We start from the raw sequence: 114,109 nt of genomic DNA, 5'->3' as shown, positions 1-114,109 counted from the left end.
CGCCAACGGCGAATGCGAGATCGCGCTGGCCGGAGGGGCGAACGCGATGCTGCAGCCGGAGACGTTCATCTCGATGTGCAAAGGCCGGTTCCTGTCCTTCGACGGGCGCTGCAAGACCTTCGACGCCGCCGCCGACGGGTACGGCCGGGCCGAAGGCGCGGGCGCTGTGCTGCTCAAGCCACTGGACGTGGCGCAGCGCGACAACGACCGCGTCTACGCCGTCATCCGCGCGACGGGCGTGAACCAGGACGGCCGCACCATGGCCATCCCGGTGCCGAATCCCGTCGCGCAGGAACAGCTCGCCCGTCAGGTGCGCGACGACGCCGGTGTCGCCGCGCACGAGGTGAGCTACCTCGAGGCGCACGGCACCGGTACGGCGGTCGGCGATCCGATCGAGATGTCGGCGCTGGGTGCGGTGTACGGCGCGGTGGACGGCCGCGGCGAACCGGTGCCGGTCGGTTCGGTGAAGAACAATTTCGGGCACACCGAGGCCGCGGCCGGGGTCGCGAGCCTGATCAAGGCCGCGCTCACCCTGCACCACCGTACGGTGGCACCCCAATTCGACTTGACCACACCCAATCCGGAGATCGCCTTCGACGAGCTGCGACTACGGGTCCCGCTGCGCCCCGAGCCGCTGTCCGCGGCGCCGGGCAAGGGCGTGGTCGCGGTCAACGGCTTCGGCTACGGAGGCACCAACGCCCACGCCATCCTCGTCGAAGCGCCGGCGCGGGCCCCACGGGCCGACGACGAACGCCCGGTGCCGCGAGTGCTGCCGATCTCCGGGCGTCACGAGGCCGCGGTCCGGACGCTCGCCGGCGAACTCGCGCAAGCGCTCGACCGGCATCCCGCCGAGGCGGTGACCGCGGCTGCCTGGACCAGGCGCGCCCACCACCCCCTGCGGGCCGGTTTCGCCTACGACGACGCCGACGATCTGCGCACCCAGCTGCGGGCCTTCGCCGCGGGCGAGGGACGGGCCCCGTCCCGGATCATCGGCGACGGTGCGGTGGAGCCGGTCTTCGTCTTCAGCGGAATGGGACCGCAGTGGTGGGGCATGGGCCGCGAGTTGCTCACCACCGACAGCACGTTCGCCAAGGTCGCACGGGAGATCGACCGGGAGTTCGTGTCCATCGCGGGCTGGTCGATCCTGGCGGAGATGCTCGCCGACGAGGACGGCTCCCGGATCACGCGCACCGCGTTCGCGCAACCGGCCAACTTCCTGCTGCAGGCCGCACTGACCGCCGAACTCGCCGAGTACGGCGTGTATCCCGCCGTGGTGGTCGGGCACAGCGTCGGTGAGGTCACCGCCGCGTACGTGTCCGGCGCGCTGTCGCTGCGCGACGCGCTGACCGTCAGCTACCACCGCGCCCGGCTGCAGGCGACCACCGCGGGCACCGGCGGCATGCTGGCCCTGGGCATGTCCGAGGACCAGGCCCGCGAATTGCTCGCCCGCACCGACAGCATCTCGATCGCCGCGGTGAACAGCCCCGGCGCGGTCACCCTCGCCGGCGACAGCGCGGACCTCGAACTGCTGCGCGACACCCTGTCGGCCACCGGCACGTTCGCGCGCAGCCTGCGGGTCGAGGTGCCGTACCACAGCCATCTGATGGACCCGATCCTCGATGACCTGCGCGGCGCACTGGCCCAGCTCGCGCCGCGGGACGCGAAACTCACCACGTATTCCACCGTGACCGCCGCCGAGATCGCCGGCACCGACTGGGATGCGGACTACTGGTGCCGCAACGTGCGAGAGCCGGTCCGGTTCGCCGATGCCATCGGCGCGCTGGTCGACGCGGGTCACCGGGTCTTCCTCGAGGTGGGTCCGCACCCGGTGCTCAGCGGCAACATCCGCGAGATGTTGATCCATCGCGGAGTGATCGGCGCCGCGGTCACCACGCTGTCCCGGGATCTGCGCGACCACAACAACGTGCTGCGCGCCGTCGCGGACCTGTATGTCGCCGGTTCGCTGGACGGTTCGTCGGTGCCGGGCCGTCCGGACTCGATCGTCGAGCACCTGGATCTGCCCGCCTACCCCTGGCAGCGCAAACGGGTCTGGCACGACGAGCCGGTCACCCTGCGCGATCGCCTCGGCACGCCGCAGGGCTACGCGCTGCTGGGCGACCCCACCACGGCGGCGAACTCGGAATGGGAAGTGCAGCTGTCGATTGCACGGCTGCCCTGGTTGCGCGACCACGTCGTGGCCGGACACGTCGTGCTGCCCGGAGCGGCCTACCTCGACGCCGCGCTCAGCGCCGCCGTCGAGCGCACCGGACGCACGAGCGTCGGCCTCGAGTCGGTGGAATTCGTCGCGCCGCTGGTGATCGACGAGCACGACGTCCCGGTGCTGCGGGTGAGCGTCGAGGAGTCCACCAAACGCTTCCGCATCCACTCCCGCTCGGCCACCGCCACCACATGGACGCTCAACGCGCACGGCAGGCTCATCGAAGCCGACTTCACCGCCGCCGTTGTCGATCTCGACGCCCCGGAGCACGCCGCCGCTGTCGCGGGCGCGGAGCTCTACCGAGGCTTGGCCACGCGCGGACTGGACTATGGCCCCGCGTTCCAGCGCATCGTCTCCGCCGTCGTCGGTGCGGACGCGGTGGTCGCCTCGCTGTCATCGGTCGAGGACGCCGCCCCGGTCCGGCATCTGGCCCACCCGGCACTGGTCGACGCCGCGCTGCAGTGCGTTGCCGCGCTGGCCGCGGACTCCGACAGCGACGTGGCCATCGTGCCCGCCGCCATCGCCGGGGTGCGCTGGCTGGGCACACTGCCGGAGCGTCCGCGGGTGGTCGTGACCCGGCGCGGCGTGGATCCGCTGCGCGCCGACATCGCGATCGTCGGGGAACACGGCGAGGTCGCCATGCGGCTGCTCGGTGTCGAGTTCCGCCCGGTCAGCACGGCGGTCGATGCCGCCCACCAGCTGGAACGCGTTTTCTACCAGCCCATCTGGGAGATAGTCGAGGCGCCGGCCGGCGAGCGTCCCGCCGAGGACGAAGTGGTGGTCGCCGTCGCTGTCGGCGCCGACGCGGCCGACCGCGCCGCCGCGCTCCTGGGCGACCGGACCGGCGTCACCGTCGTGCTCGACGGCCCCGAGGACGGCGGCAACGACGAGCGTCTGCGGCTGGCGCTGCGCTCACCCGAGGGCGCCCCGCTCGCCGAACGGATCCGGGTGATCGGCGTTTTCGGTGCGGCATTCGACGGGGCCCGCAACGTCTACTGGCTCGCACGCGTGGCGCACGCCATCGAGCACCTGCTCGCCGACGCACCGCAGGTCCGTGTCCACGGCGTCGTCGTCACCGAGAACGCGCTGTGCACGCCCGCCGACACCGCCGCGCACGTGTCGCACGGCGCGCTGGTGGGTGCGCGGCGCGCCCTGCTCAACGAACAGCCCGCCGCCCGCTGGCGGCTGGTCGACGCCGGCGCGTGGGATGCGGCGGCGCTGACCGCCCTCGTCTTCACCGACGACGTGCTCGACGAGGTCGGCGTGCGCGGCGCCGACCACTGGGCGGTCCGCCTGGACCGGAACTTCGCCGCGTATCTCGACGAGCGCAACCGGGCCACGCCGCTGTCGGACCCGGACGCCTCCTTCGTCGTGGAGATTCCGAAGTCTCGGTTGCTGTCGGATCTGGCGCTGCGCGCGGCCGATCGCGTGGCGCCCGGCCCCGGTGAGGTCGAGGTCCGGATGGAGACGGCCGGGCTCAACTACAAGGACGCGATGAAGGTCATCGGCGTGCTCACCGAAAAAGAGCTCGCGGGCACCTATTTCGGCACGACGGTCGGCATGGAGGGCTCCGGTGTGGTCGTCCGCGTCGGGCCCGGCGTCACCGGCGTCGCGGTCGGCGACCGGATGATGGTGTGCGCCCGCGACATCCTGCGCAAGTACGTGACCATGCCCGTGGACGCGGGCGCGACGCTGCCGCACCGGCTGCTGCCCGGCGAGGACTACGACCCGCTCACCTGCGGGTCCGGCTTGCCCTTCCTCACCGCGGAATTCGGGCTGCGAACGCTGGCGCGGCTGCGGCCGGAGGAGACCGTGCTCGTGCACGGCGCGGCGGGCGGCATGGGCATGGCCGCGGTGCAGGTCGCGCTGGACATCGGTGCCACGGTGATCGCCACGGCGGGCACGCCCGAGCGGCGTGCGCAGGTGCGCGAACTCGGCGCGCAGTACGTGCTGAATTCGCGGTCGGCCGACTTCGTCGACGAGATCGCCGAGCTGACCGGCGGCCGCGGCGTCGACGTCGTCTACAGTTCGGCTCCCGGCGAGATCCTCCGGCAGAACTTCCGGGTCGCCGCGGAGTTCGGCCGCGTCGTCGACATCGGCAAGGCAGACATCTACACCGGCGGAGTCATCGATCTGGGTCCGTTCGACCGCAATCTCACGTTCTTCTCCGTGGACATGGATCGGGCGCTGGCCCACGACCCGGAACTGCTGCGTACGCCGATGCGGGCGAGCCAAGTGGCGTTGCGCGCGGGCACCTACCGGTATCTGCCGTACTCGGCCTACCCGGTGTCCGAGCTGGCGGCGGCGTTCGAATCGGTCGCCCGCTCCGACCAGATCGGCCGGGTCGTGCTCGATCTGCGCGAACTTCAGCCGATGGTGCGCCCGAAGCTCGCCCACCCGCGCATCGACCCGGACGGCTGCTATCTGGTGACCGGCGGATTCGGCGGCTTCGGCCTGGCCACCGCCCGCTGGCTGGTCGCCGAGGGCGCGCGCAAGCTGGTCCTGGTCGGACGCAGCGGCGCGTCCACCCCGCAGGCCCAGGCGCAGGTCGCGGCGTTCACGGCGGCGGGAGTGGCGGTGATCGAGGAACGGGTGGACATCGCCGACTACGCCGCGACGGCCGCCCTCGTGGGCCGCATCCGGTCCATCGCGCCGCTGCGCGGGATCTTCCACGCGGCGGGGGTGGTGAACAACCTGCCCATCCCGCAGATCACGCCGGAGTCGCTGGACGAGCTGTTCGCCAAAGTGCGTGGAGCGCAGCATCTGGACCGCGCGGTCGACGCGGCGGGCATCGAGCTGGACATGTTCGTGCTGTACTCCTCGATCAGCGCCCTGGGCTGCATCACACCGCAGATCGGGTATGCCGCCGCCAACGCCGCGCTGGACGCTCTGGCCGCCACCCGCCGTGCTCGCGGTGCGGCGGCGCTCGCGGTGAACTGGGGCTTCATGAGCGGCGGCGGCATGGCCGACAAGACCGAGGCACTGGTGGACTACGTGAAGTCGATCGGATTCCTGCCCATCGACATGGACCGCGCGACCGCCCTGCTGCGGGAATGCCTGGCCCTCGACACCGCTCAGGTCGCGGTGGCCGATATCGACTGGACAGTGTGGTCGCGGGTGGCGCGCCCGTCCACCGACACACGGCGTTTCCGCGAGTTGCTCGCCGACATCGGGGTCGGCGGCGACGCCGGCGGCACACTGCGCGCCGAAATCCTCACGCTGCCCACCGAACAGCGAGCCGACTTCGTCGCCCAGCGCCTGGCCGATCAGCTCGCGGTGGTGCTCGGCGTGGACACCGACACCATCAACATCGACGAGCCGGTCACCGACCTCGGCATGGACTCGCTCATGGCGATGGAGTTCGGCGCCCGCACCGAGAAGGAGCTCGACGTGAAGATCTCCGCCCTCGAACTCAGCAGGGGCCTGTCGCTGCGCGGGATCGGCGCCAAGGTGGTCAGCCAGTTCGCCGAGCCCGGCGACGCGCAGGCCGCGGCATGAAAGGAACCGACATGTCCACCGAGCTGATCGCCTACGCCGATATCGACGCCGTCCTGGGCCACCGGGACGGGCGGTTCTTCGGCGAGGGATACAAGCGGATCACCCACCGCATCTTCGACATCACCCTCGACCGCGACGCGCAGGACCGTCCGCGGCTGACGGCGACGGCCGGGGTGCACTATCCGCTGGACTGGTCGCGCAAGAGCAGCCGGGTGCTGGTCCCGCACGTGAGCAGCATCGACTGCTCGATCTTCGGCTACCGCCTGCTCGAGGTGATCCTGCGCGAGTGCTACGGGCTGACCGACAGCGAAATCCGGGCCAGCTGGGTGCCTTTCGTCCAGTTCAGCAGCGGAACCATCGCGACGGAGTCACTGGCGGAGTTCTCGATCAGCGCCACGGTCGTCGAGGTGGAGGGCAAAACGATCAGCATCACCGGAGCGCTGGGCGGCGGAATGAGCCTGGAGGCCACCGTGGCGCTGCCGGTGACACCGCCACCGTGGCGAGCCGAACGACGCATCGTGCACGAGACCGGGCGGGGATACTTCCACGGCGGGGTCTATGACCGCGGGCAGTATCTGCGCAATGTCGTCGTCTCCGACGGCAACAGCCGGGCACGCGCCGATTTCGCGCTCACCGAACCGGATCCGGCGGGCCCCTGGCACGGAGTGGCCGACGCCTACCAACCCTCCGTCACCCTGGTCGACGCGACGGTGATCCTGGCGCAGCTGTCCCAGGTCGTGCTCTACGAGCTGGACAACATCGCCCGTAAGGACAGCGAGACGCTGTGGATGCGCCGGATGACCGCCCGCGCGTCCGCTCCCCCTGCGCCGTTCACCGCCGGCACCGCGACCACGCACATGGTGCGCTCGATGGTCCTCGCTTTCGGCGGCGGCGACTGGCGCATCTCCAGCTGGGCATCGGACTTCGCGGGATGCGAGATCCGCTACGACCTCGCTCACCGACTGCCCGCCTAGCCCGCGCATCCTCGAACGCTCAGAAAGGCATTCCCATGTCGGGAAACAATTATCGACGCATCGTCATCTCCGGGACCTACTCCACCGGAAAGACCACGACTTCCACGGCGCTGTCGCTGCTGACCGGTATCCCCCGGGTGGACGCCTCCTCCGCCCGCGAGGTGGTCACCGAGCTCTACCCTGGCATGCGATTCCAGGACCTGAGCACCACCGAGCTGATGGCGCTCGGTTTCCGCAGGTTGGAGTTGCGCATCCAGGCCGAGGCGATCCTCGACGCGCAAGGCGGATTCATCGCCGACGGCTCGGTGCTCAACGAGTGGATCTACGGCACCACGCGGCTCGTCACCGGACCCAACCCCGGGTCGACCCGATGGCACAAAGCCGTCAAGAACACCATCACCCTGCCCGGCCGGCCGTTCTATCGCCGCTATCTCAACGCCTACGGCGACATGGCCCGGCAGCGGGCCCGGCAGAACTACGACATCTTCTTCCACCTTCCGGTGGAGGTGCCGATGGACCCCGACGGCCACCGTCCGGTCGACGAGCGCTACCGCGCCATCTCCGATCGGCAACTGCTGCACGCGATCAGCGAGCTCGGGCAGCCGGTGGTGACGGTGCGCGGCACGCCGCAACAGCGCCTGGAATCGATCGTCTCGATGCTCGACATCCCCACCGTGATGGACATCGACGTCGCGGTGAAGGAGGCGATGGAGATCGTGCGCAGCAGCCGTGAGCGCGTCCAGGAAACGATCATCGCCCAGCAACAGCCGAACACTCTCCGCCGCAAGATCAAGTTCGCCACCCGCGTTTAGGAGCACGCCATGACCGTCCTGCTGGACAAGACCAAGCGCTACAACCCGATCGACTCGTGGTTCTACGACAACTTCATCTCCGACGCCGTCCGGGAGATGACCCCGACCCTGTTCGACGACATCGTCGCCCAGCTCGACGACGGCGCGCAGGTGCTCGACGTCGGTTGCGGCGGTGGGCAACTCGCGGTCGGGCTGGCCACCACGGGGACGACGCTGCGGCTGACCGGCATCGACCTCTCGCCGCAACAGGTACGCCGGGCTCGCAAACGCGGTGCCGCCCTGGGCAGCCGCATCCAGTTCCGGGAGGGATCGGCGATGGACCTGCCGTTCCCCGACGCCGCCTACGACGCGGTGATCAGCTCGGGTTCGATCAAGCACTGGCCTAATCAGCGCAAGGGGCTCGCGGAGATGCTCCGGGTGCTGCGGCCCGGTGGCCTGCTGCTGGTCATCGAGGCCGACCGCGGTTGCACCTTCGAGGACGCCCGCTCCTTCGTCGACCGCTGGAAGCTGCCGCAGCCGATGGCGCGGGCCTGCCTGCCGTTCTTCCGCACCTACATCGCCGGCTACGGCATCGACCTGGAGGACGGCCGCGAACTCGTCGCCGATCTCCCCGTCACCGACGCCACGGTGCGCCGGATCGCGGGTGAGCCCGGCATTCAGATCACCGCGCGCAAACGGGACGAGTAATCACCGGTCGCCGCGGCAGGTCCGGACGGGGTGGCGTCACCGCCGAGACACCATCCCCTCCGGCTCCGGACGCATACCGGCCACCGCGGCCCAGCGTCTCGGCTACTTACGAGCGCCGGGCACGCTGCGGTTTCCGCGCCGCCTCCTCGGTCACCTCGGCCTGCCGGTCGGCGGGCACGAGGCGGCTGATGTCCTCGCGCGAGCCGATCATCAGTTTCTGCAGGATCGCCGCCATCTGGGCGTCGACGGTCTTGAACGAGCTGCCGCGCCGGGCGGCGATGGCGGTGTTGGTCCAGCCCGCCGCCGCCAGCACGGCCACGTCCTGTTCGGCCGCCGACAGATCCGGCCAGCGCGAGGGGCGGCTGCGCCGCACCGGATGCTCGAGGGGCAGTCGGTCCAGTGACAGGTTCCCCAGCGCCAGCTGCGCCACCTCGCCCAGTTCCGGGCGCAGCAGCGCGCCCTCTCGCTCCGCCTCCGCGAAGGCGGTCTCTCCCAGGACCGCTCGGGCGGCCTCGGTGGCGATGTCGGTCTCGGTGGCGAACGGGCCGAGATTGGCGATGTCCACGCCGATCCGGTCCCGCAGTGTGGCGCCGCCGCCGGTGAGCCGCGCGATGTCGCGCGCCCAACCCGTCACGGCATCGGAGCGCTCGCCGTTCGCGTCGCGGATCAGGCGCGCCAGCGTCCAGGCGCGGATGTGGACGGCCCACACCACTCCCCACTGATCCCGCATCGCGAGCTGCGTCGTCAGCGACGTCCGCACCACGACCGCCGCTTCGCTCGGGTCGCCGTGTTTGGTCAGCGCGATCGCCCAGACCAGGCCCGCCCAGGACGCCGCCCACCGCGCCCCGGAGCGCTCCGCGTGGTCCAGATGCCGCCGGGCGATCTCCAGCGCTTGCGCGGGCGTGCCGAGCAACGCCCCGGCCAGCGCCTCGAACAGCTCGGCCATCGCGGCGGGGCCGTGTTCTCCGTCCATGGCGAATCTCGCCCTGGCGCGGGCCAGGACCGCGATCGCGCGCACGTCGCGGTGCACCAGCATGAGCTCGGCGCCCCTGGCGTATTCGACCGGAGCGGGCAGATCGAGGTCGAGGTCGGGCTGCTCACGCCACCTCGACCGGGCCGCGGCGTCCGGTACGCACAGCGCGACGCACTCGTCGAGCATCCGCTCGGCGTCGTGGTGCATGCCCTGGCACAGGCTGATCCAGGCGATCAGCGACATCGCCGTGAGCTGCAACGGCACCGGCTGGGTGCCGAGGTCCCGGCCGGCGGCCAGCGTGCGCTCGGCCCACCGGCGCGGTTCGCGCAGCGAGCCGGTGAAGAACGGGCTGCGCAGCGCGATCAGCCCGACCGCGATCTCCAACCCGACCGCGGCCTCCTCGGGCGTGGCGAGGCTGCCCGCCATGGCGCACAGCAGGTTGTCCCACGCCGCCCGCGCCCAATCCAGCAGCTCCTGCTCGGCCGGGCCGAACCATCCGGCTCGAGCGGCGACGACTTTGTCGCGGTAGTAGCGACGGTGCCTGCGCTCCAGCCGTGCGCGTTCGCCGTCGTGTTCGCCCAGGCGCTGCTGGGCGAACACACGGAAGCTCTCCAGCAGCGAGTAGCGCACCGTGGTCGGGGTCAGGTGGACCGATACCAGCGATTGGTCCGCCAGTCGCTCCAGCAGGCCTTCGATCTCGGCGCGAGCCAGGCCGTCCGGACCGCCAGGGTCGTCGTCGGCGCAGACCGCCTCGATCGCCTCCAGCTCCGCGCCGACGTCCAGCGCTTCCGCGCTCTCGTGGTCGACGTCGTACCCGGCCGCGAACACCGACAGGCGGTCGAACAGCAGCCGCTCCTTGTCCCGGCACAAGTCGTACGACCAGGCGATGACGTCGCGAATGCCCTGGTGGCGCGTGTCGGCGCCGACCCGGGGGCCGGGCGACCAGCGCAGCCGCCGGTCGCTCGCCTCACCGCTGAGGTCGCGCAGGATCATCGGCAGCGGCTGACGCACCAACCGTGCGGCGGCCAGCCGGATGTAGAGCGGATGGTTGTGCACGTGCCGGCAGATCGCCGCGGCCACCTCGGCCTCGGCCTCGGCGATGGTGTGCCCGGTCAGGCCCGCTCGGGCCCGGAACAGGGTCAGCGCCTGCTGTCCGGACAGCGCGGGCACCGGCACCAATTGCTCGTCGACCCATCCGATCGCCTCCCGGCTGGTGGCCAGCACGGTCAGCCCGGGCGCGGCGTCGAGCAGGTCGGCGATCACCCGGCCCGCACCGTCCAGCACGTGCTCACAGTTGTCCATCACCAGGATCGTCTGCAGCGTGCGCCCGACCGCGTCACGGCGGCGCAGGGTGTCCAGCACCGCCTCCCACGCCGACCTTCCGGAGAAGTCGGCGTCGATCAAGGAGCGAGCGACCTGTTCCTCGACCGCCGCCGCGTCGGCGCCTCTGGACAGCAGTGCCAGGCGCACCCAGTGCACGGGCACGCGCCGGGCCTTGTGGAACCGGTGCACGGCTTCGGCCGCCAGCCGGGTCTTGCCGATACCGCCCGCGCCGATCAGCGTGACCAGGCGACTACCCCCCAGCAGCGCCATCCCGATCTTCTCCAGCTCACGTTCGCGCCCCACGAAATCGCTGGCGGCCGCGGGCGGCAGCCCCGGGCCCGACGCACGTCCTACCGACACAACAGGGCAGCGTAGTCGGATCACGATCCGAAGGCCCGCGGGTCTCTACCGATGCGCCGAACCCACCTATGCGCGGACTATTTCGCTATCGCGGCAATCGATCTCACGACCGAAAGGACACCACGGTGGGACAGATACTGGTACTCGGCGCGGGCGAATGCGGATTACCCCTCGCCCATCGCCTGCTGCGCGGCGGCCGTCCCGTCACGCTGGTGACCGATCGCGACGCCGAGGCGGTCCTCGCGGGCACAGTGACCAGCACCCAGGTCAAGTTCCCGGCGACGCTGGACCTGGAAGCCGACCTCGGCCTCGGTTTCTGGCGCTCGACCGCGCCGAACATCGAGGGCATCCGGTTCACCATGGTCGTCGATCGTGCGCCGGTGGTCACCTGGACCGGGCGATTGACCCGCCCCGCGCAGAGCGTGGATCAGCGGACGGTGTTCGCGCGCTGGCTCGCCGAGTACCTGGCCGAGGGCGGTGACCTGCGCATCGCGACGCCGTCGGTACCGGAACTCGATCGCATCGCCGCGGGCTACGAGTTGACCGTGGTGACCCGTGCCGGGCGCGAGCTCGCCGAATGCTTCGAGCCCGATCCGGCGTGGCCGGTGCCCGCCGGGCCCCTGCGGCGGCTCGCCGTGCTGTACCTGGACGGTGTCGAGCCGGACCCGGAACGCCTCGGCTCCTACACCGCGATGCCCGAGCACGGTGAAGTGATCTCCTATCCCGGCCTGACCGGGCGGCCGGGGCAGGAGCGCCGCTGCGAGATGCTTCTTTTCGAGGCGCGGCCGGGTGGCGCGCTGGACGTGTTCGACCAGCACGGCACACCCGCGCAACGCTGGTCGCAGGCCAGACGACTGCTCGAGGCGCACTTGCCCGCCGCGATCGCCGACCGGTACCGGCACGCCGAACCGACCGATGCCGGGGCGACGCTGGTTGGCGCGGTGACTCCGGCCATGCGCAGGCCGGTGGGCATGCTGCCGTCGGGCAGGCCGGTGCTGGGCGGCGGCGACGTCCTCTGCCGGATGGACCCGGGCGGCGCACAAGGCGCCAACAACGCCGTGCACTGCGCGATCCGCTACGGCGAAGCGATCCTGCACGCTCCGGACGGTCCCTACGACAGTGCCTGGATGGAATGGGCGGCCGCCCCCTGGCTCGCGGCCGTCGCGCACCCGGCCGCGCGGTGGACGGCGACGGTGCTCGATCCGCCCCCCGCGATGCAGGAGATGATGCTGGCCGCCCAGCACGACGCGACACTGGCCGACGCCTTTGCCGACACCTTCGCGCGACCGGCCAACCTGGCTCGGTTCGCCGCGAGCGTGCCGTCTTGACCGATCCCCGCCCGAGTTTCAGGGCTGCCAGGGCGGCGTTGGGGGGAACACCACCGGGAGTTCGGCCAGGGCTCGGTGGAAAGGCCCCGGCCGCCAGCTCAATTCGTGGATCGGCACGGCAGGCCGCAACTCCGGCAACGCGTCCAGCAACTGGTCGACCGCGTCCTGAGCGATCAGATATGCCGGGCTGCGGGCGGGGCAAGCGTGCGGTCCGGCGCCCCAAGCCAGATGCGAACGGTTGCCGCTGTGGTTGTTTCCGCTGATCGCCGGATCGTTGTTGCAGGCCGCGAAGCTGATGACGACCGGCTGGTGGGCGGGCAACCACACATGGTCGATCAGGATCGGCTGACGCGGATAAGTGACCGAGAAGTTGGCCATCGGCGGGTCGGTGAACAACACCTCGTCCAGCGCGTCGCGGGTGGACAGGCTCCCGCCGAGGACTTCGCCGCCGAACCGATCGTCGGTGAGGATCAGCAGCAGGGTGTTGATGATCAGGTTCTGCAGCGGTTCGATGCCCGCGCCGTAGAGCACGACGAGCTGGTGGATCATCTCCGCGTCGTCCAAGCCGGCCGGATGCCGCAGCAGCCGGGTGGTGACGTCCTCGCCCGGCTGGGCGCGCTTGAGTTCGAGCAGCCGCAGCAGTGCGCTGCCGAGCATCCGATTGCCCTCCTCGGCGTCCACGCCGTCGAACACGGCGGCGGTCGCGGCGGCGACCTCCTGCCCGATCTCCGGCGGGCAGCCGAGCATGGCGTTGATCGCCGCGAAGGCGAGCGGAAACGCGTACTGCGAGACCAGATCCGCGCTGCCCGCCTGGCAGAAGGAATTGATCAGCGGAACCGCGATCCGCTCCACCGTGGCATGCAGGACGTGCAGGTCGACGGCGTTGATGCTCGCCGTATTGGCCTGACGGTAGCGGGCGTGTGCCTCGCCCGTGCTGCGCATGGCGTTGGGTCGCCACTCCAGCACCGGCAGCACCGGGCAATCGGCGGGGACGTTCGCCTGCCAGGTGCGCGGGTCGGCGGGAAAGTGCTCCGGATCGTGCATGATTCGCACGGCGGTGTGATAGCTGAGCACCAAAGTCGCAGGCACGCCCGGCGCCAGCTCGACCGGCGCCATCGAACCGTAGCGGGCGCGCATTTCCCGATAGGCGCGCTGCGGATCGGCCGCGAACTCCGGAGAATACAGCGCTACCCGCTCGACGGCGGTGCCGATGGGCGAGCCGTGATGGTGCGCGGTCTGATCGAGGTCTCGGGGCGTGGTCAACGCGTGACTCCCACAGTAGAAGCGTCTTCGGCGAGTGCGCTCGGGCGAGCTCGACGCGCACCGTCGCAACGCCGCTGTCGTTCGATCCGTGCGGTGCACCGATGCGACGCGTCGCCCCGACCGCGAGCGGATCGACACACAGGATGGCCGGGTAGGTAGGTCACGGACATCGGTAGTAGCGGACGACCTGCGGCGATACGACCGCTCCTTGCGCGCGGCAACCGAATTCGAGACCGCGGCGCGGGCGATCCGGCACCGTCGCTCGCGTGACGGTCACCGACGGTTGATCGTCCTACGCTCGGCCGACACCGAATTCCCCGACGGCGCTGCGGTATCCGTCGCAGATCGGCGGGAACGGCATCGCCGCTCCGCCCGAGGCCGGTAGGCCACCGCGCGCTCGCAATACCGGGAACACAAGCACTTCGGCGTGCCGGGGGCTGGTGTATAACTTCCATCGGCCCGGTCGCCTCCACCGACAAGCGATAGCGAGACACGATGCACGGTTACCTGAACCAGGTGCCCCAAAGCACGACGCCCTCCGGCTATCCGACGCGCGAGCCCGAGACACGCGCGGTCGAACCGCCCCGCAGCGCGGATCTCGTCCTCAGCGCACTGCTGTGGTTGCTGCCCGCGACGCTGGCCGCCATGTCGGCGGTCCTCGCGCCGTGGTTCCTGATGGCGGGCGGGATCTGCGACTCCAAGCCGGAGTGCCGGGTCGACACCAGTGCAGGCGTCTGGATCATGGTCGGCGGCGGAATCGTCGGATTCGCCGTGGGCGCGTTGCTCTCGGGTATGGCGGCCCGGCAGGGACGGGCACTGTTCCCGGGTGCGCTGATCGGCGCCGTCCTGGTCGTGCTCGCCTGGTTCGCCGCCTCGTTCCTCATGGGCTGAGACGCTGCTCGGCTTTCACCGCCGGTCACGGGAAGTGGTGCGGGTGTACTATTCGCCGGAATCACTTCACCGCGGGAGCTCGGGCACGGCCGGGCTGAGAGGGCGCACCGCACGCTTCGCCGACCGCATGAACCTGTCCGGGTAATGCCGGCGTAGGGAGAGCGTTTCCGTCATGTCGTCGTCGACCCGCGCCGCCGCGGGGCAGGAAGCCCCGCTGACTCTCGAGCAGCCCGCACCGAAGGTGCTCTCGTTCTGGGACCAGAGCGCGTTCTGGGCCAACCTGGGCGTCAGCCTCTTCGCGTTCTCCGGTGCGTACACGGTGCTCGCACCCAACGCCGAGGGCGCCGCGCAGATCTCGATCGCGGCAGGCATTCTGGCAACCGTCCTCGGCACGGTGGTGGGCGGACTGATGCTCGGCGCGGCGGCGCTGACCGGCGCGCGTACCGGGCAACCCGCGATGGTCCTGCTGCGCGGGCTGTTCGGCGCGCGACTCAGTTATCTGCCCACGGTGCTCAACATCGCTCAATTGCTCGGCTGGGGAACTTTCGAGCTGATCGTCATCGGCGACGCGGCCGAAGAACTCTTCGGCGGCGGCCCGCATTGGCTCTACGTGGTAGCCGCCGGTGTGCTGACGACGGTTCTCACGATCTGGCCGCTCGGATCGGTCCGACTGCTGCGCAGATTCGTGACCGCCGGTGTCGTGATCGCCCTGGTCTGGTTCTATGTGCAGTTCTTCCGGGCAGGCTTGCCCGATCTGCGGGCGAACCCGGGGCCCAGCGGTGGCGGGCCGTTCGGCGTCGACTGGAACCTCTTCTGGATCGCGACCGATGCCGCCTTGGCCGTCTCGATTTCCTGGGTACCGGTCGCGGCCGACTACACCCGGCACGCCCGCAGCGGACGCTCGGCATTCGGTGCGGCCGGCGGCGCGTACGCGCTCACCCAGATCATCGCCTACGTCCTCGGTCTCTTCGCGCTGGCGCTCGCGACCGGCTCGGACGGACCGTACGCGGCGTTCCTGCAGGTGAGCCTCGGCGCGCTGTTCTTCTTCGTCTTCGTGCTGCGGGAGGCGGACCAATCCTTCGCCAATGTCTACTCCACCGCCGTGTCGATCCAGAATCTCGCACCGCGCGTCGACCGCCGTGTGCTCTCGATCGGCCTCGGCACCCTGATCACGGTGCTGGCCCTTTGGTTGGACATGGCGAACTACTTCGGATTCCTCGGGCTCATCGGCTCGGTCTTCGTGCCGCTGCTGGGGGTGCTGGTCGCCGACTTCTTCCTGCGCGCGGGCGGCGAGTGGAACACAGCGAGCGACGCTCCGGCGCGGTGGGGAATGGTCGTCGCGTGGCTGGCCGGGTTCGCGGTGTATCAACTGGTCAATCCCGGTGACGCCGGGATCTGGACCGAATTCTGGGATCGAGTCCGGCAGGCCGTGCACTTCACCGAGCAGGCGTGGATGAGCGCTTCGCTGCTGTCGTTCCTGGCGGCGCTGACGACGGCCTGGTTGGTGGGGCGGATCGCGGCGAGGACCGCATCGGCGTAGCGAATTTGCCACCATGGAGAGATGGGTCGGATCCGGATCGGCACCTCGGGATGGGTGTACCCGCCCTGGCGCGGGACGTTCTATCCGCAGGGCCTGACGCACAAGCGCGAGTTGGCTCATCTGTCGGAGCGGCTCGACAGCGTCGAGATCAACGGCTCGTTCTATTCGCTGCAGCGCCCGTCCAGCTATCTGAGGTGGGCGGAGCAGACTCCGGACGATTTCGTGTTCGCGGTGAAGGGCAGCCGGTTCATCACGCATATGAAGCGACTGCGCGACGGTGACGAGCCGCTGGCCAACTTCCTCGCCTCCGGCGTGCTGGCGCTCGGCCCCAAGCTGGGCCCCATTCTCTGGCAACTGCCGCCGACCTTCCGATTCGAGGCGGACGTGCTGGATGCCTTCTTCTCCCGGCTCCCCCGCGGCACCGAGCAGGCCGCCGAGATCGCACGGCGGCACGATCACCGCGTCGACCCCGCGTACACGAGCACAGACGCCGACCGGCCGATGCGGCACGCCCTCGAGATACGGCACGAGAGCTTCGCGACCCCGGCCTGCACCGAATTGCTCACCCGCCACAACGTGGCACTGGTCGTCGCCGACGCCGCGGGCAAATATCCACTGCTGGAGGAGGTCACCGCCGATTTCGTCTACATCCGGTTGCACGGGCACGACGAGCTCTACGTCAGCGGATACACCGACGAGGGCTTGGACATGTGGGCGGAGAAGATCCGCTCATGGGCCGGATCCGGCGACGTCTATACCTACTTCGACAACGATGCGAAGGTGATGGCGCCGCGCGATGCCATGGCGTTGCGGGAGCGCTTGGAACCGGTCATGTCACCACGGCACCCGGGTTGAAGGACGGAAAGGGGCGCCGGTGCGGCAGGTCGCGGTCTGCGGGCCGAGGGAGTGCACGGAACAGGAAGCGGAGTGGGCGCGCGCCGTCGGCGGGCTCCTGGCGCGAGCGGGGGTGACCGTGCTGTGCGGTGGCGGTACCGGCGTCATGGCCGCGGTCACCGCGGGTGCCGCCGAGGCCGGTGGGCTGGTGATCGGCGTGCGTCCGGACACCGATCGCGGCGCGGCGTGTCCCGGGTTGTCGGCGGTGCTGTTCACGAATATGGGTGAGGCGCGCAATGCGATCCTCGTCGAGTCGGCGGACGCGGTGATCGTCATCGGCGGCTCGTGGGGCACGCTGTCGGAGGTCGCGCTCGCCCGGCGGCGCGGCGGGATTCCGGTTGTCTCCCTCGGCGGTTGGGAGATTCGCGACGCGAACGGGCATCCGCTGACGGCGACGGTGATCGCGGCCGACCCGGTCGAGGCGGTGCGCCGGGCACTCGACGGTGCTGCGCAGCCCGATCCGACCTGAGGCCACCGGTCGGCACGCACCACCAGCGGCGTCTGCGCCGCGTATCCGGTCCGATCGCCGTCGACCTCCGGATTTCCGTGCCGCCCGTCGCGGCAGCAGACTAGGCGGACTGACGCAGTGGATGCAGGGCGGCCAGCGCCCGCAGGGCATCGGCGCGCGAAATGGGCTGGTCGTTCTCCAACGCGGCGAGTTCCAGTTCGATCCAGTCCCGGATGAGCGCCGACATGGTCACATTGCGCTGCTCGGCGGCCTTCTTCACCCGCTGGTGCAGGTCGAGCGGGATGCGCAGGGACGTGGTGACGGTGACCGTGTCCTCGGCGCGCAGCGGCGGGGGCAGCTCGGCCGGGTCCACGGGCGCGTCGGTGTATTCGAGACCGGACAGGAAGTCCTGGACGTCCTTCGGATTCGTCGGATAGTCAGTCATCGGCGTGCTCCCAACGCTCGAGTTCGGCCACCTGAGCCTCGGTCATCTCGACCGCGCCCAGAATGTCCCACTGCCAGCCTTCGGTGCGGCGGACAGCGACGATGAGTGGCCGGCCTGTCTCCGTCCGGCCCCACACCGTCAGGACCGCGAGCTCGTTCCGGCCACGCGCCTGCCGAGGCCATCGGCGGGCGCCCGTGAGCACCTGCAGCACTTCGCGAGGATCGATCCCCACCAGCGACAACAGTGCCCACTCAGGCCAGTTATAACCCACGATCAGCGATAATACAAGTGTATTGCACGGGAGCTCATCGCGCTCTCGCCCGCGAGAGATTCCAGCTCTGCCAGGTGTCCTCGTCGAGGTCGGCGCGCAGCCGGGCGTGCACGTCGGCGCGCAGGGGTTCGGGAAGCCGATCGATCGCGGGCAGGATGTCGGGCGAAAGAGTGAGCAGGTACTCGGTGTCCAGCGATTTGCCCTGTTGCCAGCGATCGATGTTCTCGTCGGCGATCAATCGCTCCGGGTCGAGGACGGCGAGGACGAGCAGCGTGGCCATCGCCGTGCCGAGCACGGCGCGCGGCAACCACGCCCGGTGTAGCCGCACAACTGCGATCAGGACCAGGACATAGACCAGGCCCAGCCACAGTTCGCAGGCTTCCACCAGTAGACGCAGTACCGTGAAGCCGTAGGCCTGCTGGTAGGTCCACATCCGGCCGAGGGCCGAGGCGACGATGACGAGAGCGAGCAGGCTCACCGCCGTGAGCAACCCGCGCAGCCACCACCGGTCGGCGGCGGTGTCCTGGGCAGCCCAGCGCAGCACGATCAGCAGCACCGCGAGGGTCAGGACGGTGACCGCCGAGAGCTGCCAGAACCCGGTGCGGGCGTATTCGGCGTAGGTCAGACCCGACGTGTCCTGGACATAGTCGTCGCCGCCGAAGAGCGCGACGAATTGCGTCGCGACGAACGCCGCGAAGAGGATCGCGAGCGCACCGACCGGCAGCGCCCATTCCGTCCGGCGCAAAGTCCGCCCGCCCGCTACCGCGGCGGCGGGCGGCGGCGGGCCCGCGAGCACGTACATCGCGCCGAGCGCGCCGAGCGCCACCACCACGAACAGGACGACCCACCGCACCATCGACGGCATCTCCACGTCCGGGGTCACGGTCTCCAGCAGTGCGGCGAACATCGCGTCGGCGCTGCCGAGCAGCGGAACGAACACCGCGAGCAGCGCGAGGGTCACCGCCACCGACAGTCCGAGACGCAACCCGGGTGTGGGCTTGCCGGCGCGCGCCCGCACGGCGCCTGCGTACGCCCACGGCACAGCTGCCACCGCCTCCAGCCCGACCGCGAGGGTGTCGTAGAGGATGCCGTTCGCCGACCGGCGTCCGACCACCGCGAGCGAACCGGCGACGCATGCCGCCAGCACGCACAGCGCGAAAAGCCAACCCGCGGCGCGGACGGCCCCGACCGCGAGCAGAGCGAGCGCGACGGTTGCCCACCACAAGCGGCCCGCGTTCCACACGTAGCCGACCACCGCCGGCCGTTCGGGCGCCGGTTTCGCGTCCTCGGAAGCTTCTGTCGTCGTATCGGTCACGTTTTCGCGTGCATTGCGGTCGACGAGAAAGACCGCCGAAGCGGCGATCGCGGCGGCGAGGACCCAGCCGATGCCGGGCCGGTCCCAGTGGATCAGGATCGCCGCCGCGAGTCCGGAGACGAGCGCGGCGAGCACGACGCCCGGCGGGCAGGCGACACGGTGCCACTTCGGCCGCGCGATCACGGGCACGCCCGAGGGCCGCGTGCCCGGCTTGTCGTCCCGGGCGGGCGAATCCCCAGCGGCGGTGCCCGCTGCCTCCTGCTCACGGCCCGCCGACGCGTCCGGTACCGGAGCAGCGGGCGCAGCGGGCCTTTCACTGGAATCGGTTGTCGATCGCGTGGTTTCAGCGCTCGAGGCAGGCGGTGCGGGCACAGCCGACGGCTCGGCCGCCGGGGCGGATTCGGGTTCTGGAGGCATGGTCGGTCCCTTCGATAGGCGTGCGGAACGGCCCCGGGGTCCGTCCTGGCGGTCCGGGTCATGTGATGTGGCAGATCAGCGGCCGGGCAGAACCACCCGGATGCGGGAGCCGGGATCGGCGACGGCGATGGTGCCGCCGTGCAGGTCGACCACCCAGCGGGAGATGGCGAGGCCGAGCCCGGTGCCGCCGCCCGAGGTCCGGCCGCGGGTGAACCGGTCGAACACCCTGGCGCGTTCGGCGGGCGGTATGCCGGGACCGTCGTCCTCGACGTCGATCACCACCTCGCCCGGCGACACGCGCACGGCGAGGCGGACCTCGCCGCCCGCGGGGCCGTGCCGAGCGGCGTTGTCGAGCAGGTTCAGCAGCACCTGATGCAGACGCGCGCGGTCGGCGTATACGCGGGCGGTGCCGGGCAGCACGTCGGTGCGGAAGCGCACGCCGCGCCCGAGCGCGGCGGTCATGACCTCCGCTTCGGCGACGACGTCGGCCAGCAGCGGCGCGATCGGCAGGTCCTCGCGCACCAGCCGCAAAGCGCCCGCTTCGATGCTGGAGAGGTCGAGCAATTCCGAGACCAGCAGCGTCAGCCGTTCTGTCTGGGCCAGTGCGGTGCTCAGGGTCGCCGGGTCGGGTTGGGAGACGCCGTCGACCAAGTTCTCCAGTACCGCGTGCAAAGCAGTGATGGGGGTGCGCAATTCGTGCGAGACGTTCGCGATGAGGTCACGGCGCTGCTGGTCCGCCGCGGCCAGGTCGGCGGCCATCTGGTTGAACGCCTCGGCCAGCTGCCCCACTTCGTCGCGGGAGCTCGCCCGCACCCGCAGGGTGTAGTCGCCCTGGGCCATCCGTTTGGCCGCCGCGGTCATCTCGCGCAGCGGCCTGGTGATGCCGTGGGCGAGGAATTGCGAGGTCACCAGCGCGATCACCACCGCGGTGAGGGTGGTGCGCGGCGGCAGCCACCCGATCTTGAAGCGGAAGAACCCGAATGCGACCCCGCCGGAACACAGCATGAGGATCGCCAACTTCAGCTTGATCGACTTCACCGGGTCCAGCGGCCGCGGCAACAGCTCGGCCGCGCGGTCGCCGACCCGGCGTACCCAGCTCCACCTTTCGCGAACCGCGCCGCCGGGCCGGTCCGAGCCGACCCGTTCCACCTCCGTCGCCCGCCCGGGCTCGGCGCTCATCGGGCTTCCAGGGCGTAGCCGACGCCGCGCACGGTGCGGATCAGGTCGGCGCCGAGCTTGCGGCGCAACGCCTTGATGTGGCTGTCGACCGCGCGGGTGCCCGCCGCGTCGGACCAGTCCCAGACGTCCTCGAGCAGCCGCTCGCGCGCGAGCACCGTGCGCGGACGGCGAGCCAGCCGGGCGAGCAGTTCGAATTCCAGTGGCGTGAGCCGGGCCTCGACGTCGGCGCGCCAGACCCGGCGCTGATCGACATCGATGCGGAGGTCGCCCACCAGGATCGTCGCGCCGTCGCGGTCGGCCACCCGATCCATCCGGCGCAGCAGCGCGTGCACCCGGGCGGCGAGCACACGCAGCGAGAACGGTTTCGTCAGGTAGTCGTCCGCGCCTACGCCCAGGCCGACGAGCTGGTCGGTTTCGTCGGCCCGCGCGGTCAGCATGAGCACCGGTACCGGCCGACGCGCCTGGATGCGCCTGCACACTTCCAGCCCGTCGAATCCCGGCAGCATGACATCGAGCACCACCAGGTCGGGCTCGACGGCCTCGGCGGCGGTGACCGCCGAGGGACCGTCGTGCGCCAGATCAACGGTGAACCCTTCCGCCCGCAGGCGCGCCGCGACGGATTCGGCGATGGTCAGCTCGTCGTCCACCACCAGGATCCGCCGTGCGGCCTGCGCCGGTGCGCTGTGTTCCATGCACGGAACCCTAGCCACCGGCTGTGGAGAGATCCGGCGGCAATTGTGGAGGTTTCGTGTGCATCCGGGGGCCCGCGTTCACGGCCGGGGCCACGGGCGCTTGTCGATGCGTTCGATGTCGGTGTTGAACCGCTTCAGGAATTCCGCGAACGCGGCGACGTCCTGCGCCGTCCAGTCCGCCAGCACGGTCTCGAGCGCGTGCACGTTGTAGGCCCGTTCGGCGTCGAGCTGCCGCCCGCCCTCGGTGGTGATGCGGAACTTGCGCGCCATGCCGCCGTCCGGATCCGGAATGCGTTCGATCAGACCGGCTTTGCGCATGGCGGTCGTCTGGCGGTGCAGCGTGGAGGTGTCCAGACCGAAGGCTTCGCTGAGCTCACCCACGGACATGGGGCCCTGGACTCGCAGCCTGCTCAGCACGGTGTAGGCGCTGCGGTCGAGGTGGCCGCTGCCCCGGCGGGTCTTCGCGCTGAGGCTGTGCCGCCCCAGCAGCATGGTTTCGAACTCCACCGAAGGTACGGGCTTGTCCACGCGACGCTCCTGCCGATCTCGCGAGCCACGGGCTCATCACCCCCGCAGATATATCACATTCATGCGCCTGTACAGGGAATTTGCATAGTACAACTCTTGTGCATAATGCAATAAATATGTACTGTGCACATCGATTCGAGAGAGGGAGATTCGCGTGGCAGCACCATCCGCAGTACGGTCCGAGGGCATCGTCGGCGTGCTCGCGGCGGCGGGCATCGTCGCCGCTCTGATGCAAACCCTGGTGGTGCCGTTGATCGGGGATCTTCCCCGGCTGCTGCACACCACCGCGTCCAACGCCTCCTGGGTGATCACCGCGACACTGCTGGCCGGCGCGGTGGCCACTCCGATCACCGGAAGGCTCGGCGATCTCTACGGCAAACGCCCGATGCTGCTGGTGTGCACGATTCCGCTCATCGCGGGGTCACTGGTGTGCGCGGTCGCGAGCTCGGTCGTCCCGATGATCGCCGGACGCGGTCTGCAGGGCATCGGCATGGGCGTGGTCCCGCTCGGCATCAGCGCGTTGCGCGACGTCCTGCCCACCGAACGGCTCGGCACCTCCATCGCGGTGATGAGCGCGTCGATGGGCATCGGTGGCGCACTGGGGCTTCCGCTGGCCGCGGCGGTCGCCGAGAACGCCAGCTGGCGGGTGCTGTTCTGGGGCTCGGCCGTGCTGAGCGCGGGCGTGGCCACGCTGATCTGGCTGCTCGTGCCCGCCATCCCGGCGCGCGGAGGCGGCGGCTTCGATCTGCTCGGCGCGCTCGGCCTCGGCACCGCGCTGGTGTGCCTGCTACTCGCGGTGTCCAAGGGCGCCGACTGGGGTTGGGCGAGCGGAACCACCCTCGGCCTCTTCGCGGCGGGGGCCTTGGTGCTGGTGATCTGGGGCTGGTGGGAACTACGCACCGCCGACCCGCTGGTCGACCTGCGGGTGACCGCACGCAAGCAGGTACTGCTGACCAACGCGGCCTCGGTCGTGGTCGGGTTCGCGATGTACGCGCAGTCGTTGATCATCCCGCAGCTGCTGCAACTGCCGGTGGTCACCGGTTACGGCCTCGGGCAGTCCATGCTCGCGATGGGACTGTGGATGGCCCCGGCCGGGCTGGTGATGATGGCGGTCTCCCCGCTGGGCGCCCGGCTCTCGGCCGCGCGCGGCCCGAAAGTGACGCTCATCGTGGGCAGCGCGGTGATCGCCCTCGGGTACGGTTCGTCGGTCCTGCTGCTGGGCTCGACCTGGGGCCTGCTCATCGTCACCTGCGTGTGCAGCGGTGGCGTCGGCCTGGCCTACGGCTCGATGCCCGCGCTCATCATGGGTGCGGTCCCGCTGTCGGAGACCGCGTCCGCCAACAGCTTCAACACCTTGATGCGCTCGATCGGCACCTCGGTGTCGGCCGCGGTCGTCGGCGTGGTGCTCGCGCAGCTGAGCACCCGCCTCGGTACCCACACCATCCCCACCGAAGCCGGTTTCCGCACCGGTTTGCTGATCGGCTGCGGCGTCTCCGTGCTTGCCGCGCTCGTCGCGCTCGCCATTCCGGTCCGCAAGCCGACCGCGCCGCCGCAGGACGCCCTCGACCTCGAGCCCGCGGCCGCACGCGCCTGACTCCTCGCGGCGGGCCCCGGGTCAGGCGAACAGGCGCGCGACGAACGGGATGCTGTCGGCCAATGAAGCGGCCATGGTGGCGCTGTGATCCTTCCCCGGATACACATGGACTTCGGGCCGCACACCGTGCAATTCCATGTCGGCCACCAACTTCGCGGTCAGCGGGGCAGGGACATCGGTGTCGTTCGTGCCCTGACCGAGGAAGAGCGGGCGGTCGTAGCCGGTGAGCGGAACGTCCATCACGGGGCGGGCAGTGGCGACGAAATCCCCGTCCGCGAGCGGGCGCGAGAACAACCGGTTGACCGCGATCCCTCGCGCGCGGTCGGCCAGCGGTTGAAAGCACAGTGACTCCGCGGCGCTGGCCAACTGCTTGCCCTCGGGGCTGAGGTAGCTGTCCAGGTCGAAGCCGGGGCGCGCCGCCTTCAGCCCGTTCATCACGTAGGCGAGGTAGGCGGTGAGGTGCGCGTTGTCGATCGCCGGCGCGGTGGGCCCGAGAAACGAAGCGGCGTCGACGATATTGGAGGCCGGACCGGTGGCGACGGCGCCGCGATAGTCGAGCTCGGGGGCGTACCTCGTGGCCAGCGACGCGGTGAACACCGCCCCGCCCCCGCCTTGGGACTGGCCGATCGCGATCCACTTCGACGACAGCGAACCGTCGAGGGCGCGGGCCGCGCGCACCATGTCGATCGCCGCGTGCGCCTCGGCGCGCCCATCCAGGTACGCGTGCGGGCCCGGGGTGCCCAGACCGATGTAGTCGGTCGCCACGACGGCGTAACCCTGCCGCAGCCAGGTCGCCAGGTAATCCAGGTCGCGCTTGCTGCGGCCCACGGTCGAAGGAGCGCATTCGTCGGCGAGGCCGACCGTTCCGTGCTCCCAGGACAGCACCGGCCAGCCGCCACTCGGCGGCGCGCCCGCGGGAACGAACACGGCGCCGCTGGAGAGTGCGGGCTGGTCATCGGAGGTCCGGGTCCAGTACGTCACGCGGCGCGCTGTACCCGTGCCCTCGATCCAGAGCTGTTCGGGCAGCGCCGCGTCGGTCGCGACCGTGCCCGGCGCCGCGCCTGCGGCGACCGGATCGGCCCCCGCCGAACCGACCGACGGTCCCGCGAAGAGCAATGCCGCCACGGCCACGCTGATTCCTGCACGTCGCACCGACATGGCGCCACCTCTCGTTCCCGGCTCGATGTCTCGACGAGACACTGTAGCCCGAATCTCCCCTAAAGTGTCACTTTGAGACACCAATGTCGACGACATCGAGAAGAGGGATTGCGGCATGACGGGTGTGAACGGTCCGCGCGAGCGCGAGAAGGCGCGAGTTCGACGGGAATTGGTCGATGCCGCGCTGCGACTGTTCGAGCGGCACGGGTTCGAGCAGACCACCGTGCAGCAGATCGCCGACGCGGCGCGCGTTTCCCGGCGCACCTTCCACCGGCATTTCCCGTCGAAACTCGCGGTCGTCTTCAGCCATGAGGAAGACCTGATGGCGCAGTTGCTCGCCGCCGTCGACCGGCGCCCCACGAGCGAATCGGTGCTGACCGCACTGCGGGCGGCGCTGAGCGACTTCCTGCTCGACGAACAGAACGCGCGGGCACGCGACCGCCAAGCCGAGACGGCACGGCGGGCCAGGCAACTGCTGGTCGGCAACCCGGAACTGCGCCGCGAGAACTTCATCGGCGCCCTGGGACGCCAGCGCGCGATGGCGCTGAACTTCGCCGTCCGCGCCGGGCTCCGCGCCGACGATCTGCGGCCGCAGCTCACCGCCGCGGCTTGTTTCGCCGCTTTCGGCGTGGGCCTCGATCACTGGATGCTGGGCGAGGACCATTCCGTCGCGGCCTTGTATCGCGTTCTCGATCACGCGGTCGCGTCGCTTCAGCAGGGCATCGACATCCAGGGCGCGGGGTGAGCGCATCGGGCGCGGCCCAGCCCGCGCCGCAACCTGTTTCACCCGGTTCGCCTACGATCGCGAGGGTGATCACGGTGGCCACTTGGAACGTTCTGCATCGCGTCCACGCCGAGAACTGGTACGAGGACGTCGCGACCCGCTGGCCGGACGAGGGCGCACGGATCGCCGCGATCACCGCGCGGGTGGCCGAACGCACCGAGCGGATCATCGCGTTACAGGAGGTCAGCGGCGATCAGCTGGCCAGCCTGCGAATGGCGCTGCCGGATCGGACGTTCCACGCGATGCGGTACCAGCGGTTGCCGACGCCGCGGCGCATGCCCAGTTCCCTGCTCGACGGCGGCGAGTACCTCGTGGTGCTCACCGCCGAACCGAGCAGGGAGCTCGCGGCCGAATCCTTCGCCCACGATCACGGCAAGGGCGCCCTGGTCATCGACGCGGGCGAACTGACGGTGATCGCCACCCATGTGACCGGCGATCGACGGCGCACCGACCAGCTGTCGCGCCTGGCCGAACTCGCGTCGGACGCACCGGCGCCCGCCGCGGTGCTGCTGGGTGACTTCAACACCGATCGCGCCTCGGTCGCCGCCGGGCTGGGCGACGACTTCGTCGTCGCCGAGTGCGTCGCCGGTGCGCTGCCGACCCGCCCGCGCTCCTCGGGCGCGAAATCCCAGTACATCGATCACGTGGTCGTGCACGGCGCGAGCGTCACCGGGGCGTCGGTCGACGACGTCGGCGGAGTATCCGACCACAACCTCGTCCACGCGGCCGTCACGGTGTGAGCGGACCTCGGCTTCCGCATCGCGCGCACCCCCTTCGACACGAAGGACGGTTCCGCGGACCGGCGTTGGTTCGCGGGAGATATTGCGCGGAAAGCTGTCTCGTTCCGTTTCCGCGCCCGTGCGGCTCGAGCCGCCGCCGGGCCGGAATGCCGCCGCGGCCTCGATCCGATGCCCGGCACGGCTACGACAGTCGGTAGTATGAGACGGTGCGAAATCCGACGGTGATGGCGGCGCGGCTACGCGGCGCGTTCGTCGGATCCGCGGCGGGGGCGGTGAGCATCGCCGCGCATGCACTCGGTGGGGGCGCGATGTCTCCGGGCGCCTCGCCGATCGCCACACTGATCGCGGCCTGCGCGGCCGTGGGCGTGTTCGCCGGCGCGCGACGACACCGCCACGGGCTCGGCGAGATCATGGCGACGCTGGCGATCGCGCAGGCTGTCGCACACCTCGCAGCCACCCTGTCGACCGCTCACCACCACGACGCGGGCGCGACATCGGTCATGCTCGGCACGCATCTCGCGGCTGTTCCGCTCGGCGCGCTGCTCATCCACGCCGCCGAACAGGCTCTGCTGCGTGCGGCCTGCGGGATGCGGCAGGCCGTGCGGGTCCTCGCCGATCGGCCCGGCGCACCGGTCCGGATCAGCTCGCTCGCATTCGGCCGTGCACTCCCCCGGCCACGGCGCCTGCTGCTCAGTTCGGGTTCCGGCCTGCGCGGCCCACCGCCGGACTGACCCTTCACATCGCAGGCGGACATCGCGGGCTCATCGCCGCGGTCGCGCGATGCGTTCAGCGCTGCTCACGCTCGATCCGGATCACCCGCCGAGCCCGTGCGGCTCGTCGCGACCTTCGGCATCGATCCGCGCGCGCCACGACATGGCGGCCGACGAACGATTCGTCCCGAGACCCGGTGAGCCGCGGCTCGTTCCGCGCATCAGCGGTCGAAGTTCCGCGTCCGGGCGACGACTCCGGGGCACTGCGCGCGCCGCACTGTCTTCGCCGGTCCACCATGCGCCACATCACATCTCACATCTTCGGAGTTCTCATGCATACCTTCACTCGGCAACGCACCACACGCCTCCTGCCCGGTGCGATGGCCACCGCTGCGGCGGCACTCCTCCTGACCGCCTGCTCGTCGGCCGACGCGACCCAGGCCGCCGCCTCGGCGAACACCGTGACCATTTCCGATCAGTGGGTCAAAGCCGCCGACAGCGGAATGTCGGCCGCGTTCGGCGACCTGACCAACTCCGGCGACACCCCACGCACCATCGTCTCGGCCACCAGTCCCGCCTCGGAGCGGATCGAACTGCACGAAGTGGTCGCCGACGCGAACGGGACGAAGGCGATGCGGCCCAAACGCGGCGGCTTCGTCGTTCCCGCGCACGGGCGCACACAGCTGCGGCCCGGCGGTGACCACATCATGTTCATGGGCCTGCTCGGACCGCTGCGCACCGGCTCGGAGACATCGGTCACGCTGACCTTCGATGACGGCTCGACCACCACCTTCACCGCCCAGGTGCGCGACTTCTCCGGCAACCAGGAGAATTACGTGCCCGACCACGCGGGCGGCGAGTCCCATACCGGCGCGCAGACCCCCGCGCACGGTGGCTGAGCGGAACGAACCGCGACCCGCACGGATCAACCGGCGGCGTCTGCTGGGCGGCGGCGCCGTCGCGGCAGGCGCCGCCGGTATCGGGCTCGGCGCGGCCGCCCGCCCCGGGCGGCGGGACCCCGATCCGTCGTCGGGGGACGCGACGGTGCCGTTCTACGGGCCGCACCAAGCCGGCATCGATACCATCCCGCAGGCCCACGCGGCGTTCCTGGCCTTCGACCTGAAGCCGGGCGCTCGACGCGACGACCTCGTCGGATTGCTGAAGATCTGGACCGGCGACGCCGCCCGGCTCACCCAGGGCAGGCCCGCTCTGGCGGACACCGAACCCGAACTCGCGCTGCGCTCCGCGCGGCTCACCGTCACGGTGGGTTTCGGACCGGCGGTGTTCCCGGCGGCCGGGCTCGAGCGACACCGGCCGTCCTGGCTGCGGCCGTTGCCGCCCTTCGCCATCGACCGGCTCGAATCGGCGTGGACCGGCGGCGACCTGCTCCTGCAGGTCTGCGCCGACGAGGTCACCACGGTGTCGCACGCGGTGCGCGTGCTGTGCCGGAGCGTGTCCTCACTGGTCACGGTGCGCTGGGTACAGCGCGGCTTCCGGGATGCCGCGCCGGGCACGACACCGCGCAACCTGATGGGCCAGGTCGACGGCACGGTGAACCTCGCGCCCGGCACGCCGGAGTTCAACCGTCTGGTCTGGGATGACGGCGCGGCCCGGCCGTGGCTGGACGGCGGCACGTCGTGCGTGCTGCGGCGGATCGCGATGACACTGGACACCTGGGACGAAATCGACCGGGAGGAAAGGGAACTCACCATCGGCCGCACCGTCGCCAACGGTGCGCCGCTGACCGGTGCCGACGAGTTCGACGAGCCGGACTTCGCCGCGGTGGACGCGAACGGGATCCCGGTCATCCCACCGTCGTCGCACATCGCGCGCGCTCATCACACCCACGACGGCGAGCGCTTCCTGCGACGTGGCTACAACTACGACGACGCGCCCACGCCCGGCCGGATCTCCAACTCGGGCCTACTGTTCGCCGCCTACCAGCGCGACGTGGACACCCAGTTCGTTCCGGTGCAGCGACGACTCGCGGAGTTCGACGCGCTCAATGTCTGGACGACGCCGATCGGTTCCGCGGTGTTCGTGATCCCGCCCGGAGTTCCGGCGCCGGGCGGCTACCTCGGGCAATCGCTGTTCGAGGCCTGACCCGTGTTCGGCGCCGGCCGGCACACACCCGCCGGCGCCGAACACGTCAGGTCCACAGGACGGCTACGAAAACGTTGACGATCGCCAGCACGCCCGCGGCGTGGGTCAGCCACGGCACCGACTTGCCGCGCTTGTCGCGCCCGCGCCCGATCTCGGCGAATGCGGCCACCGCCACCGAAACGACCAGCTTCACCCCGATCTTCGCCATGTCCGGGTCCTTGGCCAGGGAGTCGATCGATTCGGCCATGCCGACCAGGATCACCCCGGTGACGATCTGCAACCGCGCACCCCAGACCATGAGTTCCGAGACACGTGGCTGCCCCGCGACATAGCCACCTACCACTGCGGCCATGCCGAGCAGGTGCGTGACGACTACGACGTTGTAGACGAGTTCTGACACGTTCACGCTGCAAACATGCCACGGTTTCGGTGACAGCGCACAGTACCGACTCCTGGATCTGCTGACAGCCACTGGGCAATGCGCGCCTGGCCACCGAAGGCATCACCACCCAGGTCGGCCGGCTTCGTGGCCAGCCGGGTGAGGGCGAGGCAGCGACACCCGTGTGGAGGCGCTACTCCGTGGTCCGGTCCGCGCACGGGCATCAAATGTGATGAAGTCCAACCGTGGAACGTGATGCACGTCATTGCTCGAGAGGGTCTGGTTGGGCATCGTCATCGAATCGTTTTCGGAAAGAGATGCCCGCATGGCCGACCATAATTTTGCTTACGACCTCACGCTGGACGAGGCACGACGGCGCACCGCCGTCGTCGCTGCGCTCGGTGACGACTGGGATCCGGTCGCGGTGCTCGCCGAGGAAGAACTGGCATACGAGATGCTGTACTCGAATCTCGACGATGAGCAGCAGCGGATCTACGAGGAACTCGTCCAGGCCGGGATCCTGCCGGATCGGGCGACGCGCAACATTGCCGACTGACCTCTCCGCCGACACCCGCACGCGGCGGCGGATCCCACCGACCCCGACCGATTCGGTTTCTACTCGCTGAGTGCCGAGCACCGCTGCAACCGGGGTCCGACCTCGGCGGATGATCTGTTCACTGCACCCCCAGCTGATACCGGTCGAGTCGGCGGTTGGTGCACACTGTCAATCGGTTCCACCCATCGGGCACTACCAATTGCACAGGCGCGGTGTCTGCACAAATCTTTGCCGCGGAAAACGGTATTCGTGCTCATGCGCCGGCATGGATGTGTGCCGCCCAGAGCGTCGGGGTAGCGGCCTTCCTGTTGCGAATGTCGAGTACGACACGGTGCAGGATTTCCGCCGTCGAGGCCATGTTCGACGTTCCGTCCGGGTTGGTGATGCTTTTGTACACGTTGGTGGCGATGGTGGTGGCGATGTCGTCGTCGACCTCCCAGAGGGTGCCGATGACGTGCGTGTAGCCCGCGAGCTGGAACGCCGATACGAGATTTATGCCCTCGTCGGCGAGTTGATCGTCGGCGGTGTGCGCGGTTTCGCAGGCGGATAGATAGGCGAGGTCGGCGTATCGGGGGTACACCGTGGCGAGTGCTCCGACGGTGAGGGGCTCATCGTGCAGTAAGAGCGCGCTCCGCGACGGATCTGTGGGGTGGCTGTGCGCATGACAGGCGAAGTGGACCATGGTGCAGGTCTCGAGCAAGGTCAGAATAGTGGATCTGGTGGGCAGCACGTCCGGCGGCAGATCGGTGCCGGAGTTCGCCAAGGCGAGGAGTTCGTCTCGGCTGAACGGTTCGACGTATTCCGGATCGGCGGAGTCGGCTTCGGGTTCGGTCACGACGCAAGGGTTGTGTAGGCATTCCCGGATCGCGCGGACTTCTTCGGGGACGAAATGCAGGCGCCCCGGGATGCCGGGAGTGGTCGGCATGGAGACGATCAGTGCGCGGCTGTCATGGTCGGGAACGCGCATGCGCCGGTGTGCGTAGGCCAGGGCGCGAAGCGTCGGCGTATAGGACGACACGACGCGGTCCAGCACGGATCGTGCGTGTGAGTCGGAGTTGTGGTAGCCGGCGGCGTGGATCGGCAGATTGCCCAGCAGCCCTCCGGGCGCCCACCAGATTCGCGGCCACGCTTGTCCTGCGCTCGGCGGTGCGTCGTGACCGAGGGCCTCGAGCACCGGGCCGGTGGCGTTGTCCCACAGCCATTGCAGAACGCGGGAAAGCGAGCGCTGCGCCGCGACGCGGTGCGCCGGGGTGCCGGCCGGGTTCGTCGCATCGCGCAGGGCTTGGCGAAAGGCAACGACTTGTTCGGTGACGGCATCCAGGCCCATCGTGGGCAGCGAGACGGCGCGCACGGTGCCGCCGGTGACCAGCAGGGCATCGCTTCGATACCGGCTGATGTTGAACACAACGACGGCCCCTGGAAGGTTCCCATCCGGCATATCGATGTCCGGCGAAGCCTGCGCGAAAGAGGAAAAGCCTGCGTGGGAACGGATCTCGTTCAGCAGTGCGGTGTACTGTTCGCCCAGCGTCCTGCGCTCCCGTACGGGATCGGGGAATGTTCTGAGGGTGGGATCGGGGAAGTCGCCGAGCCAGAAGTATCCGAGGGCGTCTCCGTCGCGCGTCATGCCCAGTGTGTGACGCAGTGACTCCAGGCGTGCGGCGAGGTCGGGATGCTGAGCGGCCAGTTCTGTTGTATCGCTGCGAATCTCCATTCCCTGGCCGAACAGGATCGCGCGGCCGGTCTCCAACAACTGCAGCGCTCGACCGGCCCGCTGATCGATGGACTGGCTGGGATCCTGGAGGGCCAGGGCGGCCGCGTCGGTGGCCACCCTGCCGATGTCGCGCAGTTCGCGCTGTTGATCGGACGTCTCCAGATGGCGCGGCACCAGGTCACCCAGCAGATGCACCGCATACGCCAGCAGCTCCGCCGCGCGGGCCGGATCCGCCCCGGCAAGAAGGATCCCGCCGGCGTGCGCGGCCCGGATCCGTAGCACGGGATCGTACTGGCGCGTCACTGCGACCTGCTCCAATGCCGCGAGCCCTCGGTCACGGTCTTCCGGTGTCCCGGAGTGGCCATGGCGCGTCGCGAATGCCGCGCCGAGGTTGAACAGCAGCTGAGCGGGCGGGACGCGCTCTGTCGTGCTGTGCAGTGCCTCCTGCCCCATGTCGATCACTTCGTCCAGATCCGCGATGTCGCCGTACTCGTGGAATCGTTCGCGCAGTCCAGCGGCAAGGGAACTCAGCAACGACAGTCGCTCGACGTCGCTCGAACCGCCGCCCGCGGGTATGGCGGCCCGAATCAACCGGATCGACTGGTCCAGATCTTCGCGGTCTCCGGTGACGAAGAAACGCTCGAACAGCGCCTGGGCCAGACGCCCCGAGCGCCGCGCCCCGCCCGTCGAGTCCGCAGGGGCTGAATCAGCGGCCGCTCGCAAGAACTCGATGGCTTGCTCCAGATCGGCCGCCTCCCCGACGCGACCGAAACGTTCCAGAAGCGCCCGGCCGAGCAACTCCACACCGGTCGGGCGGCGTGGGTGGTCGAGCGGCAACTCTTCCATCGCTTGCCGACAGTGCCAGATCGCCTGGTCGAGATCGCTCAGTGCCCGGTCACGCAGAAACCGGTCATGCTGGATGACAGCGAGCTCGATCAGCCGCCAGGGCCGGTTGGGATGCCCGTCCGGCAATGCCGCGGACATGGCGCGATGCACGGTGAACAATTCGTCCAAATCCGTTGCCGATCCGGTTGATTCGAATCTGGCGTGCAGTGAGCGTGCCAACGCGTCCAGATAGGTCGTGGCGTAGGGGTCGGAATCGAGATGGTTCACTGCGGCCCACCCGGCTTCGATCGCCGCATCCAGGTCAGCCGACGATGCTGTCAATATGTGCCGGGAATGCAAGGCGACGCCGAGATTGGACAGACTGATGACCCGTCGGGGACTGTCGGCCGGAATCCCCTCCGCCGCCGCATGAAACAAGTCGATGGCATCATCCAGGTCCGCTGGGTCTCCGAATGCGTCGAACCGCCGGTGAAACGCCGTGCCCAGATTCGACAGGTGTTCGGGGCGGCTGGGGTGCCCCGCCGGAGTTGTCTCCACGGCATCGCGCCCGGCGCGGATCGCCTCGGCAAGGTCGGTCTCGTCGCCGGTGCGCTCGAAGCGGAGCCGCAACGCCGACACCAGAGCACCGGCGCAGGCCGCTCGGAGTTCGTCGGAGTCTGCCACCGCGGCCCCTCGCCGCAGAGTGTCGATCGTTTCATCGACGCCCCCGTAGTCCTCGTCGAGCTGACATCGAGCCAACAGGACATTTCCGAGATTGATCAGGGATGTCGCGTCGCGGGATCGCTCGAGCAACGACGCACGCAACGACGATTCGGCTCGGTCCAGATCCGTCCGATCACCGAATGATTCGAAGCGGACGAAGCACGCGATACCCGAAGCGGCGGCGCGATGCGCCCGATCGGAGTGGTCGCGTGGCGTCGCTTCGACGATGCGCTGCCAGATGTCCGCGGCGATCTCGACGGCGTGTTCGTCTCGTGTCCGCATGGCGTGTTCGAGGACTGCCGATCCTTCCGGGACCAATTCGTCGGCCACGCGGGCCAGCAGTTCCTCGGGCAAGGGTCCGCGCCCGGCAACCAGACAGTACGCATGCTGGGTGATCGCGGTACTGAGATCCATGGGATCGCCGCCCCCGGCCCGGGATCGGTAGCGATGCCAGTGCACCCATCCCAGCAGCCACCGCGAATGCAGGGCCTCCAGGTCGTTTTCCCGGGGAAGAAGATCAGCAAGTCGCCGCGCCGCCGCGCTGATCCGGTGGTCCAGTACAGGTGCCGCGTCCGGGCCGTTCGCTACCCGGTCCAGCGCATCCTGCAAGGTGAGATGAAGTCCGGCGATCTCGTCTTCTCTCGACAGCATCGCATGCTCCCCCAGTCGCTCGTCCACCGCGAGCATAAATGCCACTCCACCGGACGTCCGCGTGTCGCGGAAGGTCGCACCACGCCTCCGACCGAGCGGACGCGCCAGTGCGCGCAAGTGCTGAAATGGACGATTGTTTAGATAAGTATCTTCACCTCACAGTGAATTCTTCTGCGATCCACCGGCCACCTATTCGCCGCTTGCCCGCCGTCATCGGGGTGACAATCGCCGCATTGCCGGATCTGCCGACTCCAGCCGCCGAACCAAACGACCATTTCGGACAGTGAGAGGCCGGGCGGATTTGTGACCCGCCCGGCCGTGTCGACTACTCGATTCGGTTCTTCAGGATGATGGATCAGAACGGGGTGAAGAAGAAGCCGATCCAGGCACCGATGGCAGCGCCGACCGCGCAACCGACGACGGCGCCGACGACGAAGAACCAGATTCCGATGGCAATGCCGATCGCGCAGCCGATCGCCGCGCCCACCAAGGCACCGCCGAGCAGGGCATCGTGCATCAGGCCCTGCACCTCGGGTGAGACCGCGGCGGGTGACGGAACGCCTGCCGCCGGGGTCATCGTCAGCGTCCTACCCGACGGATCGAGCGACGGCGTGACGCTGAAATTCTGGCCTGTCTCCATACGCAGTGTCGTCGGAATCGCGCCGACGATCGCGCCGTCATCGGCGATCACGTTGACGGCGTCCGGCGTCACCTCGAATCTGCCGGAGGCCAGATCGACTACTGCGCTGCGGTGATCCGCGGCCAGCGTTGTGGTGTAGGAGATAGGACCGTCCACTCCGTTCATCGTGAGGCTTGCCAGAGTGCCCTCACCATGCGCTGTGGCCATTGCTATGCCTGTTGACGCTATGGCCAACAGAGCGGTCGCCACTAGTTTCTTGATAATCATTGGGAGTCCAATCATCGGACCGATGTGTGGATTCTTTCCCCCGGGCGGGCGACGTTGACCGTCAGGTATGATTTACCACCTTCCACCATTGCTGTCGATAGGTGTTCGCTATAGGGGTTTTTTTCGTATTCGAAGTCGGTATTTTCCCCTATTCGCACAGCGGCGCGAATGGCAGATCCGGTACCGACTTGTGGGTCGAAGCGGACGGTAGATGCCGAGAACCGACCGCGAACCACCGGCTCGATGTAAGTGTTGTCGACACTTGCTGGATTGCGGCTATACCAACGTCCCGACGGCAATAAGCTTGTCCGCCGGGCGGCTTCGGCAGGAGTTCATCGGCACGCGCCGGACGCCGACGATCGTGTTGCGACGGGATCCGGCTACGTCTGGTCGAGCATGGTGAGGTAGGTGTCGAGCCGAGCCGCGCCGACGAGAAGGTTGCGGCTGCGCGTGGTCAGCCGATCATGCCAGGCGTCGAGGAAGGCGCTCAACGCGTCCGCCCCGCCTGCCTCGCGCAGCGCATCGATGAACTGCGCGACCTGGGACAGCAAGTACCCGCCTCGGCGCAACTGTCGCGCGATCTCGGCGTCGCGTACGCAGTCCGGTCCGTATAGGCGATAACCCGTTGCTCGGTCGCGTTCGGGGCGCAGGATGCGGTGGGTCTCCCAGGTGCGCAGGGTGGCCGGGTGTACGCCGAGCCTGCGCGCGAGTTCGCCCACGGTCAGCGGTCGACCGTGACCAGGAGTCGGCATCGTGGTGGACAGGCTACCCAGGGCTGCCGCGACCTCGGTGCGCGTATCGCGTTCGGCGAGCAGCGCGACATGTGCGGCGTCGATGAGCCGATAGGCGGACTCGGTGTCGCCGCGGTGGATCGCGCGCATGATCTCGATTGCCCGCTGGTGCCCGTGGCCGCCGCGCAACGCGAGGAAGACGCGTAGGGCCTGCGCGTGCACGGGTGTGTAGCGCCGGTAACCGGTCTCGCTGCGCTCGGTCGGCGGGAAGATGCCCGCGTCGTCGTAGTTGCGGATCGCCTGTGCGGACAACCCGTGCTCCCGGGCGAGGTCGATGGGCCGCAGCTTGCACCTCCTATTGAGGCTTTTGTCTCCAATACCAGGTAAAAGCGGCAGAAGTTTCACTCGAATCTTCAACGATAGTGTCGAGGGTACGCGATCCGGAAAGGGTGCTCATGTCTACTGCCACATCACTGCGTGGAATCGGCCGCCAACTCGACGACCCGGCAAGCCTGGGCCGCGCCCTCGATGAACTGCTCGCCGCACGGAACGAGCCGCCTGCCCTGCTCGCTCTCGGCGAGCCGACCCACGGGATCGAGGCGTTCCCGTTGCTGCGCAACGAACTCCTCCGTCATCTCGTCGACCAGGGGTACCGGTCGATCGTGTTGGAGACCGATATTTTCGCCGCGTCCGTTGTCGAGGACTACGTGGGCGGGGCAACGGCGGACATCGACACGGTGCTCGCGACCGGGTTCAGCCACGGGTTCGGCGCCGTGCCGGGCAACCGGGAACTCGTCGAATGGCTCCGCGCGCACAACGCCGGGCGCACACCGTCGGAGCGGGTCCGCTTCCACGGCTTCGACGCGCCGGTGGAGCACTCCGGCGCACCGAGCCCGCGACGCGCCCTGTCCTCGGCCGCCGACTACCTACCCGAGGCGCTGCGGCCGCGATCGGTCCGCGACCTCGACGCTCTGCTCGGCGAGGAAGCGGACTGGACGAACCAGGCGGCCATGTTCGACCCGGCAGCGTCCATCGGCGACTCCAGCCGTGCTCGCGCCCTGCGCATCGTCGCGGACGATGTCGCCAGCGCGCTGCGTCGCGCGGCCCCCGGCCTGCGACTCGCCGACCCGACCGGCTACGAGCACGCCGTCGCGCACGCGCGCACCGCCCAGGGCCTGCTGCGCTATCACGCGGCCATGGCCGACCCCGGGCCCGATCGCATCGCGACCCTGCTCAGCCTGCGCACCGAGATGATGGCCGAGAACCTGCTCGCGATCGTCGCCCAGGAGCAGCGCCGCGGGCCGAGCCTGGTTTTCGCGCACAACGTGCACCTACAGCGTGCGCAGTCCCACATGTCGGTCGGCCGGGACGACGTGAACTGGTGCGGCGCGGGCGCGCTCGTCGCGCTCACCCTCGGCGAGCGCTACGTGTTCCTGGCAACCGACGCCAACCCCAACAGCGATCCGGGCACCCTCCAGCACGAATTGGCCGAGGCGACCACCCGCCGCACCCTGTTTCCGGCACAGGCGCTGCGCGCCGCGCTTCCCCCGTCGATCGGCACGGGCGAACCGATCGTGCCCGGCCACATCCCGCTCACCCCGGCGGACGCGGCCGGCGCCGACGCGGTCATCTTCGTCGCCGACACCGACGGAAAGCGGCATCAGTACTGGTAGCGGCACTGGACAATTCGGCGGCCTCGTCGTCAGTGCTCACGCAGCAGCGGCTGGGACTGGTAGGTGGTGTCGACCGTGGTGACGTGCGGGTCGAGTGGGCGGTCGGCGCGGCGGGCGACCACGCGGACGTAGCCGAGGTAGTCGCCTCGGTCTTGTCCGAGGGCCTGAATCTCGGCGGTGTTGTCCGGTGCGACCTCGTGCTGCCAGTCCAGCCAGCGCCGCCATCCGTCCGGCATGGTGTCGGCGTGGGTGACGTCGAGGACACCGCTGCGCTGCCAATGGCGCTGCCACCACGGCGCCGAGTGCAGGCAGGCCATGCTCGGTGCCCACCAGGACCGCAGGTGCTCGGGTATCGGGCCGTCGATTTCGCGGGTCAGCCCGGCTCCGGCGATGGCGATGGTGGCGCCGGGGCGGACGAACGATGCCAGGTAGTTGGCGTAGAGGTCGTCGGTGCCGTAGTAGACGAACGAGTCGATGCTCACGATCGCGTCGAAGAATCCGGCGGCGAACGGCAAGGCGCGGGCGTCCGCGCGGATGGAGTACACCGAGTTCGCGACTCCGGCGTCGCGGAACCGTGCCGCTCGTTCGTCGGGGCTGAACCACAGATCGGTGGCCCAGACCTGGACTCCGAATTCACGGTGCAGGAACACCGACGACGCGCCACGTCCGCAGCCGAGATCCAGCACGCGCATGCCGGATTGCAGATCGATGGCCTCGGTGAGCCATTCGGTGAGCCACAACGAGTTCGCGCCGCCGCTGACGCCGGCGCGAATCCAGTCGGGGTGGTAGGCGTTGGTGCGGGGGAAGTTGTCGTTGATCAACAGGGTTCCTTATCGGGTGGGCGGAGTTCGCCTCGGCTTGGGCGCGAGTCGACAGCAGTCACGACCCGACTCCGGCCAGGAGCACCAGGGACGAGACCGACAGCGCGAGGAAGACGGCCGGTGCGGCGACATCACGCCGGCGCGCACGCAGATGCGTGCCGATCGCCGCGACGAAGTAGACAACGAGACCGAGCGCTGCCGCGACCGACACCGGCCACCACAGCGGCCCGCAGGCGAGCCCGCCGGCGGCGGCGAGTTTGACGACACCCAGCATCCACACATGCTGCACGGGGAAGCCGACGGCGGCGACCGTGTCGACAATCTTCGGGTGGCGGACAAGGGGCGCCACACCCGAGCCGGCCACTGAAAGGGCCAGGCAGCCCGTCACGAGTACTGCTGCGATGTTCATTTCCACTCCTGAGTGGTCGGGGAACGATGTGCGGCGGTCGCGAGGATCGCGGCGCCGAGGGCGTAGGGAATCAGCGTCGCCATGAACGGGATGCTGGTGACGAAGGCGACGGTCGCCGGTACCGCGTCGGCAGCGTGTGGCAGGGCAATTGCCGCGCCGGCGCCGGCCGAGAGCGCGACGGCCAGGACGCATCCCGCCGCGGTGAGGACCGTCCCGATCCGGCGTGGCACCGCAGATTCTCCAACGGCCAGCCAGGCCAGTGCCGCCGCGGCGGCATAGGCGGAGACGACGTAGGCGATCTGGACCAGGTCCAGCCAGACCAGGGTGTAGCCGACGAAGTCGACCGGGCCGGTGGTGCCACGCAGATACTGCGCTGCCGACCAGTGCGTCGCCTCCACCGCCAACTGTTGTTCCTCGGCGCCGGTGAGCACGATCGCCAAGCGGGCCAGCAGGTTCAGCACGAACCCACCGGTCCCGAGCCCGAACACGACCATCGCGGGCACGGCCACTCCCACGCGGGGCGACCGCCGGAACTGCAGAAGCAATCCGACCGCGCCGACCAGCACAGCGATCGACACAACCAACAGCACCGCAGTGTTGACAACCATCGATGACGGTCGGCTCGCTGTGGGTTCTCCGGTGAAACCTGCGATCGCGAACAGCACGATCGCGGCCGCCACCAACGTCACCGCTGGCAACTGCCTCGGAGTGACGACACCCCTGATCGCCACTGCGGCGAGCGCGACGTAGATCCCGGCCTGCACCGCGAACATCGGGGCGCTCACCACGGCAACCGCGGCATTGACCAGCGCAAGCGCCAGGCCGACCGGCCACGGCGCCAGCAGGCCGTAGCGGAATCGCGGGGTAGATGGACCACTCATCGACTCTCCATTTCATCAGACATACTGTCTGGCGAAATGATGCGCTTTCATCGGACAGCTTGTCAATCGAAATATGGGAGGATGAGCCGCATGACCAAGCGCAAGTACGACCAGGCCGCGCGGGCGGAGGCTGCGGTCCAGACCCGGCGCCGCATCCTGGACGCCGTCGCCGGCCAGCTCCGTGAGGCGCCGACCGAGCCGTTGAGCCTGGACAAAGTCGCCAAGGCCGCCGGCGTGTCACGGTCGACGATCTATGTGGACTTCGGTTCCCGCGCCGGCCTTTTCGACGCGTTCGTCGCGGATCTGTCCAGCCGCACCGGCTTGCGGGAGCTCACCGCGGCCGTCGACTCGGCCGACGCGCGCGCACACCTGCGCGGCGCGATAGCCGCCGCGAGTCGCATGAAGGCCCGTGACCTCGAGATCTATCGCGTGCTGCACGCCATGGACCGCCTCGATCCGTCCTCGGCCGCCGAAGCGGTGCGGGCAATGGAGGAGGATCGCCGAGGAGGCGTCGCCCACCTGGCGCATCGACTCGCCGCGGCGAACATTCTGCGCGAGGACGTTTCGACGGAATGGGCGACCGACGTGCTGTGGGCGCTGACGAGTTTCGAAAGCCTGGATCTGCTCGTGACCGGTCGCGGCCTGCCCGTCGAGGAGGCGATCGAGCGGCTGACCGTGACCGCCGAGCGGACGCTGTGCCGCCCCGCAGAGTCCGGAGAATCCGGTCGCCCAGCACGGGGCGCGACATCGCCGCCATGAGGCAGGCTCGCCCAGTTCGGCCGGGTTCTGCGATCGGCCTCGCAGGCCGAGGTCCGGGTAAGCACGGGGCATCCACGAAGCCGTGCGGCCCCTCGCCCATTTCACCGATGCCAGCAGCGCGTCAGATAGACGCCGCCTGGATTGCGAGGCACGGCATTGACATCCACCCCGGGCGCGATCTTATGCATGAGTCATGCATAACGAGCGATTGGTGAACCTGTTGGGGGCGGCGGCGCTCGCGATCAACGCCGTGATGCTCGCTCGGGTACACGACGCCGGTGCCGTCAGCATCAGCGGCGCGGGCGCTCTGGTGACGCTGGCGGTTTCGCCGGGAATCAGCGTGACGGAGTTGGGGAAGCGCGTCGGCTCGAGTCAGTCCGCGGCTGCCCGGCTGTTGTGCCGGCTGTGCGATCGTGGCTGCTGTACCCGATCCGCGGTGTGTCCGGTGGGTCAGGCCGAGCGGGACCGGACAGCCTGATCATGGCCCCGCTTCTGGCGCTGGTCTCCGCGTTGAGCTACGGCCTGTCGGATTTCTCGGGTGGAGTCGCCTCCCGCCGCATCGGATTCGGCCGTGTTGCCCTGCTCGGGCAGCTCGGTGGGCTGGCCGCAACCGTCCTCGCCGGGCTGCTGGTCTCCCGCACCGCGCCCGATCCGGCCGATCTCGGCTGGGGAGCGCTGTCCGGCGTGGGAACCGGTATCGCGTGGGCCGGGATCGCGGTTGCCTTGCCGGCCCTCTGGCTCGTCGCGGGGGCACCACCGGTTCCGATCCGGGCACCGGCGCCGGGGTCGGCGATGGACTGAGTCGGCATCGCCGTGCAGTACCTCGCGTTGGCTCAGGCCACGCCCGACTCCGGTATCTGGCCGGTGACCGCAGGCCGGGCAGCGGCCGTCGTTCTCGTCGCTCTGGTCGTCTGGAAGCTCGCATCCGGATCCGGGGAAGCGCCACGGCCCGGCGACATAGGGACGGGTTCACCGCCGTGTGCTCCGGCATCCTCGCCGCCGCCGCGCTGGTGTCCTACCTCTTCGCCACGCGGACCGAGCACCTGGCCGTGGCGGTCGTCTTGTCTTCGCTCTACCCGATCGTCCCGGTGATACTGAGCGTGTCCGCGCTGAAGGAACAATTGCGCCGGAGTCAGATCGTCGGCCTGATCGCCGCGCTCGGGGCCAGCACTGTCATCGCCACATCCTGACCCGCACACATGCGGTAGGGCACCCGCGCCCGCGCGAATCAGGCCCGGTGGCTAAGTCCGATCCGGTCGTTCGTGGACGGTCAGCAGCAGATGGTCGAATTGGGTGCGCTGCCGAACCGGCCCGCCACCCAAAGCCACCACCGCGCCGACGAGTTTCGCCGCCAGATCGCGAAGTTTGGTGTTGGTTTCCTGGGAGCGCCACTGCAACACCCCGAACGCCTGCTCGGCGTTGAGGCCGTACACGAACATCAGGATGCCTTTGGCCTGCTCGATGACCTCACGTGCGGCCACGACTTCCGGCAGGGTCTCCTGCAGCACCCTTTGCCGGTTCTCGTCGAGCCGACCGGTGAGATCGACGTAATAGCCGGTGGTCCCCACCGTCGCACCGGTGGAGTCGTGCAACCGATCTCCCACCACCAGCACGTGATGCACCCGGCCGGCCACATCGATGATGCGGTGACGACTGCAGAACGGCTCCCCCGTCCGCACCGCCGTGGCCAGCGTTTCCGCTACCGTGGCACGGTCATCCGGGTGCTTGTGCGCGAGCAGCAGCTCCGTAGTGGGTTCCACCGTTCCCGGTGCGTACCCGTGCAACTTCGCGACCTGATCCGACCATTCCCACCGCTGGTCGGCAAACCAGAATCGGAAGCTCCCGATGGTCTCCAGCCCTTGCCTGCCGTTGCCGTCACTCCGCGCCGGGCTTCCGTTGCCGAGATCCTCTGTCTTCATCGCAACCCGGGCATCCACTCCCCGAGACTCACCGACGACAAGATCTCGCGTGCCCGCCGGCCGAAGGGCGTGGGTGTTCTGGTCGGCGCCGTCGGAGTCGTTGCCGGCCGGGAGCGTGGTCATGGCGGTTCCTCCTCGGACGTGATCATGTGTATTCCGGCGGAAAGGCCGGGTGGGCCCGGAGGACCATGCCGACCGAGCCCACCCGGGTCCGGCGCGGTGGGCTACCAGCGGCACGGCATGCGGGCGGGTGGGCTGCGCTGGGTAGCCGGTACCGGTCGCGGGCGCCGTCCCCGTAACCGGGGAGGCTGCCGCCATCCCGGTCCACCGCGGCTGAGCCCCTCGCCGGGGCGTTGCCGCCACCGCGCCCTTGCCTCGCACAGGATGTCGTCGACCTCGGCGAACAACTCCTCGAGGTCGGGGTCCAGCTCGAGCAGCCGGGCATCCAGCCACGACACCTCGGGCGAGCCCATACCGGTTGTGGTGGTCATCACCGGACCTCCTGGGGGCAACGCGGCCCGAACGGCTCAGGCGTTGATCGCCTGGCGCTGGTGGCCGTGACGGGCGATCTCGATCTTGCGGGGTTTGGCCTTCTCCGCGACCGGGACGATCAAGCGCAGCACCCCGTCGCGGTAGTCGGCGCGGATCTGGTCGGTATCGAGGTTCTCACCCAGGAACAGCCGGCGGCTGAACACACCGCGGGCGCGTTCCGCGGCGATCATCGACCGCCCAGCGTCCAGCTCCGGACGCGAAGCTCGCACGGTGACCACATTGCGTTCGACATCCAGATCCAGCGAGTCCGGGTCGATTCCGGGCAGATCCAACTCCACGAAGAACTCGTCCCCGTCTCGCCAGGCGTCCATCGGCATCACCGCCGGGCGGGCGGGCGCACCGAACACCTGCTGCGTCAAACGATCCAGATCACCGAACGGATCGGTACGCATCAGCATGTCGACACCTCCACTCACTCTTTCTCTCGCGTGTGACTTCAGCTAATCTGTGCCACCTGACACAGATATTATCTAGCACTCTCCATAGAAGAGTGCAAGTGCTCGAGTCAGATAATGTCGGAACCACACGATCGCCGCAGCCACCGCGAAGGGCACCGAACAGCGCGTATGAGGCAGATGGGAAGAGCGCCCGCTACCCGGACTACAACTGGTCGATGCGCAGGCCGCATGAGCACACTCGGCGGACACATCGCCGGAGTCAGGTGCCGCCACCATCTCGACTGCGCTGCCGCCGACCCGCATGGGGCAACCGCCTTCCACATCCCCACAGCCGCCGACGTCGGAACGTCGAGCCGGGCAGCGTGCCGCGTCCGATCGAATGCCGCCGACGAGCTCACACTTGCGCCCTGCCGCGACTGATCAGCACGGCGGGGTTGCCCGTCACACGCCTAGGAGTCACCCCAGCGCTGGGCCCAAACCTGCAGTGGCGCAAGGGACGCGAGTAGGTCGCGGCCATCGGAGCTCAGCCGGTAACCATCGGCATCGGTCTCCACGATGCCGGCCGCCCGGAGCTCCCGTAGCCGATCGTTGAGAACGCTGGCGGACACTCCACCCGTCCGGGTTTGCAACTCACGGAAGGTTGCGCTCGCGCCGTCGCGCAGTTCCCACAGCACGCGCAGGGCCCAGCGCCTGCCCAGCAGATCCAGCAGCACCATGATCGGGCGGCCGGAGCGGGACCCTCGGACGGGTTCACCGACCGAGGGAGGCTTGTCCGCTTCGAATTCCGAAGCTACCATTCGAGTGCGTCCTTGCTCTGCTTTTCGAAGCAACCGGGCGATCTTAGCAAAACGGTTCGCCGGCTCGACCGAAGCACGAGGTTCTCACCGATGACCACCGCACCGCGCATCGCCCCACTCCACCCGCCATACGCACCGGAGATCGACGCCCAACTGCGAAAGTGGATGCCGAAGGAGACCGCGCTCGATCCGCTGATTCTGTTCCGAACCCTGGCCGTGCACGATGAGCTCTTCTCGCGGATGCGTCCACTCGGGGCAGGCATCCTCGGCCACGGCCGGGTGCCCCCGCGTGATCGCGAGATCGTCATCCACCGCACCTGCGCCAGAGCGGACGCGGAGTACGAATGGGGCGTCCACGCCGTGATCCAAGGGCCCGAGGTCGGTCTGACCACCGCCCAAATCGACGCTGCCGCAACCGGGCCCGCCGACGATCCCGCATGGACCGAGGCGGACACCGTCCTTGTGCGCATGACGGACGAACTCTACGACGCCGCCGACATCTCCGACGAAGTCTGGTCGCTACTGGCCGAACGCTACGCGAACGACCAGATCCTCGAGCTGATCATCACGGCAGGTTGGTATCGCCTGCTCAGCACCGTGATCACCAGCGCGCGCATCGAACACGAACCGTGGGCCCGCCGCTTTCCCGCCCGGGAGTGACGGCAGGGGTACCGACACCCGTGAGCGTGACCGACCTAGTCACCACGGCGTCCGTGGTAGCCGACTCGAAACGGCAGTAGCGCGTCATTTCCGGTATTCGGTCGACTTCGCACCGGGTTTTCTCGACAAGCCCTGCACTTCTGCGCCGGTGAGCGCGGCGAGCAGCACAGCCTCACCGACATTGCCGAGCGGCGCAACGGCCACGGCCGCCGCGGACGCGAGCAGCAGCAGCACGGTTCCGAGCAACGGCGACCGGCGGCCTTCCCTGCGCCACAACACGATTCCGGCGGCCATCAACACGGCGGTCACCACGAGCGCGGGTACCGGAGGGGCAGGGGATTCGGCCGTATAACGAAGGGTGTCGGCGAACCGGCGAGGTACGAGTCGCAGGTGAGGCAGTTCCGCGAGCACGCCCCATGCCACCAATGCCAGGGTGAGCGCCAACGCCGACCGGCGCCACCGCGGACTCGCGCCGGTGCGGTCGGCCGCCCAGAGGACCAGCAGCGGAGTCAACAGGGCGTGGCCGACGAATCGGCCGAAACTCGAGGCGTGCAGCAACGGCCCCTCCCCCAGCATCGCTCCGAGCCCGACGACCGCCGAGTCGTAAGCCAGTCCGATACCCACCAAGCCCAGCAACCAGATCCGGGCGATGCGCGTGGTACGAGCCCACAACAGGAACACGCAGGCCAGCTGGATACAGGCGGTCAGTAGAAGGACAGCGGACACCATAACGATCTGGAGAGTACCCAGGCATCGGGCAACTGGCGCGGGAGGGCGGCGTGATCACCAGGGCTCGGGTCGTGGACGACGGCGATCTCGTCACCACCGGCGACGTCACCTTCGGCCTGCATCTCGCCCTGTGATTGATGCAGCGGGATTCGGGTTCGGCGGCCGTATCACCGATATGCTCGGTCGGTGCCGAACGATCCACACGTGCCCGGCCCCGGCTTCGGGCCGCGTCCGTCGAGCCCACCACCCCTGCCGAGTCGGCAACCGCCGCAGCTGGACCAATTCGGGCGGCCCTCGAATCAGCCGCCACAGTTCCACGACGGTTCGCCCTCAGCGTGGCCCCAGCATCCGCCGAACGCTTCCGTGGTGCCCTCCAAGGGATTCGGGTTCGCCGTGATCGCCTTGATTCTCGGTGTTGCCGCGTTGGTCGTCCCCTTTCTCCCGATCGACCTATCGGAGGTTCGGCAGTACGGGGCATATGTGTTCGCGCTGCCCGGACTCGTCTTCGGCATTGTCGGCTGCACCGGGGCACGCAGAGGCAAGGCAGTGGCGATCACCGGCTCGGTATTCTGCGTACTGGCGCTGGGGATTTGGATGGTATCCGCTGCTGTGCAGCTGTGACCGGCGCCCTGCGCCGTCCGGGAAGGTGCTGGTCGACTCCGCAGAACCAACTCGGCTTCACTGCGACCAGAGGGTGAAATGCGATCGATGATGGTGCCCGCCGATGACGGGACTTTGCTGCACGTCGGTGTCACGGGACAGGGGCCGGATGTCGTGGTTCTGTCGGGTGGACCGGGCTGCGTCCACTACCTCGAGGATGACCGGCTGGCACCTCGCGGAATGCGGGCCTGGTACCCGGAACCGAGAGGTGTCGGACGCTCCGGCGGCGGGCCGCACGACCTCGGTCGGGCAGTCGCCGATCTCGAAGCGGTGCGGCGAGCCGGGGGGATCGACAGCTGGGTGGTGCTCGGCCATTCTTGGGGCTCGGACCTGGCGGTGCGTTACGCGTTGGATCATCCCGACCGAGTCGGATCCGTGGTCGGCGTGGCAGGACACGGACTCCACAAGGACCGCACCTGGTCCCAGGCGTACGAGTCCTCGCGGCACCTGGAAACCGACGTCGAGATCGCTTGGGCAGCGGACGTTCACGCCGCACTGGGCGCGTCGTTCGTGCAGTGGATCCACGAACCCGACGTGCTCCGCCGACTGGCCGACTCCGACGTCGCCATGACGTTCATCGCCCCGCAGCACGACATCCGCCCGTCCTGGCCACTGCGGCAGCTCGCCGCCTTGGTCCCGCACGGCAGGTTCGAGGAGGTACCCGGAGTCGCGCACAACCTGTGGTCGACCGATCCGCAGGTGTGGGTAGAGGTCGTCACGAGAGCATGCACGGCGACGACACCACCGAAGTCGTAGTTCGGTGGCGCCGCATGCCAGACTGCCGGTTCCCCGGTACCCGACGTGGACTGGTCTACCTGGCAGCAGCCGTCGAATCCGGCCCTGTCCCGGTTGACCCGAGACCTCACCGGCTGGCTGCGCGCAGCGCTGTAGGTGTCTCAGCCGTCTGGACAACGGGTCAGGGCTGCTTGACGGCATGGAGAACTCGCAGGCCGCCGGGACCGATGTCGTCGTGGACGATGCTCAGGCCCGCCGTGCGGCACTGAGCGGCCACCACCGGTGCGGCAGCCGGAGTTTGGGGTAGCGGCCGGTCGTCAGGGTCCAGGTATCGTCACGCCGCTCGTGCAGCAGGTCGTGAACCAGGACGGTGTCCTCATCGATGTAGTCAGCTTGCCGGAGCAGTAGCTTGAGTGGCCGGTCCAAAGATCGGACTGGGGTAGGCGCATGCGACAGGGAATCGAATACTGCCCGGTGTCGGCGGGGGTCGACGTGATCGGCGACCGGTGGACACTTCTGCTCTGCTGGTGCGTGAACTGCTGCTCGGCTCGCGCCGGTGCAACGACATCCATCGCGGCTTGCCAGGGATCAGCCGAACGTTGCTGTCGGCACGACTGCGCCGGCTGCAGGTCAACGGGTTGGTGGCACGCGTACCCGACGAGGAGGACCGGCCCGAGTACCGGCTCACACCCGCCGGGGCTGCCTTGGAACCCCTGGTGCGGCAGTTCGGGGATTGGGCGCGTCGCTGGTGCTTCGGCGACCCCGAACGCGAGCAACTCGACACCGCCCGGGCGCTGTGGCGGCTGCGGCAGTTCGTGCGCCGCGACCGGCTGCCCGCTCGCCGCGTGGTCGTCGAGTTCGTTCTGCACGATGCGGGCGAGGAACGCGCCTGGCTCGTACTCGCGCCCGAAGAAGCCAGCGCCTGCCATCGGCACCCCGGATACGACACCGACGTCTGGGTCACCACCGATCTGGCGGAGTTGCACCGATTGGTGGCGGGGACCTCGACTATCGCCACCGCCCTGGGCTCGGGCCGGGTCAATGTCGACGGGGGCCCGAACTCGTCACCGGCTTCCCGGACTGGTTCGCCTGGCGTGCACCGGAATCCGGCGCACGCAACGCCTCGGTCACCTCACCCGGCAACTAGGAACCCGACCCAGCCTCGACCGGCCGACGCTCCACTCGGCGTGTCGCCGGACGGAATTGTACTCGTGCCACTGTCACGCCCCCTCCCATCGCGGACCGTTGCCACACCGGCGCGGTTGGTCGATGCTCGGATCCCCCCGGGATTGTCGGGCTCCTACCGAGGCGCGTCAACGTCGCGCCGCGATGACTCGGGCTGAGGGATTCGATCCCGCCCGATTCCGCCACCCGCGCCGAGTCCTGGGCTTTCCTGCGTCGATTCGCCGCCGTCCACGTCGGAGGCCACCCAGCCGACGCACCCCGCTACAAGGTCGTGGCCCGCGCCGTGGTCGTCGCCGAAGTCGCCGAGACGATCCTCGACGCCGAGAACAACGCATGGCCCCGCGATCCCGGGCGCGTCTGGTCGGCATTCGGCATTTCCGCGTATGCGCGAGAGGTTCGAGACCTGTGGCGGCACAGCAGCACAACCGACCACACCGTCGCCCAGAGCAGCATTCCATTGCGCACGGTCAGAACGATTACCCCAGGCCAGCTTCCGGTGGCCACCCGGTCGTAGAGGAACGGGAATTCCACCTGACTCACCAGCGCTGTCGCCAGTACCAGTCCCAGCACGGGCCGCTGCGTGGTATGCGAGTCGAGCGCGCAGACAGAGGCCACCGCCACTGCCCACACCAGGTATTGCGGGCTGAGTACCCTGCTGGTCGCCAACGCGAGCAGCGCCGCGGCCAGTACCAGATCCGCGGCCGGTGGCCGCATGCGCCACCAGATGACCAGCAACACCGCGCCGCCGAGGACCGTGGCCGCCACGCATCCCCGGGCCACGGCGGACACCGCGGGCCCGGACAACTCCTCGGCCCCGTAACGATGCACGATGGTCCAGCCGCCGTTCACCAACCGAGCGATCAACAGCGGTGTGGCAGCGGGTGATTCGATCTGCAACCCACGCTGGGACTGGAACCGCAGGAAAGACCACGCACCCGGACCCAGCGCTGTCAATACCATGGTCGCCGTCGCACCGACACACGCCATCACGGCGCTCATCCGCCACAGTGCTCGCCGACGCAACCCCAGCACGACCACCACCGGCCACAGTTTGAGCAACGCCCCCGCGGCAGCGGCCGCACCGGCCGCCGCCGGACGGCGCATCGACCACAGCAGCGCCGCGACCGCGGTGGCGGCCACGATCAGATCGAATCGGCCGTAACAGACCCGGCCCAGCAATGCCACCCCCACCGTCCACAGCCACGGACCGGCCTGCGCTGTCTCCCAGCCGTCGCGCCGGGCGGCCCGGATCAGCAAGCCCAGTACGGCCGCGTCCGCCGCGGCGACCAGCGCGAAGAATATCCAGTTGTAGCCGAGCCCGCCGCCGAGCAGCCAGGGCGCCACCAGCAATGCACCCGCTCCGGGCGGGTACTGCCACCGCTCGTCGTCCAGCGGGAAAGCGTTCTGGTACACGATGAACTCGGCCCATCCGCGGTACAGGGTCAAGTCCGCGGCCGAGGCATCCCAGATGCTGTGCGGCAGGACCGTCACTCCGGTGAACACCACCATCAACATCCGGGTGACCACCCACACCAACCACAGCCTCGATACCGACGACAGCCCGCGCACAAGGCCGCAGCCTATCCACCGCGATACTCGACCCGCACATGATGCAGGCACCCCCTGTTCGGCGCGCAGTCGCCCGCGACCCGGCATGCCGACTCGGACAACGAAATCAGCGGAATGACGAGACGTGACGCGGTGTGAAATCGATGGACGGACGAAGGGCTGAGCCTGTCATCGCTGGGCCGCGCTGTGCAGTCCACGATGCCGGACCCGACGGGCCGCATGAGGAGCTCTGCGCGACTGAGGTATCCGCTCGATTCCCGACAGATCGCGACGCACCACATGGTTCCGGTCGGCGAGTGATCCCAGGCTGTAGCGTGACTGCAGCCCGAACAGCTGGGTTCGGGTACGGGCGCTCCAGCGCCGAGCGGCTGCCGTGCGAGTGGTCTGGAAGGTGACCATGTACCCGCCCTCGTAAAGGCGCAGCAGCGAGTAACCAGCGGGGTATTCCTTGATCGAGGCCACCTCCAGGAACTCGACCGGAACGGGGGTGTCCGGGCGCGTACGTCGATTGCGGTGCGTATGCCCGCTGTGGTGCAGGAACACCCCTGGGGAACGCCCGTACAGTTGGTGCACGATCGCCGCGTCCCGCCGGTTGAGCACGAAGCCGGGGCCGCCGAGATTGCCCATCCCGGACTCTCGAGTCACCGGGTGGTGGCCGAAAATCAGGGTCGGCTGGTCCGGCTCGTCGCGCAGCAGGGCGCGCAGGCGAGACATCTGCTCGGCGTCGATGCGCCCGCCGGAGCCGTCGAGATCCGTGGTGTCCAGACCGATCACGCGCAGTCCGGCCAAGTCGTAGCTGTACAGTCGCTGCCGGGGCAGGAAATGCGCGCCCCAGCAATCGTGGTGCGCGGTCCCCGCCAGTCGCGGGCCCGCCTGCCAGTCGGCGCCGACTCGCGGGCGGTCGTGATTGCCGCGGCACACCAACAGGTCTCGGCCGAGGTGGCCCCAATTGTCGAGGCGGCGCCGCAGATTACGACATTCGCTCGGCGTTCCGTCACTGGTGAGGTCGCCTGCCAGCACCAGGTGGTCGACGTCGCGATCCGGCTCGCGCACGTCGGTCAGCAGCGCGTCCAGCATCACCTCCGGATACGGGGCCATTCCCGGCTCCCGCCGCACACCGGTCGGCAGCGCAGCCACGATCTGACCGCTTACCTCCTCGCCGAAGTGCAAGTCGTTGGCCAGCGCGAGAGTGCGCAATAGCCGGCCTGGCGGCGGGGTGAGCGTGCGGAACTCGTGTCGATGCTCGTCATTCCACCAGCGCGTCGTCGAACCGGACACGGCCCGCACGCCTCCCGAGCGTGCCTCCAACCGGTACGGTCGGCCGGGTTCGAGCCCGGTGACTTCGACGTAGTGGAAGGCGGTCGGTGTGGCATCGGAGTGGACGACCGGCAGCGGCCGACGCGAATCCGCGGGTCCGAGTGCGAGTTCGGTGTCCGCCGCGACCGGCCGCCACCGCCCGATCGGATCGGCCGCGGCGGTCGTCCAACTCACCGCCACCGATCGATCGCTCACCGTGATGATCTCCAGATCACTGGCTGTCATCGCCAACGATCGGGTTGCCAGCAGCGCGAATCCGCCTACTGGAAGCGCGGCCGCTGCGGCGAGCGCGGTGAGCACGGTCCTGCGGGATGGATCGTGGTGAACCATCGCAACCCCTGACGTCGGTCTCGCCGATGCATCGGCGGACTCGACGCTATCCAGGCAACCGTGCCGTCCCGTGAACAACGGTTGAGCGGCGCCGGTCGGTTGGCCGCCGGTTTCCTGAATAGGCCGCTGTCCACGTCAACCGCAGTTCACGGTCCATTCGATCGGGATCGCTGCGCTCGACGCCCACCGCTGATCGCGCTCGGCGTGGCCGCTCCGGCCGCCTCCGTGCGTCACGACACCCGGAACGCTCGCCGGTAGGCGCCCGGCGTCGTGCCCACCTGGGTACGGAAGCGGCGGCGCAGGTTGACCGCGGAGGTGAGGCCCACGCGGACCGCGATCGCCTCCACCGGCAGGTCCGTCTCCTCCAGCAAGGTGCGTGCCTCGGCCACCCGGCGCGACAGCAGCCACGCGCCGGGGCTGGTGCCGAGCTGATCGGCGAAGCGCCGGGCCAGCGTGCGGGGTGAGACGCTGAGCTGCGCGGCGAGATCGTCTACCGACAGCGGTGTCCCCAGGCGCGCGCTCGCCCATTCGAGCAGTCCGTCCAGCGCGTCCGCGGGCGGTGGTGGCGGCGCGTACTGCGCCTGCCCGCCCTCGCGGTGTGGTGGCATGACCATGTGCCGTGCGATGAGCGCGGCATGTGCGGCACCGTGGTCCTGCCGGACGAGGTGCAGGCACAGGTCGATGCCCGCGCCGGCTCCTGCGCTCGTCGCGACGTCGCCGTGATCCACGTAGAGCACGTCCGGCTCCACGCGCACCTGGGGGAACTCTCGCTCCAGCTGTGCGGCGCGAGCCCAATGCGTTGTCGCCGAGCGGCCGTCCAGCAGCCCCGTGCGGGCCAGCGCGAACACTCCGGAGCAGATCGTGACGAGCCGCGCACCGCGGGCGTGCGCCCGCAGCAGCGCACGGCGCACGGGGGCCGAGAGCGGCGCCTCCACCGGCGCCCAACCCGGGATGAGCACGGTGTCCGCGGAATCGAGCGCCGAGAGGCCCTTCGCGACCGAGATCGCATACCCAGCGGTCGTGGGTACCGGGCCGGGCTTCTGCGCGCACACCTCGAACTCGTAGTACTGCGGCAGCCCGGGCCGTTGCGTGCCGAATACCTCGACGGCGCAGCCGAGCTCGAACGTCGACTGCACGGGCCGCACCAGGGCCACCACACGATGCATGGCAGAAAAGTACCCTATGACGTCTTACCGGACACTTTCTCCGGGTGGTCACGCACGGCACCGTGGGAGGCATGCACCCCGAGATCCTCGCCCAGGAGGGCTACACCTCCGTCTCCGTCCAGGAATCCCCGGTCCGCGAACTCTTTCCCGGGATCCGGGTACGTCCGCTCTGGAAAGGTCCGTCCGGGGCACACGCCAACCTGCTGGAAATGGACCCGGGTACCTCGTGGCCGCACCGCGATGTCCACGAGCCCGGCCCGGAGGAGGTCTACGTGGTCGCGGGCACGTTCAACGACGGCGCCCGTGACTATCCGGCCGGGACGTTCCTGCACGCCCCGGCCGGATCGTGGCACGTGCCCGCGACCACCACCGGCTGCACGCTGTTCGTCTTCTATCCGGCGGGCTAGCAGCGCGATGGGTGGCGAAGCCGCCGGACGTCTCCACCGGTCAGCTGGTGAAGGGCTCGGGTCCGAATCGGCCCCAGGCCACGTAAGCGGCCAAAGCCAGATAGACCAGGTTCAGCACGATGAATTTGGCTTCGCCGTCGCGGAGATGGGCGACCATCGCGCCGAGCATCAGCAAGACCCAGCAGACGGCTGTCACCGGGACCATCACCGAGGCGATGCCGAGCACGGCAGGCAAGATCAAGCCGACCGCAGCAAGGAGTTCCAAGACCCCGAGGGTCTTCACGAAGCCGACGCTTGCGCGTGCGGTCCATCCCCCACCGGCGGCCTCCGCCAGTTTCTCCTTGGGCACGAATGTCTTGGTGATGCCGCCGGCCACGGCGACTGCGGCCAACAATCCGGCAGCGATCCACAGACCGAGATTCATGAGGTCTCTCCTTGCAGGGTGGTCGGCGACTCGGGGCTGGAAGCCGGAGCCGCGATCGGTCCTGCATGAGATGCCGACGGCCCGATCCCTGTGACAGACCGGCCGGGTGAGACGCGTCACGAGGGTGGCGGCTGTTGGTCTCGGCTGCCGGCATGCGGGCCGGACCCCGGCCAGCATGCCGTTGGCAGGCCCGCGCCAACGCCCGAATATCTTCTCTCTGAGCACAATTCGCGTCCACAGTTACCGTGGGCCGTCGCGATGCTACGTTGGGACCCGACGTTCACCGGAGCGCACGAGACGAGCACCGCGTGGCATCTGGAGTCCGCGACGACGGGGAGGGATCGGTGGAGCCTGCGCAGCGGGATGCCCTTCGAGTGGGCGGCGGCTTGGCGTACGTGTGCCGGAACTTGGCCGAGATCCGCAGCCTGCTCGGCGACGACGGCAGTGACCCGTCCACCCCACTGCAACGGCTGCTCGCTCGCGCGCAATCCGGTGACTCGCCCGGTATTTCGTCCCTGCTGGACGCGGTGCACTCCGCGCTCCAGCAAGCCGGTGACGCCCGAGGGATATTCGGCAATCTCCGCGGTATGGCGGGCGTCGGGCTGCGCCCGATCGAAATTGTCTACCGGTGTCCCAACGCGCTGTGCACCGGCCGTCAGGATGACGAGGTCGGTGCGGAAACTCCCCGATGTGCCGTCACAGACCGGGAACTGATCAGGGATACGAAGCGCTGAATGGGCGGCCTGTGGAGCGAACTCGGCAAGAAGCTGGCCGAGCGATGGGTGTCGTTGCTGGTGCTGCCCGGCGCGCTGTACCTGGCGATCGCTGCGATCGCGGTATTTCTCGGGCAGGGACGCGCGCTCGATATCGGCCTCCTCGTCCGCAAGATCGGCTCTGCTGCCGCGAATCCGACGGTGTCGAGCGCCGGTGGTCAGGCCATTGTGCTGGTCGCGATATTGGCGGGCGCGACAATGGCGGGCCTGCTCGTCCAGGCGATCGGTACGGTCGTCGAGCGGGTCGTGCTCGCCGCGGATTGGCAGAGCTGGCCGCGGCCCCTCTCGACGGTGGCCGCCCGCGTGGTGAAACGACGGCAACGCCGGTGGAAAGCGGCGCACAGGCGCTACCACGAGCAGGATCGGCGTGCTCTGGCACCGGACCCCGCGGACCGGCCGGATCCGGCCGTCCGGCATCGTGCGGCCCGCGACAGGTCAAAAATCTCGGTCGAGGAACCCGAGCGTCCGACCTGGAGCGGTGACCGAATTCATGCCGCGGCATCGCGCCTCGACCGCGACTACCACCTCGACCTCGCCACGGTGTGGCCGTTCACCTGGCTCGTGCTGCCGGATGTGGCCCGCGATCAGGTCGCGCAGACCCGTGCAGGCCTCACGCGGGCGTCGAACCTCGCCGCCTGGTCCGCGCTGTATCTCCCGCTGGGCGTGCGTTGGTGGCCCGCGTTCGTGATCGCGGTCGTCGTCGCCGTATCGGCGCGCAATCGCATTCGCGCCTCGGTGGACGCCTACGCCCAAGCCCTGGAGGCCACCACCCGCCTGTATGCCACCACCTTGGCCGGTGAGCTCGGCATCGGCCACACCGGTTCGCTCACCAAGGAACTCGGCGGCGCGCTCACCCGTGCGCTCCGCGCGTCGCCGCTGCCGCCGCCGGAACCATCGCCGCGGTAGTCGCCCGACACCTTCTTCGCCGCCCTGTAAACAGCGCCACCGTCGCCAGGCCCGGTACGACTTCTCGCCCGGCTCGGCTTTATCCACCTGCCCGATCGCCTGTGGGCAAGCGGCAGCCGACGGTCGCGGTGATCGTCATCGACCGGGTATCGGCGAAGACCGACATCTCGGTATTGCTGCCCCACGCCGCGCCGTCGCCGCCCTCGAAGGTGACGTGCCGGTCCGGCGACGAGCTGCTACCGGGCAGCATGTCCGTCGCGCCGACGGACGCGGCCAGCGCGCGGGCCGTCTGCTGAAATCCGGGCCACGCCTCCTCGGACAACGAACCATCGGCTCGATAGCGCGGTAGGACGACGCGTCTGCCACCGGTCTGCGCGTACGGGCCGTAACAGGGCCCGAGCGCGCGGTCCTCGCTTCGGCTCCACCGCAGCGCCGGATCGATCGCCGAGGCGGCGGCCGCGATCCGCTCGACGACCGACGCCATCTGCTGTTCGGCCACCTCGGAGGACGGCAAATCGGCCAATTCAGCGGTAGCGGCGGCGATTTCCGCCGCGGAAGGCGGCGGGGCGGGCTCACCGAGCAGGGTCGCGCATCCGCTCGCCGTCAGCGCCGCGACCACGAGCGCGACAGGCCGGTGCAATGCCACGAGCGGCGATCGCGATCCGGTCATCATCACCCCCCACGCTTCCGGTAGTCGCACAGAACGCCTCCCCCGCAATCCTATTCGGGACCTGTTCGGCACGACGTCGACGCAGCCGGATCAACCCGCCGCTCAAAGAAGTGCGGGCGACGAACCGGGACCGGCCGCACCCCGTCTCGCGGGTGCGGCACCGGAAGCTTCGCCGGCCGGTCGTCAGCCGGTGCAGATGCCGGGAGCGGCCTGTTTGGTGAAAAGGTGTGGGGAGGACTCCACGCTGTCGGGATACCCCTCGGTGGTCTTCCTGAAATCCGAATCGGAGACAGCGGCTTTCAGCAGGTCGGTCGATTCCCAGACGGCCATATTGACGAACGTTCCCGATGCGCCGATGCCGCGATGCATCTGGGCGGAGATGAAGCCGGGGCAGCCTTTCATGTACGCGGCGTGCACTCGCCACGCAGCCAAGAACTGGGCGATGTCGGCGGGGTCGACGGTGAATTTGTTGATGACGATGACCGGAGCGGCGTCGACGTCCAGTTGGTCGAAGAAGTCGACACGGGGATCCATCCGCGTGAGTGTGGGCATGGCTGTTCCTCCAGCGTGGTAGTTCAGAGCCGGCCGACGATCCGTTCGGGGGTGACCCGCACGGTGACCATCGGGGTGTCGCCATAGGTCGCCGCGGCGTCGGGATTGGATTCGGCGTAGGTCGCGCCGGTGTACTTCAACGACAGCCGATCTCGCAGTTCGCGGCCGCCGTCGACCAGGGTGGCGGTGCCGTGGATCGCGGCGTAGGTGTAGGGCTGCTCGGGTGGGCTGACCAGTACGCTGACTCGCGCGTCACGACGCAGGTTGCGCTCCTTGCGACTGCCCGCGCCCACCGCGAAGAGAACGTCGTCGCCGTCGCGAAGAATCCACACCACCGACTGATGCGGACTGCCGTCGGGCTGGACCGTGGCGACGGTGGCGAACACCGGCGAATCGAGGACCTGCCGCAATCGGGCCTCGGACACACCGAGCGCGGCTGACTGCAGCCGGCCGAGCAGGCTCGCCGTCTCGCGGTACAGTCGCGCCGCCGCCGCGGTATCGAACGCGGGTCCGTGCACGTCCAAGCGCTCGCCCTGCACGATCGCGGTGAGTGCGTCACCCGGCGGGTTGTCCAGCACAGCCAGAATCGGGCCGATCGCCGTATCGACCGATTGCGCGGTGCGGCGCAGTGTTTCGATCCTGGCCGCCATCTCGGCGTCGTAATCGCCGGACAGCGCGGTGTTCACCACCCCGGGATGCAGCAACACGTACCGCACCCTGGCCGACACCGGCCGGCGCGCGAACTCGATGCCCAGCAGATCGTTGAGCTGGCCTGCCTGGGTGAGAGCACGCAAACCGTGGTAATCACGCTCGTGACCGAGGTCGTCCCAGCGGATCTCGCTCGTACCGCTGCCCGGACCGCCCACATTCACGATGACCGGATTCTCGGCCCTGTTCAGCAGGTCGATCAGTTCGTAGCTGAGCACGAATCGGCTGAGGTAGAACAGCGCGAAGGTGTACTCGAACCCTTCCGCGGTGACGAGCCGATCGGACCGGTAGTGCCGGGCACACAGCACAAGGGCGTCCAGTGTCGTGAACCGGGCGCGGATGGCGTCGATGGCACTGCGCGTGTCACCGATGGAACTCAGATCCGTCGACACGAAATGCGCCCGATCTTCGGCACCGAGCGCCGCGGCGGCATCGAGAAACTCCTTACCCTTCACCGGGTTTCGCCCGATGACCAGAACGGCGTCTCCTTCGGCCAAGCGCTCGAGGGCGACAGCCCGCCCGATACCGTCGGTCCCGCCCGCGACAACAACATGCTTCATAGCATCGAAGCTAACGTATCGGTTCACCGCTGTCATCAGAACAGTACATAAATTTGAACCAGCTGGTAAAGATCACGCAGTCCTCCTGCGCCAGGCGAGTTTATTGGCCTATCGCCAATACAGTGCCGACCGCCATATTGACAATCCACCAACAGCGCGGGAGATTTGTTGACGTGACGCCAACAAGGCGTGCGCGAGTCGCTGCGCGCGGCGAGGGGCCCACCACTTCCCCTCGCCCCGCAGTCCCCAACACCTGCCTGGCGAGCCTGCCGCCGTCGTTCGCGATCATGGGCGAGCAGGGCGGTTTCGATGCCGTCGCGCTACAGCGTTACCACTAACACCTCCACTCTGCCGATCACCGATCTGGCCACCGGCGTCACCCGGCCGAAGGATTTCATCGGCCTGCACTTCTTCTCCCCCGTGGACAAGATGCCGCTGGTCGAGATCATCGTCGGCCAGGACACCAGCGACGAAACGATCGCTCGCGCGATTGATTACACCCTCGTTATCAAGAAGACTCCGATCGTCATCAACGACAGCCGCGGCTTCTTCACCAGCCGCGTCATCGGCCAGTTCATGGACGAGGCCGTCGCGCTGGTCGCCGAGGGGGTGCATCCGGCCACCGTCGAACAGGCCGCCACCCAGGCCGGCTACCCGGTCGGCGCGCTCGCGCTCACCGATGAGATCAATATGAAGCTGGCGCAGAAGATCCGGCGCTCTTTGCGCGAGAACTTCCTCGCCGACGGCAAGCGCTGGGTCGATTGCAACGCCTATCCGCTGGTCGATGCCATGGTCGAGGAGTACGACCGTCCCGGGCGGCTGGAAGGCCGCGGCTTCTACCAGTACGACGAGCAGGGCAACAAGGCCGGTCTGTGGCCGGGACTGGTCGAGAAATACACCAAGGAAGACCACGGCATCCCGTTCCGTGACATACAGGAACGCATGCTGTTCTCCGAGGCCATCGACACGGTCCGCTGCTTCGACGAGGGCGTGCTGCGGACGGTGCCCGACGCCAACATCGGATCCATTTTCGGCATCGGCTTCCCGGCCTGGACCGGCGGCGTGATCCAGTACATCAACCAGTACGAAGGCGGTCCGGCCGGCTTCGTGGCACGCGCCGACGAGTTGCGCGCTCGCTACGGCGACCGGTTCGAGGTACCGGAATCGTTGCGCGCCAAGGCAGCGGCGGGAGAAACCTACGCCTGAGCCCGACCCAGCGGGCAACCGGCCCGTGCCCCGTCCGGGGCACGGACCTTCGCGTTTCCGGCCTCCGGGTCCGCCTGCGAGTCGCCGGCTCACTCGGATTCCGGCACGGTGTCTGTCGGTCCACTCGGCTACATTCCCGGATCGGTGAGGGCGCTGGTCCGGGATCCGGTGGCGCCCGTTCTTCTGAGCTCCGGCGCGGCGGCGGTCGTGCACTTCGGGTGACGCCACGCCGCCCCGGCGGGACATAGTTCGGCCGCGGGTCGCATTGGCTACCGTCTGGTGTGTCACAAAACGGCAGGGACCGGTGTCTTGTGGGTGACACAGTCAGCGTGAAGAGGAGCCACTTATGACCGGCACGTCACAGAACGCGCCCGGAGCTCACGACCGGGGTACGAGCCGGGACCACCAAGCGAACCCCGCCACCGAGGCGTTCCTCGCTCACCGCAACCTGCTGTTCACCGTCGCCTACGAGATGCTCGGTTCCGCCGCCGACGCCGAAGACGTCCTGCAGGAGACCTGGCTGCGCTGGTCGGGCGTCGACCTCGGCACCGTGCGGGATCAGCGCGCGTACCTGGTCCGGATCACCACCCGCCAATCACTCGTCCGGCTGCGCACGCTCGGCCGCCGAAAAGAGTCCTACGTCGGGCCCTGGCTACCCGAACCGCTGCTCACCGCACCCGACGTGGCCGAGGACGTCGAACTGGCCGACAGCGTATCGATGGCGATGCTGCTGGTGCTGGAGACGCTCACGCCGACCGAGCGGGCGGTGTTCGTACTGCGCGAGGTGTTCGACGTCGGGTACGACGAGATCGCGGACGCTGTCGACAAGAGCCCGGCCACGGTCCGCCAGATCGCGCACCGGGCGCGGGCGCACGTGGCCGCGCGCCGACCGCGTGGGATCGTTTCCCCGGCCGAGACCCGCGATGCGCTCGAGGCGTTCCAGCGGGCGGTCGAAACGGGCGACCTGCAACGCCTGCTCGACATCCTCGCACCGGATGTCGTCCTGCTCGGTGACGGCGGCGGCATCGTGCAGGCCGTGCCGCGGCCCATCGTGGGCGCAGGCCGGGTGGGCCGGGCGCTCACCATCGGGCTGCGCAGGGTCGCCGCCGCGGTGTCCCTGCGCCCCGCGCAAGTCAACGGCTGCCCGGCGCTCATTCTCCGCCTCGACGAGGAGCTCGACACCGTCTTGGCGGTGCGGGTCGACGACGGCCTCATCACCGGGATCTACGCCGTGCGCAATCCCGAAAAGCTGTCGCGCCTACGGCACGAGACAGCTCTGCGCCGCTGAAGATCCGTGTGCCCGTCCGGGTGTAAGCGGCGGACCCGATCGCATCCGCCCGATGCCGGGCGGGCCCATTGTCCTCGCGCACGCGGGTTGCTTCGAGCCCTTTCCGCCGGGAGTGAAGCGCCCGGACGCGTCGCGTCCTCCGACGCCGTCGCCGAGGGATTCATCGCGAGTGTCACGCCCACCGACACCACGGCGCGCACTGCGCGAGCAGGCCATTTCCCCGGCAAATCGACCGCGCCACAACGTTATCCGTCCGGGCGGTGCATCGCCCGGAGTTGGCCGGAGCGGCGATGAGGTCACCGGCCGAGTAACTCCGGATGAACGGCCGGTGCGATCCGAGCGCCCACCGTATCCTGAATCAGTACGGAAAGCGGGGTGATGTGCAGACGACATACGCCATCGCCGCCTACCTCGAAGTTCCACGTACCCCAGGCGCGTTTCCATCGCGTTGCTGAATCACCCTCCCCCGCAACGGTTTCTGTCTCGTCGACGCTGTCCGTCTCTTTCGGAGTCGCAGGCCGCCCCGAGTGACGCGACTTCGACGGAAGGTCTCCCGCGGGGATCTTAGCGACCCCATAGCAATCCTCTGATCGATAGACCAAGAGTTGCCAAATCTGTTCTCAATATTGAGGATTCGCTATCGATTGCTACAATCAAATCGTGCACCGTTAGCATAGCTAATCAGCGGCAATGCTTTGTCCGGGCTAGCCCACCACCATGGCTCGCCCGGGGTTCTTCCGTCACTGAAAACCGGCGCACGATCCGTTGTCGGCAGTTCCAGGGAGTTTGCTATGGACAATCCGCACGTACTGGTCATCGGCGGCGGCCCAGCCGGGTCGACCACCGCAGCCCTGCTCGCCAAGTCGGGGGTCCGGGTGACCCTCCTGGAACGAGATAAGTTCCCGCGCTATCACATCGGCGAGAGCTTGTTGGCATCGGTGCTGTCGACACTGCGCCTCTCCGGCGCCTACGACGCCGTCGCCGCCCATGGCTTCCAGGTCAAACGCGGCGGCCATTTCCAGTGGCAGAACGACGACTGGCTGCTGGACTGGTCCAAGCTCGTCGACGCGGAGGCATGGTCGTGGCAGGTCCAGCGCGACGTCTTCGACGAGATACTGCTGCGCAACGCCGCCGAGCAGGGGGCGAAGGTGATCGAGCACGCCACGGTCACCAATGTACTGTTCGAGGGCGATCGCCCCACGGCCGTCGAATGGACCCTCGAGGGTGACGACCAGGTCCACACCGTCGAGATCGACTTCCTCGTCGACGCCTCTGGACGGGCCGGTGTGCTGGCCAAAAAGCAACTCGTCGACCGCCAGCAGCACCCGGCCTTCCGCAACGTGGCGGTCTGGTCGTATTGGGAAGGCGCACACCTACATCCGGACAGTCCGGAAGGCGCGATCAACGTCGTGTCCACTCCCGAGGGCGGCTGGTTCTGGAACATTCCGTTGTCGAACGGCCGCCACAGCGTCGGCTACGTCGTCTCCGCGCGCAAAGCCGCCCCGAAACTTCGTGAACAAGGACGCGAGGCGTACTACCTGGACACCATCCGCGACAGCGCGGCCATGAGCAAGCTGCTCGAGGGCGCGCGACAGGTCGCCGAGGTCAAGGCGGAGCAGGACTATTCCTACAGCTCTGACCGGTTCTGCGGTCCCGGCTGGGTGGTGGTCGGCGACGCGGCGTGCTTCCTCGATCCGCTGTTGTCCAGCGGCGTGCACCTGGCGACCTACTCGGGTCTGGTCGCGTCGGCGGCGATCGCGACCATCTTGCGCGGCGAGCTGAGCGAGGCCGACGCCCTCGGCTTCTACGAGCACGCCTACCGGCGGGCCTACACAAGGTTCCTGGTCCTGGTCTCCCGGATGTACGAACAGTATGTAGGGTCGGAGGAGTACTTCGCGCATGCGGGCACGCTGACCACCGGGCACAGTGGTGACACGAAGCAAGCTCAGTTCACCGAGATCATGGCGGGACTCACCGACATGGACGAGTCCTCGGGAGCGCAGCAGCGCGCCACCACCGAAACCATCATCTCCGCGGCCGAACGACTCCACGACGAGTCGGCGAATCTCGAATACATGGGTCACCTGGATATGTCCGTCGTGTGGGATCACTGGCGTGATCCGCTGGCCGACACGACGACCGGCGAACTGCGCATCACGACCGATCCGGTCCTCGGCCTGACCGATCGACCGAGAACGGACGCGGAAGTCTCCGCCGTGGCTCGCCCCGTTCTCCCACCGACGGCGGCCGGCGCCACCACCCACTAGCGCCGGTTCGGTTCGGACTTCTCGTGACAACCACCTCACGGAGCCGGCCGTGACGATCACGCACACCGGCCCCGAACCACCGGGTGATTGCCCGCCCGGTGGTTCGGGTCTCCGTAAACAGGGCGGGGTCGAACGATTCCGCCACCCGCTGACCAGAATGCTGCTGGGCAGTGACGGTTTCACCACCCCCGTGCTCGCGGCGATTCTGGGCACCGAGCTGCAGATTCGGGTACTGCGCCAGGACGATATCGCAGCCGGTCGGTTGCCGAGCACCGTCACCGAGGCCTTGCGTGTATCCGGCGCCGATCGCCTCATCGTCCGTCGCTCGTGTCTGGTCAACGCCGATCTGGTCACCGCATCCGTCAACTACGTCGTCGCCGTGCGCGGGCCTGCGGCCGCGTCCGGGGTGGACGATGTGCGGGTGGCCATCGGGTCCGGCCTGATTTCGCGCGGGATGTCCCAGCGCAGGCAGCTGCTACGGACCGGCGTGACGAGATGGCCGGATGGCAGGATGTGCGCGGCACGGTCCTACGTCATGCTGCTCGGCGATCGGCCTCTCTGCTACATCCGGGAGTCGTTCAATCCCAGCGTCGTTCCACCCGCCTATGCCCCCGCGACCGATGATGATCCGCCTTGGGCCGACGAACCGGAACGCGCGGAGCCCGGATCCTTCACCCTCCGAACAGCACTCCCGGCCACGCAGGAGCCCACGGGCAACGGGCGGACGGATACCCCGCCCGCGACACTGTGGGGCCGCGTGCGGCGCTCGCGCCCACTGCCCGCGCTGGTGCACCCGGAGGAGTGCGAGACGCTCACCGCCGGTTTGGCCAGGGCAGTAAGCGGGCGGGGCTTCGTGCTGCACCTCGGTGGCAGCGGCGACCGATCCACCCGAGGTGGTTCCCGTGCCGTCGATGCCCGCCGGGCGCTGATCTACGCCGCGGCGGCGGTCATGGCGCACGGGTCGGGTGAACCGGTCGTCGCCATCGAACGAGCGGCCGTGCGGTATCCCGGACCGCGCTGGATCCCGGACGTACTCGGCCCCGCGGCGGCGTCTTTCGTCGGCGCTGGGACCGATGACGGAAGCGATCTGCCCGGCCGCACGCCGGACCCGGTGCCGAAGAGGTCCGTTCGCGCGGCTCGTGACGGCCTGCGCGGCGATCGCCTGCCACTCACGCTATGTGTGAACATCTTGCGCCGTGCCGCGGATCGCTGCCACGACCCGGTGCGCCGCGATCTGCTCCGCGAGGTCGGTGGACTGTTGCCCCTCGCCGCGATCGCACCGCCGGGCGCTCACGAACTGCACAGTTCTCTGGGGCCGCTGCACGTCTCACGGGAACCGGTCCCGCCCGACGCGGATATCCTTCCCCCCCACAGCGCCCACCGGCGCGGGTGGGATCGTTCGGCACACCTGCTCTGGATCGGCGCCGAGACCCGCCAGGCCGCGCGCGCCCAGGTACGGTTCGCCGCCGGGGTCGGCAACCCTGTTGCCGTAGCGCTCGGTCCCACCACCACCCCGCACGAGGTCGAGTTCCTGTGCCGCACGTTGAATCCGCAGAAGGTGCCCGGCAGACTCACCCTCGTTCCGGGGCTCAGCGCCGCCTGCACCCGCGACAGGCTCCCGGCCCTGTTCGATGCGGCTACCGCGTGCGGAACTCCGGTCTGCTGGGTGTTCGATCCGCTGCCGCACGCCCCGCGTACCCGGCACGGCCACTTACCTCTGCTCGGCGAGGTTGTCATCGACGGCATCCGAGCGTTCTTCCAGACCTGCCGGGCCACCGGCACCGTACCCGGCGGCCTGCATCTGGAATGTGCGCCCGAAACAGTCGTCGAACGCAACGAAGTGCGGGATGAACGCCGAACGAAGGACTGTCGAAGCCGGCACGGCCCCGGCCTCGATCCGGCGCAGACCCTGCAGTGTGTCATCGCGGCGCTCGAGTCGAGGGCCGCCTGATCGATTGCGGCCCGCGCCACGACGTCCCGTTCCGCGACTCCGGAAAACCGGAGCCGGGCAGCGCGCCGCGAGTTCGTCCGCACCGGCCGCCGCAGCGACCACCGGGAGCCGAGTCCCCCTGACTGGGAAGCATATTCGCGCATCCGGCCACTTCGGGTACTGTCCCATCCACGTGCACTCGACAGGTCGAGCTACACGGTTGGCGGGCTGATGTAATTCGAGAAGAATGGCCGGTAAGTTCGTGGTCGGTCTCCACCGGTCCGGGCAGTTGCGGATTTCACCCGCAGAGCTCGAATCCCGGCACCGGAGAACTCGGCGGGTATCGACGCTGTCGCCCACTCGCGCACGGTGCCACATGCGAGTCACCTGCACTGATCCGCCGTCATCGCCGCCGCCTCTCGCCGCGGACCGCACCGCTGAGCGGACGCGCATCCCGGAAAGAAAGGGCCGCCCCTCCTGCGCCACCCCAGCGGTCCTACGGGAGGTGCAATACAATTCAGGAATAATTGCGGTTCACTTGTGGAGTATCACAAATCCGTGTGATTCGCGATGTGATCGCTACGCTTTCGTTATTCTTCGGACGGGTACAGGTGAGGTGTCGGCCGGCCGGGGCGGCGCCGTGTTGGAGGTAGGCGTTTCCAGCCGTGAGCAAGTGGTCTGAACTACGCACGTCCGCTGTGGGACTGGTGCGGTCGAGTCAGCGCGATGTCCGTGGTCGAGTGAGTGTGCGGGTGCGACTGCTGGCGATCGTGCTCATCTCCAGCGTCACGCTGCTCACCATCGGCGTCGGAGCGGCGGGCTATCTGGTGAAATCCGCTCGTGAGGCGGAGGAATGGGCGGAGCTGGCCAGCAGCACGACAGCGCCTGCCATTCTCATGGTGCAGGCGTTCCAGGAGGAACGCCGGTTGTCGCTGTTGTATCTGGCAGGTGACGCCGAAGTCTTGGCCGGGCTCGCCGCCGCGCGGCAGCGCTCGGACGCCGCGCTGGCGGCGGTGATCGACAAAGGCGATGCCGCCCGCAAACTCAATCCCGGCGGCTCCGCCTCGGATATCGAGGGCTACAACAAGCTGTTCGCCATGGTTCCCACGCTGCGCGCCGGGGTCGACGCCCAGCAGGCGCCACCGAATGATGTATTCCAAGTATTCAGCCAGGTCATCGGCACGATCGTCGCCGCGTCCATGCTGGCCGCCCGGGTGGCGCCGCAAGCCGACATCGCCATCGAACTCGGCCATGGCGTCGAGCCCCTGCGAGCAGCCGAGGCATTGTCGATGGCGGACACATTGGGCGCGGTGGCATTGACCCGCGGCGAACACACTCCCGCGCAACTGACCGAGTTCAACCGGCTGGTCGGCGAATTCCGCAGCCAGGTCGCCTATTCCAGCCGCGTGCTGAAGGGCACCCGGCTCGCCCAGCTCGAGGAGATCACTGCCGGAGCGGCCTACCAGAAGGTGATCGCGATGCAGGATGCGGTGATGGTCCGAGGACCGGTGGAGGCGGGCACCGACTTCGATGATTCGACTCGTTCCACGGACGGTGCCGGAAGAACCCAGGGCACCCGCTCGTCATCCACGACCGCGGCATTGCCCATGAGCGTCGCGGCCTGGCAGGATGCGTCCGGCCAGGTGGGCTCGGCGCTGTTGAAGCTGTGGGATTTCCAGAGCCGCGACGCGCACGACATCGCCCGCGAGCAAGGCGACCGGACCGCGCGGCAATCCCTGCTCGGCGGCGCGGCGGTGTTGCTGGTCGCGACCCTCGCCTTCGTCGCGGCGCTGGTGCTGGCCAATCGCTTCATCGCGCGGATGCGCAGATTGCGGCGCGACACGTTGGAGCTGGCGGACCAGCAGCTGCCCGATCTCATGCACAGGCTCGGCCGCGGCGAGAGTGTGGACTCCGAGAAGGAGCTCACGCGCCTCGATTTCGGTTCCGATGAACTGGGTCAGGTGGCCGACGCCTTCAACCGTGCGCACGTCGCGGCCGTGGCGGCCGCGGCGGCGGAGGCGAAGACACGCGCGGGCGTCAACGCGGTGTTCCTCAACATCGCCCATCGCAGTCAGGTCGTGGTGCACCGCCAGCTCGCACTGCTCGACCAGGCCGAGCGCAAAGAGGAGAACGCCGACCAGCTCGAACTGCTGTTCCAGCTGGATCACTTGGCGACGCGGGCCCGGCGCAATGCCGAGAACCTCATCATCCTCGGTGGCGAACAACCGGGTCGGCGCTGGCGAAAGCCGGTGCCGCTGCTGGACTTGGTCCGGGCCGCGGTCGCGGAAAGCCTCGACTACACCCGCATCCAGATCGGCCGGCTGCCGGATATCCAGGTATCCAGCAACGCCGTGGCCGACCTGATCCATTTGATGGCCGAGCTGACCGACAATGCGACAGCCTTCTCACCCCCGCAGGCGCGCGTCGAGGTGACCGGCGTCGTGGTCGGGCGGGGTGTGGCGGTCGAGATCATCGATCAGGGTCTCGGCATGTCGGACGCCGAGTTCACCGCGCGTAACGAACTGCTGTCCAACCCACCCGATTTCAGTGTGGTGACCTTGTCCAGCGAGACCCGGCTGGGCTTGTTCGTGGTCGCGAAGCTGGCCCACCGCCACGGCGTTTCGGTGCGATTGGGTGAATCGGTCTACGGCGGCGTCCGGGCCGTGGTGCTGCTTCCGAGCGCCCTTCTGCAGACGGAGACGCGGCCATACGAACAGAGCGACGGCGGCCCTGCCGAACCGCCGGAGACACCGATGTCGGACAACGCAGGACCTCGGCAATCTCCGGTAGTGCGACGATCGGCATGGTTCACCCCGCCTTCCGAGCAAACCCCGGCACCGAGCGCGCGCCTCGAACACCGTGGATTCGGCTCGGACACCACACCGTATTCCGAGCCCGCCACGGATACCCGGCCGCCGTTGCCACGTCGCCGCCGCCAATCCCCCGAGGAGCAGGCGGCGCCCGCCGCCGCCCCGGTCCGGCAGCGGACCGCCGACGAAGCGCGCAATCTGATGAGTGCCATCGAGAGCGGAACCCGCCAGGGACGCCGGAAGCGTCCCGACCTCGACTAGTCCGCGATCCACCCCACCATCGGAAGGCGACGATGACTACTTCCCAGGGAACCGGCTTCGGTTGGCTGCTCGACGAGCTGGTCACCGGACTGGTCGGAGCCCAGTCCGCGGTGCTGCTGTCCTCGGACGGACTGCTGCTCGGGCACTCGAACCAGCTGGACAAGGCCGACGCCGAGCGGTTCAGTGCGATGGCTTCGGCCCTGCACAGCCTGTCGCGCAGCGTCGGTCACCATTTCGACGCCGGTGGCGTCTGCCAGACCGTGGTGGAACTCGACCGGGCGGTGCTGTTCGTCACCGCGGCGGGCGCCAACGCGTGCCTGGCGCTGCTGGCGTCCGAAACCGCGGACATGGGTATGGTGGCCTACGAGATGAACCAGACGGTGCAGCGAGTCGGAACACATCTTTCGGTCGACACACGCCCGCACCCACCCGCTTCGACACAGCCATGACTTATCCGCACGATCCCTGGTACGAAGAAGACGCCGGACCGCTGGTCCGGCTCTACGCCATCACGCGCGGCCGGGGTCGTGCCGCGCGACCGGAACTGAACCTGACCACCCAGGTGGTCGATGCCGCGCCCGGTACCGCGCTGCGGCGCACCGAGCCGGAATACGCCGCGATCGTGCAGTTGTGCCACACCCCGCAGTCGGTGGCCGAGGTGTCCGCGCGACTGCACCTGCCCCTGACGATGACGAAGGTCCTCATCGGCGACCTGCTCGACGACGGCCGACTGATCTGCCGGTCGCCCCAGCCCGCGATGGGGTCGGAGTCGGACCTCGGTCTCCTGCGCGCCGTGCTCGACGGCATTCGAGCGCTGTGACCGCACCGGCTCCGACCGACGCTCAGACCAGCTGCGCGGCAAGCCTTTTCGCGTTCATGTAGGCGATCGCCTCGATCGACACCATGGGGTTGACGCCCGACGCCGTTGGGAAGCAAGACGCGTCGGCGACGACGATGTTCGCCACTTCCCAAGTGGCGCCGTCGGGGTTGGTGGCCGAATCCTCCGGCGAGCCGCCCATCCGGGCCGAGCCCATGATGTGCAGCGCGCCGAGGGAACATCGCCCGGGGCCGTACCCGGCGGCCCGGCATGCGGCGGCGAACTCGGCGTGCGAGCCGCGCCGGCCCGGTTCATAGGAGACGCCGGCCTGGTGCCCGGAAAAGATGCGGTGCGCGCCGGCCGCCTCCAGAATGCTCGCCGCCCCCTCGATTCCGGTGTGCAGATGGGCGGCGTCGTAGTCCGACAACCGGTACTCGACGATCGGCTCACCGCCGCGGTCGACGGACACGCTGCCCGGGTCACGGTCGCGCGTGATGATGCCGATCGCGTTCGATTTCGCGAAATCGAGCATGGTGGCCCGATGGCTCTCCGCGCCGCGCCAGCTCATGAACCCGGTGGCGAGACCGGGATGGATCGGACCGGTTTCGTAGATCACGCCGTAGCCGTTGCCGTCCAGATCGCTGTGCCTGCGGCAGATCCGGGTCTGCAAGCCGCCTTCCCACGGCCTGATCTCCTCCTCGAACACGCCGAACACCGCGGCCGCCGGGTGCAGGCGCAGATAGCGACCGATGTTGTCGTTGCGCAACCCGGAACGCCGCAGCAACGCCGGGGTCTGGATCGCGCCGGCCGACACCACGACCGCACGTGCGTGCACCTCGATCGCCACGCCGTCGGAGGTGACCGCCGAGACTCCCTGAGCCCGGCCGCCGCGCACGAGGATGCGCCGCACGTCGGCGTCCACGACGAGGCGGGCGCCCCGGTCGGCCGCATCGGCGAGCCAGGTCTTGGTCACCGACTGCTTGGCGCCGAGCCGGCAGCCATATCCGCATCGACCGCACTCCACACCGGCGTCGCAGGCGTCGGTGACGTTGCGCGGCAACGTATCCACTTCCCAGCCCAGCGCCTTGGCGCCGCGCTCCAGAACGCCGTCGCGTGCGGACAACACCGAACGCCGATCGGTGACACCGAGGCGCCGCTGCACCACTTCGAGCGCCTCGTCGAACTCGGTCTCGGCGAACTGACCGGCGCCGAGCGCGGCCCACTCCGCCCGCACGTCCTGCGGCGTCGGCAAGGAGGTGCTCCAGTTCACGACCGTCCCGCCACCGAGGCAGGTGCCCGCGACGAGGGTGATCTGACCTTCGGTGGACGCGGGCGGGCCCGGCGCGTACAGCTGCTGCAGTCCGCCGAGTTCGCCGGTACCGAAATCGCGGTCGTCGTAATAGTTCCCGCGTTCCAGCACCACGACGTCGAGACCCGCTTCGGCGAGGACCGCCGCCGCGACACCGCCACCCGCACCGGATCCGACGACCACGACATCACACCGCAGTTCGGTGGTCTCGGTGCACCGCAGCGGCGTGAGCGCGGGTGCGGGCGCCGTCGGCAGCGGACCGGTCGGGGCCGGATAGCCGATCTCCTTCCACAGCGGATTGACGCCCGCTGGGCCGGGAGTGATGTTGTAGGACAGCAGCGACGCTTGTTTGAGCGCTTGGAAGATCACCCGCACCGGCTCGAAGCGGGAATCGGCCAGCCGCAGCAGCGCTCGCTCCCGCTGCTGCTGTGACAAGCGGGAGAAGCGGCGCGGACCGCTGCCGGTCAGCAAGCCGGTCAGCCGGGAATCCCACAGGTTCAGCAGCGTGGCCAATTGCTTCTTCTCGGCCTCGCGCGGGTTTCGCCCCAGGATCTGGAAGACGGTGTCGACGGCGCCGAGCGCGCTCGCCGACGGCAGCGTCAACCCGTCGCCGGGGTTGAACGTGTCGCAGATCAGGTTCAGCGCGGCGCGTTGCTTGGCTGTTGGTTCCATGTCGAACAGTCCCCTTCGTTTCGCCGAGTGAGTTCTATCACAGGACATGAACAACCACTAACTAAACGTCAGTTTGCCCTGGTCGTATCGTCCCAAAGCTGGAAAGAATGCATGGACACATACTGAAGCTTCCAGCGCACGTGGCAGCACAGGACGGGTCGCCCGCCGAGGCCCCGGTTCGCGCTGGACAGTCACGCCGGAATGACGATCGCCGCCGCGTAGCCGACCGCCAGGAACGCGTGGACGACCGAGACGAGCGCTGCGGCGAGTTCCGCTGCCCGGTCCGCACCGGCCCGCGGCCGCGTCAGCGACCACCGGGTGAACGTTCGCTCGGCATGCACCGCGAGACGCAGCAATTCGGCGCGATAAGACCCGAGCAGCGGCTGATCGCATGCGCTCAGTGCCGCGGCGGTGAGGTGCGCGCAGCGGCCTATCGTCACCACGACCTCGAGCACCTCGTCCGGCACCGCCGTGATGACGTAGGTGTCCGCGAGCGCGCCCGCCATCCGGGCGCGTTCGACCACGCTACCGAGCGCCCGGCCCAATTCGGACAGCCTCGCACCATCCGCGGCCACCGCGCCCGACTCCAGGGCAGTGGTCAAGTTCGCGATCACCACGCCGACCGCGTGCTCGACGCGACGCAACCGAGCGAGAATCCCGGAGGCGTCGATCGGCGAGCAACCGAAATCCGCCAGGACCGTCGCCGCCTCGACCAGCGTCGCGGCCGCCGCACGAAAGTAGATTTCCGTTCCCGCGCTCGCCGACAGCGTGCCCATGTCCACTCCCTCCGGGGTAGAGACCCTCGATCAGCAGTCATCGCGCGGCGGCCCGGTCCGGGTCGGGGTTGCTGCAAAGTCTGCGTCAATGATTCATAACATATAGCAGTAATTCGCAGGTAGATGGAAGGGATGCTCCGGAACCATCATTCACTTAAATATCCGAGGATACGCGCGCGAACGCGGCGGATACGTCCCAAACCGGCCGACCGGCGTTGGTCGGCACATGCCGTCGCAGGCACGATGATGGAGCCGAGCCGATGTTCGTCGAGAGGATCGACCGATGTACCGTCCGAGTCGCTGTCTGGTTGCGGTCGTCGTCCTGTTCTGTGCCGCTGTCGGGTGCGGGGACACCGAGCCCGAACCGCGGCCCGCCCGGGGCGAGATCGTATCGACGACATCCCTGCTGAGCCTGCCGCCCGAACAGACCGCCGCGCTGCTGACCGACGGCGGAATCCGAACGCCCGTCCGCAACGGTGTCGACGCGTTTCGCGTCGACTACCGCACGATCACCCCGCAGGGCGAACCGACCACCGCGAGCGGGCTGGTCGTACTGCCGCGCACCGAGTCCGGGCGTCTGCGCGTGGTCAGTTACGAGCACGGGACCATGACGCTGAAAAGCGACGCGCCGTCGGTCGACAACCGCAACCTCCCCGACCGGCTGCGCGCGGTGATGTTCGCCGCGGCCGGCTACGCGGCGACGGCGCCGGACTATCTGGGCCTGGGGACCGGCCCCGGACTGCACCCCTACACCCATGCACCGTCGGAGGTCAGCGCGTCGGCCGACCTGTTGCGCGCGGCGCAGTCCCTCGCCGCACGGCAACGCCGGGAGTTGGACCCGAACGTACTGGTGACCGGCTTCTCCCAGGGCGGCCACGCCGCGATGGCGCTGGGCAAGGCGCTGCAGGCCGGAACGATCCCGGGCTTCGGCGTCGCCGCGCTGGCCCCGATCAGCGGGCCCTACGACCTACGGCAGGTGCAGGCGCCGGCCGCACTCGACGGCCGGGTCGTGCCGGGCGCGGCGGTCCTCTTCCTCTCGTATTGGATCACCTCGATGAACCGGATCCATCACCTCTACGACGACCCGACCGAAGCTTTCCAGCAGCCCTACGCCGACAAGGTCGAAGAACTCTTCGACGGATTCCACAACGAGATCACCATCGTGACCTCGCTGGCGCCCACACCCGGGCAATTGCTGACCACACGGTTCCTCGGGTTGGCCGCCGAACCGACCGGCGCCGCCGCGAAGGCGATCGCCGACAGCGACGGAACCTGCGACTGGACGCCACGGGTGCCCGTCCAGCTCTACGCCGCCCGCGGCGACCGCGCCGTCCCCTACGCCAACGCCGAGCACTGCCTGCGAGCTCTCGCCGGCGGCAACGCCACGCTGCGCGACGTGGGCGATGTGGACCACGGCGGGACGGCCCGCGTTGCCCTTCCGGAGATTCTCAGCTGGTTCCAGCAACAGTTTCCGCCGAGCTGACCGGCACCGTGGCGGCAGGTCGCCGCACGATCGGCGGTCAGTGCGAGTCGGCCGGTTGCGTCTTCGGCTCGAAGGGTGACTCGATCCGATCCATGACGATGCGGATGTCGAGGTTCGCGACCTCGCCGGACGCGTCGAACTCGACATCGCCCGCGATACCGTGGCCGCTGAATTCCAACCACCGGTAGTCGTCGAGGAATTCGGTGACCAGGCCGCGCCGGGTCAGGTAGCTGTGCACGGCACGCCGGTGATCCGTCAGCGGCAGTGCCCCGAAACCATAGGCCAGCACGCGAGCGAGTCCGGAGGCGGTCGGCGCGGGCAGCTCGAACGCCGGATGGTCGACGAGAAACGCGACGCAGGCGCCATCGATGACCCCACAGTAGGAGCTCCAGCGGCCACAGACGATCTTCGCCGCGTCCGCCATCAGCCCGGCCACCTGATAGGGCTCCGGCGCCGCACCGCCGAGCGCTACGGGCAGTTCCGCCGAACACAATTCGGCGACGCCGTACCGAAAGCCGAACTCGCGCACCGTCTGCGCGGAGCGCAGCAGCGACCGCGGGTAGCCCCAGGGATTGGCCCATCCCCACAGCCACGACTCCGCGTCGGCCGTTCCGAGCAGGTGGACGTCGGTGCACACGATGGAGCGCTCGTCGCCGAGGAATTCGAGCCTGCGTCCTTCCAGGTCGGCTTCCCACACGTGTGCGCCCAGCACTTCTTCGAGGTGCAGCCGGTGCTCGAGCGACAGCAAGCCCGCGTCATCGAGAAGTCTCGTCAGTGGCACGGATTTGGACACCGAGTCAGCGTAGTCAACGCGGGCCGGTGGTTGCGCCTCCGACCGGATGTCGTGCCGTCTATCCGAAGGAACTGACGTTGTTCACCTGGTTCGAGGTGGTGTACCCGCTGACCTGATAGGTGATGGTGAACGAGAGGTCCGAACCGGTCCACGTGATCGGCGACCACTCACCGGACTCGGAGAACAGGATGTAGATTTCGTGCCCGGCCTCGTACTCGGCACTGGTAGCGCCGGGGGCCAGCACGAACAGCTCTTTGGGCTTGTCCCATTCCTGCCGGTAGACCGAGACGTGTCCCCCCGAATCGTTGTGCAGCTTGTACCAGCCGGGCGAACTCCGCGTTGCGGGCTCCGTGGCCGTCGACGACACGGTGATGGTCTTCTTCTTGAGCGCCATTCGGGTGGTCTCGATCATTCGACTCTCCTTCGATCCGCGTCGGACATGCCAGAAATCGAACGCGAACCCGGTTCGGCAACGTCGACGCGCTTGCATTTCTGCACGAGGAAACAGCCGACCAGGTCGCGGAGAATGTTCTCACCACACAGTCTGCCCATATCCGGGCATTACTCGATTCACCCCTTATGGGTGAAATACCGCGTAGCGCAGGGACGGCCGGAACTCAGCCCGCCGCGGCCGGTCGGCCCGGCAGCGGGTGGGGCAGGAAACCGTCGGCGAAGAACAACATGGAACCGCACTGATCGCACCGGTAGGCGTGCTGCTCGAATATCTCCTGGCCGAGCTCACTCGGGTGATCGGACATGAAACCGGCATGTCCGGTGATGAAGCCGACAACACCGAGGTAGGTGCGTCGCCGTTCGCACCACGGACACGTCAGGTCGACGGACTCCTGCCTGCGACGGATCTCGTTTTCCTGCAGCGTTATCCGACGCTTCACCTGATCGATGTAATGCCGGGCCTCCGACAGCGAGAGTCGCCGCGGTTCGCTCCACGAGCCTTCGTACACATCGTCGACGGCCGTTCGGAGTTGCGCGAACTCCGCCGCGGAACAACGCACCACCCGGGTACCTCTGAGGCCACCCTCGACGCGATAGGTGATTTCCGCTCGCGAAACACCTTTCGGCAACCCTTTGTTCAGCTTCACCCGTTTCGGGTCATCCGCATCCGGCTTGAATTCCAGCCCCCGGTCCGACACACCATCACGATACCGTTCGAATCGACTCGGCGGCCTGCCGCCGGACGGCTACTTCGGCAATGACCGGGCGCGGCGGACCTGGTTGCCGCGGCGCCCGGACCTCGACCATGAGCCAGTTCGTGGAAGCGGTGCCGATCCCCGCCGATCGGACCGGGATCGCCGGCCGGCATCCGATCGCGGAGCCCTCCGGCGGCTCGTGGGGGCGTCGGGCCGAACTCGTCCGCGCGTCGCACGCCGGCCCACGGCGCCGGTGCTACCGGCAAGCCGAAGCATCTCTGGCCGGTCGGCGGCGCCGCGTAAGGCACCCCGAGAAAGGCGCCGCCCCTGTCGCGGACCGCACCAGCGGCCCGTCCGCAACGGGTCGGTACTTCCCATGTCTCGTCGGACACGTGCCACCTCGCGCTTTCGAGGATCGTCGTCGTCCGGCCCCGATGGCAGGCGACAGGCGATGCCAATAATAGCTATCAGCTATGACACATACTCCGTTCCGTCGAAATTCGCGAAACTTCGAAATCGGACGAGATCGACACGCTGTCCCGAGGTCGGCGAGGAGAACGTCGAGCCGAGGGCTACCTGTCGTCGGCGTGCCTCACCGGGGATAGCCGCCGGGTCTACGGGCGAAACATATGCCCCCGAGGGTGTCCGCGGCGGGCTCACCCCTCACGATGACGTCGATCGGGCGATCGGCCCGCTCCGCGCAGCGGTAGTCAGGACAGCCCCAGGTCCCGGGCGACGATCATTTTCATGACCTCACTGGTGCCCGCGTAGATGCGGGCCACGCGGGCATCGGTGTACAACCGGGCGATCGGGTACTCCATCATGTATCCGTAGCCACCGAACAGTTGCAGGCAGCGGTCCACCACACGGGCTTGTACCTCGGTGCAGAACAGTTTGACGCGGGCGGCGTCCGCCCCGGAGAGCGTGCCCTCGACCAGGTCGAGCACCGCCCGGTCGACCATGGTCTGGGCTGCCTCGACTTCCGCGGACATCGCGGCCAGTTCGAACTTCGTGTTCTGGAACGACGCGACCGGCGTGCCGAAGGCCTTGCGCTGCTTGGTGTATTCGACCGTCGCGGTGATCGCGGCACGCGCTTGGGCGACCGAGCCGACCGCGACGGTCAGCCGTTCCTGCGGCAGGTTGCGCCCCAGGTAGCCGAACGCCGCGCCTTCGTCGCCGAGCCGGTTGGCCACCGGCACCCGGACGTCCTGGAACGACAGTTCCATGGTGTCCTGCACCTTGCAGCCCATCTTCTCCAGCATGCGCCCGCGGGTGAAGCCGGGCATCCCGTCCTCCACCACCAGCAGGGTGAGTCCGGCGCGCCGATTGTCCGGATCGGTGGACGTGCGCGCCACCACGATCACCAGGTCCGCGAGCAGGCCGCCGGTGATGAATGTCTTGGCGCCGTTGAGAACGTAGTCCTCGCCGTCGCGCACCGCGCTGGTTCGCATGCCCGCCAGATCGGAACCCGTGCCCGGCTCGGTCATCGCGATGGCGGTGAGCAGTTGCCCCGACGCGAGCCCGGGGAACCATCGGTCCCGTTGCGCGGCGTCGGCGTACTCGAGGAAATACGGCAGGATCACATCGAGCTGGGTGCGCACGGTGCCGAGCGTGACCAGCGCCCGAGCCGCTTCCTCTTGCAGGATCACGTTATAGCGATAGTCACCGATCCCCGCTCCCCCGTGCTCCTCGGGCAGCGCGAACCCGAGCAGCCCGAGTTCGCCCATCGCCGCGAAGATCTCGCGCGGCATTCTGCCCTCCTTCTCCCACATGGAGTAGTTGGGTTCGATCTGCTTCGCCACGAATTCCCGGACCAGTTGCCGGAATGCCTCGTGGTCGGTGCCGAACAACTCTCGTCGCACGCCGCGCCTCCGCTCAGGACATCAGTTCGACGACGGTGGCGTTGGCGGTGCCGCCGCCCTCGCACATGGTTTGCAAGCCGTAGCGGATCCCGTTGTCCCGCATGTGGTGCAGCATCCGCGTCATCAGCACGGCTCCGGACCCGCCCAGCGGATGTCCGAGCGCGATCGCTCCGCCCAGCGGATTCACCAGGGCCTCGTCGGCGCCGGTCTCGGCGAGCCAGGCCAGTGGAACAGGGGCGAACGCCTCGTTCACCTCGAAGACACCGATATCGGCCAGCGCGAGACCCGCTTTGCGCAAGACCTTTTCCGTCGCGGGAATCGGCCCGGTGAGCATCAGCACCGGATCGGAACCGGCTACGGCGCCCGCGCGGTAGCGCGCCAACGGCGTCAGGCCCAGCTCGCGCGCCTTGCGCGGAGTGGTAACCAGCAGGGCGGCCGCGCCGTCGGAGATCTGCGAGGCGTTGCCCGCGTGGATCACACCGTCGTCCTGGAACGCGGCTTTCAGCCCGGCGAGCCCGGCCGCGGTGGTGCCGCGCCGGATCCCCTCGTCCGCGCTCACCACGCCCGATTCGGTGGTGACGGGCACGATCTGGTTGGTGAACGCGCCCGCGTCCTGGGCGGCGGCGGCACGTTCGTGCGAGCGCGCGGAGTACTCGTCGAGCCGGGTGCGGGTGAATCCCCACTTCCGCGCGATCAATTCGGCCGAGATGCCCTGGTTGAAGGCGAAATCCCGGTAGCGCGCCAATGCTTTCGGTCCATAGGGGGTGCCGGAGGCCTTCGCCGCGTTCAACGGCACCCGGCTCATCACTTCCACACCTCCGGCCACGACGATGTCCTGCTGCCCGGACAGCACGGCTTGCGCCGCGAAGTCCAGCGCTTGCTGGCTGGAGCCGCAGGCCCGGTTGACCGTGACGCCCGGAATGCTTTCCGGCCAGCCCGCCGCCAGCACGGAGTAGCGGCCGATATTGCTGGACTGATCGCCGACCTGGGAGACACAGCCCCAGATCACGTCGTCGACCAGCGCCGGATCGAGGGCGCAGCGTTCGGCCAGCGCGGACAGCACGAGCGCGGACAGATCGGCCGGGTGTACCCCGGCCAGCCCTCCGTTGCGTTTGCCCACCGCGGTGCGGACCGCGCCGGCGATAACTACTTCACGCATCTGTCATCTCCCGTTCTCGGAATTCCCGGCGGCGCGGATCGGCGGCCGCCGGACCGTCCAGTGGCCGGTGAATCGCGGCTCGCGCCGTTCCGCGAAGGCCGCGAAGGCCTCCGGGGCGTCCGCGGTGGCGAAGTTCAGTCCTTGCGCCCTGGCTTCGGCCGCCAGCGCCTCCCGGAGGGTCGAGCCCGCGCCCTCGTGCAGCAGCGCCTTGGTCTGGGCCAGCGCCACCGGCGGTCCGGCGGCCAGGCGCGCGCCGAGATCGGTCACGAAACCGTCGATCTCCTCCTCCGGCACCACCCAGGTCACCAGCCCCAGTTCGCGGGCCTGCGCGGCGTCGATCGTCTCGGCCAGCAGCGCCAGCCGCTTGGCCTGTTGCAGGCCGATCAGCCGGGGCAGCAGCCAGGAGCCACCGAGATCCAGCGACAGGCCGCGCCGGGTGAAGATCTGCGCGAAGGTCGATGCCGGGGTGGCGACCACGAGATCGCAGCCCAGGGCCAGGTTCCAGCCCGCGCCGACCGCCACGCCGGTGACCTTCGCGACGGTGGGCAGCGGCAGTTCGTGCAGTAGGACCGCGACGTCGGTGAGGGCACGCATCCGGTAGATCGGGTGCGCGTTGTCCGGCGTCGAGATATCCGCGCCGGAGCAGAACGCGCCGCCCGCGCCGGTGAGCACGAGAGCGCGGACGGTGCGGTCGGCCGCGACGGCGCGCAGCGCGTCGGCCAGCGCCACCCAGAGCTCCGCGTCGATCGCGTTCTTGCGGTGCGGCCGGTTCAGCGTCAGCGTGCGTACGCCGTCGTGGTCGTCGGAGAGCAGTACGGATGTGCCGGTCATCGGCGGGCCCCGATCACTCCGGAATCGCGCAGCGCCGCGAGCTCCACCGCGGTGCAGCCTATTTCGGTGAGCACCGCCTCGGTGTGCGCGCCCAGGCCGGGCACCGGGCCCATCGGCGGCTCGAACCCGGTGAGGATCGCCGGCGGCAGCAGCGACGGAATCGAACCCGCCGGGGTCTCGATGCTGCGCCAGCGGTCGCGCTCGGTGAGTTGCGGGTGGTCGAGCACCTCGGTGGGACGGTGGTAGCAGGAGTTGCCGATCCCGGCGTCGTCGGCGATCTTCTGGATGCGCGCCAAGTCGTGGCGCAGGCACCACGCGGCGATCGCGGCGTCGATTTCGGCACGGTGACGCACCCGTCCCGGGTTGCTGCGGAATCGTTCGTCCGCGGCGAGATCGGGGCGGTCCAGGACTTCCGTCGCCAGTCGCTGCCACTCCCGGTCGTTGGTGGTGCCCAGCACCACGATTCGGTCGTCGGCGGTGGGATAGGCCCCGTAGGGCGCCACGGCAGGGGAACTCATCCCGAGTGGCTGCTGGTCGACTCCCGCGTGCCGGGCGTAGGTCAGGTGGTAGCCCATCATCTCGGCCATGGTGTCGAACAGGCTGACCGAGATCGTGTTGCCATGCGACGCGCCCCTGGCTCGCCCGCACAGCGCGGCCAGGATCGACAGCGCCGCGTACAGCCCCGTGGTGACGTCGGCGACCGGCGGACCGGGTTTGGCCGGCGCGTCCGCGGTGCCGGTCACCGCGCAGACGCCCGACTCGGCCTGGACGAGCAGGTCGTAGGCGCGTTTGTGGGACAGCGGCCCGCCCGCGCCGAACCCGTCGATCTCCACCGCGATCAGATCCGGATGACGCGCCGCCAGGTCCGCGGGTGCGAGGCCAAGACGCGCCGTGGCACCGGGCGCGAGGTTGGACACCAGCACGTCGGCCCGGCTCAGCAGGCGATGCAGGACCTCCACTCCGGCAGGCGCTTTCAGGTCGAGGGTGACCGATTCCTTACCGCGGTTGACCCAGACGAAGTGCGCGGCCTGCCCGTGCACCACGTCGTCGTAATACCGGGCGAAGTCGCCGCCGCGCGGGTGCTCCACTTTGATCACCCGAGCGCCGAAATCGGCCAGGGTGCGTGTGCACATCGGTGCGGACACCGCTTGTTCCAAGGCCACGACCGTGACACCGGCCAGTGGCCCCTGGGCCGTCCTCGGACCGCCGGACTCGGCGTCCGGCGCGGAACGCTGCGCGGGGCCCGCCATCAGATCACCGTGCCGCCGTCCACCGGCAGCACCTGACCGGTGACGAAGGAGGCGGCGTCGGAGGCGAGGAAGACGAACGCGCCCGCGACTTCCTCCGGTTCGGCCCAGCGCCGCAACAGGATTCGGTTGAGCATCTGCTCGGAGAACCGCTCGTCGGTGCGGATGGTGTGCGTCATCGGTGTCGCCGCCAGCGGCGCGAGCGCGTTGACCAGGATGTTCTTGCGCGCCAGTTCCTTGGCCATGGATTTGGTGATGCCGATGATCGCGGCCTTGGCGGCCGAGTAGTTCACCTGGCCGAGGGTGCCGACGATGCCCGCGGCCGAGGTGACGTTGATGATCCGCCCGGTGCCGTCGGTGGGCAGGAACGGCAACGCGGCCTGCGAGCAGTTGATCGTGCCCAAGGCGTGGATGTCGAACAGGCGCTTGACCGATTCCGCCGTGGTGTCGGCGAGCATCGCGGGGGCGGTGACTCCGGCGTTGTTGACGACGATGTGCAGCACACCGTCGGCGAGCCCGGCGGCCTGCTCGGCGGCCGCCGCGGCGGAGTCCCGGTCCGCGACATCCAGGGCCCGAGCGGCCGCGCTGCCGCCGTCGGCGATGATCTTCTCCGCGACGGCGGCGGCCGCCTCGCCGTTCAGATCCGTGACCAGCACGGCCGCGCCCGCGGTGGCCAGCGCCCGCGCCACCGCGGAGCCGATCCCGCCCGCGGCGCCGGTGACCAGCGCCGAACGCCCGGTGAGGTCGAACAGTGTCTGCTGGGTCATCAGTAGCTCCTCGGCAATCCCAGGGCGTGCGAGCCCAGATAGTTCAAGATCATTTCTTGGCTGACCGGGGCGATGCGCATCACGCGCGCCTCCCGGAAGTAGCGGGCCACGTGGTATTCCTCCGCGTATCCCATGCCGCCGTGCGTCTGCAGCGCCCGGTCGGCGGCGGTGAAGCCGGCGTCGGCGCACAGGTATTTCGCGGTGTTCGCCTCGCGCCCACAGGATTTCCCGTTGTCGTAGCGCCAGGTGGCCTTGCGCAGCATCAGCTCGGCCGCGTCCAGCCGGGCCAGCGAGTCGGCGAGCGGGAACTGGATGCCCTGGTTCATGCCGATCGGCCGGTCGAAGACCACGCGTTCCTTCGCGTACCGCACGGCCCGGTCCAAGGCGACCCGGCCGAGCCCGAGCGCCTCGGCGGCGATCAGCATGCGCTCGGGGTTCAGCCCGTCGAGCAGATACCGGAACCCCTCGCCTTCCGCGCCGACCCGGTCCTCCACCGGAATGCGCAGGTCATCGATGAACAGCTCGTTGGAGGTGACGGCGTTGCGGCCCATCTTCGCGATCGGCCGGATGTCGACGTGCGCGCGATCGAGATCGGTGAGGAACAGCGTCATGCCGTCGGTCTTCTTGGCGACGTCGTCGTAGGAGCTGGTGCGGGTCAGCAGCAGAATCTTCTCCGACTCCTGCGCTTTCGAGATCCACACCTTGCGCCCGTTCACGACGTAGCGGTCGCCGTCGCGGCGGGCGAAGGTGGTGATGCGTGGAGTGTCCAGTCCCGCACCGGGTTCGGTCACGCCGAAGCACACGTGCAGCTCGCCGGTCGCGATACGCGGCAACGTGCGCCGCTTCAACTCCTCGGATCCGTGCACCACCACGGGATGCATACCGAAGATCGACATGTGGATCGAGCTGGCGGCGTTCATCCCGCCGCCGGAGCGCGCCACCTCCTCGGCCAGCAGGGTGGCCTCGGTGATGCCGAGGCCGTGGCCGCCGTACTCCTCGGGGATGGTGATGCCGAGCCAGCCGCCGCCGGCGACGGCGTCGTAGAACTCGGTGGGGAACTCGTGCGCCTGGTCCTTCTCCATCCAGTACTGATCGTCGAACTTGCGGCACAGCTCGGCCACCGATTTTCGGATCAGCTCCTGGTCCTCGGACAGCTCGAAGTTCATGCCCTCGTCGTTCGTGTCACCGGACACTTCCGCACCTCCACTTCCTCGTATCGCGGCTTCGTCGTCCGCAGGCCGCGGCGCACGCCGGTGCGGAAGGTCGATCCAGCCCTCCCGCACCGGCGGCATCCGACGGGCGACCGCTCGGTACCGCGCGTGTGGCCCTCCGTCTCCCCAGTCGAGGCGGACGACGCGCGAGCCGATCCCCGTCCCCCGGCGCGGCAGTGCACCGAGGCGATTCCCGTGCCCGGCGCGGGTTTCGCCGGGCACGGCGTCACCGTCTGCCTTCGGGTCTGCCGCAGACAGACGTTGTTCGCGGCGCCGCAGGAGTCGTTCGATCCCGCGGCCCGGCTCACCGGGGCGCTGCTGCCACCCCGTCGTAGCCGATCTCCGCGCCGAGCACTCGATTGCCGAGTTCATCCAGGTCGTAGGACTGGCGCGCCAGCCAGAACCGCAAGAAGTTGGTCAGCGAATAGCGCAGGAACAGCGCCGAACCCACCACACTCGCCGCCACCCCACCGAGGGCGAGCGTGATGGCGTCACGCTGGGCCAGCGGGTCGGTGGTGCCGTGCGACATGAGATACGCCAGGACCGCGACCACCGGCCCGGCCACCATGAGCGTGACACCGGTGCGCAGCCACAGCCCGGAACGGCCTGCCGCCGGGTCGGGGATCTTCAATTCCTGCAGTTCGCGGACGAAACGCTCCGCGCGAGATTCGGTCATGTGGAACTTCCTAAGTAGAGGGCTGCCAATTCGTTGCGGATTCCGCTGTCGGGATGTCCCTGCCGTACGACCCGGCCGCGCACCAGGACGGCGGCGTGATCGGCGATGTCCAGCACGGCGGCGGCGAACTGCTCGACCACCAGCACCGCGACGCCCTTGCGGGCGATCTCGGCGACCTCGTCGTACAGCTTGCCGACCACCAAAGGGGCCAGGCCCATGGACAGTTCGTCCAGCAGCAGCACGGCGGGATTCGTCGCCAGGCCGCGGGCCAGCGCCAGCATCTGCTGTTCGCCGCCGGACATGGTGCCCGCGATCTGGCCCGCGCGTTTGCCGAGGATCGGGAACCGGCTGAAGGCGATCTCCTCGATCTCCTCCCTCGACCGCCCGGTGAAGGTCATCATCAGCAGGTTGTCGCGCACGGTGAGATTCGGGAACACGCCCCGGCCCTCGGGGATCAGGCAGACGCCCGCGCGGGCCAGGTCGCGCGGGTCGGCTCCGGTCACGTCGCGCCCGCCGAGCACCAGCCGCCCCGAGGCGACCGGGTGGACGCCCGCGATCACCTTCAGCGCGGTGGTCTTGCCCGCGCCGTTGGGTCCGAGCAGGGCCATCACCTGTCCGGCGGCGACGTCCAGGTCGACGCCGTGCAGCACGGTGATGGCGTCGTAGGCGGCGCGCGCCTCACGCAGCGCGAGGAGTCCGGCCGGGCCGCACGGCGCTGTGGTCGTGGCTGTTTCGGTTGCGCTCTGCACGCTCATACGTCTCCCAGATAGGCCGCCAGGACGGTCTCGTCCGCACGGATCACCGCGGGCGGGCCGGAAGCGATCACCTTGCCGAGATCGAGCACGAACACTTCGTCGCAGACGTTCATCACCAGGCCCATGTCGTGTTCGACGAGCAGCACCGCGGTGCCGTCGTCGGCCAGTGAACGCAGCAGTTCACCGAATCGCTCGGTCTCGGTGTGGTCCTGGCCCGCGGCCGGCTCGTCGAGCAGGATCAGGCTGGGCTGTGCCGCGATGGCCCGCCCCACCTCCACCAGGCGGCCGGTGCCGGTCGGCAGTTCGTCGGCGGAGGCGTCGGCGAGCTCGTGCAGGCCGAGCCGATCGATGATCTCGGTGACGATCCGGGCCGCGTGCCTGCGTTGCGGGCCGAGTTCGGCCGCCACCAGCAGGTTGTCGCGCACGCTCAGCCTGCCGAACAGCTCCAGCCGCTGGAAGGTGCGCGCCAGGCCGTGCCTGGCCCGGCGGGACGGACCGAGCCGGGTGACGTCGGCGCCGTCGATCGCCACGCGCCCCTTCGTCGGCTTGCGCAGCCCGCAGATCACGTCGAACAGCGTGCTCTTGCCCGCGCCGTTCGGGCCGATCAGTCCGGTCACCGCGCCGCGTTCGGCGCGCAGCCCGGCGCCGTCCAGCGCGCGGTTGCCGCCGAAGACGACGGTGACATCGTCAACTTCCAGTAGCGACGGCACGGTCGAGCACCTCCTCGTCCTCGGATGTCCACGGCCGTTCGACGCCCCACCACTCCACCGGCACGTCCGCCGGATCCGGGGCGGGCCGGGAACGCACCCCGTGCCAAACGCGCGCCGCCACAGCGGCGACCACCACGCCGAGAGTGAAGCCCCAGCCGTCGACGACGTCGATCAGCCGCAACCCCGACAGCCCCAGGATCACCAGCACGAGCAGCGGGGCGACGATCCGGTCCCGCAGCATCGGCACCCAGTCCTTGCGCAGCGAGGCGATCGCCCCTTCCTTCAATACGCCGCCGCCGAAGGCGATCCCGCCGAGCGCGGGCAGCACCTGCGCCAGGTTCTGCAGGCCCGGCCACAGCACCGGGATCACGTTCAGCGGTCCGGCGAAGACGGCGCCGGTGAACATGCCCGCGCCCACCGCGCCGAGACCGGCGATGGTCACGATCAGGAAGATCGGCAATCCGGCCACCAGATTGAACTGTTCGGGCGCGACCGCCTGCAACTGCATGCCGTACAGCGCGCCGCCCAGCCCGGCGATCGCCGCCGCGAGCGCGAAGACCAGCACGCGCGCCGCGAGCAGGCTTCCGCCGAGCGTCGCGTAGGCGGCCTCGCTGTCGCGCAAGGCGATCAGGCGGCGCCCGAATCGGCTGCGCCGCAACAGGGCCACCGCCAGGCCCGCCACGGCCAGGCACACCGCCGCGAAGACGGTCACCTCGGCGGTGGTGTCCAGCTTCAGCCCGAACAGATCCGGCCCGACCAGTGACACCGAGCCCTGGTCGAACAGCGCGATCCGGATGCCGAGTATCTCGAAGGAGGGCAGGGTGAAGATCCAGCGATCCAGGATGACCGCGAACGCCGCGGTCGCCAGGGCCAGATACACCCCCGACAGCCGCAACGCGGGCACCGCGACCACCGCGCCCACCACCCCGGCGATGCCCATCGCGGCGAACAGCGCCCACCACTGGCCCTCCGGCCCCAGGTGCGCGTAGGCCACCGCGCCCACGCCGGCCAGGCTGAGCTGGCACAGCGAGATCTGGCCCGCGAAACCGAGCAGCGGTACATACGACAGCGCGATCACACCCCAGGCGAACATCGCGCCGTAGGTGATCAGGTCGGATTCGCTGAGCATGGTCGCCAGCATCAGGCCGAGCACGACCACGGCGGCGGCGAAGACCACCGAACCGTTGATCGAGGGCAGCGGCACCGGGCTGAGCTTGCGATCGCGCCCGCGCAACCTGCCGTGCGGGAACAGCAGCAGCGCCACGAACAGCAGCAGTGCGGGTGCCGCGAGCCGCAGGCCGGGCAGGTAGTCGTTCTGCGGCAGGTACCCGGTGAGGTAGCTCTCCAGCAGGCCGACCACCACCGCGCCGGCGAACGTCATCGGCAGGTTCCGCAGCCGCCCGAAAATGGCCGCCGTGTAGGCGCTGACGATCAGCAGCGACAGCTGCGCGGCGTCCAGCGCCACGGTCGGCGCGATGAGGATCCCGCCGACCGCGGCCAGCTCGATGCCGAGGATCCAGGCGATCCGGTTGGCCCGCCGCGGATCGGCGCCGGTGAGGCCGACCAGCGCGCGATCGTCCACGGTGGCTCGCATCTCGGCGCCGATCCTGGTGCGCAACAGCAGGATGCGCAGCCCGACGGCGACCGCCACGGCGACGGCCATGGTGAGGGCCTGATGCCAGGTGATGATGACCGGGCCGAGGTCGATGGACGGTTTGTCCGCGAAAAACCGGGTGAGCGACCGCGACTCGTTGGGATTCCAGATCCAGCGCGCCAGCACGATGAGACCACTGAGCAAGGCGATCGTCATCACGAGCTTCTCGGCGTCACCCAATCCCTGGGTCGGCGCGAGCGCCTTGCCGAACAGCAACCCGAACAGCGGCGCGAAGACCAGCAGCACCGCGACGATCGCCATCGGCACGGGCCAGCCCCAGCCGATGGTGAGCTGCCAGTAGACGAACGCCGAGATCATTCCCGCGGCGCCGTGCGCGAAGTTGAACACACCGGTCGTGGTGTAGGTCAGCACCAGCCCGCTGCCGATCACGGCATAGATCGCCGCGGTGCTGAGGCCGACGATCCCGAAGGCGATGAACTGCTCCATCAGCGCGAATGCTCCGTCACTTCAGGTCGCTCATGCTCTTGCCGACGTCGGCGAGGGTCAGCGGCTTGCCGAAGTCCTGGGTGTACTTGTAAGGAGTGAAACCGCAGCGGAATACGCCGTTGTTCGGCGTGAACTGCGCGGTCTTCCAACCGTCCGGAGTGGCCTGCTGGACGTTGAAGCACCGCGTCTGCTCCGACAGCGGCCGGGACAGATCGACCGGCGCCTGCAGGCCGCCACCGGTCCACGCCGTCTCCTTGTGCGCGGCGTTGTACACGCACGCGCGGGTGAGGTTGTCGCCGCAACTGGTCGCCGACTTGGCGAACAGCAGCCACGATTGGAAGGCGCGCAGCACCTGGAAGGTGATGGGGCTGCTCGGCGCGTACTGCTTGAACAGGTCTTTCAGCTGCTGCACCGCGGGCACCTGCGCGGCCGCGTCCAGGGGTGCGGTCCCGCTCAGATCGGCGTAGTTGTTCTGGGTGGCCAGCGAGCCCTTCACCACATCCAGGAACGACTGGTTGTAGGAGTTGGCGTTGGCGTCGATCCAGTCCAGCTTGTAGTTCATGCTGGTGAGCACGTCCTGCAATTTGGCGAGGTAGCGGAACTCCCCGAAGAAGATCAGGCCCTTGACGTTGTTGGACTTGATCGCCTGCGCGTAGGGCGTCCAGTCGGAGACGCCCGCGAGCGGATAGAGATCGTTGTAGACGATCTTCGCGCCCGCCGCCGTCAGGGATTCGGTCATCTTCTCGCCCATGACCTTGGTGATCGGCGAGTCGCCATTGATCATCCCGACCGCACCCGCCGAATCCGGGTAGGCCTCCTTGATCAGCCAGTCCTGGAACCCGGTGTACGGGTTGACCGCTTCGGACGCGGAGGAACCGCCGCCCAGCTGCAGGTCGGAGCCGGTGTTGGCGGTCTGGGTGACCTGGGCGGGGAATTCCGGCAGCAGGCACGACAGCCGGTCCTTCACGCCCAGCCCGTCCAGCGCCGCGCTCCCGCCGACGAGGACGAAGTCCTCCCGGCAGGACTCGAGCATGCGCTGGCGCACCTCCATGAGCTTGGTGTCACGCAGGTTGGTCACCAGTTTGCGTCCGTTGATGCCCCCTGCGGCGTTGCACCACGAGGTGAACACCTTCGCCGCGTCGACGAGGTCGGGATTCTTCGTGAAACCGATGTCGGAGAAGACCCCGATTTCGATCTCCGTCGCAGTGACACCCTGCGCCGACGCGCTTTTCGCGTTCCCGGGCTGACAGACGCTGGTCAGGTCGCCGAAGTTGCCCGATGCGGTCGGGCCCGGACCCTCCTCGGTTCCGCGTCCCCCGCCCTCGCGGCCGCATCCGGCCACCAAGAGCGCGATCGCCAGCGCGGCGACGATCATTCGCTGCGGTCTCACCGTAGTTCCTCCTCTGTGGGCCGTTCGGCACCCGATGGGTGGCCTGGGCCGTCGCCGACGTCTCGCCCTTCGCTCATCGATGAGCAGCACGTGCCCGGAGGCACACTCGCTGTCAGGGAAACTATCTTCTCAGATTTGGATAATCAATATCTGTTCTTCAGAGAGTGTCATCTACACACACTCGCTAGGGCAGCGCGCGGCGGCGGCCATCTCCGCCGTCGGATCCACCCCGCACGCTCGACGTTGACAGTGCCGCAGCCGCATGGAAATCTACTAGTTGAATTTGAGAATGCTATTCTCATTTCGGACGAACGGAGGTTCACGTCACCTGGAACGGCTGTCAGGCGCCCGCGGCGACCCGTCACCCGAGGGGGAGCCTCGGCCGACAGCCGGGGAACCCAGCCGCCGCCTCGACCGGTACTGCCCACCGGGCACGGCATTCGACACCTCCGGCGCGTCACCGGACCACGAAAGGTAATCCCTTGGCACACTTCACCAAACCCGCTGCGGGGAGCTGGACACGGAACTATCCCGAGCTGGGTACCGAGCCGGTCGACTACACCGACTCGATCGACCCCGCCTTCTACGAGGACGAGCGTCAGGCAATCTTCCGCAAGAGCTGGCTCAACGTCGGCCGGATCAACCGGCTGCGCCGCGTCGGCAACTACTTCACCAAGGAACTGGCCTGCGCCGGCACTTCGCTGATCGTGGTCAAGGACAACGACGGCGTGGTACGCGCGTTCCACAACATCTGCCGGCATCGCGGCAACAAGCTGGTCTGGGACGACTACCCCGGCGAGGAGACCGCAGGCACCTGCCGCCAGTTCACCTGCAAGTACCACGCCTGGCGCTACAGCCTCGCGGGGGAACTCACCTTCGTCCAGCAGGAGAAGGAATTCTTCGACCTGGACAAGGACAAGTTCGGCTTGAAGCCGGTGCGATGCGAGGTGTGGGAGGGCTTCATCTTCGTCAACCTCGACGACAACGCCAAGCCGCTCACCGAATACCTGGGTCCGCTGGCCAAGGGTCTCGAGGGGTACCCGTTCGACCAGATGACCGAGGTCTTCAGCTACAAGGCCGAGATCGGCAGCAACTGGAAGCTGTTCATCGACGCGTTCGCCGAGTTCTACCACGCACCGGTCCTGCACCAGAAGCAAGCGGTCAAGGACGAGGCCGACAAGTTGTACGGCGTGGGCTACGAAGCGCTGCACTACGAGATAGCGGCTCCGCACTCGATGATCTCGTCGTGGGGCGGGATGGCCCCGCCGAAGGACCCGACGATGGTCAAGCCGATCGAGCGCGAATTGCGCAGCGGCCTGTTCGGCCCCTGGGACCGGCCCGACATCGATGGCCTGGAACCGCTGCCGCAGGGCATCAACCCGGCCAAGCATCGTGCTTGGGGCGTCGACGAATTCGAGTTCTTCCCCAACTTCTCTCTGCTGTTCTGGGCGCCGGGTTGGTACCTGACCTACCACTACTGGCCGACCGCCGTGGACCGGCACATCTTCGAGGCGAGTCTGTATTTCGTGCCTGCCGAGAACGCCAGGCAGCGGCTGGCCCAGGAATTGGCAGCCGTGACCTTCAAGGAATACGCGCTGCAGGACGCGAACACCCTGGAGGCGACCCAGACCATGATCGCCACCCGCGAGGTCACCGAGTTCCCGCTCAACGACCAGGAGATCCTGCTCCGCCACCTGCACAAGACCGCCCAGAAGATCGTCGAGGAGTACCGCGATGGCCGCGCCCACTGACCAGCAGTCCGACCAGGCGAACGCCACGCCGCTGCCCGCCGAGTTCGCCGACCTGGAGCGGTTCTCGGACTGGATCCTCGCCACGGAGCCCGAGCGCTACGCCAAACGGATGGCCTCCTCCATGGACGACATGCAGCGTATGTACGACACCGTGTTCCCGCGTCTGCAGTCCGCCCTGGATCACATCGACAAGTACGACTGGAAGGAGCTGCCCGACGAGGCTCGCAATCTGTTCCACCTGTTGCAATCGCTGGTGATGGTGTCGTTCCCGGTCGAGGTGTGGAAGCAACCGCGAGTGCCGGATTCCGGCGCGGCGTACCTGGATATCGTGCGTGAGCCGGTGGTCTGACCGATGGCGGCGCTGACGCTGAAGGCCGCCGGTCTGCTCGACCTCGACACCGGTGCGATCGTCCGTCCCGGCATCCTGCGGATCGAGGACGACCGGATCGCCGGTATCGGCGGCGCCGTCGCGGGCGAGGTCGTCGACCTCGGCGATCTCGTCCTGCTGCCGGGCCTGATGGACATGGAGGTCAACCTCCTCATGGGCGGACGCGGGGAGACCGGCCTGGCCTCCAGCGTCAAAGACGATCCGGCGCTGCGGGTGCTGCGCGCGGTGGGCAACGCCCGCCGGACCCTGCGCGCCGGTTTCACCACCGTCCGCAATCTCGGGTTGTTCGTCAAGACCGGCGGCTACCTGCTGGACGTCGCGCTGGGCAAAGCGATCGACGCGGGCTGGATCGAGGGCCCGCGCATCGTGCCCGCCGGGCACGCGATCACCCCCACCGGGGGCCATCTGGATCCGACCATGTTCTCCGCCTTCGCTCCCGACGTGCTGAAGCTGACCCTCGAAGAGGGCATCGCCAACGGCGTGGACGAGGTGCGCAAGGCGGTGCGGTACCAGATCAAGCACGGCGCGCAGCTGATCAAGATCTGCGTCTCCGGTGGCGTCATGTCGCTCACCGGAGCGCCGGGCGCGCAGCATTATTCGGACGAGGAGCTGCACGCGATCGTCGACGAGGCGCATCGGCGTGGCCTCAAGGTGGCCGCGCACACGCACGGCGCGGACGCGGTGAAGCACGCGGTGCGGGCGGGCATCGACTGCATCGAGCACGGCTTCCTCATCGACGACGAGGCGATCGACCTGATGGTGCGGCACGGCACCTGGCTGGTGCCGACCACCCGGCTGGCCGACGCCATGGACGTCTCGAAAGCCGATCCCGCGCTGCAGGCCAAGGCGGCCGAGATGTTCCCGAAAGCCCGCGCCTCCGTGCTGGCCGCTTACAAGGCGGGCGTGAAGATCGCGGTCGGCACCGACGCCCCCGCGATTCCGCACGGCCGCAACGCCGACGAACTCGTGGCGCTGGTCGAGCGCGGGCTGCCGCCGCTGGAAGTGCTGCGGGCCGCGACGCTCGCCGCGGCAGAGCTGGTCGGTGTGGACGACCGCGGACGACTCTCGGAGGGCCTGCTGGCCGACGTGATCGGCGTTCCCGGCGACCCGGTGCAGGACATCACCGTCACCCGGGACGTGCGATTCGTGATGAAAGGCGGAAGAATTCATGTCCAGAAGTGACGACCTGCTCGAAATCCAGCAGGTGCTGGCCCGATACGCGGTGACCATCACCAAGGGCGACATCGACGGCTTGCTGGCGGTGTTCACGCCCGACGGCACCTACAGCGCCTTCGGCGACACCTACACCCTCGATCTGTTCCCGGAACTGGTCGCGGCCGCGCCGAAGGGACTGTTCCTCACCGGAATACCGGTCCTCGACATCGACGGTGACACCGCCACCGGCACGCAGCCACTGTGCTTCGTCGAGCACAGCACACACGACATGCGCATCGGGTACTACACCGACTCTCTTGTGCGCACCACGGACGGATGGCGGTTGAAGACGCGCAAGATGACCTTCATCCGCCGCAACGGCGAACACGACTCCGGGATCCCGCACGCCTTCGAGCGTTCCAAGGCTTGAGCGAGGCTCGGCCCGCCGGGTCAGAAAGGACATCGCATGACCGCAGGCGCCGACCCGAACCGGGATGTCGCCACCTTCCGGTCGAACCTGCGCGCCTGGCTCGACCGCAACGACCTCACCCCCGGCCCTGACCACTCGCTGGACGGGCAGGTCGAACAATTGCTGCGCGTGCGACGCGCCTTGTACGACGCGGGCTGGATGCGCTACGGCTGGCCCGCCACCGTGCGCGGACTCGGCGGGCCCGCCGCGCTGCGCGCGGTGCTCGGTGAGGAGGTCGCGTCCCGCGACTTGGCCGAACCCGGTATCTATTCGATGATCGAGGTGCTCGCGCCGACGATGATCTCCTACGCGCGACCGGAACTCGCCGCCGCGATGGTGCCGCTGCTGCTGTCCGGCCGCGAACAGTGGTGCCAGGGATTCTCCGAGCCCGGGTCGGGCAGCGACCTGGCCTCGCTGGCCACCAAGGCGACGGCGCGGGGTGCGGACTGGGTGGTCAGCGGCCAAAAAGTGTGGACCAGTCTGGCCCAGTACGCGGCTCGCTGCGTGCTGCTCACCCGCACCGGGCCCGGCCACGACGGCATCACCGCCTTCTTCGTGGACATGGACTCCCCCGGCGTCACCGTCCGGCCGCTGCGCACCATGCACGGCGTGGACGAGTTCGCCGAGGCCTTCTTCGACGATGTGGTGGTGCCCGGCGACCGCATGCTGGGCAACCCCGGCGACGGCTGGCGAGTGGCGATGGATCTGCTGCCCTACGAACGCTCCACCTGCTTCTGGCACCGGATCACGTACCTGTTCACCCGGCTGGACCGGGTGCTCGAGCAGACCACGAGCGCCGACGACGCCGAACTCGGCGCCGCCTACCTGGCGCTGCACACGGTGCGGTGCCGCTCGCACGCGACGCAGCGGCGCCTGGCGGGCGGCGCCCGGCTCGGCGCGGAGACCTCGGTCGACAAAGTGCTGCTGGCCACCGCCGAACAGCGCCTGTTCGACACCGCGCGCGATCTGCTGCCCGGCGCGGTGGAACTCGGCGATTCGCCGTGGCGCACCGAGTTCCTCTACTCCCGCGCGGCCACGATCTACGGCGGAACCGCCGAGATCCAGCGCAACATCATCGCCCGGCGACTGCTGGACCTGGGGAAGGAGTGACCGTGGCCGGAGCCGACCCCGACCGGGCCGAACTCGACCTGCTCACCGAGACGCTGCGCAAGACCATGACGGCGGCCACCGGGCGCGAACTCGACGCCGCGCTGGCCGGACTCGGCTGGCCGGATCTGCTCGCCGAATCGCCCGATCTCGCTGTGCCACTGGTGTTCCGGCTGCTCGGCGAGACCGGCGCGCACGCCGCGATCCTCGACGACGTCGTCCGGCACGCCGCCGGGGATGCAGGGCCGGGCCCGGTACCGCTGCCGTTCGCGGGCGCGGCCTGGGTGGTATGGGACCGCGACGGTGAGCCCGGCGCCACCCTCGACGAGGAATTGCCCCTGCGCATCGTCACGACCGGGACGGAGCTACCGCGCCACGCCCTCGCCGCCGGGCGTCGCGCGCTCGGCTGGTGGCTGCTCGGCACCGGCCATGCGATGCTGGCCCTGGCGCGACGGCATGCCGTGCAACGCACCCAGTTCGGCCGCCCGCTCGCGTCGTTCCAGGCAGTCCGGCACCGGCTCGCGGAAACCCTCGTCGCCCTCGAGGGCGCGCAGGCCGCGCTGCACACCGCCGAGAGCGAACTCGGCGCTCTGCTCGGCAAGGCCGCCGCGGGGCAGGCGGCGCTCACCGCGGCGCGGCACTGCCAGCAGGTGCTCGGCGGCATCGGCTTCACCGCCGAGCACGACCTGCACCGGCACGTGCGCCGCACCCTGGTCCTGGACGGATTGCTGGGCAGCACAAGGGAACTCACCCGCACGGCGGGCGCGCACATCCGCGTCGCCGGCTCGGCGCCGCGGCTGGCGCAGTTGTAGGCGGCACGCCGCGAATCGGCCCGGTACCGGATTCCGCTCCAGTACCGGGCCGTTCGGGCGCACCGCGACGATCAGCGGGCCGGGATGGCGCGACCTGAAAATCCCCCGGCACACGGCGAATGGCCTGGCGCCGGACCTGTCCGACACCGAGCCATCGACCACACGTCGCGTCAGCAGGCCGGGGAAGTGCCGCCCTGGAGGGTCATCAGCGCACAGAAGGTGCTCGTGGCGACCTTCCACTGGCCGCCGTCCTTGACCGCCTGCCCGGTCTGGTTCGGCAGGACCGGATTGCCGCCGAGCAACAGTGTGTAGGTGACGTCGGCGTTGTTCGCGTCCACGAGTTTCACCGCCGAGACCGTGACCGACGTGCCCTGGGACTGCGGATTGCCCGCCTGCGCCTGCAGGATCGGCAGGAACACATCGCCCTTCTGCACCAGCGCGGCCTTCTGGTCCGGCGGAGTGGAAGCGCTGAAGAAACTGGTGTACACGTCGGTGATCGCCTTGGTGGTCTCCGCGTCGGCCGGGCCGGGCGTCGCGCTGGTCGCCGCCGCGGCCGGCGTGCTCGACGCGGAGCTGGTCGATTCGTCGTCACCGCAGCCGGTCAGCACCGCGGCCGCGACGACCGCCAGGCCACAACAGGCCACAGCCTTGCGAAGGATGGAATCGCGCATGGAGTCCTCGTTTTCGGAAAAGGGAACAGCGAGGGCGCCGGGCGCGCACGCGCCCGATCGCCGGTTGATCGCACGGTCACGGTGTCCCTTTTCGAGGCGGCAAGGGGCCGTGCGAATACTGCCGGAACGCTCCGGCAGACGATGGCGCCGGTGACAACACCGGATCTACTTCATGTTGGCCTTCATGTCGTCCAGCCGGACCAGGATCGGGAAGCCGTTGACGCTCAGGGCATTGCCGTGACCGGTCTGGTGCACGTCGAAGACGGACTGGATCGCGGCATAGAAACCCTGGACGTCCAACGTCTGGTTGACCGCGCGCTTGGCCTGGCGCAGCCCGAACGGTGGCATCGTCGCGATCTGCGCGGCCAGTTCCCTGGTCTGGGTGTCCAATTCGGCGCGCGGCACCACCTTGTTCACCATGCCGACCTGCCTGGCCTCCTCCGCGGTCACCGGCCGGCCGGTGAACAGGATCTCCTTGGCCTTGCGCGGGCCGAGTTCCCAGGTGTGCCCGTGGTATTCGACGCCGCCGATACCCATGAGCACCACCGGGTCGGAGAACAGCGCATCCTCGGCGGCCACGATGAGGTCGCACGGCCAGCACAGCAGCAGGCCGCCCGCGATGCACCGTCCCTGCACCGCCGCGATCGACGGCTTCGGCACGTTGCGCCAGCGCAGCGAGTACTCGAGGTAGCGGCGTGACTCCAGCCCGTATATGCGGTCCAGGGTGATCTTGCTCGGATCCGGCCACGACTTGTCCTTCAGGTCGTGTCCGGCCGAGAAGTGCTTTCCCTCCGCACGCAGCAGGATGACCGCGACGTCGTCGTCCTCGGCGGCGCGAATCCACGCCGCGTCGAGCTGGTCGAGCAGCTCGCCGTTCTGCGCGTTGGCCGCCTCGGGCCGGTCGAGGGTGATGGTGGCGATCCGGTCGGCGACCTCATAGCGGATGTACAAATCGAGCTCCTCGAATCCGGGACAGACCGGGCGCGCGCCCGGCGCCGATGGCACGCCGAAGAGCGGGCGGGCAGGCCGGAGCAGTGTGCACGAACATCGCGGCCTACCTCCTTTTCCGCGCCGACGCGTGATCGGATGCGAGAATAACATTCTCAGAACCGAAAATGGTAGTCTCAGAGAGAGCGCGGACACGGTGACCCGAGAACCCGATGACACACCGTTCTCCGGTACAGTGCATCCATGTTCTCTTCATATGACCGAGGACCGAGGCGCCCGTGACCAGCCCGAGCGAGAAACCGGCCTGGAAGCAGCGCGCCGTGGAGCGCTCCCTACGCACCGCGAAGTTGCGCGCCGAAGAGCGCGTTCAGCGGTTCCTCGACGCCGCCCAGGCCATCATCACCGAGAAGGGCAGCACGGATTTCACCGTGCAGGAGGTCGTCGACCGCTCACGGCAATCCCTGCGCAGCTTCTACCTGCAGTTCGACGGCAAGCACGAACTGCTGCTCGCCCTTTTCGAGGACGCGCTGAGCCGCACCTCCGACCAGCTGCGCGCGGCCGCGGACGGCCAGACCGACCCGTTGGACAAACTCCAGGTCGCCGTCGAGCTGCTGTTCGAATTGTGCAGGCCGGACCCGTCGGCGCAGCGGCCGCTGTTCACCGATTTCGCTCCGCAGCTGCTGATCTCACATCCCGACCACGTGAAGGTCGCGCACGCGCCGATGCTGGCGCTGTTCACCGAGCTGATGGATCTCGCCAAGGAGGCGGGGCAGCTGCGGCCCGAGGTCAACTCGCGCCGGACCGCGGCGATGGTCATGCAGACCGTCATGTTCACCGCGCAATCCGCGGGAGCGTCCGACGACGAGACGCAGCATCCGATCACCGCGTCCGAAGTATGGAACTTCTGCGCACACGGCTTCGCACGGGGATGAGAACAGTATTCTCTCACGGGAGAATTTGACTTACACTCGGGTTCATGCCCGATCTGTGGAGTGATCTCGTCTCTTGCCTCGACTTGTCCGCGACGCCGGCCGGCGACGACGACGCCCGCTTCGAGGGCCGCAATCTGCGGTTGGCCTACAGCCGGGTGTTCGGCGGGCAATTGCTGGGCCAGTTCGTCCGCGCGGCCGCCGCAGGCGTCCCGGACAAATCGATCAAATCCCTGCACACGGTCTTCGTGCGCGAGGGCCGCACCGACGAGCCGATCCGGTATCGGGTCCACCGCCACCATGCGGGCCGCTCCTTCGCGACGCTGTCGTTGATCGCCGAGCAGTCCCGTGGCGTCGTGGCGACGGCCTCGGTCTCGCTGCACGCCGAGGAGGAGGGACCGTACCGGCAGACCGTCGCGGCGGCGCCCCCGCTGCTGTCCGCCGAGCACAAGGTGCAGTGGGACCTGCTGCCCTGGGAGACGCGCGCCGTCGTGGACCTGGACGATCTCGGCACCGCCGCACCGGATTTCGAGTTCTGGATGCGCACTCCGGCGGTCGATCGGGCACTGGCGCCCGCCCTCGCCGCCTATGCCACCGACCTCACGCTCATCGGCACCGCGCTGCTGCCGCTGGAAGGGTACGCGCAGAGCGGCAACGGCACCGCGTTCGTCTCGGCCGTCACCTCGCACACCCTCTGGTTCCATCGGCGCTTCCGCACCGACGAATGGCTGCTGCTGCGCCAGCACAGTCCCCTGCTCGCGCAGGCCCGCGCCTACGGCCGCGGTGACATCCTCACCGAGGACGGCACATTGGTGGCTTCCTACGCCCAGGAAGCGATGGTGCGCATCCCCGAGGACTGACAACGGCGTCACCCCGGCCGCGGCAGCAGTCGCTCGGCCGCGCTGTAGGCGTCGCATTCGCCCGCGCCGACAGCCGCGGCCAGCCGGTCCAGCTCGGCGTGGGCGCGCAACCGGGTCTGCGCCAGCGAAAGGATCTGCGCTCGGGCCCGAGCCGTGCGCCGCGCCGGGGTGTCGGCGCGATGGTGGGCCTCGATCGCCTCCGCCAGTTCGGCGACCCGCTCGCCGCGCGCGGCGACCAAGGTGAGGATCGGCACGCCGGACTCCGCCCGCAGATCGCGCACGGTCTGCTCGGCGCCCTCCCGGTCCGCCTTGTTCACCACCAGCAGGTCGGCCACTTCCAGCAGGCCCGCCTTCGCGGCCTGCACCGCGTCGCCCGCACCGGGATTCAGGATCACCAGCGTTGGGTCCGCGACGGCCGCGATCTCGATCTCCGACTGCCCCACACCCACGGTCTCCAGCAGCACGACGTCGTAGCCCAGCGCCGCGAGCAGGCGAATGGCAGCGGGCACCGCGGCGGCCAGGCCCCCCAGGTGCCCGCGCGTCGCCACCGACCGGATCAGCACGCCCGGGTCGTCGATGTGCTGGGCCATGCGGATGCGGTCCCCGAGTAGAGCTCCGCCGCTGTAGGGCGAGGACGGGTCGACCGCGAGGACCGCGACCCGCAGCCCGCGCGCCCGATAGACCCCGACCAGCGCCGCGATCGTCGTCGACTTGCCCGCGCCGGGCGGGCCGGTCACGCCGATCACCCGGACGCTTCCGGGCTCCAGAGCCGCATGCACCTCGTCGCGGCGGGGCCCCTCGACCAGGCTGAGCAAGCGGCCCGTCGCCCGGGCCGACCCGGCGCGCGCCCGGGCCAGCAACTCGGCGACGGTCGCCCGCTCCAGAGTCACGCCCACCCTTGTGCGCGGCTGCCCGATCCGATCACGGAGCGGGAACTTCGATGACCGTTGCCGCGCCCATGCCACCGCCGGCGCACATCGCCGCGATGCCGAGACCCCCACCGCGACGCCGCAATTCGTGCACCAGCGTGACGATCATCCTGGCTCCCGTCGCGGCCACCGGATGCCCGAGCGAGCAACCGCTCCCGCTGACGTTCACCTTCTCCGGGTCCAGGTCCAGCGCCCGGATGGCCGCGATCGGCACCGAGGTGAAAGCCTCGTTGATCTCGATCAGCTGCACCGCGGACAGCGAGATACCTGCCCGGAAGACCGCTTTGGTGATCGCCTCGATCGGCGCGAGGCCGGTGTCGGCCGGATCGACGCCCACCGACGACCACGAACGGATATAGGCCAGCGCGGGCAACCCCAAGCGGTCGCTGGCGATCGCGAGCGCCGCGGCGCCGTCGTTGGCCCCGGACGCATTGCCCGCGGTGATCGAGAAGCCCTCGATCTCCGGGTGCAGCACTCTGAGCGAGGCCAATTTCTCCGGGCTGGTGTCGCGGCGAGGATGCTCGTCGGTGTCGAACAGCCCGTGCGGGGTCTCGATGGGCACGATCTCTTCCTTGAACCGGCCCTCGTCGATGGCGGCGATCGCGTTGCGGTGCGAGCGCAAGGCCCAGGCGTCCAGGTCGGCACGCGAGATGCCCGCCTTGACCGCGGCGTTCCAGCCCACGGTGATGGACATGTCCAGCGCGGGAGCGTCCGGGCGATCCGGGTGACTCGGCGACACCCACGGATCGATCCACTCGTCCTCGCCGACCCTGAAACGCGCTTTGGGTGCGGTGGACTCGGAATTCACGCCCCCCGCGATCACCAGTTCGTCCATGCCCGCGCGAATCCCGGCCGCCGCGGTGTGCACCGCGGACATCCCCGCCGCGCAGTGCCGGTTCTGCGCCAAGCCCGGCACGGTGGTCAGCCCCGTGGTCACGGCCGCGTGCCGAGCCAGCACGCCGCCGCCGTAGCGCCCCTCGCCCAGGATGACGTCATCGATACGGGACCGGTCGAGGCCATCGGCGACCGCACCCACCACATGGTGGGCCAGGTCGAAGGCGTTGGTGTCGCGCAGCGTTCCCTTCCGTGCGGTACCGATGGGCGTCCGCAGGGCGGACACGATGACGGCTTCGGGCATTGGAGGCCTCCATTCCGGGCGACGCGATTGCGGCGCGGCGACTTTTCGGTGATCATGCCGAGAGAGTCATGAGAACATTATTTTCTCAAAACGAGAGCCACAGTTGCAAGATAGGATTACGCCATGCAGATAAGTGGGAGCTCCGCGCTCGTCGTGGGTGGAACCGGAGGTCTGGGTGAGGCGACGGTGCGGCGCCTGCACGCCGCGGGGGCGAAGATCGTGGTCGCCGACGTCGCCGACGAGAAGGGCAAGCAGCTCGAGACCGAACTCGGGATCCGCTATGTGCACACCGACGCCACCGACGAGGACTCCGTGCTCGCCGCCATCGCGGAAGCGCAATCGCTGGGGCCGCTGCGCATCTCGGTCGACACCCACGGCGGTCCCGCGACCGGCGGCCGCCTGATCGGCAAGGACGGCGAGCCGCTGTCGCTCGACGGCTTCCGCACCACCATCGAGTTCTACCTGACCGCCGTGTTCAACGTCCTGCGCCTCTCGGCGGCCGCGATCGCGAAGACCGATCCGCTGGAGGAGGGCGGGCGCGGCGTCATCGTGAACACCGCATCGATCGCCGCGTTCGAGGGCCAGATCGGGCAGCTCCCCTACTCCGCGGCCAAAGGCGGCGTGGTCGGAATGACCCTGGTGGCCGCCCGCGACCTGTCGCCGGTGGGCATCCGCGTGGTCACGATCGCTCCGGGCACCGTGAACACCCCCGCCTACGGCAAAGCCGCCGACCAGTTGGAGGCGTACTGGGGCCCGCAGGTGCCGTTCCCCAAGCGCATGGGCCGTTCCGAGGAATACGCCAAGCTGGCCACCGCCATCATCGAGAACGACTATCTCAACGGAGAGGTCATCCGGCTCGACGGCGCCCTGCGCTTCCCACCGAAGTAGCCGCCGCCACGGCAGGCGGATGCGACACGCCCCGCTACCCGAGGCAACGATTCCGCGAGTTCTACACTGACGCGGTCGATGACCGACGTTCTGAGCTGGACTTGGACACCTTCCGTAGCGAACTCGCAACCTGGCAGGCGCTCTACAACAGATCTGACACCTCGCACCAGGGGCCGATGTCAGGGTGGTTATCCCTGGTCGCCGAGTGTCTAGTGCGTTGACCACAAATGTTCGCGGTGTTGATCGGAAGTGGCCTCGGGGATGGCTGAGGAATGACTTCGTGATCAGGTTGACGCGGAATCAGGCGCTGGACATGCTCGGCGAGGTCAGTCGGCCGGTGGACAAGTCAGGATGAGAGTAGCTGTCATCGATGACAAGCTCAGAAACCTTCGGGGTGATGGGAAAGCCAGCTCGCGTGCCGGTGCATGAGTGTGTCCCGTTCGGCGGTTGTGGGCAGCAGAACGTCCGTGCCGCCATCGTAGGGATGGTGAATCCGCTCCAAGGACAGATCAGCGATCATGGCCCCTGCGGTTGCATCGTCGGCTACGGCGCGCAGAAGGTCGTCTACAGCGCCGTGCTGCCAGGGGATCTGGCTGAGGAATAGGTGGGTGTAGGAGATGAACTCGGCGTCGGTCTCGGTTGGGTCATTGCAGACAGAGGTCCAGTAGCGGGCACCGGGATGCCACTGTGCGCGGTCATCGGGTCGCGCGCCGGGCTCAGGACGGTTGGACCAGTCGCAAGTGATGAGGTAGACCTCTTGCCCGGTGAACAACTCGTTCAGGACCGTGTTGTACCGGTCGAGCACGATGCTGTACTCGTCGGCAGTGCCGGGATAGCGCTTGGACCCGGGCAGGCTATGGAACCGTACCCATCGATCCCGAAAGGCATGCTTGAGCTCATCAGCCAACGGGGGGCACCGCGGCCAACGTCGTTGCCAGAGCTCCAACAGATCGTCACTGCACATCCGATCACAGTATCCGCAAGGTTATGTATGTTGACCGCGAACATTGGTGGCACGTTTGCTGGTCAGGCTGCGGTCGTGTGGGTCGTGGTCGGCCCCCTCGTTGCTGGCGTTCGCTGCGGACGCGGGCACGTTCTCGGCGTTGCACTGCCAGGATGACGGGGTGGCGGGCGTTGGCGTTGCGCCGGCGCAGGTAGTCCTGCAGGTGCCGGGCGAGCACAGTGTGGTTGGGCTGGTTGGAATCGCCCATGGTGAAGGCGCGCAGCGGCCCGAACTGGGCCTCGATCGGATTGGCCCACGAGGCGTTGGTCGGGGACGCGCTGAGCCTGCTTGATCGCAGCGCGCCTTGCCGCTCCCGCCGCCACCGCGTCCTCGAATACCCCGCTGGCCTACGCCGTGAGCTGGTCTTCGACCGGATTGCCGGGCGCTGAGCCGGGCACCCGGTCGGCGCCGGAAAATCCAGCGACACCGGTGGGCGTGTCTGCTGGGGTGCGGCGAGGCGGCGTGGGTCGCGGCGATGCGCACGCATATCCGGCATCGCCGATACCCACCGTCCGGCAGGCGCTGGGAACACCCTGCGGTCGGTCGGCACCCGCGGCGGACATGCGGTGTTCGCCGGGCTGGACATCATGATGCGAGTACGCGGCTGGACCTTCCTCGGGGAATGCTCCGGCCCGGAAGCCCTCGCTTGGATCTACGGACCGTCCGACGCCGGCGAAAGCCATCTCGGCCGCGGCCTCGAACCGGTCCCGGCGATCGCGTCCACCCTCGACCGCCCGCTACCGACCGACACCGTGGACGACTGCGAAGTCGAAGTCCGGCTCGTCGGCACCCACTACAGCCAAACCCGCCTCACCGGCCTGACCGGCCTCACACCTCATCTCAAAACCCTCGAGGCCGACCGCGCCTGCGACCCCATCCCCCCGGCCGCGCCCGCGCCACCGACCGCGCCGACCAACCTCCCATCAGCGTCGATCGATAATGCGGCAAGGCTGTGCCAGCGATAAAATTATGAATAGGTCGGGGAACCGCAGAAGATTCGATCTCGGAAGGAGATGAGATCGATGGGCTCCTTCGGCCTCGATATCGGCGTCGGCCTCCACGCGTTCCTCAGATGGCTGGCCGTCACGTTCGGACTCGGATACGGCCTCAGCTGAGCGATGCGCCGTATCCTTGCTACCGCGGCGGCAACAGCGGCCGCGATACTCCTCACCGGCGTCGGCTTCGCGTCGTCGGACACCACGAGTCAGCCAGCATATCTCGGGCAGATACCGACCTGATGGTGTTCTTCGCTAGGCTCGGACTCGTGCAGTTCGAGGAAGGCTCCTAGCCGTCGGCGGCATAGCGGCGGTAGCGTTTCCGCACCGTCTGCCACGGCCCGAAATGTTCCGGCAGATCCCGCCACGGCAGACTGGTACGCAGCCGATACAGCATCCCCTCCACCGCCAAGCGATTGTTGGCGAAATTACGGCTCACGTGGCCCTCGGACTTCGGCAGCAGCAACTCCAGCAGTTCCCACTGTTTGTCGGTCAGAACCAGGTATCGATCACCGATCGCGGTCGCCACGGACGACATGATGCACGATCGGCCCCGACCACGGAGCCGATCGATTCACCTCGTTCGCCCTGGCCGCGCATCGAACTCGGAGACCGTCGACAGGAGAAAGCAGCCGCCGCCGAAAATCGGCTTCGGCGCGTAATCGAGCCACGACTCCGCCAGTGCTCGCACTCGACGTATTCCGGCCGGCGCGCGCCGTGCGGGCTAGAACCTGGCCCATACAAGGGTCGCGGAGCGGGTCACCGTCCACGCCCGATCGGGTGAAGGACGTCCCGCTTCCCGACCGGATCTGCGCAGCAGTCCTGATGAGTGTGATCGGCTATCTGGATCACGAGGAGCGCCAGACGCAGTGGGCGGCTGCCCCGCCTCACGCCGACCGCACCGGTCGTCGTCGAATACATGGCCTTGATGTGGCGGGCCCGCCGTGCGCGGCTTCCGGTCCACTCCCGGCGCACGGAGCCCTGCTACATCACTCTCGCGCGCGGCATTGCCCGCAGCAGGTTCAGCACGCCCTGGTCGCTGATGCGTTCCTGTACCCCTGCGCATCTTGTCATGCGAGATCACCGGAGACAGTTGGCGCTGTCGCGGCCCGTTGCTGGGCGTGGGGGCGGCCGGTGCGCGCGACTCGAGGGGCGCAGTATCGGGTTCCATATTCCGCCGGGCGGCAACTCGAGAGGTCGAGTCGAACCGGGCGTGGCCACCCGCAGCTCCGTTGCGGGACTACGAAAATGGAGTAACGGTGGTCGTTGTTGTGTCAGCTCAGCAGGTCCCATGCCGGGCCGGTACCGAAGCCGGGGAGGTGAGCCCAGAGATAGTCGTTGGCGGGATGTTCGTTTCCGGCGCGCATGGCCGCGTCCAGGTCGGCCGAAGTGGTTGGTGAATTCGGATCCGGTTCATCGGTTGCGTATGATTCGGGTCTGGGTGGGATGAGGAATTCGCGGTTCTCGTGTTCGACATATCGGTAGCCTGAATCTTCGAATTTGCGGAACTCTCTATAGAAGACCGTTGCTCGTCCCCATGGTGTCTCCGGTGGTTCGGTTTCATTGGATGGGGTGTCATAGAACTGAGTGGCCGGATCGGAAGCCACGAACACGATCTGGCCGGTGTCGATGGCTTCGTGTACCCATCGGTGGTTGAGGAACATCGACCAGTCATCAGCCCAGAGGACGTTGTACCCTGGCTCTCCCCTGAATTTCTCGGTGCCTGACAGCCTTCCGATGACCGCGATGTCGGATGTCCGGGGCATAGCGCGCTCGTCGAAATCTATCGGTGCGGCGATGTCGAAGGGTAGCTCGGCGAGGAGCCTGCGATTTTCCCTGATTTCATCGGCGTGTTGCTCGAAATAGGTGAGAAGAGGCTCGATTCTATGTCCGAGATTCCTGACGAGTTCGATGTCTCTGGGGAACAGGCCTTTCTCGGCCTGCTCGGGTTCGGGGTCTTCCCGGATGGGAAGCAGGGTGTGCCGGCGGAGTTCGGCTTTTCGGGCCAGTACCTGATGCAAGTTGGATGGCATGGTGTGCACTTTCAGAGGTTGGCTCCGGTTGTCGTGAGACCGATTATGTTGTCGCGCATGTACTCCTGTGCGTCGGGTACGTTCCCGACGATAGGTTCGACAGCCTTCTTCCACACCAGCTCACGGCTCGTCAGTAGCTTTTCGTGCAGCCCCGAGCGTTGCGGCGCTTCGAGGATTGCTCTGGTCAGCAGGTGAGGATTGTCGAGAAGCCGGTGTTGATAGATCCAGCTCGATCCGGAGGAGAACGCTGGTGAGATACGGGGAGTGAGTCCGCGCTCGGTACTCAGGAGGGCTTCGTTGATCTCAGCCGTATCGGCTCGCAAGGCGGCTAGCTGGGTCGCTCGGTGGATCAGGTCGGCGAGACCGGTGTCCGTCATCGTCTGTTCGTGGGTTACATTTCGCAGGACAGCGTTGAATTTCTCCGCTACTTCGGCCGCGATCCACGTGACGGGTATCGGTGCGGGCGATTGATGGCCCGCAGAGCGCCTGTTTCCTTGATTGTAATAATTCAGCGCGCTCTGGTTGCCCAGGATCTCGAAGGAGCTGAGATACGACAGTGCGGTATCACGGGTATACCGTTTCCGGGGACCTGTTCTGATGGGAAGTTCCACGATGGTGTCGTCGTAACTTCCCGACTGCAGGCTGGCGGCGGTTCGGAGCAGGGTGCCGAGCATGATGTCCGGGCGGATGATGCGATCCTCGGTTTCCAGGAGCAAACCGTGCGGAAGAGAGACGATGGACCAGGTCCCGCGGCAGTTACGGGCACAGCTGCGATCCCCGGGGATGACGCCGGTATTGGCGACGTCACCGCCGTTGGCGATGATGACGCGAACACCACTGTTTTCGCCATAGGATCTGCCGTCGCCGGGTGGAAGCTCGAGGATCTGGAGGTTGCGTCCGGTGACCGGATCGCGCTTCCACTGGTCGCGAAACCGGGTCGGATCGTAGGTGTCCGATGTCGACAGGTTGAACCCCTCGGGGATCGGCGTGAACTTCGAGAACGATTCGACCAGCTTCCTCGCGGACGGCGTCCTGCCGCTGTGCAGGTCTTCGACCAGCATCTCCAGTAGCGTTCGGCCGTACCTTTCGAATCCGACCGTCCCGGGCCATGCGGATGCGCGCTTCCCGCGTCGGTGCAGGTATCTGCGATTGAGAAGCTTTCGATAAATATCACTGCCGACGTCCATACGTAGCGAGTGCAGTAGGTCTGCGACGTCGCGGTCGAGTAGGGCGATACCGTTGCCGAGATCGCGAACGGTCACGGTGATATCGGTGCGCGAATTGGGGTGGCGGCCGAACCACAGCGTGATCTCCCGGGGTGACGTGCCTGACATGCGTCCACCTCTCAGGCTGGTATATAGCTGGACGGGGTATGCAGGACGAGGTCGTACACGCTGGGCTGTCCTTCCTTCTCTACGCTGATCTGGCCGTAGGCGTCGATCAGATAGTCCGGGCTCAGTTGCCCCTGGAAGAGAAGCGGCTCGGCGACGACCTGCTCGAAGGGTTTGAGCTGGTCGATCGGCTTGCCGTGCTGATCGATCTTGGCCACCATGCGACCGCCGAAGGCATACCAATGCCTTTCGGGGCCGGCCACCGGAATGACCGCGTCGAGCCTGCCGTCGAGAGTGGTGATGACCCTGGGGAGGTTCACCATGATGTCGGATTCACCCTCGATGATCCTGAGATTCCCGTTCTCCTCGAGGGTCCAGGTGAAAACGGTGGTGTCTTTTATGGTAACGACTTTGGTTGTGTTGGTGACAGTGTCGTAAAAACTGTAGGCACAGTCCACATCACGGTTCATCGGCGGGTACGCCAAAACCGACAGTGGCACCGGGTCTTCCAGGCTCATCTCCGGGACAGAGTCACCGGGCCGCATACGTGAAGTAAGGGTGTAGAGGCAGTCTCGCCAGAATGCGAAGGACCGGGTGGGGGCTTGTGCCAGTCCTTTGTAGTAGCCGACGATCGCGTCGGGGACCTCGGGTAACCCCAGGTCGGATACGAACATCTGGGCGAGTCCGCCGGGGCCGGAGGGCGGTATGCTGCACACACCGCCACGGAAGCCGCGCGGGGCGATCCACACGGCGCACTTGCCGGCTATGTCGTGATCGACGATCACCGAACGACGAGGACGAATCCACTCGTATCGAGCGATATTGATACCGTCGATGTTGAAGCCGTCGTAGTATTGTCCGAGCCGTTCGGTCGGGATAGCGATCTCCGCGCTCTTGACTCCTTGCGCATCGGCCGGAGGAATCACCAGGGTTCCCACCGGGGACTCCCCGCGATACCGGAATCTCCGGCGGCGGTCCGGCAACTGTGTTGCCCCGGCCAATCCGTCCACCGGCAGTTCGAACATCAATCCGATGTCGTGACCTTCTCCTTGGTCCTCCATTTGGCGGAAATAGTCGACGACTTGTACCATCGCGGGTGGATCGTGCAGTTCCTTCGGCATCGGCGTCGTAGCAACTACTGCCAGATATGGTTCACTAATGGAAAACTCCTCCACCGCCAAGATCGACGCAAGAGCTCCGGCGTCTCTCGAGATGTCCGGACCTATTATGTCGACCTTCCCGCGATCCCAGTCGATCACGTACGACTGCACGAATTGCATCGGAAAGTGGTACTGGTGATCGACTTCGATCTTCTTGTATCGATTCGGAATAAGCCAGCCGAACGACAGATAGTCGAGCGGCAGGTAGAAGACTTTCTTCGTCGCTTTGTCGACGGTGACCGTCGTCAGAACATTGAATGCCGAGAAACGCTCGGTTGCCGCGCTGGACCCCAGATGGAACACCGCCTCGAAATGCGGAGACAGCGCAGAATGAGCTAGGTCCGGATCGCTACGGTCTTGACTGCGCTTGATCGACCAGGAAACCCACGGGCCCTCCTCTGTTGTGCCGCCGGCAGCCACCAACTCGTAGTCTTTGAGTGTCCACGATGCACCGCTTGTGTAGGCGTAGCTCAACCCTGCCGTGGGGACGTCGCCGAAGAAACCCACGCTTGCGCCGATGGTTGTGGAAGTGCTGACAGTCTCGGCCTCGTTGTGGGTGATCGGTGAGTAGTCACCGAGGATCCAATCCTTACCGTTCTGAACTCCTGAACTTGCGGACGGAGTGGCCGGTTGAATGGTCATCGCGAAATTCTCGAGAATGTGACCGTTGTCCTTCAGATGGTCATGCGCGAGATCACGACTGTTCTTCAGGCCATCCGGCGTGAACCGTCCTGCGAGCATGGAGTGCGTCGCCCACTGGCCGTCCACGAATGGTCGGCGTAGGCGGGCGGTATCGAGCACCGTGCCACGAGTGCTGATTCGAACAGCTCGCCCTCGTTCCGGCGTATTCGGTGTCGCCACTTCTTCGATGAGCTCGAACTGAAGCGATTGCTGATAGGTACGTGACGGTTCGAAACTCGTCGCCCGGCGCGTCACATATCGCGTACTCCTGGCATCCGAACTCGGTACATTCGCCGCTGACCATGCCAGAGCACTCTCACCCCCTTGCACGGGAGCATCCTGGACGCTATCCGTCTGCCCTGCATTCACCCTAAACCACGCCTTTCCCTAGCCAGTCGACCACATACTCGCCGAAACAAATCAACCCACGACCACAGTCGTACGGCGAAGATCTGCGATTCAAATGTCATAATCGGCCAGGTCACCACGTCGGATAAGTTTGATCGCGTCGACCTTCGTGCCGAACTTGAATCCGCATGATTCATCACGTCATCTGAATACAACCAGAGGACGGCCATGTATCAACAGCTCATCGACTCCAAAGAAATCTCGGCGCCTCCTTGCCAGCAGCCCAACGGGCTGTCACTCGACGGCGGTCCCGTGACAGCACAGCCACTGGCCGGCCGGCGACAATCGGACGCATACGGCATCGACGAAATTGGTGGCGCTGCCACCGATCTCCATTCGCTCCACTTGCACGAGCACCCTGGAGCGGGCCCATCAACTACAGCGGGATGTACTGAGCCGAACGGCATCGACGGCTCTATCCCATCGGCGCCGCGCACCTTTGGGGTGATTGTCTGCCGGCATTCATCGATCCCAGCAGGAACTCTTCGAATGTATTGCTACGGTGACGTGAACCACTTTACCATCTGGAAACGGTTTTCGACACCGAAATGCACTGTGCCACAGGCGCAAACCTCAAACCGTCGTGTAGCCGACCGGTCGGTGTCTATCGGTCGCCGGGCCAGGCTCGGGCAAGGCGTGTTGGCGTTCGCCCGTATATCAGGCGTACTCGATTCCACTGATCCAATGTCAGCTACGCGGCACCGTCGCGCCCGAGCACTGGTCGTGGGTAACGGATGCGGTTTTGGCGCAGGCACTTTCGCCGTCGTCGGCGGTGGCGTGCCGTGATGCCCTGGTCGGGGCCGACAACGGCGGAGCCGGTAGTGGGGGCGAAGGTGATCGTCCCGGCGACACCGTCCACCGGCGGGGTCCAGCCCGGCAGGCTGATATGGGAGGCGACACCGGTGAGGTCGGGCGGCACGCATCGATGGAACCTCGAGAATGTCTGGTGCGGTGTTGCGCCATCCCGGCAAGGAGAACGAAGAGAAGTCGGAGTACGCCTTGGCAGCAAGGGGCACTCTTCGCCGCGTCGCTGGAAACGCTTGGGCAAGTGCGACTCATCAGCGCGCGAGTAGGAGACACTCTCAGCCTCAAGGGCGCTCGACTGCACAATCCGGACGGCATCACACTACAGGGCAACGTCTCGAGGTTGGTGAGAGCCCAATTACAGAGCGATTCATCTCCGATGGTCGAATTCACCTCCAAAACGCCACCGTCAAAAGAGGTATCGACGCGGCTGGGTCAACCTTCCGAGGCGGTCTACCAGGCCGAATACTGGGCCTCATTCAGGACGGGACTGCTCAACCGATCTCGCTGAGATCGCGCCCTACCATCGAACGATTCACTTGAAGCGGCTGCACTCGCGGCACAGAGCCTGTGGGACGCAATCGCTGCCGCATAATTTCGGTGCTGAACAGTCGAGCGCGAACCCGACGAGAGCCCAATCCGCCCATAGGCGAACTGAACAGGGTTGACCGCCAATAGATCCAACTGCCACCCCAAGGCCGGACATGAGACTGTGTTCGGCCTTGATCAGCCAATACACCAGCCGATCACGCAGATTCAGAAGGCATCTGGAAGATATAGCGGCACGGTAACGCCGCCGGCTGCGGACTTCCCCGCCTCGAAGACTTCGAGCAAAGCGATGAGATAGAGGAGATAGAGGAACGCGGCACGAGCCACTGTCAGCGACTGGCGGCAGGTCTCGCGCATCGCGTCGAGCGTAATTGCCTGCATGGTTACGGTGCTCTCGACGTCCGCCAGGCCGTGATGCACGAGGACGAACCTGTGTGTCCCCCGTATTGCGCACATCTTGGGCATGCCCGTAGAGGCTGTTTTCCGCCATGTCGAGGGCAAGTTCCGCCATGGACACGATGGCGGTTGCCAAACCCTCGTGGCGCAGAAGGCTCGCCCGGAGCGCGGTGCGGTTCTCGTCCTCGAACCAGAATGTACGGAAGTACACCTTCCTTGGATTATGTCCCAACGTCCATGCGCAGCGGTGGCGCCGCCATCAGCGTGGTGCATGCCGGGCTCGGCGTCACCGTGCAACCGGAATGCCTGGTCGGCCACGAATGGACCGGCCGCGTCGCCGCGCTCGACCTCGCCGAGCCCTGGGCCGAACGGCGGATCCACCTCGCCACCGCCCGCGGCCGCGAATTCAGCCCTGCCACGAAGGTTCTCATCGAACAGCTGCTCACCCGCCCGATCGACGAGAACGAGCTGGCACAGGACCGATGAGCCGGGCTCGGCGGCAGGAGCGCCGACCCCGGCTCTCACGTCAGAGCCACAGGTCAGAGATGGTCCTTGAAGAAGGGCACGAGGCGGTCCAACGCCTGCGACACCGCTTCGGGCTTGTCGTAGAGGTCGTAGTGCGTCATGCCCTCCAAGACGACGAGGTCCTTGTCGGTGGACGCGGCACGCTGGTAGAGCTCGAACCCGTCGCGGTAGGCGCCGAACGCGCCGGGTTTGTCGCCGACGACGATGCACAACGGCTGGGTGAGCAGGATCTCGGCGCGGGTGAACGCGTCCCAGCCGACGAGGCGAGCCTGGTGGGAGAACAGAAAGCTGGTGCGGCCGTTGGGTTTACGCCCACGATCGGTCTTGTAGTACTCGGTCGCTTCGACCAGGTCGACATCCGTCAGACCTGCCTGCTCGGCAGCTTCCGGCGACGGCGGCAGCAGATCGTTGACCTGCTCGTCCTGGCCACGGGCCTCGGCCGTGCGCTGCGCGGCCATCGCCTCGAGCGCCCCCAGCGGGTCGTATTCGGTGAATCCCTCGAGCATCCGCCGCCCGACGTTGGCGGCGGTGACCGTACCCAGGGCTTTGATGCGGCGTTCGGTCATGGTGGCGCTGACGGCGTAGCCACCGCCACCACAGATCGCCAGCACCCCGATGCGGTTCTCGTCGACCCACGGCTGCGTGACCAGGTAATCGATGACGTAGCTGAAGTCCTCCGCACGGAAGCCGGGGTCCTCGATCAGGCGCGGTTCGCCGCCGCTGTCACCCTGGAAGCTCGCGTCGAAGGCGATCGCGACGAACCCCCGCTGGGCCAGCGCGGTGGCATAGATGTTGCCCGCGGTCTGTTCCTTGCAGCTACCGGTCGGATGGGCGCTGATGATGGTGGTGTATTTCCGCTCGGCGTCGAATTCCGGTGGATAGTAGATGTCGGCCGCGAGATCCCAGGCCAGGGCCTTGATTCGAACGTGTTCGATGTTGTCGGTTGTCATGAGCTTCCTCTCTCGTCGCGTCGGAGCTTCCGAGTCGGGCGCACTGTGCGTCGGTGCTTACACGGCGGTCCTTGCGCGGGCGGCCCATCGCGTTCCCAGCCCGCCGAGCGCACCGGCCCAGAGCAGGCGGCGTGCGGTGGGGTGGGTCGCCAGCCAGGTGTAGGGACTGAACGGCAGCGCTTGTTTTCCGAAGTCCCCCTGGACGCGTGCGTCCCCGCTGGGCTCGTAGAGATTGCCATCGGTTTCGGTCGCCGCGTCCTTCGTTTGCTCCATCGGGATACCGAACTTGGCCAGAACGACGTCGGCCACTCGCGGAGTGAGATGCTGTGTCACCTTCATGAGCTTGGCCGAACCGCCGGCGTAGAGATCGCGGGCCGGGTGGGCGGCGGCGAACAGAACGCAATCGGCGACCACAGCCGGGTCGTAGAACGGTGGGGCGCCCTTCGGCTTCACCTCCATCTTGTTGCGGCCGTTGTTGAAGAACGGCGTATTGATCGCGGCCGGTTTGATACTGGTCACCGAAATCGGCGTGTGCGCGGCTTGCAGCTCGCGCCGCAGCGCGTCCAGCATCCCTTCGACAGCATGTTTGGACGCGGCATAGGCGCTGTTGAGCGGCATGGAGATCACCGTCTCACCCGACCCGACCGACACCAGTGCACCGCCGCCCGCCCGCCGCAGATGCGGGAGCGCCACCTGGAACCCGTGCACCTGTCCCATGAAGTTGATGTCCATCAGCCGACGAAACTCCTCGGGTGTGGTGTGTTCGAAGTCCGCGTAGACCACCACAGCCGCGACGGCGACCCACGTGTCGATACGACCGAACCTCGCCACCGCCAACTCGGCAACAGACTCGACCTGAGCCCGATCGCTGACATCGCACACGGCATACGCAGCCTCCCCACCGGCTTCCTCGATCTCGCGCACGAGGGTCGCCAGCCCCGCTTCGTTGCGCGCCGCCACCACCACCTTCGTTCCGGCGGCGGCCAGCCGAAGCGCGGTCTCTCTACCGATCCCGCTGGATGCGCCGGCGACGACGGCCACCTGCTGCGCGAGGGGTCGGAGCTTGATACCTGCCATCCGTGATTCCTCCAGTTCGACTTCAAGCGAAATTAAGCATTATGTTTAATTCGGGTCACGGTAGGCGTACCCACTTCGGCGACTCCGAATCAGCGCGCAGAGAATCCCTGCCGCTGCCTCCCGAGTCGTGAGCGCGGGAGGCCGGGGTCGATCAGCTCTTGACGGGAGCGGGATCGAAACCGATGAGAAGGCCGCCGGTGAGGCGTCGCTCTGTCCCGGTTCCCAGATCTCAGCCGGCCATCGGTCGAGCAGCCCGGTCGGTTGGTCCTCGGGCAGATACACCGACGGTGGATGGTCGATCCGATCGGGCTACCGCTCAGCCGGAGGGGCACTATCCGTGGATAGCGGACCTGGTGAGGTCAACTGATTTCGCCCGATCTCTTGCGTCGACACACTCTGCCCCACATATACTATTAAATATATTCTAGACTCTGATGGGCCGCCCCGCGTCCCGTCAACCTGCGTCCATGCCACGCATGGAGGGAAGCGAGAGACCATGTTGCGTTTTGACGGGAAGGTCGCCATCGTCACGGGCGGCGGCCGGGGGCTCGGCCGTTCGCACGCGCTGCTGCTGGCCTCACGGGGAGCATCGGTCGTGATCAACGACTTCGGATCTTCTGCCGCCGGGCAAGGGTCCGATACCTCTCCGGCCGACGACGTGGTCTCCGAGATCATCGCGGCGGGCGGGAAGGCCGTCGCCAACTACGACAGTGTGTCGACCGGCGCCGAGGCGATCGTGCAGACCGCGATCGAGGCATTCGGGCGTCTCGACATCGTCGTGAACAATGCCGGCATCAACCACATGACGCCTTTCGGCCCGGATGCGATCGAAGGCATCCGGCAGCACATCGAGGTCAACTTCCTCGGCACCGCGGCCGTGACGGCCGCCGCATGGCCGCATCTCATCGCGTCGGGCGCCGGGCGAGTCGTCAACACCGCTTCGCCGACGCTGGTCGGGTTCGAACAGCAGAGCGCGTACGTCGCCTCCAAGGGCGCCATCTTCTCGTTCACCCGCACACTCGCCATGGAGGCGCTCAAAGTCGGTATTCGCGTGAACGCGATCGCCCCCACCGCCTACACGCGAATGGCGGCGGAGGCGGAGATCCCCGACGATCTCAAACGGAAGCTCGAGAAGACCATGACCACCGCAATGGTGTCCCCGACTGTCGCTTATCTCGCGCATGAGGACTGTTCCATCACCGGCGAGACACTCCTCAGCCAGGGTGGTCTGATGCAGCGCTTCGCACTCACGATGAACGACGGCTATACGAACCCCGAGGCAACGCCGGAGGACATCCAGGCGAACCTCGTCGCGATCCTCGATGATGCCAGCAGCAAGCCGGTCGGAATAATCGGCACGGACAACGAGGGATCACTTCTCGACTTGTTCGACTGACCGGGTCCAGGCCGGGGTGAACAGCCACTTCACCCCGGCCGCAGCTCTTTACGCACCGCTGACCCAGCCACCGGAGGAGCACAGATTGACCGGCACGATGCGCGCACTCGTTTCCGGAATCGGCCCCGACTGGGTGCTCCGGGAAGTCTCACGCCCGCAGCCGGCACCGGGCCAGATCCTGATCCGCAACCGGGCCGCGGCCACCAACAACGCCGACCTGCCGATGCTCGCCGAGGCCGACCCGACCCACGGCGGACACGGCAACGAGTTCATCGCGGGATTCGAATACGCCGGTGAGGTAGTCGCACTCGGTGACGGCGTCCACACCTGGCGGGTCGGTGACCACGTGATGGGGTCGATTCCGTCGTCGTTCGCCGAATACGTCGTCGCCGATCAACGCTTCGTCCTCCCCCGCCCCGACAACCTCGACCCCGCCGTCGCGTGCGCGCTACCGACCGGCCTGCTCACCGAACACGGCGCACTCACCACCGCCGGCTTCACCACGGGCCAGAGCGTGCTCATCACCGGCGCTTCCACCGGCATCGGACTCATCGGCGCCCAATTGGCCAAAGCCCTCGGCGCCGCCCAGGTCATCGGCACCACCCGCACCGCCACGAAACGCGACCTGCTGGAAAAGGCCGGTGTCGACACCGTGATTGTCACCGACGAGCAGGACCTCACTCAGGCCACCCTCGACGCGACCGACCACCAGGGCGTCGACGTGGTTCTCGACCACATCGCAGGCCAGACCTTCGCCCAATGCCTGCCCGCGACCAAGGTCGACGGCCACGTCCTCAATATCGGCCGCCTCGCCGGCCCGGCCTCCACCATCGACCTCGACGCCCTGTCCTACCGCCACCTCACGGTGCACGGGGTCTCGTTCGGATTCACCCGCGACCAGGAGATGGCCGACGTCATCGCCGGGCTCCTGCCCGAGGTGATCCCCGCCGTCGCCCGCGGACAGATCCGACCGGTGATCGACCGCACCGTAGATCTGACGCAGTTCCAGCAAGCCGCCGATCGGCTGCGCTCGGGCGAAGCAGTCGGCAAAGTCGTGATCAGCATGAACGGGTGAGGATCGGCGTCGCTGTGGCGGCGCTTTTCCTCGCCGACCCGCTCCGGGATCGTGAACGCCTGCACGTGACTCGCTGATCCTCGACGAACAGGAAAATGGCCGGGAGACCACACTGTCTCCCGGCCATTCTCGCTGGGCGGTTCAGCCCAGGTTCATGTAGACGGCCTTCGGGTAGAGGTAGCTCTCCACGTGTTCGCGGCCGCCCTTCCAGCCGTAGCCGCTCATCTTCGTTCCGCCGAAGCCGACCGACGGGTCGAGGACGCCGTAACAGTTGACCCAGACCGTGCCTGCGTTGATACCGCGCGAAACCTTGTGCGCGGTGCCGAGATCGCCGGTCCAGACACCGCCGGCCAGCCCGTACGGGGTCGCGTTGGCCAGGCGCAGCGCCTCGTCCATGTCGTCGAACGGGATCACCGTGGCCACGGGGCCGAAGATCTCCTCCTGCGCGATCGTCATCTCGTTGGTGGCGGAGGCGAAGACGGTGGGTTCGACGAAGAATCCCGACGCGCGGTCGCCGTCGAGCCGCTTACCGCCACTGACCAGTTCGGCCTCACCGGAGCCGATGTCGATGTAGTTCAGCACCCGGTCGAGCTGGCGTTGTGAGATCAGCGGGCCCATTTGGCTGTTCGGGTCGAGGCCGTCGCCCACGCGGATCGTCTTGGTGAATTCCGCCATGCGCGAGACGAACTCGTCGTGGATCGAACGCTGGACGAAGATTCGCGTTCCGGCGACGCAGACCTGGCCGCTGTTGGTGTACACGCCCATCGCCGCGCCCGGCACCGCCAGGTCCAGATCGGCGTCGGCGAAAACGATGTCGGGCGACTTGCCACCGAGCTCGAGCTGAAGCCGTTTCATGTTCCCGGCCGAGGCGCGCACGATGGTCTGGGCGGTGCCCACCGAACCGGTGAACGCGATCCGGTCGACGCCGGGATGCTCGGCCAGTGCCGCGCCTGCCTCCTTGCCGTAGCCGGTCACCACGTTGACGACACCGTCGGGAACACCGGCCTCGGTGAGCAATTCGGCC

The 114,109-nt window shown here is 68.1% G+C and carries 108 protein-coding genes, 1 pseudogene and 1 riboswitch (2 of these 110 running past the window's edge); of the genes and pseudogenes, 50 read left to right on the top strand and 59 right to left on the bottom strand.

Annotated features, from left to right (window positions below):
• The 4 genes in view from IU450_RS26350 to IU450_RS26335 are tightly spaced (at most 35 nt apart) and all read left to right on the top strand, a layout consistent with a single transcriptional unit that may run on beyond the window.
• Positions 1–5,716 carry the 3' portion of a type I polyketide synthase gene (locus tag IU450_RS26350; protein ID WP_195152423.1) on the top strand. The gene continues 566 nt to the left of window position 1, outside the view, so only the last 5,716 of its 6,282 coding nucleotides appear in the window; its start codon lies beyond the left edge, outside the window; its stop codon occupies positions 5,714–5,716.
• An 11-nt stretch (positions 5,717–5,727) separates the two neighbouring features.
• Complete coding sequence (locus IU450_RS26345) at positions 5,728–6,690, top strand: AvrD family protein (RefSeq protein WP_195152422.1); 963 nt, start codon at positions 5,728–5,730, stop codon at positions 6,688–6,690.
• A 35-nt stretch (positions 6,691–6,725) separates the two neighbouring features.
• Positions 6,726–7,502 (top strand): ATP-binding protein, encoded by a 777-nt coding sequence (locus IU450_RS26340; RefSeq protein ID WP_195152421.1) that lies wholly within the window; start codon positions 6,726–6,728, stop codon positions 7,500–7,502.
• A gap of 9 nt (positions 7,503–7,511) precedes the next feature.
• Complete coding sequence (locus IU450_RS26335; protein ID WP_195152420.1) at positions 7,512–8,189, top strand: class I SAM-dependent methyltransferase; 678 nt, start codon at positions 7,512–7,514, stop codon at positions 8,187–8,189.
• Between the two features lie 106 nt (positions 8,190–8,295).
• On the opposite strand, the gene IU450_RS26330 is transcribed toward IU450_RS26335, so the two are convergent.
• The gene (locus tag IU450_RS26330; protein ID WP_195152419.1) at positions 8,296–10,845 is read right to left on the bottom strand and encodes an AAA family ATPase; all 2,550 of its coding nucleotides are present in this window, start codon (positions 10,843–10,845) and stop codon (positions 8,296–8,298) included.
• A 125-nt stretch (positions 10,846–10,970) separates the two neighbouring features.
• Between IU450_RS26330 and IU450_RS26325 the strand changes: the two genes are divergently transcribed.
• The gene (locus IU450_RS26325) at positions 10,971–12,173 is read left to right on the top strand and encodes a styrene monooxygenase/indole monooxygenase family protein (RefSeq protein WP_195152418.1); all 1,203 of its coding nucleotides are present in this window, start codon (positions 10,971–10,973) and stop codon (positions 12,171–12,173) included.
• An 18-nt stretch (positions 12,174–12,191) separates the two neighbouring features.
• On the opposite strand, the gene IU450_RS26320 is transcribed toward IU450_RS26325, so the two are convergent.
• Positions 12,192–13,436 (bottom strand): cytochrome P450, encoded by a 1,245-nt coding sequence (locus tag IU450_RS26320; protein WP_195152417.1) that lies wholly within the window; start codon positions 13,434–13,436, stop codon positions 12,192–12,194.
• A gap of 495 nt (positions 13,437–13,931) precedes the next feature.
• Here IU450_RS26320 and IU450_RS26315 point away from each other — a divergent pair, with 495 nt between their 5' ends.
• From IU450_RS26315 to IU450_RS26300, 4 genes are all read left to right on the top strand, one after another.
• Positions 13,932–14,327, top strand: coding sequence for a hypothetical protein (locus IU450_RS26315; protein ID WP_195152416.1), 396 nt, complete (start codon positions 13,932–13,934; stop codon positions 14,325–14,327).
• Positions 14,328–14,388: 61 nt separating this feature from the next.
• A riboswitch (TPP riboswitch) is annotated at positions 14,389–14,504 on the top strand.
• Complete coding sequence (locus tag IU450_RS26310) at positions 14,500–15,867, top strand: purine-cytosine permease family protein (protein ID WP_195152415.1); 1,368 nt, start codon at positions 14,500–14,502, stop codon at positions 15,865–15,867. (Overlaps the previous riboswitch by 5 nt.)
• 21 nt (positions 15,868–15,888) lie before the next feature.
• The gene (locus tag IU450_RS26305; RefSeq protein ID WP_195152414.1) at positions 15,889–16,722 is read left to right on the top strand and encodes a DUF72 domain-containing protein; all 834 of its coding nucleotides are present in this window, start codon (positions 15,889–15,891) and stop codon (positions 16,720–16,722) included.
• 19 nt (positions 16,723–16,741) lie between these two features.
• Positions 16,742–17,230, top strand: coding sequence for an LOG family protein (locus tag IU450_RS26300; RefSeq protein WP_324197829.1), 489 nt, complete (start codon positions 16,742–16,744; stop codon positions 17,228–17,230).
• 100 nt (positions 17,231–17,330) lie between these two features.
• Here the strand turns inward: IU450_RS26300 and IU450_RS26295 are convergent, their stop codons facing one another.
• From IU450_RS26295 to IU450_RS26270, 6 genes are all read right to left on the bottom strand, one after another.
• Complete coding sequence (locus IU450_RS26295) at positions 17,331–17,654, bottom strand: CopG family transcriptional regulator (RefSeq protein WP_195152412.1); 324 nt, start codon at positions 17,652–17,654, stop codon at positions 17,331–17,333.
• Positions 17,647–17,925: a hypothetical protein gene (locus tag IU450_RS26290; protein ID WP_195152411.1), complete on the bottom strand. Its 279-nt coding sequence runs from the start codon at positions 17,923–17,925 to the stop codon at positions 17,647–17,649. The genes IU450_RS26295 and IU450_RS26290 overlap by 8 nt, the downstream gene beginning before the upstream one ends.
• Before the next feature lie 34 nt (positions 17,926–17,959).
• Positions 17,960–19,657 (bottom strand): DUF4153 domain-containing protein, encoded by a 1,698-nt coding sequence (locus IU450_RS26285; RefSeq protein ID WP_195152410.1) that lies wholly within the window; start codon positions 19,655–19,657, stop codon positions 17,960–17,962.
• A 75-nt stretch (positions 19,658–19,732) separates the two neighbouring features.
• Complete coding sequence (locus IU450_RS26280) at positions 19,733–20,662, bottom strand: HAMP domain-containing sensor histidine kinase (protein WP_228835157.1); 930 nt, start codon at positions 20,660–20,662, stop codon at positions 19,733–19,735.
• A 170-nt stretch (positions 20,663–20,832) separates the two neighbouring features.
• On the bottom strand, positions 20,833–21,528 hold the full coding sequence (locus IU450_RS26275; RefSeq protein ID WP_195152408.1) for a response regulator transcription factor: 696 nt from the start codon (positions 21,526–21,528) through the stop codon (positions 20,833–20,835).
• Positions 21,529–21,606: 78 nt separating this feature from the next.
• Positions 21,607–22,056 carry a MarR family winged helix-turn-helix transcriptional regulator gene (locus tag IU450_RS26270; RefSeq protein ID WP_195152407.1) on the bottom strand — a complete coding sequence of 150 codons (450 nt, stop codon included), beginning with the start codon at positions 22,054–22,056 and terminating at the stop codon, positions 21,607–21,609.
• Between the two features lie 154 nt (positions 22,057–22,210).
• Between IU450_RS26270 and IU450_RS26265 the strand changes: the two genes are divergently transcribed.
• Positions 22,211–23,650: an MFS transporter gene (locus IU450_RS26265; RefSeq protein ID WP_195152406.1), complete on the top strand. Its 1,440-nt coding sequence runs from the start codon at positions 22,211–22,213 to the stop codon at positions 23,648–23,650.
• A gap of 21 nt (positions 23,651–23,671) precedes the next feature.
• Here the strand turns inward: IU450_RS26265 and IU450_RS26260 are convergent, their stop codons facing one another.
• Positions 23,672–24,808, bottom strand: coding sequence for a lipase family protein (locus IU450_RS26260; protein WP_195152405.1), 1,137 nt, complete (start codon positions 24,806–24,808; stop codon positions 23,672–23,674).
• 115 nt (positions 24,809–24,923) lie between these two features.
• Between IU450_RS26260 and IU450_RS26255 the strand changes: the two genes are divergently transcribed.
• The 5 genes from IU450_RS26255 (at position 24,924) to IU450_RS26235 (ending at position 29,145) form a co-directional block, all read left to right on the top strand.
• Positions 24,924–25,553: a TetR/AcrR family transcriptional regulator gene (locus tag IU450_RS26255; RefSeq protein WP_195152404.1), complete on the top strand. Its 630-nt coding sequence runs from the start codon at positions 24,924–24,926 to the stop codon at positions 25,551–25,553.
• Between the two features lie 65 nt (positions 25,554–25,618).
• A complete protein-coding gene (locus tag IU450_RS26250; RefSeq protein WP_195152403.1) occupies positions 25,619–26,332 on the top strand; it encodes an endonuclease/exonuclease/phosphatase family protein in 714 nt (237 codons plus the stop codon).
• A 206-nt stretch (positions 26,333–26,538) separates the two neighbouring features.
• A complete protein-coding gene (locus tag IU450_RS26245; protein ID WP_195152402.1) occupies positions 26,539–27,063 on the top strand; it encodes a hypothetical protein in 525 nt (174 codons plus the stop codon).
• A gap of 311 nt (positions 27,064–27,374) precedes the next feature.
• On the top strand, positions 27,375–27,941 hold the full coding sequence (locus IU450_RS26240; protein WP_228835123.1) for a copper chaperone PCu(A)C: 567 nt from the start codon (positions 27,375–27,377) through the stop codon (positions 27,939–27,941).
• On the top strand, positions 27,934–29,145 hold the full coding sequence (locus IU450_RS26235; protein ID WP_324197828.1) for a Dyp-type peroxidase: 1,212 nt from the start codon (positions 27,934–27,936) through the stop codon (positions 29,143–29,145). The genes IU450_RS26240 and IU450_RS26235 overlap by 8 nt, the downstream gene beginning before the upstream one ends.
• A gap of 46 nt (positions 29,146–29,191) precedes the next feature.
• On the opposite strand, the gene IU450_RS26230 is transcribed toward IU450_RS26235, so the two are convergent.
• A complete protein-coding gene (locus IU450_RS26230; RefSeq protein WP_195152454.1) occupies positions 29,192–29,497 on the bottom strand; it encodes a hypothetical protein in 306 nt (101 codons plus the stop codon).
• A 352-nt stretch (positions 29,498–29,849) separates the two neighbouring features.
• Between IU450_RS26230 and IU450_RS26225 the strand changes: the two genes are divergently transcribed.
• The gene (locus tag IU450_RS26225; RefSeq protein WP_195152453.1) at positions 29,850–30,080 is read left to right on the top strand and encodes a DUF6400 family protein; all 231 of its coding nucleotides are present in this window, start codon (positions 29,850–29,852) and stop codon (positions 30,078–30,080) included.
• 253 nt (positions 30,081–30,333) lie between these two features.
• On the opposite strand, the gene IU450_RS26220 is transcribed toward IU450_RS26225, so the two are convergent.
• From IU450_RS26220 to IU450_RS26210, 3 genes are all read right to left on the bottom strand, one after another.
• Entirely contained in the window at positions 30,334–33,990 is a 3,657-nt protein-coding gene (locus IU450_RS26220) for a CHAT domain-containing protein (RefSeq protein WP_195152400.1), read from the bottom strand.
• A gap of 355 nt (positions 33,991–34,345) precedes the next feature.
• Positions 34,346–34,702, bottom strand: a complete 357-nt coding sequence (locus IU450_RS26215; RefSeq protein WP_228835122.1) for a hypothetical protein — start codon at positions 34,700–34,702, stop codon at positions 34,346–34,348.
• A gap of 575 nt (positions 34,703–35,277) precedes the next feature.
• Positions 35,278–35,973 carry a MerR family transcriptional regulator gene (locus tag IU450_RS26210; protein WP_195152452.1) on the bottom strand — a complete coding sequence of 232 codons (696 nt, stop codon included), beginning with the start codon at positions 35,971–35,973 and terminating at the stop codon, positions 35,278–35,280.
• 110 nt (positions 35,974–36,083) lie between these two features.
• On the opposite strand from IU450_RS26210, the gene IU450_RS26205 reads away from it, so the two are divergent.
• A complete protein-coding gene (locus IU450_RS26205) occupies positions 36,084–37,301 on the top strand; it encodes an erythromycin esterase family protein (RefSeq protein ID WP_195152398.1) in 1,218 nt (405 codons plus the stop codon).
• A gap of 29 nt (positions 37,302–37,330) precedes the next feature.
• Here the strand turns inward: IU450_RS26205 and IU450_RS26200 are convergent, their stop codons facing one another.
• The 3 genes from IU450_RS26200 to IU450_RS26190 are packed head-to-tail and all read right to left on the bottom strand — an operon-like array spanning position 37,331 to position 39,412.
• On the bottom strand, positions 37,331–38,122 hold the full coding sequence (locus IU450_RS26200) for an SAM-dependent methyltransferase (RefSeq protein ID WP_228835121.1): 792 nt from the start codon (positions 38,120–38,122) through the stop codon (positions 37,331–37,333).
• 58 nt (positions 38,123–38,180) lie between these two features.
• The gene (locus IU450_RS26195) at positions 38,181–38,531 is read right to left on the bottom strand and encodes a DoxX family protein (RefSeq protein WP_195152397.1); all 351 of its coding nucleotides are present in this window, start codon (positions 38,529–38,531) and stop codon (positions 38,181–38,183) included.
• Entirely contained in the window at positions 38,528–39,412 is an 885-nt protein-coding gene (locus tag IU450_RS26190) for a hypothetical protein (protein WP_195152396.1), read from the bottom strand. The genes IU450_RS26195 and IU450_RS26190 overlap by 4 nt, the downstream gene beginning before the upstream one ends.
• Positions 39,413–39,502: 90 nt before the next feature.
• On the opposite strand from IU450_RS26190, the gene IU450_RS26185 reads away from it, so the two are divergent.
• From IU450_RS26185 to IU450_RS40050, 4 genes are all read left to right on the top strand, one after another.
• Complete coding sequence (locus IU450_RS26185) at positions 39,503–40,171, top strand: TetR/AcrR family transcriptional regulator (protein WP_195152395.1); 669 nt, start codon at positions 39,503–39,505, stop codon at positions 40,169–40,171.
• 193 nt (positions 40,172–40,364) lie between these two features.
• Positions 40,365–40,649 carry a MarR family transcriptional regulator gene (locus tag IU450_RS26180; RefSeq protein ID WP_195152394.1) on the top strand — a complete coding sequence of 95 codons (285 nt, stop codon included), beginning with the start codon at positions 40,365–40,367 and terminating at the stop codon, positions 40,647–40,649.
• Positions 40,650–40,651: 2 nt separating this feature from the next.
• Positions 40,652–40,972 carry a hypothetical protein gene (locus IU450_RS40055; protein ID WP_228835120.1) on the top strand — a complete coding sequence of 107 codons (321 nt, stop codon included), beginning with the start codon at positions 40,652–40,654 and terminating at the stop codon, positions 40,970–40,972.
• A gap of 176 nt (positions 40,973–41,148) precedes the next feature.
• Positions 41,149–41,361, top strand: a complete 213-nt coding sequence (locus IU450_RS40050) for an EamA family transporter (RefSeq protein WP_324197827.1) — start codon at positions 41,149–41,151, stop codon at positions 41,359–41,361.
• 51 nt (positions 41,362–41,412) lie between these two features.
• Here the strand turns inward: IU450_RS40050 and IU450_RS26170 are convergent, their stop codons facing one another.
• The 4 genes from IU450_RS26170 to IU450_RS26155 form a co-directional block, all read right to left on the bottom strand.
• Positions 41,413–42,090 carry a PAS and ANTAR domain-containing protein gene (locus IU450_RS26170; RefSeq protein WP_195152450.1) on the bottom strand — a complete coding sequence of 226 codons (678 nt, stop codon included), beginning with the start codon at positions 42,088–42,090 and terminating at the stop codon, positions 41,413–41,415.
• 224 nt (positions 42,091–42,314) lie between these two features.
• Entirely contained in the window at positions 42,315–42,581 is a 267-nt protein-coding gene (locus IU450_RS26165) for a hypothetical protein (RefSeq protein ID WP_195152393.1), read from the bottom strand.
• 36 nt (positions 42,582–42,617) lie between these two features.
• A complete protein-coding gene (locus IU450_RS26160) occupies positions 42,618–43,040 on the bottom strand; it encodes an Hsp20/alpha crystallin family protein (protein WP_195152392.1) in 423 nt (140 codons plus the stop codon).
• 449 nt (positions 43,041–43,489) lie between these two features.
• Complete coding sequence (locus IU450_RS26155) at positions 43,490–43,837, bottom strand: winged helix-turn-helix transcriptional regulator (RefSeq protein ID WP_195152391.1); 348 nt, start codon at positions 43,835–43,837, stop codon at positions 43,490–43,492.
• Between the two features lie 90 nt (positions 43,838–43,927).
• Here IU450_RS26155 and IU450_RS26150 point away from each other — a divergent pair, with 90 nt between their 5' ends.
• A complete protein-coding gene (locus IU450_RS26150) occupies positions 43,928–44,497 on the top strand; it encodes a carboxymuconolactone decarboxylase family protein (RefSeq protein ID WP_195152390.1) in 570 nt (189 codons plus the stop codon).
• 84 nt (positions 44,498–44,581) lie between these two features.
• Here IU450_RS26150 and IU450_RS26145 read toward each other — a convergent pair whose 3' ends face one another.
• Complete coding sequence (locus IU450_RS26145; protein ID WP_195152389.1) at positions 44,582–45,223, bottom strand: hypothetical protein; 642 nt, start codon at positions 45,221–45,223, stop codon at positions 44,582–44,584.
• Positions 45,224–45,619: 396 nt separating this feature from the next.
• Here IU450_RS26145 and IU450_RS26140 point away from each other — a divergent pair, with 396 nt between their 5' ends.
• The 3 genes from IU450_RS26140 to IU450_RS26130 all read left to right on the top strand — a co-directional run bounded on the left by IU450_RS26140 (position 45,620) and on the right by IU450_RS26130 (position 47,964).
• Entirely contained in the window at positions 45,620–45,847 is a 228-nt protein-coding gene (locus IU450_RS26140) for a hypothetical protein (RefSeq protein WP_195152455.1), read from the top strand.
• Between the two features lie 87 nt (positions 45,848–45,934).
• Positions 45,935–46,642, top strand: a complete 708-nt coding sequence (locus IU450_RS26135) for an alpha/beta fold hydrolase (protein ID WP_228835118.1) — start codon at positions 45,935–45,937, stop codon at positions 46,640–46,642.
• A 485-nt stretch (positions 46,643–47,127) separates the two neighbouring features.
• Positions 47,128–47,964: a winged helix-turn-helix transcriptional regulator gene (locus IU450_RS26130; protein ID WP_195152388.1), complete on the top strand. Its 837-nt coding sequence runs from the start codon at positions 47,128–47,130 to the stop codon at positions 47,962–47,964.
• Between the two features lie 103 nt (positions 47,965–48,067).
• Here the strand turns inward: IU450_RS26130 and IU450_RS26125 are convergent, their stop codons facing one another.
• The 3 genes from IU450_RS26125 to IU450_RS26115 all read right to left on the bottom strand — a co-directional run bounded on the left by IU450_RS26125 (position 48,068) and on the right by IU450_RS26115 (position 52,188).
• The gene (locus IU450_RS26125) at positions 48,068–49,375 is read right to left on the bottom strand and encodes a glycosyltransferase 87 family protein (protein ID WP_195152387.1); all 1,308 of its coding nucleotides are present in this window, start codon (positions 49,373–49,375) and stop codon (positions 48,068–48,070) included.
• 168 nt (positions 49,376–49,543) lie between these two features.
• Complete coding sequence (locus IU450_RS26120; protein ID WP_195152386.1) at positions 49,544–51,022, bottom strand: metallophosphoesterase; 1,479 nt, start codon at positions 51,020–51,022, stop codon at positions 49,544–49,546.
• Positions 51,023–51,252: 230 nt separating this feature from the next.
• The gene (locus IU450_RS26115) at positions 51,253–52,188 is read right to left on the bottom strand and encodes a helix-turn-helix domain-containing protein (protein ID WP_195152385.1); all 936 of its coding nucleotides are present in this window, start codon (positions 52,186–52,188) and stop codon (positions 51,253–51,255) included.
• Between the two features lie 71 nt (positions 52,189–52,259).
• Here IU450_RS26115 and IU450_RS26110 point away from each other — a divergent pair, with 71 nt between their 5' ends.
• Positions 52,260–52,595 carry a cupin domain-containing protein gene (locus IU450_RS26110; RefSeq protein WP_195152384.1) on the top strand — a complete coding sequence of 112 codons (336 nt, stop codon included), beginning with the start codon at positions 52,260–52,262 and terminating at the stop codon, positions 52,593–52,595.
• A gap of 40 nt (positions 52,596–52,635) precedes the next feature.
• On the opposite strand, the gene IU450_RS26105 is transcribed toward IU450_RS26110, so the two are convergent.
• On the bottom strand, positions 52,636–53,019 hold the full coding sequence (locus IU450_RS26105) for a DoxX family protein (RefSeq protein WP_195152383.1): 384 nt from the start codon (positions 53,017–53,019) through the stop codon (positions 52,636–52,638).
• 308 nt (positions 53,020–53,327) lie between these two features.
• Between IU450_RS26105 and IU450_RS26100 the strand changes: the two genes are divergently transcribed.
• Positions 53,328–53,753 carry a hypothetical protein gene (locus IU450_RS26100; RefSeq protein ID WP_195152382.1) on the top strand — a complete coding sequence of 142 codons (426 nt, stop codon included), beginning with the start codon at positions 53,328–53,330 and terminating at the stop codon, positions 53,751–53,753.
• On the top strand, positions 53,754–54,698 hold the full coding sequence (locus tag IU450_RS26095) for a hypothetical protein (RefSeq protein WP_195152381.1): 945 nt from the start codon (positions 53,754–53,756) through the stop codon (positions 54,696–54,698).
• Positions 54,699–54,777: 79 nt separating this feature from the next.
• Here IU450_RS26095 and IU450_RS26090 read toward each other — a convergent pair whose 3' ends face one another.
• The 3 genes from IU450_RS26090 to IU450_RS26080 all read right to left on the bottom strand — a co-directional run bounded on the left by IU450_RS26090 (position 54,778) and on the right by IU450_RS26080 (position 57,188).
• On the bottom strand, positions 54,778–55,398 hold the full coding sequence (locus tag IU450_RS26090) for an LppA family lipoprotein (protein ID WP_195152380.1): 621 nt from the start codon (positions 55,396–55,398) through the stop codon (positions 54,778–54,780).
• A gap of 153 nt (positions 55,399–55,551) precedes the next feature.
• Positions 55,552–55,920, bottom strand: coding sequence for an antibiotic biosynthesis monooxygenase family protein (locus IU450_RS26085; protein ID WP_195152379.1), 369 nt, complete (start codon positions 55,918–55,920; stop codon positions 55,552–55,554).
• 23 nt (positions 55,921–55,943) lie between these two features.
• Complete coding sequence (locus IU450_RS26080) at positions 55,944–57,188, bottom strand: TIGR03618 family F420-dependent PPOX class oxidoreductase (protein WP_195152378.1); 1,245 nt, start codon at positions 57,186–57,188, stop codon at positions 55,944–55,946.
• Between the two features lie 333 nt (positions 57,189–57,521).
• On the opposite strand from IU450_RS26080, the pseudogene IU450_RS26075 reads away from it, so the two are divergent.
• From IU450_RS26075 to IU450_RS26045, 7 genes and pseudogenes are all read left to right on the top strand, one after another.
• Positions 57,522–58,394: pseudogene (locus tag IU450_RS26075) on the top strand (3-hydroxyacyl-CoA dehydrogenase NAD-binding domain-containing protein); the annotation flags it as partial.
• 346 nt (positions 58,395–58,740) lie between these two features.
• A complete protein-coding gene (locus IU450_RS26070) occupies positions 58,741–59,682 on the top strand; it encodes an RNA polymerase sigma-70 factor (RefSeq protein ID WP_195152377.1) in 942 nt (313 codons plus the stop codon).
• A gap of 791 nt (positions 59,683–60,473) precedes the next feature.
• The gene (locus IU450_RS26065) at positions 60,474–61,949 is read left to right on the top strand and encodes an NAD(P)/FAD-dependent oxidoreductase (RefSeq protein ID WP_195152376.1); all 1,476 of its coding nucleotides are present in this window, start codon (positions 60,474–60,476) and stop codon (positions 61,947–61,949) included.
• Between the two features lie 49 nt (positions 61,950–61,998).
• On the top strand, positions 61,999–63,900 hold the full coding sequence (locus tag IU450_RS26060) for a 3-deoxy-7-phosphoheptulonate synthase (RefSeq protein WP_195152375.1): 1,902 nt from the start codon (positions 61,999–62,001) through the stop codon (positions 63,898–63,900).
• A 719-nt stretch (positions 63,901–64,619) separates the two neighbouring features.
• A complete protein-coding gene (locus IU450_RS26055) occupies positions 64,620–66,950 on the top strand; it encodes a nitrate- and nitrite sensing domain-containing protein (RefSeq protein WP_324197826.1) in 2,331 nt (776 codons plus the stop codon).
• A 32-nt stretch (positions 66,951–66,982) separates the two neighbouring features.
• Entirely contained in the window at positions 66,983–67,399 is a 417-nt protein-coding gene (locus IU450_RS26050) for a roadblock/LC7 domain-containing protein (protein WP_043692599.1), read from the top strand.
• Complete coding sequence (locus IU450_RS26045) at positions 67,396–67,770, top strand: DUF742 domain-containing protein (protein ID WP_195152373.1); 375 nt, start codon at positions 67,396–67,398, stop codon at positions 67,768–67,770. Before IU450_RS26050 ends, IU450_RS26045 begins: the two co-directional genes overlap by 4 nt.
• A gap of 22 nt (positions 67,771–67,792) precedes the next feature.
• Here IU450_RS26045 and IU450_RS26040 read toward each other — a convergent pair whose 3' ends face one another.
• The gene (locus IU450_RS26040; RefSeq protein ID WP_195152372.1) at positions 67,793–69,748 is read right to left on the bottom strand and encodes a GMC family oxidoreductase; all 1,956 of its coding nucleotides are present in this window, start codon (positions 69,746–69,748) and stop codon (positions 67,793–67,795) included.
• A 191-nt stretch (positions 69,749–69,939) separates the two neighbouring features.
• Positions 69,940–70,524, bottom strand: a complete 585-nt coding sequence (locus IU450_RS26035) for a hypothetical protein (protein WP_195152371.1) — start codon at positions 70,522–70,524, stop codon at positions 69,940–69,942.
• A gap of 283 nt (positions 70,525–70,807) precedes the next feature.
• On the opposite strand from IU450_RS26035, the gene IU450_RS26030 reads away from it, so the two are divergent.
• Entirely contained in the window at positions 70,808–72,007 is a 1,200-nt protein-coding gene (locus IU450_RS26030) for a lipase family protein (RefSeq protein WP_195152370.1), read from the top strand.
• Positions 72,008–72,044: 37 nt separating this feature from the next.
• On the opposite strand, the gene IU450_RS26025 is transcribed toward IU450_RS26030, so the two are convergent.
• The 15 genes from IU450_RS26025 to IU450_RS25955 form a co-directional block, all read right to left on the bottom strand.
• Positions 72,045–72,800 (bottom strand): DUF6882 domain-containing protein, encoded by a 756-nt coding sequence (locus IU450_RS26025; RefSeq protein ID WP_195152369.1) that lies wholly within the window; start codon positions 72,798–72,800, stop codon positions 72,045–72,047.
• A 58-nt stretch (positions 72,801–72,858) separates the two neighbouring features.
• Positions 72,859–73,212: a hypothetical protein gene (locus IU450_RS26020; RefSeq protein ID WP_195152368.1), complete on the bottom strand. Its 354-nt coding sequence runs from the start codon at positions 73,210–73,212 to the stop codon at positions 72,859–72,861.
• A 205-nt stretch (positions 73,213–73,417) separates the two neighbouring features.
• On the bottom strand, positions 73,418–73,951 hold the full coding sequence (locus IU450_RS26015) for a hypothetical protein (protein WP_195152367.1): 534 nt from the start codon (positions 73,949–73,951) through the stop codon (positions 73,418–73,420).
• On the bottom strand, positions 73,897–74,340 hold the full coding sequence (locus tag IU450_RS26010) for a carboxylesterase family protein (protein WP_195152366.1): 444 nt from the start codon (positions 74,338–74,340) through the stop codon (positions 73,897–73,899). The genes IU450_RS26015 and IU450_RS26010 overlap by 55 nt, the downstream gene beginning before the upstream one ends.
• Positions 74,341–74,658: 318 nt before the next feature.
• On the bottom strand, positions 74,659–75,810 hold the full coding sequence (locus IU450_RS26005) for an acyl-CoA dehydrogenase family protein (protein ID WP_195152365.1): 1,152 nt from the start codon (positions 75,808–75,810) through the stop codon (positions 74,659–74,661).
• A gap of 13 nt (positions 75,811–75,823) precedes the next feature.
• Positions 75,824–76,969 (bottom strand): thiolase family protein, encoded by a 1,146-nt coding sequence (locus IU450_RS26000; RefSeq protein ID WP_195152364.1) that lies wholly within the window; start codon positions 76,967–76,969, stop codon positions 75,824–75,826.
• Between the two features lie 3 nt (positions 76,970–76,972).
• Positions 76,973–77,800, bottom strand: a complete 828-nt coding sequence (locus IU450_RS25995) for an enoyl-CoA hydratase/isomerase family protein (protein ID WP_195152363.1) — start codon at positions 77,798–77,800, stop codon at positions 76,973–76,975.
• The gene (locus IU450_RS25990; RefSeq protein WP_195152362.1) at positions 77,797–79,050 is read right to left on the bottom strand and encodes a CaiB/BaiF CoA transferase family protein; all 1,254 of its coding nucleotides are present in this window, start codon (positions 79,048–79,050) and stop codon (positions 77,797–77,799) included. The genes IU450_RS25995 and IU450_RS25990 overlap by 4 nt, the downstream gene beginning before the upstream one ends.
• The gene (locus IU450_RS25985) at positions 79,050–79,814 is read right to left on the bottom strand and encodes an SDR family NAD(P)-dependent oxidoreductase (RefSeq protein WP_195152361.1); all 765 of its coding nucleotides are present in this window, start codon (positions 79,812–79,814) and stop codon (positions 79,050–79,052) included. The genes IU450_RS25990 and IU450_RS25985 overlap by 1 nt, the downstream gene beginning before the upstream one ends.
• Positions 79,814–80,980, bottom strand: a complete 1,167-nt coding sequence (locus tag IU450_RS25980; RefSeq protein ID WP_195152448.1) for an acyl-CoA dehydrogenase family protein — start codon at positions 80,978–80,980, stop codon at positions 79,814–79,816. The genes IU450_RS25985 and IU450_RS25980 overlap by 1 nt, the downstream gene beginning before the upstream one ends.
• Positions 80,981–81,329: 349 nt before the next feature.
• Positions 81,330–81,701, bottom strand: a complete 372-nt coding sequence (locus tag IU450_RS25975; protein WP_195152360.1) for a hypothetical protein — start codon at positions 81,699–81,701, stop codon at positions 81,330–81,332.
• Entirely contained in the window at positions 81,698–82,456 is a 759-nt protein-coding gene (locus tag IU450_RS25970) for an ABC transporter ATP-binding protein (RefSeq protein WP_195152359.1), read from the bottom strand. Before IU450_RS25970 ends, IU450_RS25975 begins: the two co-directional genes overlap by 4 nt.
• A complete protein-coding gene (locus IU450_RS25965; protein ID WP_195152358.1) occupies positions 82,453–83,166 on the bottom strand; it encodes an ABC transporter ATP-binding protein in 714 nt (237 codons plus the stop codon). The genes IU450_RS25970 and IU450_RS25965 overlap by 4 nt, the downstream gene beginning before the upstream one ends.
• Positions 83,144–85,267, bottom strand: a complete 2,124-nt coding sequence (locus IU450_RS25960) for an ABC transporter permease subunit (RefSeq protein WP_195152357.1) — start codon at positions 85,265–85,267, stop codon at positions 83,144–83,146. The genes IU450_RS25965 and IU450_RS25960 overlap by 23 nt, the downstream gene beginning before the upstream one ends.
• 16 nt (positions 85,268–85,283) lie before the next feature.
• Positions 85,284–86,642 carry an ABC transporter substrate-binding protein gene (locus IU450_RS25955; RefSeq protein ID WP_195152447.1) on the bottom strand — a complete coding sequence of 453 codons (1,359 nt, stop codon included), beginning with the start codon at positions 86,640–86,642 and terminating at the stop codon, positions 85,284–85,286.
• Between the two features lie 497 nt (positions 86,643–87,139).
• Between IU450_RS25955 and IU450_RS25950 the strand changes: the two genes are divergently transcribed.
• The 6 genes from IU450_RS25950 to IU450_RS25925 all read left to right on the top strand — a co-directional run bounded on the left by IU450_RS25950 (position 87,140) and on the right by IU450_RS25925 (position 92,339).
• Positions 87,140–88,408: an aromatic ring-hydroxylating oxygenase subunit alpha gene (locus IU450_RS25950; protein ID WP_195152356.1), complete on the top strand. Its 1,269-nt coding sequence runs from the start codon at positions 87,140–87,142 to the stop codon at positions 88,406–88,408.
• Entirely contained in the window at positions 88,392–88,757 is a 366-nt protein-coding gene (locus IU450_RS25945) for a hypothetical protein (protein WP_195152355.1), read from the top strand. The genes IU450_RS25950 and IU450_RS25945 overlap by 17 nt, the downstream gene beginning before the upstream one ends.
• Positions 88,758–88,760: 3 nt before the next feature.
• Complete coding sequence (locus tag IU450_RS25940; protein ID WP_195152354.1) at positions 88,761–89,978, top strand: metal-dependent hydrolase family protein; 1,218 nt, start codon at positions 88,761–88,763, stop codon at positions 89,976–89,978.
• A complete protein-coding gene (locus IU450_RS25935) occupies positions 89,965–90,381 on the top strand; it encodes a nuclear transport factor 2 family protein (RefSeq protein WP_195152353.1) in 417 nt (138 codons plus the stop codon). The genes IU450_RS25940 and IU450_RS25935 overlap by 14 nt, the downstream gene beginning before the upstream one ends.
• A gap of 36 nt (positions 90,382–90,417) precedes the next feature.
• Positions 90,418–91,530: an acyl-CoA dehydrogenase family protein gene (locus IU450_RS25930; RefSeq protein WP_195152352.1), complete on the top strand. Its 1,113-nt coding sequence runs from the start codon at positions 90,418–90,420 to the stop codon at positions 91,528–91,530.
• A 65-nt stretch (positions 91,531–91,595) separates the two neighbouring features.
• Positions 91,596–92,339 (top strand): acyl-CoA dehydrogenase family protein, encoded by a 744-nt coding sequence (locus tag IU450_RS25925; protein ID WP_195152446.1) that lies wholly within the window; start codon positions 91,596–91,598, stop codon positions 92,337–92,339.
• Between the two features lie 170 nt (positions 92,340–92,509).
• On the opposite strand, the gene IU450_RS25920 is transcribed toward IU450_RS25925, so the two are convergent.
• Positions 92,510–93,010, bottom strand: a complete 501-nt coding sequence (locus IU450_RS25920; RefSeq protein ID WP_195152351.1) for a hypothetical protein — start codon at positions 93,008–93,010, stop codon at positions 92,510–92,512.
• Positions 93,011–93,175: 165 nt separating this feature from the next.
• Positions 93,176–93,961 carry an enoyl-CoA hydratase gene (locus IU450_RS25915; protein ID WP_195152350.1) on the bottom strand — a complete coding sequence of 262 codons (786 nt, stop codon included), beginning with the start codon at positions 93,959–93,961 and terminating at the stop codon, positions 93,176–93,178.
• Positions 93,962–94,236: 275 nt separating this feature from the next.
• Here IU450_RS25915 and IU450_RS25910 point away from each other — a divergent pair, with 275 nt between their 5' ends.
• A complete protein-coding gene (locus IU450_RS25910) occupies positions 94,237–94,890 on the top strand; it encodes a TetR/AcrR family transcriptional regulator (protein ID WP_043700881.1) in 654 nt (217 codons plus the stop codon).
• Between the two features lie 44 nt (positions 94,891–94,934).
• Complete coding sequence (locus tag IU450_RS25905; RefSeq protein WP_195152349.1) at positions 94,935–95,747, top strand: acyl-CoA thioesterase; 813 nt, start codon at positions 94,935–94,937, stop codon at positions 95,745–95,747.
• Between the two features lie 8 nt (positions 95,748–95,755).
• On the opposite strand, the gene meaB is transcribed toward IU450_RS25905, so the two are convergent.
• Entirely contained in the window at positions 95,756–96,637 is an 882-nt protein-coding gene (meaB, locus tag IU450_RS25900; RefSeq protein WP_324197825.1) for a methylmalonyl Co-A mutase-associated GTPase MeaB, read from the bottom strand.
• Between the two features lie 31 nt (positions 96,638–96,668).
• Positions 96,669–97,814, bottom strand: coding sequence for a thiolase family protein (locus IU450_RS25895; RefSeq protein WP_195152348.1), 1,146 nt, complete (start codon positions 97,812–97,814; stop codon positions 96,669–96,671).
• 123 nt (positions 97,815–97,937) lie between these two features.
• On the opposite strand from IU450_RS25895, the gene IU450_RS25890 reads away from it, so the two are divergent.
• The gene (locus IU450_RS25890; protein ID WP_195152347.1) at positions 97,938–98,702 is read left to right on the top strand and encodes an SDR family NAD(P)-dependent oxidoreductase; all 765 of its coding nucleotides are present in this window, start codon (positions 97,938–97,940) and stop codon (positions 98,700–98,702) included.
• Between the two features lie 379 nt (positions 98,703–99,081).
• Here IU450_RS25890 and IU450_RS25885 read toward each other — a convergent pair whose 3' ends face one another.
• A complete protein-coding gene (locus tag IU450_RS25885; protein WP_228835116.1) occupies positions 99,082–99,609 on the bottom strand; it encodes a DUF3885 domain-containing protein in 528 nt (175 codons plus the stop codon).
• A 290-nt stretch (positions 99,610–99,899) separates the two neighbouring features.
• Here IU450_RS25885 and IU450_RS25880 point away from each other — a divergent pair, with 290 nt between their 5' ends.
• Positions 99,900–100,094, top strand: a complete 195-nt coding sequence (locus tag IU450_RS25880; RefSeq protein WP_195152345.1) for a hypothetical protein — start codon at positions 99,900–99,902, stop codon at positions 100,092–100,094.
• 177 nt (positions 100,095–100,271) lie between these two features.
• Positions 100,272–100,670, top strand: coding sequence for a hypothetical protein (locus IU450_RS25875; protein WP_195152344.1), 399 nt, complete (start codon positions 100,272–100,274; stop codon positions 100,668–100,670).
• Positions 100,671–100,989: 319 nt separating this feature from the next.
• Here IU450_RS25875 and IU450_RS25870 read toward each other — a convergent pair whose 3' ends face one another.
• From IU450_RS25870 to IU450_RS25850, 6 genes are all read right to left on the bottom strand, one after another.
• Positions 100,990–101,229 carry a transposase gene (locus IU450_RS25870; protein WP_195152343.1) on the bottom strand — a complete coding sequence of 80 codons (240 nt, stop codon included), beginning with the start codon at positions 101,227–101,229 and terminating at the stop codon, positions 100,990–100,992.
• A gap of 45 nt (positions 101,230–101,274) precedes the next feature.
• Positions 101,275–101,391, bottom strand: a complete 117-nt coding sequence (locus IU450_RS41360; RefSeq protein ID WP_416382903.1) for a TetR family transcriptional regulator C-terminal domain-containing protein — start codon at positions 101,389–101,391, stop codon at positions 101,275–101,277.
• Between the two features lie 583 nt (positions 101,392–101,974).
• A complete protein-coding gene (locus IU450_RS25865; RefSeq protein WP_195152342.1) occupies positions 101,975–102,733 on the bottom strand; it encodes a hypothetical protein in 759 nt (252 codons plus the stop codon).
• Positions 102,734–102,744: 11 nt separating this feature from the next.
• Positions 102,745–104,067, bottom strand: a complete 1,323-nt coding sequence (locus IU450_RS25860) for a hypothetical protein (RefSeq protein ID WP_195152341.1) — start codon at positions 104,065–104,067, stop codon at positions 102,745–102,747.
• Positions 104,068–104,078: 11 nt separating this feature from the next.
• Positions 104,079–106,160 (bottom strand): hypothetical protein, encoded by a 2,082-nt coding sequence (locus tag IU450_RS25855; protein WP_195152340.1) that lies wholly within the window; start codon positions 106,158–106,160, stop codon positions 104,079–104,081.
• A 1,713-nt stretch (positions 106,161–107,873) separates the two neighbouring features.
• Entirely contained in the window at positions 107,874–108,086 is a 213-nt protein-coding gene (locus IU450_RS25850) for a hypothetical protein (RefSeq protein WP_195152339.1), read from the bottom strand.
• A 192-nt stretch (positions 108,087–108,278) separates the two neighbouring features.
• On the opposite strand from IU450_RS25850, the gene IU450_RS40040 reads away from it, so the two are divergent.
• Positions 108,279–108,548, top strand: coding sequence for a LysR substrate-binding domain-containing protein (locus IU450_RS40040; RefSeq protein ID WP_228835114.1), 270 nt, complete (start codon positions 108,279–108,281; stop codon positions 108,546–108,548).
• Between the two features lie 53 nt (positions 108,549–108,601).
• On the opposite strand, the gene IU450_RS25840 is transcribed toward IU450_RS40040, so the two are convergent.
• Together IU450_RS25840 and IU450_RS25835 are read right to left on the bottom strand one after the other, a co-directional pair.
• Positions 108,602–109,537: an alpha/beta hydrolase gene (locus IU450_RS25840; protein ID WP_195152337.1), complete on the bottom strand. Its 936-nt coding sequence runs from the start codon at positions 109,535–109,537 to the stop codon at positions 108,602–108,604.
• A gap of 57 nt (positions 109,538–109,594) precedes the next feature.
• Entirely contained in the window at positions 109,595–110,614 is a 1,020-nt protein-coding gene (locus IU450_RS25835) for an SDR family oxidoreductase (protein WP_228835113.1), read from the bottom strand.
• Between the two features lie 496 nt (positions 110,615–111,110).
• Between IU450_RS25835 and IU450_RS25830 the strand changes: the two genes are divergently transcribed.
• Together IU450_RS25830 and IU450_RS25825 are read left to right on the top strand one after the other, a co-directional pair.
• On the top strand, positions 111,111–112,010 hold the full coding sequence (locus tag IU450_RS25830; RefSeq protein WP_195152336.1) for an SDR family NAD(P)-dependent oxidoreductase: 900 nt from the start codon (positions 111,111–111,113) through the stop codon (positions 112,008–112,010).
• Between the two features lie 85 nt (positions 112,011–112,095).
• On the top strand, positions 112,096–113,085 hold the full coding sequence (locus IU450_RS25825; protein WP_195152335.1) for a quinone oxidoreductase family protein: 990 nt from the start codon (positions 112,096–112,098) through the stop codon (positions 113,083–113,085).
• Between the two features lie 141 nt (positions 113,086–113,226).
• Here the strand turns inward: IU450_RS25825 and IU450_RS25820 are convergent, their stop codons facing one another.
• Positions 113,227–114,109, bottom strand: the 3' portion of a protein-coding gene (locus IU450_RS25820) for an aldehyde dehydrogenase family protein (RefSeq protein ID WP_195152334.1). The gene runs 593 nt beyond the window's last position; the window shows 883 of its 1,476 coding nt (coding positions 594–1,476); its start codon lies off the right edge, out of view; the stop codon is at positions 113,227–113,229.

This window comes from Nocardia abscessus (genome assembly GCF_015477775.1).
GTDB lineage: Bacteria > Actinomycetota > Actinomycetes > Mycobacteriales > Mycobacteriaceae > Nocardia > Nocardia abscessus_A.
The sequence above is the reverse complement of the archived record's forward strand: the minus strand, read 5'-3'. Positions and strand labels throughout refer to the sequence as shown.

Excerpts from the sequence above, each read along its gene's own strand:
- IU450_RS26345 (WP_195152422.1), top strand. The coding sequence starts at position 5,728 with ATGTCCACCGAGCTGATCGCCTACGCCGATATCGACGCCGTCCTGGGC.
- IU450_RS26340 (WP_195152421.1), top strand. The coding sequence starts at position 6,726 with ATGTCGGGAAACAATTATCGACGCATCGTCATCTCCGGGACCTACTCC.
- IU450_RS26335 (WP_195152420.1), top strand. The coding sequence starts at position 7,512 with ATGACCGTCCTGCTGGACAAGACCAAGCGCTACAACCCGATCGACTCG.
- IU450_RS26315 (WP_195152416.1), top strand. The coding sequence starts at position 13,932 with ATGCACGGTTACCTGAACCAGGTGCCCCAAAGCACGACGCCCTCCGGC.
- IU450_RS26310 (WP_195152415.1), top strand. The coding sequence starts at position 14,500 with ATGTCGTCGTCGACCCGCGCCGCCGCGGGGCAGGAAGCCCCGCTGACT.
- IU450_RS26305 (WP_195152414.1), top strand. The coding sequence starts at position 15,889 with ATGGGTCGGATCCGGATCGGCACCTCGGGATGGGTGTACCCGCCCTGG.
- IU450_RS26295 (WP_195152412.1), bottom strand. The coding sequence starts at position 17,654 with ATGACTGACTATCCGACGAATCCGAAGGACGTCCAGGACTTCCTGTCC.
- IU450_RS26285 (WP_195152410.1), bottom strand. The coding sequence starts at position 19,657 with ATGCCTCCAGAACCCGAATCCGCCCCGGCGGCCGAGCCGTCGGCTGTG.
- IU450_RS26280 (WP_228835157.1), bottom strand. The coding sequence starts at position 20,662 with ATGCTGTGTTCCGGCGGGGTCGCATTCGGGTTCTTCCGCTTCAAGATC.
- IU450_RS26275 (WP_195152408.1), bottom strand. The coding sequence starts at position 21,528 with ATGGAACACAGCGCACCGGCGCAGGCCGCACGGCGGATCCTGGTGGTG.
- IU450_RS26260 (WP_195152405.1), bottom strand. The coding sequence starts at position 24,808 with ATGTCGGTGCGACGTGCAGGAATCAGCGTGGCCGTGGCGGCATTGCTC.
- IU450_RS26255 (WP_195152404.1), top strand. The coding sequence starts at position 24,924 with ATGACGGGTGTGAACGGTCCGCGCGAGCGCGAGAAGGCGCGAGTTCGA.
- IU450_RS26240 (WP_228835123.1), top strand. The coding sequence starts at position 27,375 with ATGCATACCTTCACTCGGCAACGCACCACACGCCTCCTGCCCGGTGCG.
- IU450_RS26230 (WP_195152454.1), bottom strand. The coding sequence starts at position 29,497 with ATGGCCGCAGTGGTAGGTGGCTATGTCGCGGGGCAGCCACGTGTCTCG.
- IU450_RS26225 (WP_195152453.1), top strand. The coding sequence starts at position 29,850 with ATGGCCGACCATAATTTTGCTTACGACCTCACGCTGGACGAGGCACGA.
- IU450_RS26220 (WP_195152400.1), bottom strand. The coding sequence starts at position 33,990 with ATGCTGTCGAGAGAAGACGAGATCGCCGGACTTCATCTCACCTTGCAG.
- IU450_RS26205 (WP_195152398.1), top strand. The coding sequence starts at position 36,084 with ATGTCTACTGCCACATCACTGCGTGGAATCGGCCGCCAACTCGACGAC.
- IU450_RS26195 (WP_195152397.1), bottom strand. The coding sequence starts at position 38,531 with ATGAACATCGCAGCAGTACTCGTGACGGGCTGCCTGGCCCTTTCAGTG.
- IU450_RS26190 (WP_195152396.1), bottom strand. The coding sequence starts at position 39,412 with ATGAGTGGTCCATCTACCCCGCGATTCCGCTACGGCCTGCTGGCGCCG.
- IU450_RS26185 (WP_195152395.1), top strand. The coding sequence starts at position 39,503 with ATGACCAAGCGCAAGTACGACCAGGCCGCGCGGGCGGAGGCTGCGGTC.
- IU450_RS26180 (WP_195152394.1), top strand. The coding sequence starts at position 40,365 with ATGCATAACGAGCGATTGGTGAACCTGTTGGGGGCGGCGGCGCTCGCG.
- IU450_RS40055 (WP_228835120.1), top strand. The coding sequence starts at position 40,652 with ATGGCCCCGCTTCTGGCGCTGGTCTCCGCGTTGAGCTACGGCCTGTCG.
- IU450_RS26170 (WP_195152450.1), bottom strand. The coding sequence starts at position 42,090 with ATGAAGACAGAGGATCTCGGCAACGGAAGCCCGGCGCGGAGTGACGGC.
- IU450_RS26165 (WP_195152393.1), bottom strand. The coding sequence starts at position 42,581 with ATGACCACCACAACCGGTATGGGCTCGCCCGAGGTGTCGTGGCTGGAT.
- IU450_RS26160 (WP_195152392.1), bottom strand. The coding sequence starts at position 43,040 with ATGCTGATGCGTACCGATCCGTTCGGTGATCTGGATCGTTTGACGCAG.
- IU450_RS26155 (WP_195152391.1), bottom strand. The coding sequence starts at position 43,837 with ATGGTAGCTTCGGAATTCGAAGCGGACAAGCCTCCCTCGGTCGGTGAA.
- IU450_RS26150 (WP_195152390.1), top strand. The coding sequence starts at position 43,928 with ATGACCACCGCACCGCGCATCGCCCCACTCCACCCGCCATACGCACCG.
- IU450_RS26135 (WP_228835118.1), top strand. The coding sequence starts at position 45,935 with ATGATGGTGCCCGCCGATGACGGGACTTTGCTGCACGTCGGTGTCACG.
- IU450_RS26120 (WP_195152386.1), bottom strand. The coding sequence starts at position 51,022 with ATGGTTCACCACGATCCATCCCGCAGGACCGTGCTCACCGCGCTCGCC.
- IU450_RS26115 (WP_195152385.1), bottom strand. The coding sequence starts at position 52,188 with ATGCATCGTGTGGTGGCCCTGGTGCGGCCCGTGCAGTCGACGTTCGAG.
- IU450_RS26110 (WP_195152384.1), top strand. The coding sequence starts at position 52,260 with ATGCACCCCGAGATCCTCGCCCAGGAGGGCTACACCTCCGTCTCCGTC.
- IU450_RS26105 (WP_195152383.1), bottom strand. The coding sequence starts at position 53,019 with ATGAATCTCGGTCTGTGGATCGCTGCCGGATTGTTGGCCGCAGTCGCC.
- IU450_RS26095 (WP_195152381.1), top strand. The coding sequence starts at position 53,754 with ATGGGCGGCCTGTGGAGCGAACTCGGCAAGAAGCTGGCCGAGCGATGG.
- IU450_RS26085 (WP_195152379.1), bottom strand. The coding sequence starts at position 55,920 with ATGCCCACACTCACGCGGATGGATCCCCGTGTCGACTTCTTCGACCAA.
- IU450_RS26080 (WP_195152378.1), bottom strand. The coding sequence starts at position 57,188 with ATGAAGCATGTTGTTGTCGCGGGCGGGACCGACGGTATCGGGCGGGCT.
- IU450_RS26070 (WP_195152377.1), top strand. The coding sequence starts at position 58,741 with ATGACCGGCACGTCACAGAACGCGCCCGGAGCTCACGACCGGGGTACG.
- IU450_RS26065 (WP_195152376.1), top strand. The coding sequence starts at position 60,474 with ATGGACAATCCGCACGTACTGGTCATCGGCGGCGGCCCAGCCGGGTCG.
- IU450_RS26050 (WP_043692599.1), top strand. The coding sequence starts at position 66,983 with ATGACTACTTCCCAGGGAACCGGCTTCGGTTGGCTGCTCGACGAGCTG.
- IU450_RS26045 (WP_195152373.1), top strand. The coding sequence starts at position 67,396 with ATGACTTATCCGCACGATCCCTGGTACGAAGAAGACGCCGGACCGCTG.
- IU450_RS26040 (WP_195152372.1), bottom strand. The coding sequence starts at position 69,748 with ATGGAACCAACAGCCAAGCAACGCGCCGCGCTGAACCTGATCTGCGAC.
- IU450_RS26035 (WP_195152371.1), bottom strand. The coding sequence starts at position 70,524 with ATGGGCACGCTGTCGGCGAGCGCGGGAACGGAAATCTACTTTCGTGCG.
- IU450_RS26030 (WP_195152370.1), top strand. The coding sequence starts at position 70,808 with ATGTACCGTCCGAGTCGCTGTCTGGTTGCGGTCGTCGTCCTGTTCTGT.
- IU450_RS26020 (WP_195152368.1), bottom strand. The coding sequence starts at position 73,212 with ATGATCGAGACCACCCGAATGGCGCTCAAGAAGAAGACCATCACCGTG.
- IU450_RS26000 (WP_195152364.1), bottom strand. The coding sequence starts at position 76,969 with ATGCGTGAAGTAGTTATCGCCGGCGCGGTCCGCACCGCGGTGGGCAAA.
- IU450_RS25995 (WP_195152363.1), bottom strand. The coding sequence starts at position 77,800 with ATGACCGGCACATCCGTACTGCTCTCCGACGACCACGACGGCGTACGC.
- IU450_RS25990 (WP_195152362.1), bottom strand. The coding sequence starts at position 79,050 with ATGGCGGGCCCCGCGCAGCGTTCCGCGCCGGACGCCGAGTCCGGCGGT.
- IU450_RS25985 (WP_195152361.1), bottom strand. The coding sequence starts at position 79,814 with ATGACCCAGCAGACACTGTTCGACCTCACCGGGCGTTCGGCGCTGGTC.
- IU450_RS25980 (WP_195152448.1), bottom strand. The coding sequence starts at position 80,980 with ATGAACTTCGAGCTGTCCGAGGACCAGGAGCTGATCCGAAAATCGGTG.
- IU450_RS25975 (WP_195152360.1), bottom strand. The coding sequence starts at position 81,701 with ATGACCGAATCTCGCGCGGAGCGTTTCGTCCGCGAACTGCAGGAATTG.
- IU450_RS25970 (WP_195152359.1), bottom strand. The coding sequence starts at position 82,456 with ATGAGCGTGCAGAGCGCAACCGAAACAGCCACGACCACAGCGCCGTGC.
- IU450_RS25960 (WP_195152357.1), bottom strand. The coding sequence starts at position 85,267 with ATGGAGCAGTTCATCGCCTTCGGGATCGTCGGCCTCAGCACCGCGGCG.
- IU450_RS25955 (WP_195152447.1), bottom strand. The coding sequence starts at position 86,642 with ATGATCGTCGCCGCGCTGGCGATCGCGCTCTTGGTGGCCGGATGCGGC.
- IU450_RS25945 (WP_195152355.1), top strand. The coding sequence starts at position 88,392 with ATGGCCGCGCCCACTGACCAGCAGTCCGACCAGGCGAACGCCACGCCG.
- IU450_RS25940 (WP_195152354.1), top strand. The coding sequence starts at position 88,761 with ATGGCGGCGCTGACGCTGAAGGCCGCCGGTCTGCTCGACCTCGACACC.
- IU450_RS25935 (WP_195152353.1), top strand. The coding sequence starts at position 89,965 with ATGTCCAGAAGTGACGACCTGCTCGAAATCCAGCAGGTGCTGGCCCGA.
- IU450_RS25930 (WP_195152352.1), top strand. The coding sequence starts at position 90,418 with ATGACCGCAGGCGCCGACCCGAACCGGGATGTCGCCACCTTCCGGTCG.
- IU450_RS25925 (WP_195152446.1), top strand. The coding sequence starts at position 91,596 with ATGACGGCGGCCACCGGGCGCGAACTCGACGCCGCGCTGGCCGGACTC.
- IU450_RS25920 (WP_195152351.1), bottom strand. The coding sequence starts at position 93,010 with ATGCGCGATTCCATCCTTCGCAAGGCTGTGGCCTGTTGTGGCCTGGCG.
- IU450_RS25905 (WP_195152349.1), top strand. The coding sequence starts at position 94,935 with ATGCCCGATCTGTGGAGTGATCTCGTCTCTTGCCTCGACTTGTCCGCG.
- IU450_RS25895 (WP_195152348.1), bottom strand. The coding sequence starts at position 97,814 with ATGCCCGAAGCCGTCATCGTGTCCGCCCTGCGGACGCCCATCGGTACC.
- IU450_RS25890 (WP_195152347.1), top strand. The coding sequence starts at position 97,938 with ATGCAGATAAGTGGGAGCTCCGCGCTCGTCGTGGGTGGAACCGGAGGT.
- IU450_RS25865 (WP_195152342.1), bottom strand. The coding sequence starts at position 102,733 with ATGCCATCCAACTTGCATCAGGTACTGGCCCGAAAAGCCGAACTCCGC.
- IU450_RS25860 (WP_195152341.1), bottom strand. The coding sequence starts at position 104,067 with ATGTCAGGCACGTCACCCCGGGAGATCACGCTGTGGTTCGGCCGCCAC.
- IU450_RS25840 (WP_195152337.1), bottom strand. The coding sequence starts at position 109,537 with ATGACAACCGACAACATCGAACACGTTCGAATCAAGGCCCTGGCCTGG.
- IU450_RS25835 (WP_228835113.1), bottom strand. The coding sequence starts at position 110,614 with ATGGCAGGTATCAAGCTCCGACCCCTCGCGCAGCAGGTGGCCGTCGTC.
- IU450_RS25830 (WP_195152336.1), top strand. The coding sequence starts at position 111,111 with ATGTTGCGTTTTGACGGGAAGGTCGCCATCGTCACGGGCGGCGGCCGG.